Below are 112,172 nucleotides of genomic sequence, written 5' to 3'. Positions count from 1 at the left end.
TATGTCATCCCGATCGTCATCAGCGTGGCGCTGGTGTGCTTTCTGCTCGTGCACATCACGCCGGGCGATCCGCTGGTCGCGGTGCTGCCGGCCGACGCCTCGCAGGAGCTCGCGGCGCAGCTGCGCACGGCCTACGGTTTTGACCGGCCGTTGCCGGTGCAGTTCGGCCTCTGGCTGTTGCGCGCGCTGCACGGCGATCTCGGCAATTCCATCGCGACGGGACGCCCGGTGCTCGCGGAAGTCATGCGCGCTGTCGGCAACACCGTCACGCTGGCGATTGCGGCTGCCATCATCGGCTTCACCATGGGCATCCTGCTCGGCCTGATCGCCGGCTATTTCCGCGAGACCTGGATCGACAAGCTCGCGACCTCCTTTGCCATCGCCGGCGTCTCGGTGCCGCATTACTGGCTCGGCATGGTGCTCGTCATCATCTTCTCGGTCGAGTTGAACTGGCTGCCCGCGGTCGGCGCCGGTCCCGGCGGCTCCGCTGCTTGGGCCTGGGATTGGGACCACCTCAAGTATCTCGTGCTGCCGGCGATCACGACGTCGGTGATCCCGATGGGCATCGTCACCCGCACCGTGCGTGCGCTCACCGGCGACATTCTCTCGCAGGATTTCGTCGAGGCACTGCGTGCCAAAGGCCTGCACGAAACCGGCGTGTTCCGCCACGTCATCAAGAACGCCGCGCCGACCGCGCTCGCGGTGATGGGGCTTCAGCTCGGCTACATGCTCGGCGGCTCGATCCTGATCGAAACCGTGTTCTCCTGGCCGGGCTCGGGCTTCCTGCTCAACTCCGCGATCTTCCAGCGCGATCTGCCGCTGCTGCAGGGCACGATCCTGGTGCTGGCGCTGTTCTTCGTCCTCCTCAATCTGCTGGTCGACATCGCACAAGCCGCGATCGATCCGCGCATCAAGCGGGGCTAGCCGATGAGCCCAGTCGTTGCCACGCAAAAGGTGCGCTCCCTCCCCCGCTTGCGGGGGAGGGTTGGGGAGAGGGTGTCTCCTCAATCGAGAACTCCCAAGAGGAGAGAACCCTCACCCGGCGCTTCGCGCCGACCTCTCCCGCAAGCGGGAGAGGTGCACTGCGTCCTTGGCGCGCACCGTTTCGCCCAATATCCAAGCGGGGCTAGCCGATGAGCGAGCTTCCGCTGTCCGCGATCAGCGATGCCGCACTCCAGGCCGCACCTGCCACCAAGGCGCGCGGCTATTGGACGACTGTCGGCCGGCGCATCCTGCGCGACAAGGTCAGCATGGCCTGCGCGCTCGTGCTGCTGTTGATCTTCGTCTCCGCGATCCTCGCGCCCTGGCTCGGGCTTGAAGATCCCTACAAGGGATCGATGATCCGCCGCCTCCGCCACATCGGCACGGCAGGCTACCCGCTCGGCACCGACGAGCTCGGCCGCGATATGCTGGCGCGGCTGATCTATGGCGGGCGGCTGTCGCTGGTGATCGGCATTTTGCCTGTCATCCTCGCCTTCTGCATCGGCACCTCGCTCGGCCTCGTCGCCGGCTATGTCGGCGGCAAGCTCAACACCGCGATCATGCGCACGATCGACGTGTTCTATGCCTTTCCGTCGGTGCTGCTGGCGATCGCGATTTCCGGCGCGCTCGGCGCCGGCATCCTCAATTCCATTGTGTCGCTGACGGTCGTGTTCGTGCCGCAGATCACCCGCGTCGCCGAGAGCGTCACCACCGGCGTGCGCAACATGGATTTCGTCGAGGCCGCGCGCGCCTCCGGCGCGGGGCCGTTCACCATCATGCGCGTGCACATCCTCGGCAACGTACTGGGCTCGATCTTCGTCTATGCGACGAGCCTGATCTCGGTCTCGATGATCCTGGCCGCCGGTCTCTCCTTCCTCGGCCTCGGCACCAAGCCGCCGGAGCCGGAATGGGGCCTGATGCTCAATACGTTGCGCACCGCGATCTACGTCAATCCCTGGGTTGCGGCATTGCCGGGCGCGATGATCTTCGCGGTCTCGATCTGCTTCAACCTGCTCTCGGACGGCCTGCGCAGCGCCATGGACATCAGGAACTAGCAAGATGAGAAAGACGCAGTTCGCCGCGGCGTCGGTGCCATACCTCTCCCGAAGGGAGAGGTCGGATTGCATCGCGAGATGCAATCCGGGTGAGGGGTTATGCTGCACCGAGGTTGCCGCTGCCCCTCACCCGGCGCTGCGCGCCGACCTCTCCCCGATGGGGAGAGGTGGAGGGCGGAGGCCATGACAACGATTGAGCCAATCGCCATGCTGGAGCCGGTCGAGGACGTCGGCGGCATTGCGCAGCCGTTGCTCCAGGTCAATGGCCTGACAAAACACTTTCCCGTTCGCGGCGGGCTGTTCGCCGCAAAGCGCACCGTGCGCGCTGTCGACAATGTCTCCTTCTCCGTTGCGAAGGGCGAGACCGTCGGCATTGTCGGCGAGTCCGGCTGCGGCAAGTCCACCACCGCGCGCCTGTTGATGCATCTGATGCCGCGCGATACCGGCGACATCATCTATGACGGCATGACCGTCGGGCGGTCGCTGAGCTTGCGCGAGCTGCGCCGCGGCATGCAGATGGTGTTCCAGGATTCCTACGCCTCGCTCAACCCGCGGCTGACGATCGAGGAGTCCATCGCGTTCGGTCCAAAAGTCCACGGCATGGCTGATAGCGCGGCGCGCGCACTGGCGCGCGAGTTGCTCGGCAAGGTCGGCCTGGTCCCTGCGAACTTCGCCAACCGCTATCCGCACGAGATCTCCGGCGGCCAGCGCCAGCGTGTCAACATCGCACGCGCGCTGGCACTGTCGCCGCGGCTGGTGATCCTGGATGAGGCCGTCTCCGCGCTCGACAAATCCGTCGAGGCGCAGGTGCTCAATCTCCTCGCCGACCTCAAGCGCGAGTTCGGCCTGACCTACCTCTTCATCAGCCACGACCTCAACGTCGTGCGCTACATCTCGGACCGCGTGCTGGTGATGTATCTCGGCGAGGTCGTCGAGCTTGGCCCGGTCGATCAGGTCTGGGACCAGCCGGCACATCCCTATACGCGTGCGCTTCTTGCGGCGATGCCGTCCTCCGATCCGGACCGCCGCACCGAAACGCCGCCGATCTCAGGCGATCCGCCCAATCCGATCGATCCGCCCGCGGGCTGTCGCTTCCACACCCGTTGTCCGTTTGCGGAGCCGCTCTGCGCAAATGCGACACCAAAGCTCACGGCGCTCGATAATATGGGCCACGAGGTCGCGTGCTACATGGCTATTCCGGGTTCAGGCCATAGCCGCGCGCCGAGAGAGGAAATCGCATGACGAGACCAACGACAAAAGAGATCCTGGCGACGGCGCAAGTCGCCGGCATTCCCGTGAATGATGAGATCGCGACGCGCATCTCCAATTCCATCGGCCCCGCTTTCGAAGGCTTTGCGGCCATCGCCGGCACCCTGCCGTTCGACCTCGAGCCCGCTCTCTATCCGCTTGCGCAGACGCAGAAGGTGTCGAAATGAATTCTGAGCCTGCATTGATGAGCCTCACCGAGGTCGCGCGCGCGATCGCGATGAAGCAGGTGTCCTCGCATGAGGTGACGCTCGCGCTGCTGCATCGCATCGCGCAATGGCAGCCGCATCTCAACGCCTTCATGGCGATCGAGTCGGAAGCTGCGTTGAAGGCGGCGGATGCCGCCGACGCCGAGCTCGCCAAAGGCGAGGTGCGCGGTCCGCTGCACGGTGTGCCGCTCGCACACAAGGACATGTATTACGACGCCGGCCACGTCGCGACCTGCGGCTCGCTGATCCGCCGCGATTTCGTGCCGATGGTGACGTCGACCGCCCTTCAGCGCCTGAAGAATGCCGGCCAGGTTCGGCTCGGAACGCTGCATCTCGCCGAATTCGCCTATGGCCCGACCGGGCACAACGCCCATTACGGGCCAGTGCGTAATCCCTGGAACGTCGCGCATATCACCGGCGGCTCGTCCTCGGGCTCCGGTTCGTCGGTCGCCGCGCGGCTCACTTATGCGGCGTTGGGCTCGGACACCGGCGGCTCGATTCGTATGCCCTCGCATTTCTGCGGCGTCACGGGATTGAAGACCACGGTGGGGCGCGTCAGCCGCGCCGGTGCGATGCCGCTGTCGCAATCGCTCGACACGGTCGGCCCGCTCGCGCGCACCGCGGAAGATTGCGCGCTGCTGCTGGCGCTGATGGCCGGTCCGGACCCTGAAGATTCGACCACCAGCCACGAGCCGCTGTCGGACTATGTCGCTGCGACCAAGGGCTCGCTGAAGGGCCTCAAGATCGGCGTGCCCGCGTCCTTCTATGTCGACGATCTCGACGGCGAGGTTGCGCGCGTGCTGGACGAGACCATCGCGGTGCTCAAGCGCGAGGGCGCCGACATCCTCACAGTCGAACTGCCGGATCAGCGGCAATTGTCCTCGGCAAGCCAGCTCGTGCTTGCCGCTGAAGCCGCCGCCTTCCACAAGCGCTGGATGATCGAGCGCCCGCAGGATTATGGCCCGCAGGTCTTGATGCGGCTGCAGAACGGCCTCGCCGTTCCCGCCATCACCTATCTGGAGGCGATGCGCTGGCGTGGGCCGGCGCTCGCCTCGCACAATGCGGCGACCGCAGGCGTCGACGCGATCATCGCGCCGGCCTCGCCCGTGCCGGCACCGACGATCGAGGAGAGCGACGTCGGCGGCGGACCGAACGCGCCGGCGCTGTTGCAGCGGTTGACGCTGTTCACCCGTCCCGTGAACTTCCTCGGCCTGCCGTCGCTCACCGTGCCCTCGGGCTTCACCAGGAGTGGCCTGCCGATCGGCATGCAGCTGATCGGCCATTCCTTCGATGAAGCGACCCTGCTGACCATCGGCGCCGCCTTCCAGCGCGTCACCGACTACCACGACCGGGTACCCACACTGCCGTCATGACAAAACTCGTCGAGATCTCAGGCCTCAACATCCGCTTCACCGGCGAGCGCACGGTTTTTGCCGTGAACGATCTCAATCTCTCGCTGGGTGACGGCGAGGTTCTCGGCCTGCTTGGCGAGTCCGGTTCGGGCAAGAGCGTAACCCTGCGGGCGCTGATGCGGCTGTTGCCGAAGAAGCGCACGCAGATTGCGGGCACGGTCAACGTCATGGGCCGCGACGTGCTCGCCATGAACGACGAGGAACTGTCGTCGTTCCGTGGCCAGACCGTGTCGATGATCTTTCAGGAGCCGGCACTGGCGCTCGATCCGGTCTACACCATCGGCGCGCAGATCGCCGAAAGCGTCGTGCGCCACGAGGGCAAAAGCTACGCGGAGGGCCGCGCGCGGGCGCTGGAGATGCTCGAGATCGTGCGCATTCCCTCGGCCAAGCGGCGGCTCGATGCCTATCCGCACGAAATGTCCGGCGGCATGCGTCAGCGCGCGATGATTGCGCTTGCGCTCGCCTGCCGGCCAAAAATCCTGCTCGCGGACGAGCCGACCACGGCGCTCGATGCCACCGTGCAGATCCAGATCCTGCTGTTGCTGCGCGAATTGCAGCGCGAATTCGGCATGTCCGTCATCTTCGTCACCCACGACATCGGCGTCGCCATCGAGATCTGCGACCGCGTCGTGGTGATGTATGCCGGCCAGATCGTGGAGCAGGGGAGTCTTCGCGATATCGTCCGTTCGCCGGTGCACCCCTACGCCAAGGGCTTGCTCGCCTCGACCATCCACGGCGCCAAGCGTGGCCAACGGTTAGAGACCATCCCCGGCACGCCGCCGTCACTGGCCGAAAAGCCCCACAACTGCTCCTTCGCCGCCCGTTGCAAGCTCGCCGAACCGCGCTGCCTGGAGCAGCTGCCGCCCAACGTGGAGGTCAAGCCGGGCCGGGCGGCAAGCTGCGTGCTGGCTGAGCCGGTCGTCACGCCGTAGGCCGGTGCGCTCCCTCCAAAATCCTCTACGACAACACCGACTTGTCACGGTTCACCGAGCGGCGCCCCCGAGGCCACTTCTACTGTGCATGGGGTTGTTTTCGACTTTTTGTCTGCGCAGGCGCAACCTGACAGCGGAGAACAGCATTCAGACCCCATTCATCCCGGTTCCCGTTCCATGCCGGGCGTTCACGGAGAGGGATCTGACTTATGTACATTTCCAATGAAGGCTTGCTCGTCATTCTGTTTGTCGGCCTGGTGGCCGGCTGGCTTGCCGGCAAGGTGGTGCGGGGCGCCGGCTTCGGTATCATCGGCGACATCGCGATCGGCATCTGCGGCGCGCTGGTGGCGAGCCTCTTGTTTCCGAAACTGGGCATTCGTCTCGGAACCGGGCTGGTGTCCGAGATCATCTATTCGGCCATCGGCGCCGTCATCCTGCTGCTGGTCGTCCGGCTGGTGCGCGGCGGCGGCCGGTTCTAGCCGTACCTTGGTTCACCGATCGGAACCTTGCGCCACTCCCAGCCCTGGGAGAAGCGCTTGTCTGTGCTATAAAAAGCCGCAAAGACTGTGAAATACCGGACTTGCGCATCAGGCCATCCCGGGTAGATGTGGCGGGGTCCGGATTAATTCGATTGCGTTGCACGCGGGGGAGAACCCGATATTAATCCGGGGCGCGTACGCCTCCATTTGCCTTTGGAAATCAGGGGGTTTTCCCCTTACCCGAAAGAGATCAGACTGATGGCAGCCGTTCCCGGCCTCCGCCGTTCAGAGCTCGGTGACGCGCTGCGTGCATGCCGCACGGCGTTCGTCGGCGTCGGCTTCATGAGCTGCATGATCAACCTGCTCTATCTGACCGGGTCGATCTTCATGCTGGAGGTCTACGACCGGGTGCTGCCGAGCCGCAGCATCCCAACCCTCGTCGGCCTGATCGTCCTCGCCGGCGGCCTCTATATGGCGCAGGGCGTGCTCGACATGATCCGCAACCGCATCCTGGGACGGGTCGGCACCGCGCTCGACGAGGCGCTGAACAAGCGCGTGTTCGACACCATCGTGCGCTTGCCGCTCTTGGTCGGCAGCCGCAACGAGGGGCTTCAGCCGCTGCGCGATCTCGACAATGTCCGCTCCTTCCTTGGCGGCATGGGCCCGAGCGCGTTCTTCGACCTGCCCTGGCTGCCGCTCTATCTCGCCATCTGCTTCGCCTTCCACGTCATGATCGGCGTGACCGCACTGGTCGGTGCCATCATCCTGGTCGGGCTGACGCTGGTGACCGAGTTCCTGTCCCGCCAGCCGGCGAAAGAGGCGATGGGGCTTGCCGCCCAGCGCAACGATCTCGCCCAGTCCAGCCGCCGCAATGCCGAAGTGCTGGTGTCGATGGGCATGGCCGGCCGGCTGAACCAGCGCTGGAGCGAAGCCAACGAAAAATATCTCGCCGGCAATCAGCGTGCCAGCGACGTCGCCGGCGGCCTCGGCGCGATCGCAAAAGTGCTGCGCATGATGCTGCAATCGGCGGTGCTCGCGGTCGGCGCCTATCTCGTCATCCACCAGGAGGCGACCGCCGGCATCATCATCGCCGGCTCGATCCTTTCCGCCCGCGCGCTCGCGCCGGTCGATCTCGCGATCGCGCATTGGAAATCCTTCGTCGCGGCCCGCCAGAGCTGGCATCGCCTCAGCCGTCTGCTGGAGCAGATGCCGGCGCAGGCGACGCCGACCCAGTTGCAGGCCCCCGTCAGCCGTCTGTCGATCGAAGGCGTCGCCATGGTGGCGCCGGGCGACCAGCGCCTCATCGTCCAGGACGTCAACTTTGTGCTCGAAGCCGGCAACGGCCTCGGCGTGATCGGACCGAGCGGCTCAGGCAAATCGTCACTGATCCGCGCGCTGGTCGGTGTCTGGCATCCGGTCCGCGGCAAGGTCCGGCTCGACGGCGCGGCGCTCGACCAGTGGTCGTCCGATGTGCTCGGCCGCTACATCGGTTATCTGCCCCAGGACGTCGAACTGTTCGGCGGCTCCATCGCGCAGAACATCAGCCGTTTCGATCCGGAGGCGACTTCCGACGGCATCATCTCTGCGGCCAAGGAAGCCGGCGTGCACGAGATGATCATCAAGATGCGCGAGGGCTACAACACGCAAGTCGGCGAGCAGGGCACCTCGCTTTCCGCCGGCCAGGCGCAGCGCGTGGCGCTGGCGCGCGCGCTCTATGGCAATCCGTTCCTGATCGTGCTCGACGAGCCGAACTCCAATCTCGACACCGAAGGCGACGAGGCGCTGACCCGCGCCATCCGCAGCGCACGCGAGCGCGGCGCCATCGTGATCGTGGTGGCGCACCGGCCCATCGGCGTCGAGGCGGTCGACCAGATCCTGGTGCTTCGTGACGGCCGCATGCAGGCCTTCGGTCCGAAGGAGCAGGTGCTCGCGCAGGTGCTCCAGCCCCGCGTCGCACCGCCGGCGCCGATCAAGATCGTCAGCGAAGGCGGAGTGGCCAAATCATGAGCACGATGACGGTTGGCGGGACAAAGCCCGCCGCGACCAGGACGGTGCGGGAGTCGATCCGGTTTCACCTGATCCTCGGGATCGCGATCGTGATGGTCCTGGGCGTCGGCCTCGGCGGCTGGGCATCGATGGTTCAGATCTCGGGTGCGCTGATCGCGCCGGGCCAGATCGTGGTCGAATCCAACGTCAAGAAGGTGCAGCACCCGACCGGCGGCGTCGTCGGCGAGGTGCGCGCCCACGACGGCGACGTGGTCAAGGCCGGCGATATCGTGGTGCGGCTCGACGACACCGTCACCAAGGCCAATCTCGCCATCGTCACCAAGAATCTCGACGCCGCGCAGGCGCGCGCGGCGCGGCTTCAGGCCGAGCAGCGCGGCCTCGACAAGATCGAGTTTCCGCAATCGCTGCTCGATCGAGGCGACGATCCCGACGTCAAGGTGCTGCTCTCCGCCGAAACCAAGCTGTTCGACGTCCGCGTCAACGGCCGCGCCGGCCAGAAGGCCCAGCTTCGCGAGCGCATTCAGCAGCTCAACGAGGAGATCGAGGGTCTGTCCGCGCAGGAGAAAGCCAAGGACAAGGAAATTTCGCTGGTGCAGCAGGAGCTCACCGGCGTGCGCGATCTCTATGACAAGCATCTGGTGCAGATCTCGCGCCTGACCACGCTGGAACGCGACTCTGCCCGCCTCACCGGCGAGCGCGCACAGTACATCGCCTCGCGGGCGCAGGCCAAGGGCAAGATCACCGAGACCGAGCTGCAGATCATCCAGGTCGACAAGGACATGGTGAGCGAGGTCTCCAAGGATTTGCGCGAGACCAATGACAAGAGCGGCGAGCTGATCGAGCGCAAGGTCGCGGCCGAAGACCAGCTCCGCCGCGTCGACATCCGCGCGCCGCAGGATGGCATGGTGCTGCAATCGACGGTGCACACCGTCGGCGGCGTCGTCACGGCCGGCGATGCGCTGATGCTGATCGTGCCGCAAGCCGACGATCTTCAGGTCGAGGCCAAGGTCAATCCGGTCGATATCGACAAGCTGCAGATCGGCCAGAAGACGCTGCTGCGCCTCTCTGCCTTCAACCAGCGCACCACGCCCGAGCTCAACGGCGTCGTCAGCCGCGTCTCGCCCGACGTCACCACCGACCAGCGCACGGGCCAGAGCTACTACACCATCCGCGTGTCGATGTCGGCGGAAGAGGTCGCCAAGCTCGGCGACTCCAAGCTGATCCCCGGCATGCCGGCGGAGGCCTTCGTCCAGACCGGCGACCGCACCATGCTGTCGTACCTCTTGAAGCCGCTGCACGACCAGTTCATGCGGGCCTTCCGCGAGAAGTGACGCGCGAAAAGCGCTCGGGCCGCAATCTCCCTATGGTAGGGTGGGCAAAGGCGCAAAGCGCCGTGCCCACCATTCCTGCACGGTGACGAAGATGGTGGGCACGCTTCGCTTTGCCCACCCTACGGCACTTTGTTCTTTGCTATAGTTCGACCCAGGTCCCATAAACCCGGCGTTCGAACAATGCAGACCCCTCCCTCCATCGCCACAAAATCCTTCTCCGACGCTGGCCTCGCCGTCGCCCGTCTCGAAGAAATCTACGAGCGCAACACCAAATTCCTGCGCGACAGGTTCGAGGCCTATGTCAACGGCGAAGCCATCACCGCGCGCGTGAGGGCCTATTATCCGTTCGTCCGTGTCACGACCGCGACGCATGCGCGGCTGGATTCGCGTCTCTCCTACGGCTTTGTCGCCCGGCCCGGCGTACACGAAACCAGCGTGACGCGGCCGGATCTGTTCCGGACCTATCTCACCGAGCAGATCGGGCTGCTGATCCAGAACCACGGCGTGCCGGTCGAGATTGGCGAGTCAGCCGAGCCGATCCCCGTTCACTTCGCCTACCGTCGCGATATCAACATCGAGGCGGCGATCACCACGAGCGAGAATTCGCCGGTGACGCGGTCGCTGCGCGATGATTTCGACGTGCCTGATCTCGCCACCATGGACGATTCCATCGCCGATGGCACCTTCGAACTCCAGCCCGGCGCGCCCGAGCCGCTGTCGCTGTTTCGCGCAGCCCGCGTCGATTACTCGCTGCGCCGGCTCTATCACTACACCGGCACCGATCCCGAGCATTTCCAGAACTTTGTCATTTTCACCAACTACCAGTTCTATGTCGATGCCTTCGCGCAGCTCTGCCAGCAGCGGCTTCAGTCCGGCGAGGCCGGCCTCGAAGCCTTCGTCGCGCCCGGAAACGTCATCATGCGCAATGGCGGCGCGACGACCGGAGATGCGCCCGTGCGTACGCCGCAAATGCCGGCATTCCATCTGGTTACATCAGGCTATCGCGGCATCACGCTGATCAATATCGGCACCGGCCCGTCCAACGCGCGCAATGTCACCGATCACGTCGCGGTGCTGCGGCCGCATGCCTGGCTGATGCTCGGGCATTGCGCGGGCTTGCGCAATACGCAGCGGCTCGGCGACTACGTGCTCGCGCATGGCTATGTGCGCGAGGACCACGTGCTCGATCGCGAGCTGCCGCTGTGGGTGCCGATCCCGGCGCTGGCCGAGATGCAGGTCGCGCTGGAGCAGGCGGTCGAGGACGTCACGGGCCTGGAGGGTTTCGAGCTCAAGCGACTGATGCGCACGGGAACGGTCGCCAGCGTCGACAATCGCAATTGGGAAATCTCGGGGCCCGAGGTCATTCGCCGCATGTCGCAATCGCGCGCGGTCGCGCTCGACATGGAATCGGCCGCGATCGCCGCCAACGGTTACCGCTTCCGCGTCCCCTATGGCACGCTGCTCTGCGTCTCCGACAAGCCGTTGCATGGTGAGATCAAGCTCGCCGGCATGGCCAGTGAATTCTATCGTCGCCGCGTCGGCCAGCATCTCGAGATTGGCCTGAAGGCGCTGGAGCGGCTCAAGCAGCAGGAATCGGAGCGGCTGCATTCGCGCAAGCTCCGCAGCTTTGCCGAGGTCGCGTTCCAATAAACGACAACAGAACTGTCGTACGAACGTTGACGTCTCCGTGCGCACAGCGTCCCGGAATATCCCTGCCGGGGCAGGGTTATCAATTCGTCCGGGGCCGCTTGCAACAGCACAGGAGATGGAGATGTTCACGAGGATGATCAGGCTCATCACGCTGGGTACATTAGCGGCAGGCTTGTTGAGCTTGCCGGCGTTCGCCGCGGGCGGCGGAGGTGGGGGTGGGGGCGGTGGTGGAGGCGGTGGCATCGATCCCTTTGCCAGTCCCTATTCGGACCAGAAAGCGCAGCCGGCGCCGACTTATCCAAGGCGCCCTGGCACCAAGGCGACTCAGAAAGGCAAGAAGCCGAACAACCAGTCCAGTATCGATGATCCCACATTCGCGGCCGGCTACCGCGTCGCCTATGACACCATCTACGCGCGCAACGACTATGCGACCGCGATCGTGCAGTTGAAGTCGCTTGGCCATGATGACCATCCGAACGTCGCCAACCTCATTGGCTACTCCTACCGCAAGCTTGGCGACTACGAGCAGTCACAGGTCTGGTACGAGCGCGCGCTGAAGGCGGATCCGAACCACGTCCTGACATGGCAGTATTACGGGCTGTGGCAGCTCGAGCGAGGCAATCGCGAGCAGGCGCTCTATCATCTGAGCCGGATTGCAGCCATTTGCGGGACGGATTGCGAGGAGTACAAATCGTTGGCCGCGGCGCTGGAGAAGCCGACTGGGACTGCGCTCGTCTATTAGGACGCTGCGGCTCGTCTTGCGGCCAAGGTGACAAGCCGCTGGATTTTTTGCATTGTCCCGTTCAGGGGGGCGCGAACGGGACAATGGGATGCCGCTGACGCGCGACAGGATCATCGGTCACGACCTCGAACGGCTGGCCTTTCGATTTACCATGCTGACTGACGGCGAAATCGTGCAGTGCCAGATCAGCGACGCCGCGATGGACGAGCTCGCGGGCATGCAGGGTACCGAAAGCAGCGCACGGCAGGCGCAATTCACGTCATTGCGCGAGACCATCGAACGGATCGCGTCGGATCTCTACGACGAAGCGCCGCGGTTCAAGGGCTATGTGGTGCGGATTTTTATTCGGCATTTGGGGAGGTGACTGCCGCTCGTCGCCGCGGACACAAATCTCTCACCGTTACCCTGAGGTGGCCGCTTCTTCAGCGAAGGGCGACGGCCGGGCTGCATCGTGGCCGTTCATCCTTCGAGGCTCCCCACGTGGCGCGCTGCTGCGCCACGTGCATCGCACCTCAGGATGACGATCGGGAAAGCGAACGCTGCCCGCGTCGGCAATCTCACCCCTCCAGCTTCCTCAGCAGGAACTTCAGCGCCGTCGCCGCGAACACCTGCATGTTCGCGAATCGGTCGTTGCTGCCTGTCTCCAGCGTCATCACCTCTGCAGTCGGTCCCGCCACCGCCATGCAGCTATGGCCGGCGGCGTCACCGTAGCGGTTGCCGGTGGGGCCGGCTGCGCCAGTCTCGGACAGGCCCCAGTGGGAGTTGAAGCGGCCGCGCATCTGTTCGGCCAGAAGTATTGCGTAGGGCTCCGAGGACGAACGAAAGCCCCTCATTCCTTCGTCCGAAATATCCATCAGCACGCGCCGCGCGTCGCGGGTGTAGACCACCGCGCCGCCGAGGAAATAGGCGGAGGCGCCGGGCACCGCGAGCAGGCTCGCTGCGATCAGGCCGCCGGTCGAGGATTCCGCGACCGCAATTGTATGTTTGCGCGCGATCAATTTTGCCGCGACCTGTTCCGCAATGCCGACGAGCTCTTTCATCTCCATCACCCCTCATTCCTTCGCAACTGAGCTCAGCCTTCCTAGCATATGACAGAAGCCTTGGCCGAGTTGCGGGCGGAGGGCAGGCCTGCTTGAATGGCGGACAAGGCGAAGCGGCCAGGCGCCGCCCGCGACAAGACGCGACGAGGAAACGTGAGAAGGGAGACGTCATGGCGTCCCTGATCGCCGGCGGGGTGGACTGCGACGTGCATCCGGCCGTGCCGCATCTGACCAGCCTGCTGCCGTACCTGAATGACTATTGGCGCGATCAGGTGACGACGCGCGGCATGGTCGACCTCGTCTCGCAATCCTATCCGAAGAACTCGCCGATCGGGGCGCGGCCGGATTGGCGCCCTGAGAGCGGCAAGCCGGGCGAAAGCCTCGATGACATGCAGCGCCATGTGCTCGATCCCTTCCAGCTCAAACATGCCATCTGCAACCCGCTTTACGGCGTGCAGATGGTGTTTTCGGAAGATTTGCAGGCCGCCTTCTGCCGCGCGCTGAACGAGTGGCTCGTGAAGGAATGGCTCGACCGTGATCAGAGGCTGCGCGGCTCGATTGTGATCCCGACGCAAAGCGTCGAGAAAGCCGTCGCCGAGATCGAGCGCTGCGCCCGGGACAAGCGTTTCGTGCAGGTGCTGATGCTTGTCATGGGCGACACGCCGCTCGGCAAGCGCGCGCTGTGGCCGATCTATGAGACGGCGGAACGTCACGACCTGCCCATCGGCATCCACGCCGGTTCCGCCTATCACAATCCGCCGACCGCAGTGGGCTGGGGTTCCTACCACATCGAGGATTATGTCGGTCAGGCCCAGGCGTTCCAGACCCAGCTCACCAGCCTGATCGTCGAGGGCGTGTTCGCAAAATATCCGCGGCTGAAGATGGTTATGCTGGAGTCCGGGGTCTCCTGGATCTCCCCTTACCTCTGGCGCCTGCACAAGTTCTGGCGCGGGGTACGGATGGAGACGCCCTGGGTCGATCGCGCGCCATTGGAAATTGTGCGCAGCAACATCCGCTTCTCATTACAGCCATTTGATGCACCGCCGGATGAAGCGACATTAATTCGCCTGTTTGATCATATGCAGTCCGACGAATTGGTCCTATTCTCCACGGACTATCCGCACTGGCAGTTCGACGGCCTGGACGCGCTGCCTCAAGGTCTGTCCCCCGATCTCGTGCGCAAGATCATGATCGACAATCCGCATGCAACCTATCCCCGCCTGACTTAGCCCGCTGCCAAAGGAGGCAAGGCGATGAATATCCAGTTCCGCGAGAGCCCAGAGGCCGCTTCCCCCCCGACGACGAAGACCGCGATTGCGGACTGCGACATCCATCCGGCGCGCGCGACCCGCACCGAACTCTATCCTTATCTCGCCAGACGCTGGCAGCATCATCTCGAGATCTATGGCGTCCACGCCTACCAAGGCATGATGGAAGGCCCGCCCTATCCGAAGGCCCAGCCCAACGCCTCGCGCCGCGATGCTTATCCGCCGGAAGGCGGGCCGCAGGGTTCCTCGCTCTCCTTCATGCAGAAGCAACTGCTCGATCCCAATAATGTGCAGTTGGGGGTGCTCAATCCGCTCAACACTGGGCAGGGCATCCGCAATCACGAACTTTCGGCGGCGCTATGCTCGGCCATCAACGACTGGCAGATCGACAAATGGACCAGCAAGGACAAGCGGCTGAAGGCCTCGATCGTCGTCGGCAATGAGGATGGCCTGGCCGCCGCTGCCGAAATCCGCGAGCGCGCGGGCGACAAGAACTTTGTCCAGGTGCTGCTGCTCAGCCGCAATGTCGAGCCGCTCGGCCAGCGCCGTTACTGGCCGATCTACCAGGCCGCGGAAGAGGCGGGTCTTGCGGTCGGCGTGCATGCCTTCGGCTTCGGCGGCAATCCGATCACGCCGTCGGGCTGGCCGTCCTACTACATCGAGGAGATGGTGGGCCATTCGCAGTGCCAGCAATCGGCGCTGGCGAGCCTTGTTTTGGAAGGCGTGTTCGAGCGCTTCCCGAAACTGAAGATGGTGATGATCGAGGCCGGCTTCGGCTGGGCGCCGTCGCTGGCGTGGCGGCTCGACAAGGTCTGGCAGCGGCTCAGGAGCGAGGTGCCGCATGTAAAACGGCCGCCGTCGGAATATATCCGCGAGCAGGTATGGTGGACGACGCAGCCGATGGAAGACCCCGAGCGGCGCGAGGATCTGTTCGACGTCGTCAACTGGATCGGCTGGGACAGGCTACTGTTCGCGACCGACTATCCGCATTGGGACTATGACGAGCCGTCACGTGTGCTGCCGGCGGGCGTCAGCGACGCCAATCGCGAGGCGTTTTATCTCGGCAATGCCAAGAAGCTGTATGGGATGAGTTGATGGCGCGGCATGTGATTGCCGCGGTCGATGAATTGCCGCCGGGCACACGAAAATTTCTGGAGATCGACGGCCGGCCGATCGCGGTCTTCAACATCAAGGGCGAGTATTTCGGCCTGATGAACCGCTGCCCGCATCAGGGCGCGGCGCTGTGCGAGGGGCCGCTGATCGGGCTCGCGCAGTCAAAGGATCCCGGCGAGATCGAATATACCAAGCTCGGCGAGATCATCCGCTGCCCCTGGCACGGCTGGGAGTTCGACATCCGCACCGGCCAGTCCTATTGCGACCCCCGCCGCTTCCGCGTGAAGGCCTATCCGGCGCATGTCGAGCCTGGCGCGGATGTGGTGAAAGGCCCGTATGTTGCGGAGACGATTCCAGTGAAGGTCGAGAGCGACTACGTGGTGGTGGAGCTGTAAGCTCCACTGTCATTCCGGGGCGATGCATCGAGCCCCGGAATCCATCGTGCGTCAGGAATGCTGGGAGAAATGGATTCTCTGATGCGCAATTGCGCATCATAGTTCGCGCTACGCGCGCCCCGGAATGACACCCAGCTAGTGTCCCGCGATCGGCTCCGCTACCGCATCATACGTCGTCACCGCCTGGCGGCCACCGCGATAGACGATCGACGCGGCAATGATGCCAAGCACAGCGGCGAACATCAGCCAGAAGCCGGGCGAGGCCTTGTTGCCGGTGTAGTCGATCAGCAAGGTCGAGGCGAACGGCGTGAAGGTGCCGAACAGCGCGGCCGCGAGCGCGAAGGCGAGCGAGAAGCAGGTGGTGCGGACATGCGCCGGCACGATCTCGACCAGCGCGCCGAGCATGGTGCCGCTGTACATGCCGAAATAGAACGAGAACATCATCTCGACCGTGAGCAGCTTGCCGAAGGTCGGCGCTGCCACCAGCCAGCTCAGTGCCGGGTAGGCGGTGACCAGCGCCAACGTGGCGATCCCGACCAACACCGGCTTGCGGCCGATGCGGTCGGACAGTGCGCCGCCGACCGGATTCCAGATGAAGTTGGTCACGGCCACGAGCAGCGTGACCAGCAGCGCATCTTGTGTCGACAGCTTCAGCACGGTCTTGCCGAAGGTCGGCGTGTAGACGGTGACGAAGTAGAACGTCGTCGTGGTCAGGACCGCGATCATCATGCCAAGGATGACGATGCGCCAGTTGGCGAGCGCGGAAGCGAACACTTCGCTTGCAGTCGGGTGCTTTTTCATCGCGAGGAAGGCCGGCGTCTCCTCCAGCGTGCGCCGCAGGAAGAAGATCAAGGGAATGATCAGGCAGCCGACGAAGAAGGGAATGCGCCAGCCCCAGGACGCAACCGTGTCGGCTGGCATCACCTCGGACAGGATATAGCCGAGGATCGACGCCACGAAGATCGCGACCTGCTGGCTCGACGACTGGAACGAGGTGTAGAAGCCGCGATTGCCGGGCGTGGAGATCTCCGCGAGATACACCGAGACGCCACCGAGTTCGACGCCGGCGGAGAAGCCCTGCAGCAGGCGGCCGATCAGCACGATGATCGGTGCAGCGATGCCGATGGTCGCGTAGCTCGGGCAGAACGCGATGACGACGGTGCCGATGGCCATGATGCCGAGAGTGACGATCAGCCCCTGGCGGCGGCCGATGCGGTCGATGTAGGCGCCGAGCACGATGGCGCCGACCGGGCGCATCAACGCGCCGAGCCAGAACACGCCAAAGGTGTTGAGCAGCGATGCGGTCTCGTTGGTGGAGGGGAAGAACGCCTTGCCGATCGCGGCGGCATAGAAGCCGAACAGGAAGAAGTCGAACTGCTCGAGGAAATTGCCGCTCGTTGCGCGCAGGATTGCGCCGATGCGCGACTTGATTGCGGGCGGATTGGTTGATGCTGCTGGTCCAGCCATTGATGTTACTCCCCTGGAAGACGTGGCCGGTCCGGAACTCATTTTCACGGCAAGGCGACAGATCGTTGCTGCGACAATCTGTCTAACCCCTCTCGCGCGGGGCTTTCCGAGTCAACCCATTTTGCTGCAGAAGCTGATGATTTTTCAGGCTTTATTCTGCGTTGCCGCGATCATCCATTGACGGAAGGCGGCGAGCTTTGGCGCTTCGCGGCGGCCCTCCGGCGAGACCAGATAGAAGCCGGCGTCTGCCGGCAGCGCGATCTTGAAGGGAACCACGAGCCGGCCCTTGGCGATGTCGTCCCGCACGTAGGAGGTCCGGCCCATCGCCACGCCCATGCCGTCGATCGCCGCCTGGACTGTCACGAAAGTCATGTCGAAGGTGACGCCGGGCTGTCGGGAAATGTCGGTCGGCAGGCCTGCCGCCGTCAGCCAAAGCCGCCAGTCGTCGGTGCTGTTGGTGTGAAGCAGCACGTGGTCCTTCAGATCCGCAGGCGTCCGCAGAGGCTGGTCGCAGCGCAACAACGACGGGCTGCACACCGGAAATAGCTCGTCCGCCATCAGCCAGTCGGCACGCAGGCCCGCCCACTGGCCTCTGCCGTATCGGATCGCGGCGTCGACATTGTCGCGCTGGAAGTCGACCAGGCTGGTCGAGGTGGTGATGCGGACGTCGATGCCGGGATTCGCCTCCTGGAAGTCGGTCAGCCGCGGCAGCAGCCACTTTGCGGCGAGCGAGGCCAGGGTCGAGACCGTCAGCACCTTGTCGTCGTCCTTGCGCAGCAGCCGGTCGGTCGCAAGCCGGAGGTCGTTGAAGGCGGCGCGGACGCCGGGGAGGTAGTCGCGCGCCTCCGGCGTCAGCGCGAGCGCGCGGTTCTGCCGGATGAACAGGCGGATGCCGAGCTCCTCCTCGAGCCGGCGGATCTGATGGCTGATTGCGGTCTGCGTCACGTTCAGCTCGCTCGCCGCCAGCGTGAAGCTGAGATGGCGCGCGGCGGCCTCAAACGCCCGCAATCCGTTCAGGGAGGGCAATCTGGCAGTCATTTGGCAGCAGGATGCATGAGCTTATTTCATGCGAAGGAGTACAAATTGTCGTTTGTCGACGTCCGTGCGCAGGAGGATATTAGCCTCAAATTTAGCTCGAGGAGCTGAAGATGTCTACTTGCACTGATAATTCGATGACAAATCATCATGCACCCGGCCTGATCGACCAGATCGGTGAGACCCTCCATGTCTGGCACGAGCGCTACCGGACCCGTCGCGAGCTGACCAACTGGACCGCCCGCGATCTCCACGACGTCGGCCTGTCCTGGAGCGATGTCGCCTTTGAGGCTGAGAAACCCTTCTGGCGGGCCTGATTGGCCGCCAGGCCGGCGCCGCCTGATCGCAGGGGCGCCGGCGGTCCCTTTTCCCCCAAGGTCACCTGTCATGAGCAGCCTTCGCCTGGAAGACCTGAAGCAATATTCGGACGTACTGCGCACCCGACAGGGCGAGGCAATCACCGTCCGCTTCGTCGAGCCGCGCGACACCGAGGAGCTTCAGCACTATTTCCGCTCGCTCTCGACCCGCTCCCGCTACAACCGCTTCTTCGGCGCCATCAGTGAATTGCCGAAAGGCCTGCTGCACGAGTTTCTCCGGGTCGGCGAGCGCGAGCGCTTCACCGTGGTTGCGACCAAGATGGTGGATGGTTTCGAGACCATTGTCGCTGAAGCGCGGTACGCCTTTCATGCCGGGACCTCGACGCTGGAGTTTGGCCTCTCGGTCGACGACCGCTGGCAGGGCCACGGCATTGCCACCGCGCTTCTGAAGAATCTCGAATGCCGCGCCGCCGCGCTCGGTGCTGAGCACATCTTCGGCGACACGCTGCGCTCCAACCAGATCATGATCTCGCTCGCGCGCAAATCCGGCTTCGCCTTCGTCAACCATCCCGACGACTGGAAGCTGGTCCGGTTCGACAAGGAGATCCACCTCGCGCCAAAGGACATTCCCTGCGCGAGCTGGCGTCTTGCAGCCCTTTCCCGTCAGGCCGATAGCCCCTCAGCCTCGGCCTGACACAACTCCGAGCCCGGCTCAGGTCGCAAACCAGAGCCGGGCATTTTTTTGCCCGCAGTCGTTGCCGCGCAACCTCTCTCCACACCGTCATTCCGGGGCGCGCCTCGCGCGAACCCGGAATCCATTTCACCGCGCGTCTTGCGGCCCAATGGATTCCGGGCGCGATGCTGCGCGCATCGCCCCGGAATGACAGCCGGTTACGTCTGCCTATTCTTGACCAATGAGGGCGCCCTACTTCCCCGTGAACACCGCTTTCCGCTTCTCGATGAAGGCCTGCACCGCCTCCTTGTGATCGGCGGTGGTGGTCAGGCGGATCAGGCGTTCGGCCTCGTGGTCACGGGCGGTTTCGAAATCGAACAGCAGGGCCTCGTCGAGATTGTCCTTCATGTAGCGCAGCGCCAGGCGCGGACCTTCGGCGAGTGACTTGGCCAAGGTGAAGGCTTCGGCTTGTAGCTTGTCGTCGGGCACGATGCGGTTGACGAGGCCGATGGCTTCGGCGCGCGCGGCATCGACGCGATCGCCGGTGAACAGCAGCTCGCGCGCCCGCGCCGTCCCGACGAGGCGCGTCAACAGCCATGCGATGCCGTAATCGCCGGAGAGCGCGATGCGGGCGTAGCCGGTGGCAACGAAGGCCGATTGCGCGGCGATGCGGATGTCGCAGGCCATGGCGAGGGCAAGCCCGGCGCCGACCGCGGGGCCGGGCAGCGCCGCGATGGTCGGCTTGCGCACCGACACCAGCGCGCCGGTGAGCAGCCGCTGCCGTTCCTGGAGATCGGCGATGCGCTCATCAAGCGACATCTCCAGCTTCTTGGGATCGCGATGCGCGCCCATGCCCTTGACGTTGCCGCCGGCGCAGAACGCCTCGCCTGCGCCAGTGATCAAGAGCGCGCCGACATCGGGGTTCTCGCCGCAGGTCCGGATCATCGTGCGCAGCGCCGGCGTCAGCGTGTCCGACAGCGAATTGCGCGCCTCCGGCCGGTTCAGCGTGATCACAGCGACGCGGTCGCGGATGACGCAGAGCAGTTCAGTGGTGCCGGTGTCGATGGTGGTTTCCGTGGTCATTGTCTCTCCCTGGCTGTTGTAGGATGGGCAAAGCGAAGCGTGCCCACCATTTTGTTTCTCGGCCATTGATGGTGGGCACCGCGCTTTTGCGCCTTTGCCTACGGCAGTCGCGTCTCAAAACTTCTCCACCCAGGGCCGCAGTTCCAGCTCCCAGCTCCAGGTGCTGCGCGGCTGCTGCAACACGTTCCAATAGCTCTCCGCGATCGCATCGGGATCGAGCATCGAATCCGGTCTGTCGGCCGGCTCGGCGCGCGCTGCGCTGAGGATGCCGCCGTCGATGACGAAATGCGCGACATGGATACCTTGCGGCGACAATTCGCGCGCCATGCTCTGTGCCAGCCCGCGCAGCGCGAACTTGCCCATCGCGAACGGCGCGGATTGCGCGTAGCCCTTGACGCTGGCGGACGCGCCGGTGAACAGGATCGCGCCATGCTTGCTCGGCAGCATGCGCTTGGCCGCCTGCTGCGCCACCAGGAAACCGCCATAGGCGCTGACCGCGATCGCGTTTGCGACGTCAGCCGGCACGAGATCGACGAACGGCCCGCGCGCGCGGCCACTGGCGTTGTAGACGACGAGGTCGGGCGTTCCGATCTCGCGCTCGACCAGACCGAACAGGCGCTCGACCTCCTCGGGCTCGGTGGCGTTGCAGGCATAGGCCCTGGCGCCGGTCTGGCTGCAGAGCGCGCCCAATTTCTCGATCTTGCGCGCGGCCAGCGCAACGCGGATGCCTTCCGCGGCAAGCAGCCGCGCCAGCGAGGCGCTCAGGCCTTCGCCGGCGCCGACGATGAGGGCGATCTTGTATTTCGGATGTTCCATGGCGTGATCTCTCGGGGACGGGACGCCGCTGATCTATGCATTCGCCGTGCGGACAACCAGCCGGGTCGATCACAATTCCGCAGAGCGAATTGCTCCTTCACGGCGGTCATGCCTCCCTGACAATTTGCGGCTTTATCGCCCCTCGCGAGTGGAGCATGATCGACATCATCTCAAGCGGCAAGCGTTAAGAATGCCGCCGGGTGGAAACGAAGAGGACGATCATGCACAAGCCGGTCACAGCGCAGCCAAAACATGTCGCGGCCGCACCATCCGGCGCGCTGGCGCCCGATACCAGCGGCATGAATTTCTACCGCGCCGATCAAGCGCTGACGGATCTCCTGCGCATCCATCTGCCGGAGAAGCTGTTCCGCCACGTCGAACCGCATCTCGATCGCCTCGGCGAATTGGCCGGCGGCCACCTCGACGACTGCGCGCGGCTCGCCGACCGGCACACACCGGTGCTGCACCAGCGCGACAAGTTCGGCCGCGACGTGCAGTGGATCGAATATCACCCGGCCTATCGCGAGCTCGAGAACGCCGCGTTCGGTGAGTTCGGTATCCACGCGCTCTCGCTCCGCAAGGGCATCATGGGCTGGCCGGACAAATATCCGGTGGTAGCCAAACATGCCTTCACCTTCCTGTTCAACCAGACCGAATTCGGAATGGGCTGCCCGATCAACGTCACCGACGGCTGCGCAAAGCTCCTGGCAAATTTCGGCAGCGACGCGTTGAAGGCAAAGTATCTCGACGGCCTGACCCAGACCGACATGAGCAAGCTGACGCAAGGAGGCCAGTTCATGACCGAGAAGGAAGGCGGCTCCGATGTCGGCACGCTGACCACGCGCGCGGTGCAGGAGGGCGACCATTGGCGCCTCATCGGCGAAAAATGGTTCTGCTCGAATGCCGATGCGAAAGTCGTGATGCTGCTGGCGCGTCCCGAGGGCGCCGGCCCCGGCACGCGCGGCGTCGGTCTGTTCCTGATGCCGCGCTTCCTCGACGACGGCTCGCAGAACCACTACCGGATCGTGCGTCTCAAGGACAAGCTCGGCACCCGCTCGATGGCCTCGGGCGAGATCAAGCTCGAAGGCGCGATTGCCTATGCGGTCGGCAGGCTCGACCGCGGCTTTGTGCAGATGGCCGAGATGGTGAACTCCTCGCGTCTCTCCAACGGCGTGAAATCGACCGCGCTGATGCGCCGCGCCTATCACGATGCGATGATGGTGGCGAAGAACCGCGTGGTGTTCGGCAATCGCATCATCGACCTGCCGCTCGGGCGACGGCAGATGCTGAAAATCATGCTGCCGGTCGAGCAGGCGCTGTCGATGAGTTTTCTCACCGCCGATGCGCTCGACCGCGCCGAAGCCGGCAGCCAGGATGCGGCGGCACTGCTGCGCATTCTCACACCGACGCTGAAATTCCGCGCCACCCGTGACGCGCGAAAAGTCTGCGGCGATGCGCTCGAGATGCGCGGCGGCATCGGCTATATCGAGGAATTCGCCACCGCACGGCTGCTGCGCGATGCGCATCTCGGCTCGGTCTGGGAAGGCACCGGCAACATCGTCGCGATCGATGCGCTGAGGCGCGCGGTCGGCCGCCACGGCGCGGAATCCGCGCTATCAGCCGATCTTCATGCCCGGCTCGACGACAGCGCCTCCGTGCCGCAGGCCTGGCGCGACAATTTGCGCGGTTTTGTCGATCGCGCCGTTGGTTTTGCTCGCGAGGTCGCGGGCAAGTCCGAGAACGAGGCCGACGCGCGGCGCGCAACGAGCCTGCTCTATCATGTCGCCAGCGCCGTCGCGCTCGCCTGGGAAGCGCATCGCATCCACGAGATGCGCGGCGATGCACGCCGGCTGCTGCTGTCGCGGCTGGTGATCGACCATCGCATCTTGCCCAGCGATCCGTTCCTGCTGACGGAAAATGCCGCGCAGGCGAAGATCGCAGCACTTCTGCTCGGCGACCGCGCTGCCGGCATGAGCGAGGTTGGCGAACTGGTTCTGGCAGCGTAGGCTGCGCCTGCGTTCAAAAAAGAAAAGCGACAGGGAGTGCTCGATGAAGGCCGCCGTCCTCTATGAAGTCAACAAGCCGCTGGTCATCGAGGATGTCAGCCTGCCGAAGCCGGGCCCGCGCGAGGTCCTGATCCGCACGTCAGTCGCCGGGCTCTGCCACTCCGATCTGCACTTCATGGAAGGCCTCTATCCGCATCCGCTGCCCGCCGTGCTCGGACACGAATCCGCCGGCATCGTCGAGCAGGTCGGCTCGGACGTCACCTATGTGAAGCCCGGCGACAATGTCGTCACCTGCCTGTCCGTGTTCTGCGGCACCTGCGACAATTGCACCACCGGCCGCACCGTGCTCTGCACCGACACCACGGTGAAGATGCTGCCGGGCGCTTCGAACCGGATGCAGTGGAACAGGCCGGAGAAGTTGAACCAGTTCCTCAATCTCTCGTCCTTTGCCGAGCAGATGCTGGTGCACGAGAACGCCATCGTCAAAATCAGGAAGGAAATGCCGCTCGATCTCGCCGCGCTGATCGGCTGCGGCGTCATCACCGGCTATGGCGCGGTGGTGAACACGGCAAAGGTGACGGCGGGCGAGACCGTCGCAGTGATCGGGTGCGGCGGCGTCGGCATGGCCGCGATCAATGGCGCGCAGATCGCAGGTGCCGGCCGCATCATCGCCATCGACACCAATCCGGCAAAGCTCCAGCTCGCAACCAAGCTGGGCGCGACCGACATCATCAATCCTGCCGACGGCGACGTCGTGAAGCAGGTCCGCGATCTTACCAATGGCGGTGTGCATCACTCCTTCGAGGTGCTCGGCCGCAAGGAAACCGCGGAACAGGCCTTTGGGATGCTCGCCTCCGGCGGCACGGCCACTATCGTCGGCATGATCCCGTTCGGCCAGAAGATCGAGCTGCACGGTTTTGACTTCCTGCGCGAGCGCCGGATCCAGGGCTCGTCGATGGGCTCGAACCACTTTCGTGTCGACATGCCCAGGCTGGTCGATTTCTACCTGCGCGGGCGGCTGCATCTGGAGGACTGGATCTCGGCCAAGCTGAAGCTCTCCGAGATCAACGAGGGTTTTGCCAACATGAAAGCCGGCAAGACGCTGCGCAGCGTGATCGTGTTTGATAGTTGATCTAGCTGAGGTGTCATCGCCCGGTTTAGCCGGGCGATCCAGTACTTCGCGGCAGTTGTGCTAGAACCGACGGACCGCGGCGTACTGGATGCCCGTCTTCGCGCGGCATGACAGCGGAGGGTCGAGCGGCAACGGGTCCGCCTCACCGGCTTCATAGCTCCAACCGCGTCCGTCCGCCCATACACTTCGATCGATAGCGAATTATTCGCGCGCCGCCGGATGCTAGGCTGCCGGGCCATCGGCGAGAGCCGATCGCCGGTGGGGGGCTGCATGACGGTATCAATCGACGTCTACTACGACTTCAGGTCACCCTACGCCTATTTTGCGGCCAATCGGCTCCATGATCGGGAGATCGACGGTCACGCGTGGCGGTGGTGCCCGGTCTCCATCGACGTGCTGCTCAACCTTCAGGCCGGGCGCCGGCCCTGGGCGCCTTATTCCGATCCGCTGTCGGCGCCGAAGCGGGCTCATTTGATCGCGGATGTGCGGCGTCTTGCGGCCTATTACGATCTGCCTTTGCGCGCGCCGCGACCGGCGCGGCCGAATTCGGTCCCGGCGTTATGTCTGGCGGCGCTTATCGACGAGCCTGCGCGGGCGGCGTTCTCCATTGTTGTGTTAAACGCACTCTGGCGCGAACAGCAGGACATTGCCGATCCCGAGGTGCTCGCGGCCTGCCTGGCGTGCACGGGAGCGAAAGCCGACCTCGTGTCCGCCGCCTTCACGGAGCAGGCACGCGTGCATCTCGCGGAGCAGACGCAAGAAGCCTACGCGCGCGGGATTTTCGGCGTGCCGAGCTTTGCGGTCGGGGCGGACGTCTTTTTCGGCAACGACCGGCTGGATTTGTTGCGCTGGACGATCGAGCGGCGGCCCCGATCGGCCTCATAGCCTCACCGCGATACATGAGCCGACATAGTTGCGGTTGAGTGCAGTGAGCTGTTCGATGTCCTGGCTCATCAAGGTTCTCTCTCTTGCCGCAACCGGCGTTTGATCGCGGTTGATCTGCCCGGAACGCTACCCGGGCAACATTCGCTGCATCACGCGGTCGCGATAGATGAAGATATGCACGAACGCGGCTGCGATGTGAATGCCGATGGTGATGAGCAGCGCCCATTCCATCGCCTGGTGGAGGCCGTCGATGGCCCGGCCGGCGGCTGCGTTGCCGGACGCGAGCATCGGCATTGGCACAAAATAGAAGAACGAAACAGGCCATCCGCGGAAGGACGCAAACAGCCAGCCCGAGATCGTCGTCGCCAGCACCAACGCGTAAAGCAGCCAGTGTATGGCCTCCGAAGACAAGCGCTGCCAGGCGGGAAGAGAGCTCTCAGGCGCGACGGGATGGATGAGACGCCAGAGCAGGCGGAGAGCCGTCAGCGCCAGGATTATCATTCCAATCGACAGGTGAAACGTCATGCCGGCGCCAGGGTTCATGCCCGGATGGATATCCGGCATGAACCAGCCGATCGGGTATTGCAGGGCGAGCAACGCGACGATGAGCCAGTGAAAGATCTTGGCGGGAGTGCCGTATTGAAGGCGGATGGTCATGAGGATCCTGGCGTTGGACGCTGACGCAGTCAGGGTTGGAAGCCGCGTGCGGCAGCATGGATGAACGGATTGACGGGCCCGCTGCTCATCCGCATGTTGGCGTCCCGTTTCTGACCCGGCACGGGGAAAGCGTAGCCGATGATCGTCTTGACAACGAGCCGGTCAGAAGCCGGCGTCAACCCGTAGCCGACACCGAAGTTCACATCGAACACACCGGCCTTGAAATCGGTGACGGCAAACAGCGTATGCTGCTGGTCGGGAAGCTTGCTGAAATTCCCGATCTCGCCGAAGTCGGCGTAATATTCGAAGCCGGCGAACAAATCGTTGCCGAAGTTGCGTGCCAGCCGGGCGGCGGGCGCGAAATCGGCCTCGCCCTTGCTGCCGAAGCCGATATCGACGATCGGGTTGACGATGAACTCATATTGCGAATTGCGCACGCCGATGATCGGGCGGATCTCCAGTCCCCATCGCGTTTGCGCGAATTTGGGCATCTCATAGCTCAGCTCGAAATTCACGCCATAGAAGAGATTCTGCTGCTCCGCATGCGGCGAGACGAACAGCGTGCGCAGCTTGAAGGCGTCAGACAGGAATTGCCGGTCCTGCACGGCGAATGGCAGATAGAGCCCGAGCTCCCACCAGTCGGTCACGCCGTAGGCGAATTCCGGCGTGCCGTTGAGGCTGTGGTTGGACGGAAAGCCGCCGGGAAACGGCGGGTCCTTTTGTCCGAGCGCGACATAGTTGAGGTGCTGCTGGATCGTGAACTGCCCGACATCGGCAATCCCGGCGTTATAGACCTGGATCTCGTCGGTGGCGCGTGCTGTCTCGCCTGAGGCGATCAGGAGCGATGCGCAAGTCAGGCTTGCGGCCGCGACAGTGTATGAACGTTGCCTTGCCATCGTCTACGCCGCCCCGATCAATATTCCCACGGCCAGCACGATGGCGCCGCCGAGCACGATCTGGAACACCGCCTGCAGGAACGGCGTGTCCATGTAGCGCGCGCGGATGAAGGCGATCGCCCACAATTCGAAGAACACGACGATGCCGGCGATGGCGGTCGCGATCCAGAATGCGTTGGGCCATGCGTCTGGCACGAGATAGGGCATGGTATGGCCGAGCCCGCCGAGCGTTGTCATCGCGCCGCAGATGATGCCGCGCAGCCAGGGCGAGCCCCGGCCGGTGAGCGAGCCGTCGTCGGACAGCGCTTCGGCAAAGCCCATGCTGATGCCGGCGCCGATCGAGGCGGCGAGGCCGACCAGAAACGTCTGCCAATTGTGGTGGGTGGCAAAGGCGGCCGCGAACAGCGGCGCCAGTGTCGAGACCGAGCCGTCCATCAGGCCTGCGAGGCCGGGCTGCACGTATTGCAGGACGAACAGGCGGCGGTTGGTGCGGTCTTCCTCCGCGCGCACATCGGAGCTCAGAATCTGGTCCGTCAACTTTGCGGCGGTGTGCTCGTGGCCTTTCTCGGCTTCGGCGAGATCACCGAGCAGGCGGCGCACCCCGACATCCTGCGCCTGTTCGGCAGCCTTCACGTAGAAGCGCTCGGCCTGCATCTCCATGGTCTCGACCTCGCTGCGAATGGTGTCGAGCGGCAGGTTCTTGGTGAGCCAGACCGGGCGGCGGCGCAGGAAGCCTTTGACGTCCTCGCGACGGATGGGCGGCAGGTGCGGACCGAAGCGCTGCTCGTACATTTCCAGCAGCATGTGGCGATGTCCGCGCTCTTCCTCAGCCATCTGCTCGAACAGCTTTGCTGAATCCGGATAGCGCTCTTTGAGGTCCTCGGCGAAGCTCATATAGATGCGGCTATCCTCCTCCTCGGAGGAGATCGCGACCGCAAGCACCTCGCGTTCGGTCAAATCGGCAAAATTCTTCACGACGGCCCTGTTTCATCAGTTTAGAATAATTCTAAACTATATAGGGCGCTGCGGTTCTCAGGTCAATTCAAGCGGTGCGGGCCATTTCGAGGAAGTCGAGCAGCAGACGGCTGACCTCGGCAGGCTGCTCCTGCTGCACCCAATGGCCGGCGCCATCGACGAGATGACAGCCGAGCATCCTGGTGCAGCCGCGCCCCTGCATCGTCTCGAACACACCGGGGCGTTGATAAGTGCCCCAATCCTGCTTGCCCGAGATGAAGCACGAGGGCACGTCGATGCTGCGTCCCGCAAACAGCTGCATCTCGTTGTTGAGCACGGCTGACGTGCCGTAACGGTACCATTGCAGACCGCCCTGGAATCCGGTGCGGCCATATTCGGCGCTGTAATAGGCGAGGTCGCTGTCCGGCAGCCATCGATTGGCGGCAATCGCGGCCGGCGAGGGCATCTCCTTCGCGACCGTCTCGGCCATCGTCTCACCGGCGTCCATCACGTAGTACGTCGGCATTTTTGCGAGCTCTTCTGCGGACCACGACTTCAGCGGATAAGGCTTGTTGTCGATCCAGTCCGCGCTCTTGTGATGATAATAGGCGCGCAGGAAATCATGCACGCCCTGCGGCGCGTGCTGCATGTCGGCGTTTGCCGGACGCGTTGCGTAATACCATTGATAGTGTTTGCGGGGCCGCCGCAGCGCGGCGAGTTCGCGATGCACGGGATCTTCGACCGGCGGCTTCGCGGGACTATCGACCGTGTTGAAGGGTAGCGCCGGCGCTCCGCCGAACGGCGCGCTCATCAACGCTACCGAACGAAACACGTCGGGCCGGATCAGCGCGCACCACGCCGCGACCGGGCTGCCGAAATCGTGTCCGGCGAGATCGACCTGCTTGTAGCCGAACGCCGACACCAGGGCCAGTGCATCGCGGACCAGATTGAGCAGGGAAAACGGTGCGACATCGCCGTCGTAATCGGCGGTCCAGCCAGTGGTGCGGCCATAGCCGCGCTGATCGGGTGCGAGCACGTGATAGCCGGCAGAGCTGAGCGCCGGCATCACCTTGCGCCAGGAGAAGGCGAGCTCGGGAAACCCGTGCAGCAGCAGGATGCACGGGCGACCTTTGCTCTCGAAGCCGGCCTCGAGCACATGCATGCGCAAGCCGTTGATGCCGTCGACATAGCGCGAGCGGATACCGGCGGGGAGAGGGACGTCGGGGAGTGTTGTCATCGCTTTCTCCACGCAGGTGGAATCGTAGGGTGGGCAAAGGCGCGCGCTTCGCGCGCCGTGCCCACCATTCCTTGACGCGTTTGGCGTGGTGGGCACGCTTCGCTTTGCCTACCCTACGGCATCTCAGCTCAATCACACCGCCGCACACACGAACGCGTTGCCCTTGCGCTTGATCTTCCCCACCGATGGCGAGGGGAAATGCGCGGTGCAGCACAGCGTGTCGGTGTCGCAATAGCGTTCCAGAAAGCTGCGGCGCGTCGTTGCCGCCTTGGCCGGATCGACGTCGAACTTGATCGACAGCTCCGGATAGAGCGTCTGCAGCGGCGAGTGCATGAGGTCGCCGGAGAACACCGCGTCGTCCTTGCCGCGTCCCATCGCGAAGGCGACGTGGCCGGGCGTGTGGCCCGGCGTCGGCACGATGCGGACGTGGTCGCCGATCTGATGATCGTTGCCGACGAGCTCATGGCGCTTGGCCTCGACCACCGGCAGCACGCTGTCGGTGAAGGGCGGAATCTCCGCCTTGGCATTCTCCGCAAACCAGTGATCGTATTCCTGCTTGGCGAAGACGTAGCGCGCTTTTGGGAAGGTCGGCACCCAGCGGCCGTTCTCCAGCCGCGTGTTCCAGCCGACGTGATCGACATGCAGATGCGTGCACATCACGAAGTCGATGTCGTCGGGCGCGAACCCGGCGCCGTTGAGCGCACGCAGATAGGTGTCGTCGGTCTTCATGTTCCATTTCGGCCGCTGCGGCCGCGGCTTGTCGTTGCCGATGCAGCTGTCGATCAAGATGGTGTGGTGCGGTGTCTTCACCACATAGGACTGGAAGCACAGGATCAAGACGTCCTGATCATCCAGCGCCTTCGCCTGCTTCATCCAGGCGCGATTCTCTGCCAGCAATTCGGGCGTCAGGCCGGGGATCATCTCCAGCGCAGGCACGAAGCTGGTCTCCTGTTCGATGATGCGGTGGATAGTGAGATCGCCGACCGAGAATTTCAGGCTCATGCTCGCTTCCCTGTGGAATCAGTGCGCGTCGCGCACCGACGGAATGACGATGTTGGAGAGGATGTCGATCGCGGCCAGGCCTTCCTTCGGCTGGCCGTATTGCGCGGCGGTCGCCATCATGACCAGATCAAGCTCGGGCACGATGAAGATGCGCTGGCCGCCCCAGCCGAACGCACCGACCCATTTGATTTCCTTGCCGCCGGCCAGCGAGCGGCCCATCCACCATTGATAGCCGTAGAACAATGTGCCGCCGAAATAGCCGACCGCCTGGAAGCGCGGCGCGATCGATTGTGCGATCCAGTCGGCCGAGACAACTTGTTGGCCGTGCCACTGGCCGCGATTGAGCACGAGCTGGCCGATCTTCGCTGCATCGCGCGGCCGCAGGCGCAGGCCCGCGGCCGCCGCGATCTTGCCGTTCTTGTAGGCCTTCCACTCGAAATCGGCGATTCCAAGCGGCTGGAACAGCGCCTCGCGCGCGAATGCTTCAAGCGATTTTTTCGAGACTTGCTCGATGATATTGCCGAGCAACTCTGTGCCGCCGCCATTATAGGTCCATAGTTTATCGGGTGGTGCTGCCACCGGTCGCGACAATACATACTTCAGCGGATCCAGCTCGGTGACGAGATGCGGCCCGTCGTTTTTCGGATCGGTCCAGGCTAGCGCTTCGTCCCATTTGATGCCGGAGGACATCGTCAGCAGATGGCGCAGCGTGATGGCGTCCCATCCCGGCTGCCTGACCGCTATGGTGTCAGGGAAGAATTTCAGAACGGGCTCATCGACGCCCGCGATGAGCTTGCGGTCGATCGCGATTCCCACCAGCAGCGATGTCACGCTCTTGGTTGCCGACCGCATGTCATGCTTGGTCGTTGCGGTGAATTCGTACTGGCCGTCCGTCTGGCCCCAAGGCTGGTCATAGCCGGGAAAATATTGCTCGAAGACGAGCTTGCCATGCCTGATGACGACGACCGAATGGACCGCTGTTGCTTGCTGCTCAAGCCGCGCGGCGGTGGTGCACAGCTGCGCGCCGTCCATGCCGACGCTGTCGGGCGACGAGATTTCCCAGCCATCGTCGATCGGTGACGGCGCTCCGCAGGCCTGGCCTTGTTGTCCAGGCGGCGTGCTCTCGGCCCGTAAATTGCTGACTGAGATGGAAAGCGCGAGCACAAGGCCCGCGCCGAGAATTGTGAACCGGGAGAATTGATCGCGCATCGTCATTCTCCTGGCCTATCCTGCTACGCCGCTGGCGGCGCCGAGATCTTCACCGAGGGCCGCTCCAGCATCTTCTGATGGAAGGCGTCGAGTTTTGGATAGGCCTTGCGCCAGCCGCAATCGGCGAAGCGGAAGTCGGCGTAGCCGAGCACGCAAACAAGGCCGATCTGCGAGATGTCGAACGGGCCGTTCAGCACGTCAGCCATATTCTCGAAGCGCGCCATGCCGGTCCAGGCCCGGTTCCAGTGGTCGTCCGACCACGCCTGCCATTGCAGGCCCTGCGGCCGCACCATCTTTTCGTAGCGGCACAGCAGCATGGAATCGAGCATGCCGTTGATCAGAGAATGATTGGTCTTGGCCTTCCAGCGCCGCGGACCGTAATCCGGGATCAGGCTGCCGCCGGCCATCTCGTTGAGATATTCGACGATGACATAGGAATCCAGGATGACGTCGCCGTCATTGGTGATCAGCACCGGCAGCTTCTTCAGCGGCGTGATGCGCGAATAGTCCTCGTTGGCCGTGCCGGGCGCGACGGTTGCGGGCGTGAATTCGATCTTGTCGATCAACCCAAGCTCGATCGCAGCGATGCGCACCTTTCGGGCGAAGGGCGAGGCCGCGGAGAAGGAGAGTTTCATGGGGATGACCTCTATCCAGACATACAGACCTCATCCTGAGGAGCGCGCCCTTTGGCGCGCGTCTCGAAGGATGGACAACGAGAGATCTTCTCTCGTCACCCGGCGCGAACGTCGGGTGACTATGTTCTTGGCGCATCCTTCGAGACGCGCGTTGCGCGCTCCTCAGGATGAGGGGAGACCTCAAGCCGCAACGATCTCCTGGCGCTGCTCGCCGAGGCCTTCGATGCCGAGCGTCACGACGTCGCCGACATTGAGGAAGGTCGGCGGCTTCATGCCGAGACCGACGCCGGGCGGGGTGCCGGTGGTGATGATGTCGCCCGGCAGCAGGGTCATGAACTGCGAGACATAGGAGATGCACTTGGCCATCGAGAAGATCATGGTCTTGGTCGAGCCGGTCTGGCGGCGCTGACCGTTGACGTCGAGCCACATCGACAGGTTCTGCACGTCCTTGATCTCGTCCTTGGTGGCGAGCCAGGGTCCGACCGGACCGAACGTGTCGTGCGACTTGCCCTTGGTCCACTGACCCAGGCGCTCGGTCTGGAAGTTGCGCTCGGAGACGTCGTTGCAGACGCAATAGCCGGCGACGTAGTTCAGCGCATCGGCCTCCGAGATGTATTTTGCCTGGGTGCCGATGATCGCGGCGATCTCGACTTCCCAGTCGAGCTTGGTCGAGCCGCGCGGCTTCTCGACCTTGTCGTTCGGGCCGGACAGCGAGGTGTTGGCCTTCATGAAGATGATCGGCTCGGTCGGAATGGCGGCGCCGGTCTCCTTGGCGTGGTCGCTGTAGTTGAGGCCGATGGCGACGAATTTCGAGATGCCGGTGACGGGCGCACCGAAGCGCGGCTTGCCGGAGACGGCGGGCAGCGAGGCCGGGTCGATAGCGGCGAACTTCTTCAGCGAGTCCGGCGAATAGGCCTCGCCGGTCAGGTCCTTCACATGCGCCGACAGGTCGCGCAGCTGGCCGGATTTGTCGATCAGGCCGGGTTTTTCCGTACCCTTTTCGCCGTAACGAACAAGCTTCATTCTCGTTTCTCCCTTGGGATGGACTGATCGGTTAAATAGCTTCATGGAACAGGGCGGCGGGAAATTCAACCGCTCAAAGAGGGACGCATTGCAGCCCTCTCAATTCGGGTGATCGTAGGACCTCCTACCCTTGACGAAGGGTAGGAGGTCCTACGATTGCAACACTACAAACCTGAACGCATCGCCCTCCCGCCGGATATGCCCGGCCGAGAAATGCCCGCCGATCACCAGCGTCGGCGTATCGGCAAACTGGCCGAACAGTGCGGCCCTCGTCGCGGCCGATTGGGCCTGGTCGGAATCCGCGGTGGAGGACCAGCCGAGATGCGCCATCTGGCACGGGTGATGGGCGACGTCGCCGGTCAGCAGCCCCTGTTCGCCGTCCGACTGGATCAAAATGCTCATATGGCCGGGACTGTGGCCGGGCGTCGCGATCATGCTGATCTCGTCGCTGAGCCGGTGGTCACTCGGGATCAGATCGGCGCGGTCGGCATCGACGATCGGCTTCACGGAATCGTTAAAGACGGCCTGCTTGTCCGGTTCGGTCGAGTGGTCGCGCCAATGCTCGTATTCGGTGCGGCCGAACACGTAACGCGCCTTGGGGAAGGCCGGCACCCATTTGCCGTCGACAAGCTTCGTATTCCAGCCGACATGGTCGACGTGAAGATGCGTGCACAGCACGGTGTCGATGCTGTCGGGCTCGAAGCCCTCCGCCGCCATCATCTCCAGGAACGGCGTGTTGCGGTTATTCCAGATCGGGACGTTGCGTCCCTGCTTGTCGTTGCCGAGCCCGGTATCGACCACGATCCGTTGCGATGGCGTCTCCACCACAAGCGAATGGATCGACATTTTCAGCCGGCCTTCTTCGGTAGCGAAATGCGGGATCAGCCATGGCAGCTTCCGGATCTCGTCGTTGCTGGCCAGAGGCAGGATGAAGCGGGTCGAGCCGACCGTTTCCAATTCCACCACCTCAGTGATTTTGACTCGGCCGACCTTCCACTGCATCGGGCGTGCCCCTCATTTTCTTGCTTTCGCGAAAGATGCGGTCTTCCACCGTCGAAGGCAATGGATCATCTGTCGTGATGTTGCGTTATCGCAGGAACCCATCGAGATCCAAAAGGGGGAGCCCATGCCTGAGCTTGCCATTTCCGCCGAGAAGGTCGCCTTCATCATCGAGAAGGCCCGCGAATTCGACGTCAAGGACGTGGCCTCCGATTCCGATTCGGGGTCCAATCCCTCCGACGATGACGAGATTGACGTGCTGGAAGACACCAATTCCGATCCGGTCGCAGCCGAGCTCGCCGGCTTCATCCGAGCCATGAACGAGGACGAGCAGATCGACCTGGTCACGTTGATGTGGATCGGCCGCGGAGACGGTGAGGCGGATGAGTGGGATGATCTGCGTGCCCGCGCTGCTGAGGCCCGCGCCGAATACAAGGCGCCGCGGCGCGAAGCGGTGCAATATCTGCTGGGTGAGCCGATGCTGGGCGATTTCCTGGCCGACGGCATGGACGAGCTTGGCATCGACTGGAGCGACGACCGGACGACGCCGGTCTCGTAGTCGTTATCGGGCGCAGTCGACGATCACGGTGCCGAGCTTGTCGCCCTCCCTGCGTTAACTTCGGCCGGGCGCGCGACCGGCGTCGCCATCTCACCATAGGTGAGAACGTCGACGGCCGGCCCCGTTTGCTCGTACCAGACTGTTCTCACAGCGTTCCCGGGAAGGCACCACCGTCGAGCAAAATGTTCTGACCGGTGATGAAGCCGGCCTTGGCGCCGCACAGGAAGGCGCAGGCATAGCCAAACTCGTCGGGCTGGCCGAAGCGGCCGGCGGGGTTGAGTTTGGCGCGCTCGGCCAGGATCTGCTCGGGCGTCGTGCCGCGCTTGTCGGCCTCGGCCTTCGCCGTGCCGGTCAGGCGGTCGGTCTCGAACGGACCCGGCAACAGGCCGTTGATGGTGACGTTGTTGATCACGGTCTTGCGCGACAGGCCGGCGATGAAGCCGGTGAGGCCGGCGCGCGCGCCGTTGGAGAGGCCGAGGATGTCGATCGGCGCCTTCACCGCGGCCGAGGTGATGTTGACGATGCGGCCGAACTTGCGCGCCATCATGCCGTCGACGGTCGACTTGATCAGCTCGATCGGCGTGAGCATGTTGGCGTCGATCGCCTTGATCCAGTCGTCGCGGGTCCAGTTGCGGAAATCGCCGGGCGGCGGGCCGCCGGCATTGTTGATGAGAATGTCCGGCTCGGGGCAGGCCTTGAGCACGGCCTCGCGGCCGGCGGGGGTCGTGATGTCGCCGACGATCTCGGTGACCTTCACGCCGGGATAGGCCTTGCGGATGTCGTCGGCCGTCGTCTTCAGCGCCTCGGCGCCGCGCGCGGTCAGCGTGACGTCAACGCCGGCTTCGGCCAGCGAGATGGCGCATGCGCGCCCCAAGCCCTTGCTGGATGCGCAGACGATGGCGCGGCGACCTTTGATCCCAAGATCCACTGTTTCACTCCCGTAATGTCAGGCAGGTTTTTGGACGGGCGGCACTCTAGCCAACATCAGTGCCGCTGATAAGGGACATGCCCGCGTCAAAATGCATGCGCGCCCGGGCGGCGATGCAAATGTGCGGGCATGATCCGGAAGAGCGCGCAGCGGTTTTCCGAAAAGATCATGCCCAAACACTTCAGATGCGCCGCTCCTGCTTGAGGCGGTCGATCGCGGCGGCGGCCTCCGGCGGCAGCGACTTGAAGCCCATCTGCCCGACCGCCGAGAACAACGGCCGCAGATGCGCCCCCGCGAGGAAGGGCGGCTGGCGGTTGGTCGGTACGATCTGGTCGAACACCAGCACCAGCGTGGTGGCGACGAGGCCGACCCGGATGGCGCCGAGCGCGGCGCCGCCGAGGCGGTCGCCGATGCCGGCATCGCGGATCGTGTCGTCCAGCACGAAGCGGCCGATATATCCGAGCAACATGCCGACCACCAGGAAGATGCCGAAGAACCAGATCCAGTTCTGGAACTGCGGCGCATTCGGATTGCCGGCGATCTGCGGCGCGATCATCGGCATCAGCGAAACGGCGATGGGGGCCGCGAGGAGATAGGCGAGAATGGTCATGGCGCTGCGGAGCAGGCCGGTCTTGAATCCGAAGCCGATCGCGATGGCGAGCGCCGCATAGACTGCGAGATCGAAGCTATTCATGAGCGCAACCCTGCCGATGGAACGAGTGAACGCTGAACCGATCGTTCCGGTTTCAGATCGCTAAAATCGTCTGTTTTATTTCGCTCCAGGAGCTCAGGCATCGCGCGTAGATCAGGTCTATTCGGCCTCGGTAAAGAAACCATCTTTAGTCGTCGTCCCGGCGAAGGCCGGGACCCATACCGCGTGATCTAGCGATGAAGCGCAGGTTGCAGTACCACGCAACGACCAATCTTCGCCAAACTGCTCCCTGTGGTTATGGGTCCCGGCCTTCGCCGGGACGACCCGTGGAGACAGCGTTGCTTAACTCGCCCGCACCTCCGCCCGGATCATATCCACCGCCTTCTCCCCGATCATGATGGTCGGTGCATTGGTGTTGCCGCCGATCAGCGTCGGCATGATCGAGGCATCGACGACGCGCAAGCCTTCCACGCCGTGCACCTTGAGCTTCGGATCGACCACGGCCATCGCGTCCGTGCCCATCTTGCAGGTGCCGACAGGGTGATAGACCGTGTCAACGCGATTGCGCAGGATGGCGCGGATGTCGTCGTCGGTTCTCACGCCGGACGTGAACATGTCCTTCTTCTGCAATGCGCGCATCGCTGGCGTCTCCATCAGCCGTCGCGTGGTCTTGAAGCCTACGACCATCGTCTCGAGATCCTCCGCCTCGCCCAAGAAGTTCGGATCGATCATCGGCGCTGCGAGCGGATCGGCGCTTTTCAGCCACACGCTGCCGCGGCTTTTCGGCCTGAGCAGGCAGACGTGACATGAGAAGCCTGCCTCCTTGTGCTTCTTGCGGCCGTGGTCATCGAGCATCGCGATGATGAAGTGCAGCTGGATGTCGGGCACCTCGATGTCGGGTCGGGTCTTCAGGAAGCCGCCACACTCGGCGAAATTGGTGGTCATCAGGCCGCGTCGCTCCCGGCGGTAGCGCTGGATGGCGCGGAGCAGGGATGGCAGCCGGCCGAGTGATGAGTGAACGAAGTGCGGATAGTCGGAGGCGTAGACGAACACGAAATCCGGATGGTCCTGCAGATTGCGCCCGACGCCCGGCAGATGATGCACGCCCTTGATGCCGTGCGTACGAAGCGCCTCGCCATCGCCGATGCCCGACAGCATCAGCAATTGCGGTGACTGGAAGGCGCCGGAGGCGAGGATCACCTCGCGGCGCGCGCGCAATTGCTTCGTCTGCTTGCCCTGCACATATTCGATGCCGACCGCGCGCCCGCCTTCGAACAGGATTTTCGTGGCATGCGCCGCCGTCTCGACGCGCAGATTCGCGCGCTTGTCCATGTGGGGCTGCAGATAGGCGCGCGCCGCGCTCCAGCGCTCGCCCTTGTGCTGCGTCACCTGGTAGCTGCCGAGCCCTTCGTGGTCCTCGCCATTGAAGTCCTCGCGGATGCGGAACTGCGCCTCGCGCGCGGCCTGATGGAAAATGTCATGGATCGGATTGTCCGAGCGCAGCCTGTTGACATGCAGCGGGCCGCCCTTGCCGTGATACTCGCCGTCGAAATCGCTGTTGTTCTCCGAGCGCTTGAAGAAGGGCAGCACGTCCGCATACGACCAGCCGGCATTGCCGAGCGAGGCCCAATGGTCGTAGTCGCATTTGTGGCCGCGGATGTAGACCATGGCGTTGATCGCGGAGGAACCGCCGAGGCCCTTGCCGCGCGGTTGATAGCCGATACGGCCGTTCAATCCCTTCTGCGGCACGGTATCGAAGGCCCAGTTGGCCGCTTTGTATGGCAGGGCCAGCCCGAATGGCGTGGTGATCCGCCAACTGTCGTTCCGTCCGCCGGCATCGAGCAGCGCCACGGATGTCCCCGCATCCTCCGACAGCCGCCCCGCCACCGTGCAACCGCCCGAGCCTGCGCCGACGACGACGAAATCGAATGTGTCAGTCACTGATATGTCCCCCGCTTTTTGTCATTCCGGGGCGCGCGTAGCGCGAGCCCGGAATCCGTTGATCCGCACATCGTGAGGCGAAATGGATTCCGGGCTCGATGCTGCGCATCGCCCCGGAATGACGGTGTTGGTATCTCCTACGACATGAACCGCATCATCTTCTCCAGCCGCGCAATCTTGCCGCCATAGGGCGGATAGAGATCGGCGAGGCGGTTGAACTTGGAGCGATAAAACACCGGCTTCAACTTGCTGAACGTCCTAAAACCCCATTCGCCGTGATAGGCGCCGGTGCCGGAGGCGCCGACGCCGCCCATCGGCTGGTTCGATTGCGCGAAGTGAAACAGGCAGTCGTTGATAGTGACTCCGCCGGAGACGGTGCGCGCGAGCACCTCGTCGCGAGCGTCGCGGTCCTTGCCGAACCAGTACAGCGCGAGCGGCCGGTCGCGGCGGTTGATGAAGGCGATCGCCTCAGCCGGCTCGTGATAACCGAGCACCGGCAGCACCGGGCCAAAGATCTCCTCCCGCATCGCCGCCATCTCATCGGTGGCACCGACGATCAGCGTCGGCGGGAATTTGCGGTGCGCCTTCCAGTTGGGATCATCCGCCTTCGCCGGTTGCAGGATCTTTGCGCCACGCTGCACGGCGTCTGCAACGAGCCCCTCAAGCCGTGCATAGTGAGTGTCGGAAATGATCGAAGTGTAGTCCTTGTTGGCGGGATCAGTGCCGAACATGCGCCGCATCTGCGCGCGCACCTTTTCGGCGAAGGCCTGCAACGCGCGCTCGGGCACCAGCACGTAGTCCGGCGCGATGCAGGTCTGCCCGGCATTGAGCAGCTTGCCATAGGCGATGCGTTCGGCCGCTTCGTCGAGATCGGCTGAGGCATCGACGATCGCCGGCGACTTGCCGCCGAGCTCGAGCGTGACAGGCGTGAGATTGCGCCCCGTCGCCTCCGCGACCAGCCGTCCGACCCGGGTCGAGCCGGTGAACACGAGGTGATCGAACGGCAGGTGTGCGAAGGCTTTTGCGATCTCGTCCTCGACGCCGGTGACGAGCAACTCCGTGGCGTCGAATTTTTGCGCGACCGTCTCCTTCAACAGCGCGGAAAAGTGCGGCACGAGCTCGCTCGGCTTGATGATGACGCGGTTGCCGGCGGCGATGGCGCCGACCGCGGGCGCAAGCGTGAGCTGAAGCGGATAATTCCAGGGCGCGATGATGCCGACGATTCCGAGCGGCTGCGGGATCAAGCGGTTGCGCGCGGGCAGGAACTGCAGCGCAGTCGCCACACGCTGCGGTGCCATCCAGCTCTTCAGGTGCTTTGACGCATGCCGGATCTCGGAGAACACCAGCATCGCCTCGGCAATGGTGGTTTCGACCGCCGCGCGGTGGCCGAAATCCGCCGAGATCGCCTGCCGGAAACGCTCCTCATTATCGGCGACCACGGCGCGCAGTCGCGCCAGCCGGTCGAGCCGTTCTGCAAGATCAGGCGCCGGCTCGGCCCGCGAGCGCGCCAGCATGGCTTGAAAGCTGTCCGCGAGCGCCGCCAGCGGGGCGCTCGCAAAGGAACGGTCCAGAGCGTTGGTCATGGCGGTCCTCCCCAAATCGGCGTTTCGCCTCTGTTTTGTTGCCGCAAGCTGGCGGTTTGTGGAACTTCTGGCAAGTGCAGGGCAAATCGGCCGGATTTCGCGCCCGTAGCCTGTCATAAAGTCGAAAAAAACGTCCGCTCAGCCCTTTCCAAAGGCAGTCCGGGTTGGTACATACCCCTCGCACCCGACGGGCTTTGCCCCGGGATTGCCTTCCAGGGAAGCCTTCGGGACGGGAGAAGCAAGCCACGCGAACAGCGTCGGCCCTGATCCACCGTCCCCGGCATTTAAGCGAAGGCAAAGCAACGGTTTAACGCGGGGTGGAGCAGCCCGGTAGCTCGTCAGGCTCATAACCTGAAGGTCATAGGTTCAAATCCTATCCCCGCAACCAAATTGGTAGGAAGCCCCGGCGATCAATGGATCGCCGGGGTTTTCTTTTGGTGATTGATTCGACCCGACTGGCATCAATGACCCGGCTGGCAGGTTCAGGTTCAGATGACATCGCAATGCTCGCTTGCGCGCCGTCGGAAGCATCTTCGACGCGGCATCGCTCGGTGAGGCGTCGGCCGTTAAAGAGGGGCAACGGCGAGCCTCTTTTATCCTCGATTCGATAGCATCCGATGGAGGAGTTCCTCGATCGAGAGTGGCGAAATGCCAAGCTCGGCAAATCCAGGCATCCGCGGTGATGACACGGTGTCGATCCGCATAAGCTCCACCTGACTGCGCGTAAGGGGTAGGCCAGGAATGATTTCGGAGGCCCATGCCAGCGCGTCCCAAACGGCAAAGGGGATTGGAATCAGAAGAGGCGCGAGGCCAGCCTGATGCGCAATCGCTCTCAGCAGTTGCTCGTAAGAGTAGACGGTCGGGCCGCCGAGCTCAAAGGCCGTCGGCTGGCTCTCGGCTCGCTCCATGATCCGGGCAACCGCTTCCGCAACGTCTTCCACGTAGGCCGGTTGCAATCTGGTCCAGCCGCGGCCGAACATCGGATAGATTGGAAGCTGACGAAGTAGCTTGAGGATGGTGCTGAGAAACGCGTCGTCCGGTCCGAACATCACAGCCGGACGGGCGAAACATGCCTCGGCGAATTCAGCGCGGACCGCCCGTTCGCCTTCGCCGCGCATTCGGATGTAGCTGGATGGCGAGGCGGCATCGGCGCCGATCCCCGAAACCTGAACAAACCGTTCAACGCCCGCCCGGCGAGCCTGGGCTGCTAACCGCTGAGCCGATTCGACGTGAACCGAGTAGAAGGTCTCCGGTCCGCGCTCGCGATAAAGGCTGACCGCATTTATGACTCCGTAGGTGCCGACCAGCGCATTCGCGACTGATCGTTCGTCGTGAATGTTGGCCTCTACGGATTGAAGTTGTGGATTGTCCGGACCAGACCGGATGGGTCCCCCGTCCGGATGCCTTGACGCGATCCGGACGGAGAATTCGTGATGGAGCAGATGGCGCACGATCCGGCTGCCGAGAAAGCCGGTTCCGCCGAATACGGTGATGGTACGACCGTTCGTGGCTACTCCTTTAGCGCTCGCGACTCCACGGGAAGAGAGACGCCGGGAAATCTGCCGCGTAGCGGTGACCGATCGGCGGGCGAGGCTCTTCTTGCGGAGGATTCTGGTCAGGCTCCACCACCTTGCGGTAAAGATGCCAGCTGGCATGACCGAGCACCGGCAGAACGACGCAGAGGCCGACGAAGAAAGGCAGTGAGCCCACCGCCAGCAAGACCGCGACAATCAATCCCCACGCGGCCATCTCAATTGGATTCATCATGACGGCTCGTATCGAGGTGCGGATCGCATCGATCGCCGTCGCATGCTGGTCGAGCATCAGTGGAAACGAGACAATGCTGATGCACAGGCTCAGCACCGCGAACAGGAAGCCGACGCCGCATCCGACGATGATGAGGGTCCAGCCTTCGGGCGTGGTCAGCACGCGCTGTGTGAAATCAGGGATGCTCGCAGCGGGAGCGTGGCCGAAGGTTGCGACGTAGATCCCGTCTGCAGCGGCGATCCAGACCCCGAACAGAACGAGCAGGAGAATGCCAAGTTCGAGTATGGCGCCGAACGACGGCGCGCGCAGCACGTGCATTGCATCCCAGGCGCCTGGCTCCTCTCCGCGCTCGCGGCGGCGGCTCAGTTCGTAGAGGCCGAGCCCGGCGAACGGACCGATCAGGGCAAAGCCGGCGGCGAGCGGAAACAGCAGCGGCAGCACCGAATGGCCAAGGACAAGTCTGAACAGGACGAGTCCGAGGACGGGATATATCACGCACAGGACGATTGCGTGGGTCGGGATGGCCTTGAAGTCTTCCCAGCCCAGGCGCAACGCATTGCCCAAGTCGGAAAGACTGATCTTGCGAACGACAAAGACGGTCGAGACGCCAAACAATTGTAGTTTGGGTGGCGCGAAGACTGTAGTCATGGTTCCGGTCTCCTTGCTCGTGGCCGTAGAGCGGAGCGCCCTCAAGACGCACGCATCCGCCTCATGCGCGAAAATCGCGACTGAGTCCGGCAAATCAGGTTCAACGAGAAGGAGCTTGTCGGACGACATCTGTCGCAACCGGTACAGTCAAATTAGTCCGATCCGCGGGAGAAGCAAGAGAACGATGCGATCCGCGAAATCGCACCTCCGCATCGGCCATTTTGCGACGCACCATCGCATGGTCGTGCTGAATGGCGTTCGCCGAGGCGCAAACGCATTCGCCCCAACACACGCCTGACAAGGGGGGGCAATCTACTCCTCTATTGACGCCGGGCCCGGCGGGGACCATGTTAAAATCACTGAACGCCCCCAGCTCCGATGAGATTGCGGTCGTGACGCTGACTCTATGTCATGTCCCAGCGACGCGACCGGCAGAATGGGCGAGGCAAGAGGCGCGTTGATGGTGAACGTGACACCATCCCTTTGACGTGAGCTCCGCCCTTTCGTTCGTCTCCGTAGCCTTCAATGGCAAGGAGGGATGAGGGATGGCTGTAGCGCTCATACTGCTTCTGGTTGCAATCGCCTCGGTGCTGTTCCACGTCTACAGCCCATGGTGGTGGACGCCGATCGCATCGAACTGGCGTTACATCGACGACACGATCAACCTGACGTTCTGGATCACCGGGGCGGTGTTCTGCGCGGTCATCGTGTTCATGGCGTATTGTGTCTTCCGCTTTCACCACAAAGAGGGACGGCGGGCCGCCTATAATCCCGAGAACAAGAAGCTCGAGTGGTGGCTCAGCATCGGGACCGCAGTCGGCGTCGTCGCCATGCTGGCGCCCGGCCTGGTCGTCTGGCACCAGTTCGTCACGGTTCCTGCCGATGCGACTGAGGTCGAGGTCGTTGGACAGCAATGGATGTGGAGTTACCGGCTTCCCGGGAAAGACGGCCGGCTCGGCACGTCGGATGCGCGCAATATCAGTTCCGAGAATCCTCTGGGATTGAATCCCGACGATCCGAACGGACAGGACGACGTCGTCGTTCAAAACGAGGATCTGCATCTGCCGGTTGGCAAGCCGGTGAAGGTGCTGCTGCGATCGATCGACGTGCTGCATGATTTCTACGTGCCCGAGTTCCGGGCGAAGATGGACATGATACCTGGCTCGGTGACGTATTACTGGCTCACACCCACCCGCACCGGAACGTTCGACGTTCTCTGCGCTGAACTCTGCGGCGTGGCGCACGCGCAAATGCGCAGCAAGGTCATCGTCGAGGAAGAGAAGGAATATCACGCGTGGCTGGAGAAGCAGCAGACGTTCGCCGCGTTGTCGAGCCAGCGCGACGTCGCGAAGGCGGCGTACAAGACAGGTAGCGAATGAACAGGCCGACGAGGATATGCCGGAGATTGTGAAGCGAACTCGTCGCTGAAAAGGCCAAGGAGGGAATTCCGATGGTCGATATCCCGTTTGATCCGGTCGCAGGCATCCCGCCCGCCGAAGTCGGTGAAGTCGAGCTTTATCATCCAAGGAGCTGGTGGACGCGGTACGTCTTTTCGCAGGACGCCAAGGTGATTGCCGTCCAGTACTCGATCACGGCGATGTCGATCGGAATGGTGGCGCTGGTGCTGTCGTGGCTGATGCGCCTGCAACTGGGATTCCCTGGAACATTCTCCTTCATCGACGCCAACCAGTATCTGCAATTCATCACTATGCACGGCATGATCATGGTGATCTACCTGCTCACGGCGTTGTTCCTTGGCGGTTTCGGCAACTATCTCATCCCGCTGATGGTCGGCGCTCGGGACATGGTTTTCCCCTATGTGAACATGCTGAGCTATTGGGTCTACCTGCTCGCCGTGCTGGTGTTGGCCGCAACATTCTTCGTGCCTGGCGGGCCCACCGGCGCCGGCTGGACGCTTTATCCACCCCAGGCGATCCTCTCCGGTACTCCCGGGCAGGACTGGGGCATCGTTCTCATGCTGGCTTCGCTGATCCTGTTCATCATCGGCTTCACGATGGGCGGGCTCAATTACGTGGTGACGGTGCTGCAGGCCCGCACGCGCGGCATGACGCTGATGCGCCTGCCCTTGACGGTGTGGGGCATCTTTACCGCGACGGTGATGGCGTTATTGGCCTTCCCCGCGCTGTTCGTCGCCTCGGTGATGCTGCTGCTGGACCGCCTCTTGGGAACCAGCTTCTTCATGCCGACGCTCGTCGAGATGGGGCAGCTGACGAAGTATGGCGGCGGCAGCCCGATCCTGTTCCAGCATTTGTTCTGGTTCTTCGGCCACCCCGAAGTCTACATCGTTGCGTTGCCGGCCTTCGGCATCATCTCTGATCTGATCAGCACCCACGCGCGGAAGAACATCTTCGGCTATCGCATGATGGTCTGGGCCATCGTCGCGATCGGCGCTCTCAGCTTTGTGGTGTGGGCGCACCACATGTATGTGAGCGGCATGCACCCATATTTCGGGTTCTTCTTCGCCACCACGACATTGATCATCGCCATTCCGACCGCCATCAAGGTCTACAACTGGGTGCTGACCCTTTGGCGTGGCGACATTCATCTCACGGTGCCGATGCTGTTCGCCCTCGGATTCATCGTCACCTTTGTCAATGGCGGCCTCACCGGACTGTTTCTCGGCAACGTGGTCGTGGACGTTCCGCTGTCCGACACGATGTTCGTTGTCGCGCACTTCCACATGGTCATGGGCATCGCGCCGATCATGGCCGTGTTTGGCGGGATCTATCACTGGTATCCAAAAGTGACCGGACGGATGCTCAATGATGTGGTTGGAAAGTTCCACTTCTGGGTGACGTTCATCGGGGCTTATGCGGTCTTCTTCCCCATGCATTATCTCGGGCTGCTTGGGATGCCCCGCCGCTATCACGACATTGGCGAGACGTCGTTCGTCCCGGCATCCGCCCATGACCTCAATGCGTTCATGAGCGTGGCGGCCCTGATTGTCGGCTTCGCCCAACTCGTCTTCCTGTTCAATCTCGTCTGGAGCTTGTTCAAGGGAAAAGACGCCGGCGGCAATCCCTGGGGCGCCACCTCGCTGGAATGGCAGACGCCGGAGACCCCGCCAGGGCACGGCAACTGGGGCAAGGAACTCCCTATCGTCTATCGCTGGGCCTACGATTACAGCGTTCCCGGTGCCGTCAGGGATTTCGTGCCGCAAAATGAGCCGCCGTCCGGAGTGGCGGCGCAGGGAGCCCATCCGTGAGTGCCGTCATCCTGTTCATGGCGACCATTGCGGCCATCGCAGGATGGTGGCTCTCGCAGCAGAGGCTTGCGGCCAAGCCCTGGCTGGAGGAGGGGGTGGCCGTCGATTTTCGCGGCGAGAGGGGTTCGTCCGTGCCGGCGGCGAAAATCGGGCTGGGCGTTTTTCTCGCGGTTGTCGGCTCGCTGTTCGCACTCCTGATCAGCGCCTACTCGATGCGCATCAACATGGTGGACTGGCGTGAACTGCCGCTGCCCAGGCTTTTGTGGATCAATACCGGCGTCCTGATCATCAGCAGCGTGGCGCTGCAATGGTCGCTGATGGCCGCGCACCGCGACGATCATGAGGGCTTGACCGTCGGCCTATTGGTCGGCGGAGCATCCGCCGTGACGTTCCTGGCCGGACAGCTCGTGGTGTGGCAGCAGCTGAACGTCGCCGGCTATGTCGTGGCGTCCAATCCGGCCAATTCCTTCTTCTATCTGATCACCGCGGTACACGGGCTGCATCTGATCGGCGGTCTGGTAGCCCTCGGCAGAACGAGCGCCAAGGTGTGGCGCGGCGCGCCGATGATTCAGGTGCGCCTGAGCGTCGAGCTCTGCGCCATCTATTGGCACTTCCTTTTATTGGTGTGGCTGGTCTTGCTCGGTTTGCTGACCGGCTGGACCGACAATTTCGTGAACATCTGTCGCCAGTTGCTCACCTAGCGAGGGCAAGAACCGATGGCAGAGACGACACTGGTACATCCGAAGGCCGCGCCCGGAACGATCCCCGGATGGCGAGGCATCGCCGCCGACTGGGCCTCAGACCAGCGCGCTTTCAAGAACGTGTCCTGGGGGAAGGCCATGATGTGGATCTTCCTCCTGAGCGACACGTTCATCTTCAGCTGTTTCCTGTTGTCGTACATGACGGCGCGCATGTCGACGACCGTGCCGTGGCCCAACCCAAGTGAGGTCTTCGCCCTCAATATCGCGGGCAAGCACATCCCGCTCATCCTGATCGCCATCATGACCTTCATCCTGATCAGCAGCAGCGGGACGATGGCGATGGCCGTCAATTTCGGCTATCGCCGCGACCGCGTCCGAACGGCGGCCCTGATGCTGGCCACCGCGGCATTCGGCGCAACCTTCGTCGGAATGCAGGCCTTCGAATGGACCAAGCTGATCATGGAGGGCGTGCGGCCCTGGGGTAACCCCTGGGGTGCGCCGCAGTTTGGCGCATGCTTTTTCATGATCACCGGTTTCCACGGCACCCACGTGACGATCGGCGTGATCTTCCTGATCGCGATTGCGCGAAAGGTCTTGCGAGGAGATTTCGATCGCGAACGACGCGGCTTCTTCACAAGCCGGAAGGGGTATTACGAGATCGTCGAGATCACCGGCCTCTACTGGCACTTCGTTGATCTGGTGTGGGTGTTCATCTTTGCTTTCTTCTATCTCTGGTGAGGTGGCGCATGACAAACGCAGCGGTACATGTGGAAGGGCAGGCAGCACAACATGCGTTACAGACCTATGTGCATGACGCGGTCGCATCGGGAGCCGCGCACACCAAGGGGCAACAGCACCCGATCAGGCTTTACCTCGTGGTCTGGGGATGGTTGTTCGTGCTCAGCACTTGCTCCTATCTCGTCGACTACTTTGGCATCCATGGCCATCTCCGATGGTCGCTGATCCTGCTGTTCATGGTGTTGAAGGCCGGCCTGATCGTCGCTGTCTTCATGCATATGGCATGGGAGCGGCTCGCCCTGGCCTACGCGATCCTGCTTCCGCCGGTGCTGGTGTTGGTATTTGTGGCGATCATGATGTTCGAATCCGGCTACACCCATCTGCTACGGACCATATTCTTCGCCCCAACGGCGTAGCCAAATTCGGACTTCACCGGTTCCGATACGAACATGGCCCGCTTGATGCGGGCCATTTTTGTTTTGAGGGGCGATCGCCGTCCGCCTCTGCTGAGCCATGGTGTGCATCCGCTCTAGCTGAGATCGTGCAGATCCTTGCCGAGCGGCGGCTTCAGGGAAAATCTCGTGAACGTGACCGGCAATCCGCCCCGCTCGGGTGTGCAAGCCATTGGTCCAACCCAGTAGGATTGCGCAATGGTGAAAGGAGCCAATCGGACGAGCGGCCAGACTTTGCCATCAGCCGACGCCTGCAATCGAAGAACGCCGTCGGCGACGGTGACGCGCATCCAGAAATCGCCGGCATCGTGCTCATACGGGGCAGTTGCCCAATCCGACTGCCCGTCGGTTAATACGCTCGAAAGCATGGCGCGCTCGTCCGAAAACTCGATTCCGGCTTTAACCCAGCGCTCCGCGTCGACGCGCACCATGATGCCGGCTTGATCGTACAGGGCCTGAAAATCGCACTGGACGCGCAACTCGGCAGTAAACGCCTGCGCCGTCCGGAAACCCAGAAAATGGCCGCTGTCGCGGCAGAATCCATAGTGAGTCTTGCGCCAGAAATCGGTGGCCTTGTCGGTCACGATCTCGAGGCTGTCGCCCTGCGCGGTCCACCGTTCCGGTTCGTTCAGCCAGACACCATCCTGTCTGGCGAAGATGGCAGCGTTCATGTCAGACCTCGAGGAAAGGGGCCGGTCCCACCGGACGACGACCTGCTGCGGTAAGGCCGCCGCGAGACGAACGGAGAACCGGGTGCGGGGTTTGACGTACCCGGCTCTCCCGCTCGTCACTTCGGTGTGGCCAAATCAGAGCAGTCCGTTCTTTTTCAGGATCTCCGGTGCGTTCTCCTTGGTGATCAGCATCGTCGGCAAGGTGATGACCGGCTCGAGCTTCTCGCCCTTGAGCAGCTTTGCCGCCTGCCGCAATCCCTCCGCACCGGGCGTTGCGTAGAGGAACGTCGCGGTCAACTGGCCCTTGGAGACCCAGGTGACGCCTTCGTCGGGCAATCCGTCGATGCCAATGATGAACTTGATGTTCTTGTCGCGGCCGGCGTCCTTGGCGGCGAGATACGCGCCGTAGGCCATCGGATCGTTATGGCCGTAGACCATGTCGATCTTCTCGTTGTTGCGAAGCGCCGTTGTCATGATGTCGTAGGCCTTGTCCTGCTTCCAGTCACCCGACTGGTTGTTGAGCAGGTACTTGATGCCAGGCTCCTTGTCGGTGAAGGCATGGAAGCCGTCGTGCCGATCGTGCGCGGGTTGGGTGCCCATGCCGCCCCAGATTTCGACGACGTTGCCGGCCGCCTTGCCCGGACCACCGAGCAGCTTCACCGCGTGCTCGCCGGCCGCCTTGCCGATCGCGACGTTGTCGCCACCGATGAACTGGGCGATGCGCTTGGTGTCGACGTTACGGTCGAGCACGATGACGGGAATCTTGGCGTCGATCGCCTTTTCGACCACGCCGGTCAGGCCGGCCGATTCCTTGGGCGAGATCAGGAGCACGTTGACCTGCTGTACGATCAAATTGTCGCAATCGGCGACCTGCTTCTCGGTCTTGTCCTGGCCGTCTGTAATGATGAGGTCGATATCCGGATGGTTCTTCGCCTCGGCCTGGATGTCCTTGTTGAACTGCACGCGCCACGGCTCCAGCGTGGTGCACTGGCTGAAGCCGACTTTCGACTTGCCAGCGGCCCTTGCAGGCGTCCAACCGACCGGCAGATAGATGGTCATTGCGGCACCCGCCGCGGTGGTCGACAATTTCAAGAATTCACGACGCTTCATCGAGATCCTCCCTTGCGAGTTGGGCCTTTGCGGCACTTGGCGGCCGATGGGGTTCGACCGTTCTCGGATCGGCCTGCGCTTCGCCCGATCGGCGGAACCGCCATCGCGCGACGAGCTGGCCGAGATTCTGTTCCTGCACCAGCACGGTGCAGACGATGATCAACCCCTTCATCACGAGCTGGACATTGGAGTCGATGTTCTGAAGCTGAAGGATGTCGGAGAGCAGGCCGAAGATCAGGACGCCGACGAATGTGCCGGCGAGGCCGCCGCGGCCGCCCATCAGGCTGGTGCCGCCAATCACGACGGCGGCGATGGCGTCGAGCTCGAGGCCGGTGCCCGCGTCGGGCTTGCCCTGGCGGTACTGCGCGACGAACAGCACGCCGGCGATCCCCGCGAGAAGGCCCGACAACAGGTAGGCCGTGAGCTGCACCTGCGCGACCTTGACACCGGAAAGCTTTGCGGCCTCGACGTTGCCGCCGATCGCGTAGGCATAGCGCCCGAAGGTGGTGAAGCGCAGGATCGCGCCGAACAGGCAGATCGCGGCGAGGAAGAAGACGCTCGGGACAGGCAACACGCCCCACAGCATCGAACGCAGCAGCTCGAAGGCCTCGGTCGCATTGGTGCCGGTGTAGACCGGTACCACGGCATTGTCGGACCCCGCCGTCAATCGCGCGATGCCGAGTGCGCTGACCATCATCGCGAGCGTCGCGATGAAGGGCTGCAGCCGGCCGGCGACGACCAGGAGCCCGTTGATGCCGCCAAGCACCATCGCGAGGCAGGGCGCGATCACCAGCACACCGAGCACGCCGAATTTTGCCGGCACCTGGCTCATCGTCCACCACCCGATTGCGATGGCGGCGACGAGCCCGAGCAATCCCGGCATGCCCGTGCTCTGCCAGCGCGTCAGCGAGATCTCGCGTCGTCGTCCGGCACTGACATCGCGGCCACGCGCGAGGCCGGCGAACAGGAAGCGTGCAGCCAGCGCCACGGCAGCGCCGCCGACGAGGATCGCCGCCGGCACGCCGATGAGCGACGCCGAGGTCCAGCCGGGCTTGGTCAGCAGCATCGCGCAGATCACCGTCGAGAAGCCCATCACCGAGCCGACCGACAGGTCGATGCCGCCGAGCAGGATGACCATGGTCATTCCGGTCGCGACCAGTCCGGTGATCGACACCTGGCGCAGCACGTCGGTCAGGTTGCCGTAGGACAGGAAGATGTTGTGGCCGGATGACGTGTGCGGCGAGATAACAGCGCCGATCAGGCAGATCAGCAGAAGGCCCCAATAGAGCTTGGTGCGGGAGAGCAGGCGAAACAGGGCTTTCATGATGCGGCTTCCTGCGACCAACTCGCCATTCCTGGTGCCGCAAGGCGCATCACCGTCTCCTGCGTCGCGTTCTCGCGCGCGAGGATGCCGGTCTGCCGTCCCTCGCACATGACGAGGATGCGGTCGGACAACAGCAGGAGTTCGGGCATTTCCGAGGTGACCACGATGATGCCGAGCCCCTGCGCGGCGAGATCGAAGATCAACCGGTAGATTTCCAGTTTGGCGCCGATGTCGATGCCGCGGGTTGGTTCGTCGAGCAGCAGGATGCGCGGTTCGGTCGCCAGCCATTTGCCGATCACGACCTTTTGCTGGTTGCCGCCGGACAGCGCGGCGGCCTCCTGGCCGATGCCGGTGCAGCGAACCGAGAGCCGCTTGACCATGTCGGCGGCGAGTGCGCGTTCGCGGGTGAAAGCGCGCAGGCCAAATCGCGAGAGCGCGCCGATCGAGGGCAGCGCGACATTGTCGCAGATCGAGGCGGCCAGATGCAGGCCGCGCTCCTTGCGGTCCTCGCTGACGAGCGCGACGCCGAGATGGTAGGCGTCGGAGGGAGAGTTGATGTCGACCGCAGCACCGTCGATCGCGATGCTGCCAGTCCGCCAGCCACGCGCCACACCGAAGATCGACTCCAGGATCTCCGTCCGTCCGGACCCGAGCAGGCCGCCGACACCGAGAATCTCGCCGCGCTTCAGCTCGAAACTCACGCCGTGCAGCGTCCGCCGCCATCCGTGCGGACCGGGCGTATCCAGCGTCAGGTCCTGCACCGAGAGGACGACCGCGCCGTCCTGCGCCGTTGCGCCCCGCTCGTTCGCGGCCATCTCGCGGCCGACCATCGCCGAGATGATGGCTGCGCGCGAGAGTTCGTCGATTCGTGCCGTCACCACGCGCCGGCCGTCGCGCAGCACGGTGACGCGGTCGGCAAGCTCCAGCACCTCCTCGATGCGGTGCGATGTGTAGATGATCGCGACGCCTTCGCTCGCGAGCTGACGCACGATCTTGAACAGCGTGTCACATTCCGACGACGACAGCGCCGAGGTCGGCTCGTCCATGATGAGGATGCGCGCATTGAGCGATAGCGCCTTGGCGATCTCGACGAGCTGCTGCTCGCCGACGCGCAAGCCGGCAATCCTGGTGTCGGGCGCGAGTGTTACGCCGAGGCGGGCCAGCAGGCGCTCGGCGGCTCTGACCATCCGGCGCCGGTCGATCAATACGCCGCCGATCAGCGGCTCTCGGCCAAGGAAGATATTGTCGGCGACGCTCAGCTCGGGAACGAGGTTCAGCTCCTGGTGGATGATGGCGACGCCGGCCTCTTCGGCGTCGCGCACGCCGCCGAAGGATGCCGCGTGGCCCTCGACCAGAATTGTGCCGTCGTAGCTCGTATGCACGCCGGCAAGGATCTTCATCAGCGTGCTCTTGCCGGCACCGTTCTCGCCCATCAGCGCGTGCACTTCGCCGTGGCGAAGATCGAAGTCGACGTCGTGGAGCGCCTTCACCCCGGCAAAGGATTTGGAGACCCGCTCCGCGCAGAGGACGGCATGTCTGCCCGCCACGCCGGCACGGCCGGCAAGCTCGACCACGCGGGAGGAGCGCGGCGCGCCGCGTCCGTCGTCCGCTCCGAGCGCGCCGAAGCGTGTCTCCATTGGCTTTTCCTCCCGGCGTGCCGTCAGTCCCTGAAGACATCGAGCCGCATTTGATCGTCTATTTGTTGACTGATATGCTAGTTATATCAGATGACGCTCGTCAAGCCTTTTGGCCGCGCGATTGGCGTCGCGGCATCGAAATGTGTAGATCGGCCGGGGGAACACAGCATGCATTCAGTCGGCGGGTTCAGTGGCGGCGCGAGGCCAGTGCGCGGGCGCAGCGCAGGCGGGTCGAAAGTCGATCGGGCCTATCTTGCTCTGAAGCGCGCCATCGTCTCAGGCACGCTCGCGCCCGAAACGCCGATCGACAAGAACGAGTGGTGCGCGCGCTTCGATGTGTCGAAGCTGTCGATCACGACGGCGATCAACAGGCTCGCCTTCGAAGGACTCGTCGTGGTCGAGCCGCAGCGCGGCTCCTACGTCGCCAGGATTCATCTCGAGGACGTCCGGCAGTGGATGCTGATGCGCCGCGCGCTGGAGGTCGAGGTCGTCGGCGTCTGCGCGGCCAGCATGTCCGACGATGCGATCGACGCGCTCGGCCAGAATCTCGCCTATCAAAAGGCTGCGATCGCGAGCGGAGACCTCGAAGGATTCCACGAACTCGATACCAGGTTTCATCACCAGATGACCGAGAGCCTGGGCCTCGCGCGTGTAGGCGAAGTCCTTGACCCGATCCGAACTCATCTTGAACGCGTCCGCCGTACGCTGCTGCCCGAGCCGGGCCGGCCCAAAGGCACTTACCTGGAGCACGAGGCGATTTACCGCAGGATTGCCGACCGCGATCCGGACCGGGCCAAGGGCGAGATGGCCAACCATCTCGACCGCGTCGCGCGCGAGCTGCATGCCTTCGTGGAGAAGCATCCCGGCTTCTTCGAGAGTTAGCCTGAGGTGTGGCACATGCCGCGCGAGCTCCTGCGAGCTCGTACGATTCCGCCGGCCGGACTGATGCTCTCCGCACCCGACGGGCCTTTCACGAAGGTGCGCAACGGCTTAACGCGGGGTGGAGCAGCCAGGCAACTCGTCAGGCTCATAACCTGAAGATCATAGGTTCGAATCCTATCCCTAATCAAATCCACAGACTCGATGCACCCGACGTCCGCTTTTCGGCACGAAGCGGACGTTTTCATTTCCACACCCCAGTTCAGCTTGTGACCCAAAGCGGGCGTTGGGTCGCACTAATTATGCTCGATTGCGTTCAATTGTACCTTTGATAGAAATCGTAACGGTTCAGATCGTTTGAAAGCGTAGCTCCGTGATGAAGTCGATCGCCGTCCAGTTGGCCGTTGAGCTTCTTGAGCCAAGGCAACTTCTTTTCGATACCAACTGTGACTGGGTCGTCCGTCACTTCGATAACGGCGTCGCGAAGTACAACTCCGGGACCGAAGACTGCGGCAAGATTTATGGGCTCAACCTGTTCGACCGATTTGGGATCATTGAGATCGCGGAAGTACACCAACATCGGAATTTCGTTCACATGCAATACGCGACGCGGGCGCTGTTCCTTTAAGAGTTGCACCTTCGGAAGTGGATCGGTCTCGCGCTTGTGCACGTCGGCAAACGCATGAAGCAGCAGCGATGCGGGACCCCTGACACTATCAAAGCCAAGGCTCGGACCCCGTAAGAGCGCGAAGAGCGTACCGTGAGGGCCAAGATCGACTATTACAGCTTCGCCATTTACCTCGCTCCCGGCACCTCCCATGGAGCCAAAGAGGGCTCTCGTGTCTGACTGCTTGACCTGAATGACACCGGAGCCGCTCACGAGCGAGCCATCGACGTCCACGTTGAAGGTCAATCGGTATCTAATGGTCTCGCTGAACGAGCCGCCGCAAGCTGTTAGAATGCTGCCCAAAAGGCAGAGCACAGCCAGCCATCTCGCCCTCAAGAGGTCCATAATCGATGCCCTGAAATCCGCTTTCCAGGTGCGCCAACGACCTTTGGTTGTGCAAGACAAGCAGCTAAGGATCGGTAAATCATCTCCGACCGCTAAGAAGAGAGAAGCTTGGCAGGAATTCACTTCCGCTAGTGGCCTAAAACGGACATTAGAACGCAACGTTGCAATGTCCGGTCTCGGGGGGGCAAAGCGGAAACGATCAGAGATTAAATTCTGCAGGATATGACCAATGGCGGCAGTCTATGGGGGCGTCTGTTGCGGGTCCCCGCAACCAAGTTGGTAAAGAACCCCGGCAATCTCAATCGATTGCCGGGGTTCTTTTTTGGCGTGTCGTCACGCCCCGGCTGGAGACGCGATGTTCTGAAGCGGAGCGTCGTTGCGCCGTTGCCAGAAGGGCGCGCCGGGAAAGCGACGCTCGGATGCATAGATTGCTCTCTGCGTGATCAGATAGGATGCGATCCCCTCCAGAAACTGCCGTTCGTAGTGCCGGGATGCCGTGTTGTCCCGCACGAGGGCGCCGGCGACCGTCTCGGCAGCCCGAATGCCGCTCCACAGTGCCGTGGCAAGGCCGTTCGCTCCCAGCGGATCGAGCGCGCTCGCGGCGTCGCCGGCCCGGACGATGCGATGGTCGATCAGCTTGGACATCGTGGTGGTGCTCGCCGGCGCAAACTGCAGCTGCGGGCACGCGGCCGGATCGATGCCGAGGCTCGCTACGCGTGCGGAGATCGCGTGGGTGTGCGAAACCATATCGGCCCACAGAATGGCGTCGTTGCGCAGTCCCGCCGGGAGCAGGTCCGAATCCGTGAAGAAGCAGAGCAGGATGCGATTGCCCGGCATCATGGACATGTACCACCAGCCCGCCTCCACAGCCTCGACGAGGGTCGCGGGCATGGCTTCGACACCTTGCTCGAGCTCGAAAATGCCGTAGCAGGCCACGAGCTTGCCGAGGCGGCGCATCGGTGTTGCGCCGTCGGCCGTGACCGCGGCGCGGCCGGAGCAATCGACAACGAACGCCGCTTCTATCGAAGAGCCATCGGCTAGATCGACAACGACGTGGGCTGGTCTTTGCGAGAGCCGGCGGGCCTTGGCGTAGTGCCGCGCGACGTCGTCGGCATCGAGCGCCTTGGCCATGCGGCTCTCCAGCTGCTGCCGGTCGATATGCCAGCCCGACTCTCTCTCCTGGTGAAACGAATCCCGTCGCAGTGTGGCGCTGCCCCATATCGAATAGCGCCCCTGACACGCGATCGCAGTCTCCGCGTCGAGCAGGCCAAGCCAGCCGAGTCTCTCAAGATGGGGAGAGGCTCGAAATGAAAGGGTTTCGCCACGGTTGGGCGTGTCCTGGCTGGGCGCAACGAGGAGCGGACGACATCCCCGTCGCAACAGGGTGCGGGCACAGGCCATCCCTGCCATTCCCGCGCCCAGAATCACGACCTGATGCATACGCTCAGGTGCGGTTCTTGATCGCGGATATATCTAGCGTACCGCGCTGCACTTCGACAAAGACGTCCTTGGGAATGCCTGGGAGATCCTTCGGTCCGGTGCGGCGCACGACGACCCCCATTTGCGTCCACAGCTCGATCATTCGCCGCAACCCGTCGGTGTAGCCGGCCTCGACATGCAGGCCGACGCCGGCCGCACCGCGCGACCAGGCTACCCGCGAATGATAGAAGCGCAGCCGCTCCTCCGCCGAGAGATCGGCACGCATCATCTGCTTGTAGAAACCCTCCGGCAGGACGTCGACGGGAAGCAGCGCAGGCCACCACACCGGCGTCGGGAAACCCTCGGCCGTCAGCACGGACTGGCAGCTGAATGCATCGCCCTGCCAGGGAACGCCCATCCATCGCGTGAGATCGCCCGGCGCTTGTGGCCCCACCGGCGCGCCATCGTCCTTCCGGTCGGGATGACCGGAGAAGACATTTTGCGGATTGAGCTGCAATCCGACGTCCTGAACAAGGTTCTTCCTTGTCGAGATCGCGATGCGGAATGGCAGCGACGTTTGTTTCGCGGTCCGATACAGCGCGGCATGGCGGATCGGCCACGTGATCTCGACGCCCGGATGGAACGCACCCCCCGAGCACGCATCCAGCGCCGCACGCGTGAGCGCCTCCGGCCGGAGCGACAACGGCATGTCGTCGAGTTTCTCGACCGCGTTGGCGGCGGCGTCGTTGAGGTCGTCGGTGAATTCGCCCTTGGCCCAGTGGCTCAGGATCGCGTATTGGGCCGGCGTCAGCGCGAGCCAGCCGGTCGGGCTTCCCGGGAAGTTGACGCCATCTCCGAGCATCGGCGGCAGCGCGTCGGAGCGCCGGTCTTCGCCGCCGGGCTTGCGGAACCCGGCCAGAACCTTTTCGCGCGCGGGTCGCGCTTTCGCCGCGGGGTCCGCTAGCGACTGGACCACGGCGGGGTCGGACAGATCTTCGAGATCGGTCCAGGCCTTGCTGAGGTAGGAGGCCTGCACGATCCATTGCATCATGCCGGAGCGCCGCAGGATCGGAAGGACATCGCGACGAAACGACACCGGGGCGGACGGCGACGTCATGTGTCCGGACGCGATCATCGCTTCCCGCGCCACGTCGTAGAGACTGACGATCGGCTCGATCTGCGGTGCGAATTTCGGACCGCAGCAGACGACCCAAGCCGGCTCGCAGGCCATGTCCGTGCCGCCGACCCTGACGCTGGCCTTCACCCAGCCGTCACACCAGTCGTCGTGCCATCCGTCATTGTTGGTGAAGTCGCGCACCGGATTCTGTGGCAGGGCGGAATTCGAGATGCCGTCGGCAGGAAAAACCAGGAGCCGCCCGGCCTCGTCGGTACGCAGATGACCGAGGGTCACCGGCAAGGTCTTCCAGAACCGGCCGGCCATGCGATAGGCCGCGTCATGGCCATCGGCGTTCTTCGAAGCGCCGTCGATCCGGACCGGACCCGCGTCGATGACCAGCATGTCTTCGCGGCGGGCCGGCTCGATGGCGGCATTACGCAACGCGCCGGGAATGCCCGGAGCTTTGTCGCCGCCGTCCATCGCGTTCGAATAGCCGTACCAGGCCGCCTTGCTGTTTGCCACGTGCACGGTCCATCGCAGGCCGTCGGCCTCGCCGAGCTCGCGAACGACGCGCCCCTGATCGTCGTAACCGTACACGCGAAAGCGCTGGACCTGCTTCTTGATGCGGTTCGGTCCCTGTTTGAACCCGCCCGCAGGCTCGTTCACCAGGCCAGGCACCTCGGGCGCGAGGAACCATTCATCGCCATTGCCGACGCGCGAAAAGCCGATCGCCGGGAAAATCGCCGCGCGCACGATCGATGCCCCGGCGGGTGCTTGGGCCTGTGCCAGCGCCGGCAACACGGCCGCCCTGAAAAGGGCCGGCGCTGCAAAACCGACGGCGGATGCGCTGATCAGGAAGTCACGGCGTTTCATGAACGAATGTCTCCGATTGATGACCCGCGATGACTCATGACCAGGCCCCCGAACGGGGCGCAGAATCAATGAACCAATGCGCAGCGCAGTGACCGAGGGCGGGCATCGATGGAATCGAATGTCGGGGAACGCGATCGGCCGGTCGAGCGATCACTAGGTAGAATTCTTTAAGATGTGGTTCTCCGGCGCTCCCGGTCTGCAAAAAAGCGCCCTGCCGGCGCCTCCCGCTTCATTCACCGCGGGGGATACGAGCGACCATCGCGTCGCGATGATCAGGGGACGGGCCGGCTCTCGCTCGCCTGCATCATGTGGGCCGTTGTTGTTTCGTGGACCGTCCGCTCAAAACCCCGTAATCACCTTCCCATCCGCGCCCACCAGCGTCGACGGGGCTTCCCCGAACACCAGCCCATCCGGAGTTACGGATAGGATTATGCGTCAGCCTCACAACCTGAAGCTCATAGGTTCAAATCCTACCCCCGCAACCCTCTGAGTGTATGAGGTTTTAGAATGCCGCTCTCCGGGGTGGCCTTCCTTGCTTTGGGCTCTATATCCGTAAGCCGGAAACCAGCCTGCCCTGGCTTCGGCCCTGTCCTTGCCGATCAAGAACATCCAAACGAAGCTTTGATCGGATGATTTGCAACATGTATTCTAACCGCGCCGGCAGGAGATTGAGATGCACGTGGAGATCGAAAGGCATCGGGACGCCCTAAGGGCGCTGTGTGATCACTATGGCGTGGTGCGGCTCGAGCTGTTCGGTTCCGGAGCGCGTGCTGCCGATTTCGATGCGGCAAGAAGTGATGCGGATTTTCTCGTCGAGTTCGACAGGAATAACGACCTGGCGCCGCTCGACCAATTTGTCGGCTTCGCCGAAGCCCTCGAACGGGTCCTCGGACGTCCCGTCGATCTCATCGAATCTTCCGCCCTCAAAAACCCCTATGTGCGGGCAACGATCAACCAGTCGAAAGAGTTGATCTATGCAGCGTGATCCGCGCGCCTTTTTATGGGACGTGCAGCAGGCTGCCGAAGCGATCACAGCGTTTACTGCGGGCCTTGATGTTTTAGATTACCGGGCGAGCCCGCTGATCCGTTCTGCAGTGGAGCGGCAGTTCGAGATCATCGGCGAGGCGCTGAACCGACTGTCGAAAGAAGCTCCGGACCTTGCCGACCGAGTACCCAACCTGCGCAAGATCGTCAGCTTCCGCAACCTCCTGATCCACGGCTATGCTGTTGTTGATGACGGACGCGTATGGGAGATCGTCACTACCATGCTGCCCTCCTTGCGCGCCACTGTAACGGCTCTCCTGACGGATCTCGGGCCGCCGGACGTATGAGCCTCGTTGCTGAAGCTCATCGGTTTGGTCAGTTCAATTTTTGTTTGTCACCGATAAGCGCTTAGGGCAACGGATCGAAGTGCCAGCGGTCTTCCGTCCCGCTCAAAACCCCGTAATCACCTTCCCGTCCGCCCCCACCAGCGTCGACGGCGCTTCGCCGAACACCAGCCCATCCGGCTGAAACTTGATCGTCTTGCCGCCTTCGACGAACTCCGCAAAATTCCTCGGCGTCGCCGAGTGCACGCCGTTCGCCAGGAAATCGTTGATCTCGTAACAAGTGTCGGGCTTGCCGCTGGAGCCTTCGCCCAAAAACTTCTGGAAATTCTGGCTCGTGATCTTGGCCTTTTTTCGCGCCGACCAGTTGGTGTAGCGGCGGTAGAGTTTTGGCAGGATCACCGGGCCCTTGTCGGTGGCGAGCACGTCGGTCTCGTTCTTCTTGGGCTCGCGCAGGTCGAAGTTGAAGGCGGGAATGGTTTTGGCGAGGTTCTTCCAGACCGGCAGCTTCTTCGTGCGCGCGGTCTTGGTCAGTGCGAGGAAGGCCTCGATCTCGTCGTCGTTCATCGAGGAATAGAACGTCGGATAGGCAAAGCCCTGCTCGACCAGCCAGTGGTTGATGTCGACCTTCTTGCCCGCGACCGTCACCTCGATGTCGCCGACCAGCCGTCCATAGGTGTCAAACACTTCGTTCGGCGCGTCGACATGGGTGAACACCCGGCAGGCGAGCGTCGCTTCGCCAGTGCTGCTGAGGAAATCATGCAGCGCCTTGCTCGTCGTCGCGCCGAGGAACTGCCGGTAGGAATGCGTGACCTCGTGATAGGCCAGCTTCTTTGCGTCTGTGAGGCCCTTCTTCTCGGCGGGCGAGAGCGCCGACGGCATATAGTGCAGCTCGGGGGCGTCGATGCCCTGGAGACGGATGGTGAGCTTGCCGTTCTTGATCGGCGCCGTGTTGGTCCGCCCCTTGACCTTGGCATTGTCGAAGATTTGGGTCGGCTGGAACGGCGATGACTCGTTCTTGCGGAAGCGGATCGCGTCAGGGGCGACGTTCACCACGACCTTGGTGGTATCGGCGTCCGACCGTCCTTCCGGCCAGAACTGGCTGACCTCGATCGTGCCTTCGACTTCCAGCAATCCAACCGGCATCGGCCGCTCCTCCTCATGAGTTTCGCGGCCGCTTCGACAAGGCGACTCGCAAACGCAATCAGGGGCAGCGGACCATCTTCGTACGACAGGCCCATGACGGGAGGAGGTGCGGAGACACGCGGCCGCGGTGTGCTTCCAACACACGCAACAAAAAGCGCGAGCAGGCAAAGTGCCGGCCCGCGCCATTCAGATCAATGATGGTGCCGCGATCAAGCTCCGGCTCAACCCTTCTCCGGTCGGTGCGGGCAGACCATCGTCAGATGGAGCAGCGTCGGCTTGTCCGAGCCCTTCTTGTACTCCCATTCCAGCCGGATCTCGTGCCGGTTTGCATAGGCATCACCCGGCGCGTGGACGACGATGTTTGTCTTCATCGGGATCGGTGGCTCGGAGTTGAAGCACTTCCGGACGCAGGCATCGAGCAGGTCGCATCGCGTCAGCGGGATCACGCCGGGCTCATCCTTGGACAGGGGGATCGTGTTCAGCTGGGCGCTGAGGTCGACGCGGGCCCGGCCCTTCTCCTTGTGCCAGTGCTCGGCGCTTCCTTCCGGCCACCTTGAGGCAGGCGTAAGAATGAGATGGTACTGGCCGTATTCCAAGGTCTGCAGATCGATGTCCTTCGATGCCTTCAGCTTGGCCACGCTCTTCTTCATGTTGGCCAGAGGGTAGTAGTTGCTGTTCATCAAATCTCTGAATGGCTTGCCTCTATAAGGTCTCGAGCCCATCGCCTTTTCCCTCAATATGTCTTTGGCTTTGCGAAAATACATACAACTCCGCGACGCCGGTCGGTTTGACCAACCTTGCGCTGCCGAAATATATGCCCCCTTGCCGGGTTTTTGACGCTACCACTCAGGACTGTGTTTCGTCCAGATCGCCACCCGCGCTGTGCCCAGCTAACGACGCGGAGTGGGCCCGATTGCTAAGTGGTTCTCAATCGGTATTCTCATCAAAAGCCGTTCGCGGATTCTGATCGACAGGCCGGCCGCGACCTTTGAGGCGCAGGAATGCATTGCTTCGCGTGCCAGTCGGCGATCAATCCGGACGATAGCTGGTGCTCCAAATGCGGGGCCGCCGTGCGTCAACGGGTCGATCCCGACAGCGAACGTCGGTTTGTGACGATTCTTCGTGCTGACGTCATCGACTCCACGGTTCTTGTTGCTGAATTGGAGCCAGAGGAGGCTGTCTCGCGCCTCGAACCGGCGCTGGCGGCCATGAGGGCCTCCGTACGTCAGTTCGGCGGCATCGTCAGCAAAGAGCTGGGCGACGGGCTTTCCGCGGTGTTCGGCGCCCCGATTGCGGACGACAACCATGCGCCCCTGGCGTGTCATGCTGCGATCGAGCTGGTCCGGCGCGTCGCCAGCCTCGGTGATCCCGGGCTTCAGGTCCGGGTCGGCCTCCACTCCGGCCATGTCGTTGCCTACATGGTCGCCAGCGAATTCTCCAAGGTCTACGAGATCGGCGGCGCCGCCCAGCATCTGGCCGCGCGGCTGGAGCAGGTGGCCGAAGCGAATCAGATCTACGTCTCGGAAGCCTGTCAAAAACTCGCCGACGGGCATGTCCGGTTCGAGCACCTCGGCGGCAAATCCCTGCGCGGCTTCGGCCAGCCCGTGCCGGTCTACCGGATCGTGGGTGCCAGCGACCTGTCGAGCTGGCGGGTGCGGCGCGCCCGCAGCGTCTCCCGATTCGTCGACCGCACCACCGAGCGGGACTTGCTGGATCGCGCAGCCGGGCAGGCCAGGGCCAGCCGGCAAACCGTCATGCTGCTGGGCGATGCCGGCATCGGCAAATCGCGGCTGGCGCATGAGTTCGCCCAGAAGCTCAGGGCCGAGGGCTGGCGGCTGATCGACGCCGAGTGCAGTCCGAATCTGCAAGGAGCGCCGTTCAGCACGCTCAAGCAGATCCTGCTGTCGGCCATCGACGCAGCCGCAAGGGACCCCGGCAATCCCGGAGATCCGAGGAGAGACCTGTTCGCGATTCAGCAGAGCGCCCTCGACGCGGTGCTCGATGTGCCGATCGCGAACCCGCAATGGGACGAGCTCGAGCCTCATGCCCGCGGACGCGTGATCTCCGATGCAAGTTGCGCCATCATCCAGAACCTGGCCAGTCGCCAGCCGACGATCCTGCTTTTGGAGGACCTGCACTGGATCGACCGGGCCAGCGACGTCGTCGTGGCCGCCATTGCCTCGCTGGCGGTGCCAGATCTCCTCGTGCTGCTCACCTCCCGCCCGAACGGCATGCCGGTCTGGATCGCGCGCTGCCACGCCGAAGTCGTCGCGATGCGGCCGCTCGATGACGATTCCGGGCTGGAAATGCTGTCCGACATGCTCGGGTCCTCCGAGACCAATGCAGATCTCAAGAGCCGGATCATCTCCCACACGGCCAACGTGCCGCTGTTCATCGAGGAGGTCTGCCGCGGCCTGAAGGACAGCGGCACGTTGCGCGGCGAGTGGGGCGACCTTGCTCTGGTCCGGCCGATCGACGAGCTCGGTATTCCCACCAGCATTCAGGGCGTGATCGCGGCGCGCCTCGACCGCGTATCGCGACAGCAGCGCCTGGTGTTGCAAGTTGCGGCCGCATTGGGGCCGCGATCGAGCGAAGCCGTGGTACGGAGAGTCTCGCAGTTGCCTGAAGACATCCTTCAGGACTGTCTCGCGTCGCTCGACCGGGCCGAGCTGCTCGTCAGGATCGATAGCGATCTCGAGAACTCGCTCGAGTTCAGGCACGAGATGGTCCGCCAAGTGACCTATGAGTCGATGGTCGAAAAGGTGCGCGAGAGCGTACATGCGCGCGTGCTCGCGGCTTTCGAGAGCGACGAAACATGGCGAGATGATCCCGACAGCCTCTGTTACCATGCCGTGCGCGCCAAGGACTGGCCGAAGGCATTCAACTACGGGAGAAGCGCCGCACAGAAATGCCTTGTGCGCTCGGCCTATGCCGAGGCGATCGACTACTTCCGGACTGCGATGGATTCGCTCGACAAGACGCCGTTGACGCGCCCGCGGGAGACCAACGCCATCGATCTCCGGATGGAGGCGCGCATGGCATTCGCCTGGTCCGGTCGCGTCGCCGAGTGGATCGATCTCGGAAAGGAGGCCGACCAACGGGCCAGCCAGATCGATGATGTCGGCAGAAAGGTCGCCGCCATGGCGGTCATGGCGGGTGGGCAGAACTTCTATGGGACGCCGGCCGAGGCAGTCATTCTTGGCGAGGAAGTCGTCGGTCTTGCCGAGGAGTCGGGCAATCCGGGCTGGCGCAACCTTGCGCAATACAATCTCGGCCAGGCATATTTTCTTGCGGGGCGCTATCGCGAGGCTGAGCAGACATTCGCACGGGCCCGTGCCCATCTCATGGAACCAGAAGCGAGTGCGCCGTTCGGCACGCCGCCGAAATACACACTCCTCCTTTGCTGCATGATGAAAAGCTTCACCCACACCGTCATGGGAGAACTCGATACTGCCGAGGAGCTCCAGCGAGAGGCCGCTGCGATTGCGGACGAGACCAGCCGTCCCTATGACCGCGTTGCCGCCGCCTATAGCGGCGGCTGGCTGATGCTTGGCCGGGGCGATCCGGCAGCGGCCGCGTCCATTCTCGAAGGTGGTTTTGTGCTGGCGCAGAAACACGGCATCCGGCTGTTCGTGCCGGTGCTCGCCTGCCATGTCGGCATCGCCTATCTGGAGCAGGGGCTGTTCGACCGGGCCCGTCGCATGCTGGCCGAGGCGCGCGAAGAGGCGCGCGCGGTCGGCTATACCTCGGCGGTGCTGCGCTCTTCGATCTACCTGGCGCTGGCGATCAATCAGCTCGGCGATGTCCAGGCTGCCCAGAACATGCTGCGCGAGGCGCGCAACACCGCGCGCCAGCAAGGCTTCTCCGGCCTCGAGGCCGAGGCCCTGTTCGGTGAGGCCGTGGTGACGCCGCCATCGAGCGAGGAGAACCGGACCATCATCCTGGCCGCCCTGCGCGCAACGATCGCGATCGCCTCCGAAAGCGGCGCGAAGCCGCTGCAGCAGAAGGCCGAGGCGATGCTGAACGGCATACTCGCCGAGGACGATCAGCCGACCTGACCCGGGGTGCGCGACGTCCGGGGCTTTTGCCCGACGGGTCAACTAAGTTTCGCAGGCGATACAATGACTTAGCTACTGTGCATGGGGTTGTTTTTGTCTCTTTTGGACGGAGCCGCCATGCGTTGTGATGACAAGTCCCTTGCGCGGGCGCCAAGGTCGGCTACCGTCGCCGTTCTAGCCGCAGGGTTAGGTGACGATTTGTTTGATCTTTTTTAGCATCCGATTTCATCGGCGCCGCGATGGCGCGACGCCCACCGGACGAGGCGGGGCCCATGATCATACGGGACCAGGCAGCACTGTTGGCGCCGGTCGAGCGCGACCTGCGGCTCGACCTCTTCCGCGGCATCGGGCTTTGGATGATCTTCCTCGATCACATCCCGCACGACGTCGTGGCCTGGCTGACGCTGCGCAATTACGGCTTCAGCGACGCCGCCGAGTTCTTCGTCTTCATCTCCGGCTATCTGGTCGGCTGGATCTACGGCCCCGTCGTCGCCGGAGGCTGGTTCCTCGCCGCGCTGAAGCGGCTGTGGCGGCGGGCGGCGGAAATGTATGTCGCCCACATCATGCTGTTCCTGCTGTTCACGGCGCAGATCGCCCGCACCGCGCGCCGCTTCGACAATCCGATGTACGAGCACGAGTTCAACGTGTTCAATTTCCTGGCGCATCCGGACGAGCTGATCGGGCAGGCGATCGTGCTGAAATACAAGCCGGTCAATCTCGACGTGCTGCCGCTCTACATCACGCTGGTGTTCGCCTCGCCCTTCATCGTCTGGTGCCTGGTGCGCCGGCCGAACCTGACGCTCGCGGCCTCCGTGGTGCTCTATGTGCTGTCGCGCTGGTTCGACTGGAACGTCGCCTCCTATCCGCCCGGCACGACCTGGTACTTCAACCCGTTCTGCTGGCAGCTGATGTTCGTGTTCGCCGCCTGGTGCGGCATCGGCCAGATCGACAAGATCGGCACATGGGTGTGGTCGAGGGCGGCGATGGCGCTCGCCGCTGGCTGGCTGGTCTTCGCTCTCCTGATCGTGATGACCTGGCACGTCCAGGCGCTCGAGGCCCTGATCCCGAAATGGATGATCAAGGCGATCTACCCGATCGACAAGACCGACCTCGACATGCTGCGCTTCACGCATTTCCTGGCGCTGGCGATCTGGGTGACGCATTTCGTCTCGCGCAAATGGAAGGCGCTGCACACGGCCTGGCTGCGGCCCGTCATCCTCTGCGGCCAGCATTCGCTGCCGATCTTCTGCCTCGGCGTCTTCCTGTCGTTCTCCGCGCATTGGATCCTGACGCAATACACCAAGGGCGTCTGGGAGCAGCTCGTGGTCTCCGCCGTCGGCATCGCCATCATGATCGGCGCCGCCTGGCTACTCGATCGCGCCGAGCGGGTGCCGAACCTCTTCGTGAAAGTCTCGGAGGTCGAGGAGCTAGAGGCTGCCACCGAAAGCGCGCCGGCGCCTGCGAGCCGGTGATTGGAGAGGTCGATGTCCAGACGCATGTTGACGATTGCCGGCATTGTCCTGCTCCTCGTCTGCGGCGCATCCGCCGAGACGCCGTCGCCGGAGGCGATGACGACGGCGCGCAAGCTCGTCGTCACGCTGAAGATTGCCGATCAATATCGCGCACTGCTGCCGCAGCTCCTGCTGAAGCTGCGGCCCGTGGTGGCGCAGGACAGGCCGGAGATCGAGCGCGACTATGACGCGATGACAGCACCCGGCGCGGAGATCTACGCGCCATTCGTCACCGCCATGGTCGACCAGATCGCCGCCGTCTATGCCGCTAGCTTCACCCTGGACGAGCTTCGCCAGATCGAGGCGTTCTACGCCCAGCCGGCCGGGCAGAAGCTTCTGGCGCAGTCGGATGCGCTGGCGCAGGCAAGTACGCAGATCGGCCAGGACGCCAGCCAGAAGGCCGCCGACGAATTGAAGCAGCGCCTGATCGAGGCGCTGCGCCAGAAGGGACACAAATTGTAGGCGCGGTTAGTGGATCGCCGCGTACATGATCTTCTCCTCCGTCGCCTCCAGCGCGGAGAACTCTTCCACGACCTTGCCCTGGCGCGAGACCAGGATGCGGTCGGAGAGCGCCATGATCTCGGGCAAGTAGGATGAGATGACCACGACCGCCTTGCCCTCGTCGGCGAGCCGGTTGATCAGTTCGTGAATCTCGACGATGGCGCCGACGTCGACGCCGCGGGTCGGCTCGTCGAAGATGATCAGGTCCGGCTCCTGCACCAGCGACTTGGCGATCACGACCTTCTGCTGATTGCCGCCGGATAGCTCGACCACCTTGCCGTCGTCGCCGATGGCGTGAACCTTGAGCTTCTCGATCCAGGTCTTGCCGACCGTATCGGTTTCCCGTCGCGACAGTATCATGCGGCCCTTCGGAAACTTCGACAGCAGTCCGAGATAGATGTTGCGTGCGATCGAAGACGTCTCGAAGAAACCCTCGACCTTGCGGTCCTCCGTGACATAGGCGATGCCGGCCTTGACTGCCGGTGCCGGCACCCGGTAGCGCACCGGCTGGTCGTGCAACAGGATCTCGCCGCCATGGAAGAAGTCGCGCTTGAGCACGCCGGCGACGATCTTGAAGGTTTCGGTGCGCCCCGCACCGACGAGGCCGAACACGCCGGTGATCTGCCCTGCGAACACCGACAGCGAATTGTTCTTCACCATCGGCGCCATCTTCAAATTCTGCACCGTGAGCACGCGCGCGCCAGCCGGCCGCACGCTGCTCTTCCGCGCGCCATAGAGCGTGTTGGAGAGATCGCGCCCGACCATGGCCTGCACGATCGCGGCGCGGTCGAACTTGGCGACATCGTCGGTCACGACATGCTTGCCGTCGCGCAGCACCGTGATGCGGTCGGCGAGCAGCAGGGCCTCCTCCAGAGCGTGCGAGATGAAGACGATCGAGACGCCGCGCTTCTTGAGGTCGCGGACGAGGTCGAAGAAGTATTTCTTCTCCTCCGGCGTCAGCGAAGCCGTCGGCTCGTCGAAGATGATGACCTTGGCGCGGTGCAGGACCGCACGCGCGATCTCGACCATCTGCTTCTTGGCCGCGCCGAGGCCGCTGACGGTGGCGGTCGGCGTGACGTCGAAATTGAGCGATTGCAGAAACTGCTGCGCGGCGATGTAGATGCCGCGCAGGCGGTTGTAGAACTTCTCCTGCCCGAGAAACAGATTCTGCGCGACCGTCATGGTCGGCACCAGGCTGTTCTCCTGGAACACCATGGCGATCCCGAGATTGCGCGCCTCCAATGGCGTCTTCGGCGCGACATCGGCGCCGTCGACCGTCATGGTCCCCGAGGTCAGCGTCACCACGCCCGCCATCACCTTGGTGAGGGTTGACTTGCCGGCACCGTTCTCGCCGACCAGTGCGTGGATCTCGCCGCGGCGAAGGTCGAAGTCGACCCCGTCGATGGCGGGCACGCCGGCATAGAGCTTGGTAGCCTTGCGCAGCGAGAGTGCGATGTCGCTCATGGGCGAAACTCCTCGGCAAGGCCAGCAAGAGGCAGTCGCAGGACTCGGCCCGGTCCCTTGGCGATCAGAACGAGATCATCGCCCATCTCGATGGCTGCGACGACGCCGTGATTGAAGCCATCAACCCGGCTGTGCAGCGAATACAGTGGCTGGCCGTCCGCATCGAGGCGGATGACGAGGCCATAGGAGCGCGGTGGCGCCCACGGTTTGATGACGCCCATGGTCTTGATATGCGCGCCCTGCATCGGCTCCTTGAACGAGCGCCCGGAGCGCAGGCGCGGCGCGACCCAATAGGCCGGATCGATCTCCGCCATCATGCGGCGCCGGTAGCCGGGTTCGCGCAACACGAATTCGACCAGCTGGGTCCGCGCGGTGAAGGCGGTGAGCCAGTAACCGCCGCCAGAGGCCTTCGACAGTCGCGACGGATAGACCGGGAGGTGAGCGAGCACGACCTTCGGCGATGCGCCGGGCGCCACGAGAACGAGGCGGTGGCGCCAGCTCTCGCTGACCAGCATGGCGTTGCCATGGGCGCAGGCGCCGAAGGCATAGCCGAGCCCCTGGGCCAATCGTGTCACGGTCTTGTTGCCGGGATCCAGCTTGAACACGCGGCCGGTCCGATTGAGCTCCAGCAAGTCGCGCGCCCACTCGTCGACCCCGGACGTGGCCGAGCCGTCCGTCGCGATGAGCGTGTTGTCGTCCGCGAGCGCCAGCGCATTGACGGCGTTGAACGCGGCGTCGATGAACGTCACGCTCGGCTGCTCGGCCGAGGGGCTTGCGTACACACGCACCTCGCGTCCCCCGAGCGCGATGGCAAGGCCGCCGCCGGGAAGGACACAGAGCGCCGATATCGGCCGTTCGAAGCTGCGCACTTCCGATGCCGCGCCGGCGTTCAGACGCATCAGCCGCTGGCCGTCAGCGATGAAAAGGTTGCTTCCATCGACGGCGAGGTCTTCCGGCGCCTCGCCTGTCAACAAGGTCTTGGCTGATTCCAGCTTCTGGTTGGGCTTCAACGCGCCGTCGAAGGATGGCACGGTGATGGTGGCATCGCCGCGCCCGAGAAAGCGGTTGGCGAAGTCTCTGACCGCAGCGATCACGACTGCTTCCCCCACCGTTTGTCATACTGGACGAAGTTCGGATCGGCATTGTCGAGCTTGTAGCGGCCGATCCGGTTGTTGAGGATGCCGCCCAGATAGAGATAGCCGCGATGCTCGCGCATCGATGTGATCATCGGATGGTTCTCGCCGTGCAGGTCCCAGAATGACTCGACGATCTTGCCCTGCTCGTTGAACTTGACCACGCAGCCGGTGTTGATGTTGGGGAACAGCCATTCGTCGACCGGCACGCGCTTGGCCATGCGGCGGCGGAAGCCCGGCATCTTCCAGGCGAGGTCGAGCGAGGGGCTGCGCATGCCGACCAGCGCCAGCCAGTAATTGCCGTCGGAGGCGAGGTTGATGTTGTCAGGGTAGCCCGGCAGATTGTCCATCACCACCTCGACCGCGCCCTTCCTGGGGCCTGCGAACCAGTAGCGCTTGATCGAGCAGCCAAAGGTTTCGGCAAACAGGATCGACTGGCCGTCGCTGGCGACGCAGATGCCGTTGGGAAATTTGAGGCCGCGCAGCTCGGTGCGTGTCGTGCCTGTCTTGGTGTCGTACGAGATGATGCGGCCGTTGCCGCGGGCTTCCAGGCCATCGATCGGCCACTCGTCCATCTCGTAGCGCACAGTCGCTTCCGAGAAGAAGATCAGGCCGTCGTCGGTGATATCGAGGTCATCCGCGAGCCGGAGCCGGCTGTCGTCGTTGACCGAGCGCATGCTGCGGTTGGTCTCGTCGGTCGCCTTCTCCACCGTGCCGTCGGGCTTGATGCGATAGAGCCCCATGCCGCCGATGCAGACGTAGAGATTGTCCTCGCGGTCGAAGGCCATGCCGAGCGGCTGGCCGCCGATATGGGCGAACACCTCCATTTTCTGGTAGTCGGGCGCGAGGAAGCGCATGATGTCGCCGTGGCGTGAGCCGGCATAGAGGTTGTCGTGGCGATCGAGAATGACGTCTTCCGGCGCTTCGATGCGGCCAAGGCCGATCGCCTCGACGTTTCGCAGCTTGTCGTTCTGCTCGAATGGTCCGCCTTGCCCGATTTCGGTCGGTGGCGGCGGTGGCAGCTCATGATAGGTCGGCGCGACATAGACCTTGCTGATGATGCGGGTCCGGTTCTTCTGCCAGCGGATGTCGACCATGGCTGCGATGAGCAGGATGCCGGCGAGCGCCATGCGGTTAACGCCGCCGCGCGCATTCATGGTTGTGAGGCCGTTGGTGATCAGGAGCACGATCAGCACCCCGACCGCAGATTTTGCGACCGAGCCCTTGCCGCCGCCGAGCGTGATGCCGCCGAGCACAGTCGCCGTCAGCACGATCACCTCCAGGCCGACGCCGATGTCGCCGCCGACGGTGCCGAGTCTTGACGCGAAGAACAGCGCGCCGATGCTGGTCAGCACGCCACTCGCGACGTAGCAGAGCGCGATCGTGCGGCGAACGGGAATGCCCGAATTGTACGCCGAACGTCGCGAGCCGCCGATCGCGGTGATGTGCCAGCCCGGCCGCAGCCGGGTCAGGAAGATATGGCCGAAGATGGCGACGACGATGTAGACCAGCGCCACGGTGGGGATGCCGGAGACAGAACCTGCGCCGATGAAATCCCATGACGGGATATCTGGGAAGGCTGACGCGATGGCGTTGGAATAGCGCTGGATCAGGAGATCGTAGGCCGAGCGGTAGATGATCAGCGTGATCAGCGTGGTGATGAAGGCGCGCAGCCGCAGATATCCGACCAGGACGCCGTTGACGGCACCGAGCAGGGCGCCGCAGAGCAGCGTGGCGACCACGACGGCCGGAACCGGCCAGCCCGCGACGTCAAGCAGATAGAGCGCGCAGAAATCCGTCAGTGCGAAGATCGAACCGACGGACAGATCGATGCCGCCGACGATGACGACCAGCGCAAGCCCGAGCGCGATGAAGCCGATCTCTCCGGCCTGGCGCGCGGTGTCGGCGAGGCTTGCCGGCGACAGGAAGTTGTCGATGGATCGGCTGAAGGCGAAGCCGACGATCAGGAGAAGGATGACCGGGATGGCTGTCTCGGTCCATCGCTTGGACAGGATTTCACCGAGGAGATGATCAGGCCAGTAGCGGTAACGCAGGCTTGTCAGGGTGTCGCGCATCGGCATTCCAGCGGGGCAGGGGAAAGTGGGAGCGAGATTCCCGGGGACCTGAACAGCCCCCGGGGACCTCAAGCGTCGGCGCCGGCCTATTTCTTCAGGTCGCTGAGATTCCAGCAGGCCGTCTGGCTGTCGGCGTTCTCCTTGGTGATCGGAATCAGCGTGGTGTATTCCGAACCCTTGATCGAGCCGGGCTTCGCGCCCGACGACAGCAGCCATTTGATCGTGCCGGCCATCTGCGCCGCCTGGGTCGGCACGTCGTAGCTCATGTTGAGATCGAACGCGCCGGACTTGACCAGCTCGCAGGCGCCCTTGCGCTCGCCGCCGCCTGAGGTGGCGAGAAACACCTTGCCGGTCAGACCTGCTTCCTTGACCGCGGCTGCGGTGCCGATGTCCATGCCGTCCCAGAAGCCGACGATGCCGCAGAGATCGGGATTCTGCTTCAGCACCGTTTGCGTGATCGCCTTGGCCTTGGCGGCGTCCCAATCGGCGGCCTGGCTCGACACCACCTTGATCTCCGGATGCTTGGCGAGAACGTTCTCGACGCCCTTGAGCGTATAGGCGCTCGCCGCCGCCGACAGCGCGCCCTGGATGATCGCGATCTTGTTCGACTTGCCCTCGCAGGCCTTGACGACGCCTTCGGTCTGCCGCTCGCCGATCTCGACCCAGTTGGCGCCGACGAAGGCGGAGCTTCGATAGGCCGAGCCCATGTTGATCTGGATGACGTAGATGCCCTCGTTCTCGGCGCGCTGGAGCAGTTTGGCGTAGGTCTGCACGTCCGGATTGTGCACCACCATCACCGCCGGCTTCTCGGAGATCAGCGAGGTGACGGCCTGGGCGCCGGCATTGGTGTTCCAATTGGCATCGCGGATCACGAACTTGACGCCGAACGGCTCGAGCTCCTTCTTCAGCCCGGCGTACCAGCCCTCGGTGAGATCGAAGTTCATGGCCACCGGCACATAGGCCACGGTCTTGCCGGCGAGCGCCTCCTTGAACGGCTTCTGGAACGGCTCGTCCAGGCCCTGCTGGGCGAGAGCCGGTCCGGTCAGTGCCGCGAGAGCCAGTGCGGAAACGATTGCCTTTGTCGGATTGCCAAGATGTTTCATTGCTTCCTCCTTGGTTATGGTCGTCGTTCTTGTCGGTCGTTCAGATGTCGCCTTGCTGTGCCGTTTCTTCGTTGCGCGGATTCAGGAAGGAATCCGTGATGACGGCGAGCAGCAGCACCACGCCTTTGATGAGATTTTGCCCGGCGTAGGAGATGTCCATGATGGTCATGCCGTTGAGCATGGTGCCGATCAGCAGCGTGCCGATGATGACGTTGAGCACGCCGCCGCGACCGCCTGATAGCCCTATGCCGCCCAGCACGACGACCAGGATCACGTCGTAGATCAGCGTCGAGTTGAAGATGCGGGTCGGCATCGAATTGACGGAAGCCGCCAGCACGAGGCCAGCAAAGCAGCCGATCAGGGCGGTGATCACATATTGCAGGACAATGATCGGGCGGGAGGGAATGCCGGTAACGCGCGCGGCGTAAGGGTTGTCGCCGATTGCATAGATATAAGCGCCCCATCGGGTCTGGCGCAGCAGGAATGCGACCACGATGCAGGCGATCGCGAACATCCAGATCGAGGTCGGAATGCCGAGAACGGTGCCCTGTCCGAGACGTTCGAAGCCGTTCATGCCCGGGCTCCATTGCACGACGTCGAGTTGGAACAGCGCAGCTTGTCCTAGCCCGGCGAGCAGCAGGCCCGTTGCCAGCGTCGCAAACAACGAGGGCACCTCGGCATAGGCGATCAGCCAGCCATTGACGAGGCCGAAGGCGATCGTGAGCAGCACCGCGATCAGCAGCGAGAACGGCAGCGAATGGCCGTTCTGCACCATCTGAAGCACGAGCCCCGGGGGCACCGCGAGGGCCGCGATCAGCGAGATGTCGATGCCGCGCCCGATCACGACGATCGCCATGGCGAGGCCAAGGATGCCGAGCACTGCCACGTTCTGAAGCAGCGTCAGCATGTTCTCAGCCGTCAGAAAGCCGTTCAGGAAGATCGAGAACACGAGGAACAGCAGCGCGAAGACAACGAAAACGATCTCCTGCTGGCTCATTCGGAAACGCTTCATCGCCTGATCCTTGCTATGGATGTGCCATCGGCTTTGGCCTCGAGCGTAGCCCGCCGGACGTACATCCGCTGATAAGGCTGCCACTCGACAATGCGGCGCTGACGAAGTGGCCGACGCCATCGATGTATCCGTCGATCGACGTGCCGCATTTGCGATACTTGGCGCGCTTCACGTGCCAGTCCTCAGGCCGGAGATCTCCGCGAGCTGGCGCAGCGTGGTTGCGTGAAAACTATGTTTGTCGGAGAGCGCGAGAGTGGCGCCGGTGATGCGTGCTAGATTTGCGACGGCGAGCCGCGGCTTCTGCACGCGGATGGAGGCGCGATGCCGTTCCAGAATACGCGTGCACAGCGCTTCCGTCGAGAACGCATTCGTCCAAGGTCGCCGGCGAGCGAGATTCACGCTGCCTCCCCATATGTCATCCCGGACCATTTGGCGTTGTTGTTGATCCAGGCGTGGGCTTTGCGCCCTTGTCGTCATTCCTAGCGCAGAGACCGGTCATCAGAAAGGGGGCTGATCCAGAAATTTCTGAAGGAGTGCTCGCTGGTTTTTCCGCGTGATGCAATGTCGTGGAGCTGCCCGGAAGGAGGTAGGTCCACAAGCTCACTTCGCCAGCGGACAGCCGCCATCCTTCAGCGGACGGAAAGCCTGGTCGGCCGGTACCTCGGCGAGCAGCTTGTAATAGTCCCACGGCGCCTTGGATTCCTCGGGCTTCTTCACCTGGAACAGGAACATGCTGTGCACCATGCGGCCGTCCTCGCGCAAGCTACCGTTGTCGGTGAAGGCATCCTTCACCGGAAGCTCGCGCATCTTGGCCATCACAGTCTTGGTGTCCTTGGTGCCGGCGGCCTGCACGGCCTTGAGGTAATGCAGCGTCGCGCTGTAGGTCGCGGCCTGGTTCATTGTCGGCATGCGCTTGATGCGCTCCATGAAGCGCTTGCCGAAGGCGCGGGTCTTGTCGTTGAGGTCCCAATAATAGGCCTCGGTGATGATTAGGCCCTGCGCCAGCTTGAGCCCCAGGCTGTGCACATCCGAGATGAACATCACGATCGCAGCCAGGTTCTGGCCACCGGCGACGATGCCGAACTCGCCGGCCTGCTTGATCGCATTGATGGTGTCGCCGCCACCATTGGCAAGCCCGATGATCTTGGCCTTGGAGGCCTGCGCCTGGAGCAGGAAGGACGAGAAATCAGCTGTGTTGAGCGGATGCTTGACGCTGCCGAGCACCTTGCCGCCGGCCGCCCTCACGACATCGCCAGTGTCGCGCTCGATGGAATGGCCGAACACGTAGTCGGCGGTGAGGAAGAACCAGCTGTCGCCGCCATTCTTGACGATGGCGCTGCCGACGGTATGGGCGTTGGAATAGGTGTCGTAGGTCCAGTGCGCGGTGTAGGGCGAGCAGGATTTGCCGGTGATGTCGGAACTCGCCGCATCCGTCACGATCATGATCTTCTCGTACTGCTTCGACAGCTCCATTACAGCGAGCGCAGTAGCCGAGGTCGGCAGATCGATGATCATGTCGACGCCTTCGGTCTCCCACCATTTGCGGGCGATGGTGGAGGCGACGTCGGGCTTGTTGAGCACGTCGGCCGCAACCATGTCGATCGGCTTGCCGAACATCTGCCCGCCGAAATCCTCGATCGCCATCTTGGTGGCCTCGAGATTCCCCTGGCCGCCGATGTCGGAATAGACCGAGGAGAAGTCGGAGAGCAGGCCGATCTTGAGTGGCGTCTGCTGGGCGGATGCGGGGGCGACCAGGGCAACCGACAGCAAGCCGGCCGCAGACACGAGTGCCGCGATAGGTCTCATGGATACGTTTCCTTCCTGCGGGACTGTTTCGTCCCTTTGTCCGACAAAGTTAGGGCCGAGTTCCGCAGGAGTCAATTTGCTGCGTATGCGGCAGGAATGACGCAGTTTGACGCGCTATCAGGCCGATCCTATAGTTTGTCCGACAAACGCCATTGGAGCCGAATTTGCCCCTCGCACCTCTCTTCCGTCCGATCGATGTCGCACCGGCCTATCAGAAGGTTGCCGACGCCATCGAACGCGAGATCGTCAATGGCCGTATCAAGCCCGGCGATCCCATCGGGACCGAGCATGATCTTGTCCGGCAGTTCGGCGTCAACCGATCGACCATTCGCGAGGGCATCCGCGTGCTGGAGGAGGGCGGACTGATCAGCCGCGATTCCTCGCGCCGGCTGCATGCCTGCCTGCCGCGCTACAGCAAGCTCGCGAGCCGCCTCAGTCGCGCGCTGGTGCTGCATGAAGTGACGTTCCGCGAGCTCTACGAGGCCTCGATGACGCTGGAGATCGCCAGCATCGAAGGCGCGGTCGAGCGCGCGACCGAGGAGAACCTCGCCGATCTCACCGACAACCTTGCTCGCAGCGAGGCTGTGCTTGGCGATCCCGCGGCGCTTGCGGAATGCGACGCTGAATTCCACGTGCTGGTCGCAAAGGCCTCGCAGAACCGCGTGCTCCAGCTCGCGCGCGAGCCGGCGGCGCAATTGTTCTATCCGACCACCGAGATGATCGTAACTGGTGTGGCCGAAGGCGGCCCGCGCCTCGTCGCCGCCCACCGCCATCTCATTGACGCGATCCGCCGCCGTGATTGCGAGGTCGGCGTCCTCTGGACGCGCCGGCATTTGCAGGACTGGCGGCGGGGGTTCGAGAGGATCGCCTCGCTCGACCGGTCGGTCGAGCACATGTACATGGAGCACGCGCAGGCGGCCCGGCGCAGATAGCGCAAACAGGCAAGACGCAAGATTCGAAGCAATAAACTTAGCAAATAAAGACATCACACGGAGGGACGCATGACCGGCGACATCGGAGCCACCATCTCGAAAGCGCGCGAGCACTCCATCGGCGATCTCCTGCGCCGCTCCGCGGGGCGCGAGCCGACCAAGCTCGCGGTGAGCTGCGGCAGCGTGAGCTGGACCTTTGCCGAGATGGACGCGATCTGCAACCGACTTGGCCGCGGCCTGCTCGGCCTCGGCGTCAAGAAGGGCGACCGTCTTGCCGTACTCTCGCGCAATTCGCACGCCTTCGCCGCCCTGCGCTTTGCGGTGGCGCGGATCGGTGCGGTGCTGGTGCCGATCAACTTCATGCTCAATTCCGACGAGATCAATTTCATCCTGAAGAGCTCCGGCGCGAAGCTGCTCGCGACGGGACCGGATTTCGTCGAACCCGCGCGTGCGGCATCAGCCAAGGATTGCGCCGTCGAAAAGATGATCTGGCTGCCGGGCGAGGATTCCGCCACGGCGCCTGCGGGTCTCACCATCTTCAACGATCTCCTTGATGCCGACGGCTCGTACCTCGAGGCCTCCGTCGACAGCCGCGATCTCGCGCAGATCGTCTACACCAGCGGCACGGAATCCCTGCCCAAGGGCGCGATGCTGACCCATGAGGCCGTGATGTGGCAGTATGTCAGCTGCATCATCGATGGCGGCATGAGCGTGGACGACAAGTTCCTGCACGCGCTGCCGCTCTATCATTGCGCCCAGCTCGACGTGTTCCTGGGGCCTCAAGTCTATCTCGGCGCCTCCGGCGTCATTACCGGTAAGCCCACCGCCGACAACATTCTGGCGCTGATCCAGGCGCACAGGATCACCTCGTTCTTCGCGCCGCCGACGATCTGGATCGCGATGCTGCGCTCGCCGAATTTCGACAAGACCGACCTGTCAACGCTTCGGAAGGGCTATTACGGCGCCTCGATCATGCCGGTGGAGGTGCTGCTCGAGCTGCAGCGGCGTCTGCCCAACGTCAGGTTCTGGAATTTCTACGGCCAGACCGAGATCGCGCCGCTCGCGACCGTGCTGCGTCCCGAGGACCAGCTGCGCAAGGCCGGTTCGGCCGGCAAGCCTGTGCTCAATGTCGAGACGCGGGTAGTGAATACGGGGATGGAGGATGTGAAAGTCGGCGAAGTCGGCGAGATCGTGCACCGCTCGCCGCATCTGCTCTCCGGCTATTACAACGATCCCGTGAAGACCGCGGCGTCGTTTGCCGGCGGTTGGTTTCACTCCGGTGATCTCGCCACCGTTGACGCCGAAGGCCACATCACCGTGGTCGATCGCGTCAAGGACATGATCAAGACCGGCGGCGAGAACGTCGCAAGCCGCGAGGTCGAGGAGATGGTCTACCGTATTCCCGCAGTCTCCGAAGTCGCCGTCGTCGGCCTGCCCGATCCGCGCTGGATCGAGGCGGTTACCGCAATCGTCGTGGTTAAGACTGGCGAGAAGCTGGATGAAGATGCCGTCATCCAGCACTGCGCGGGCCAGATGGCGCATTTCAAGGTGCCGAAACGCGTGATCTTCGTCGACAGCCTGCCGAAAAACCCCAGCGGCAAGCTGCTCAAGCGCGAGTTGCGCCAGCGCTTCCTGGGCGGCGAGACGCTCGACAAGGCGATTTAGTAAGAATGGGGGAGAGGGGACGCGGCTCAATACTTCTTCACGTGCGCACCGAACGCCAGCCACAGCGCCATTGACGCGAGGCCGAAGCAGCCGAGTAGCAGGAAGGTCGGGCCGTAGCCGATCCATTGCGCGATCCAGCCGCCGAGCGCCGGGCTCAGGCTCGCGCCGACGCCTTGCACCGTAATCACGGCGCCCTGGCCGAGATTGATGCGGCCGGTGCCATCGAGCGAGCGTGCCACCATGCCGGGGACGGCGACTGTCTGCAGTCCGGTGCCGATGCCATCCAGCACCTGCATCGGCACCACGCCCCACCATCCCGTCACGAAAAAGGCGAGCACGCCGCGGATCGGCAGAAACATGAAGGACACCAGGATGACCGGCCAGTAGTTGCGCTTTCCTGCGACCTGCATGGCGACCAGCGACGTCACGACCATCACGCCCTGCGCAATGACGACGGTGGTCGCAACGAAGCTCGGGCCGTTGGCCTGTTGCTGGGCCACCGCCGCAAGGCCATAGAGCGGGATGATCGCCGCATTGCCCAGATGGAAGATGGCAAGCGCAAACGCCAGCACCAGGAGTGGCTTGTGCTTGAAGAGGACGGACATGGCGTCCGGCGGGTTCTTGCTCTCGTCCTCCTTGCTGCCGCGGGCCTGGCGATCATCGATGGATTTGGCGGGGATCATCAGCACGCAAGCGATTGCGATCGCACCGAAGGCGGCGGCGAGCACGAATACGGCGACATAGCCGAATTTGTAGCCGAGATAGCCCGACAGCGCCGCGCCCACCATGTTGCCTGCATGGTTGAAAGCCTGGTTGCGCCCGTTCAGCGCGTTGAAACCTTTTTGCTTGGCGATGCCGAGCGTGATGCCGGTGACCGCAGGCACGATCGCAGCGCTCGCCAGCGATTGCGCCACCTGCGAGAACGTTACCGCCCAGAAATTCTGCGAGATCAGGATGATGGCGGAGGCAAGCACCACGCAGATGCCGGGGATGACCACCCACAGCCGCTTGTTGCGGCTGGAATCGATGAAGCCGCCGATCGGCGTCGTGACCAGCATGCCCGCGACATTGCCGATCGTCAGCGCCGTGCCGATCAGCCCGGTCGCCCAGCCTCGCTCCTGGAGAAACACGCCGACAAACGGTCCGATGCCCGACTGCATGTCGGCCATAAAGAAGTTGACGGCGTAGAGAGGCCAGATACGGGGTGAGGAAGGGCGCGATGTCATCGAGACGCTGAACGTGATGCTACTAAAGGGGTCTCGTGCAAGCGGAGACGGCCGGCCAATTGTGCCGGGGCGGACCGAAAAGTAACATGTGCCAATCGCGTTGGTTCCTCCGGACTTGCGATTGGAGGGCGGCGATGTCACCTCACAGGTATCCTGTTCTCCTTTCTGGATCACGGCCATGCCTCTCTGGACCTGCGAAACCTGCGGCGCGCAATTCCCGGACAGCGGACAGCCACCGGCGTCCTGTCCGATCTGCGAGGACGAGCGGCAATATGTGAACTGGAACGGGCAGACCTTCCTGACCCGCGAGACGCTCGCCGAACGTCACCGCCTCGTCTGGCGCGACGATCTCGGCCTCACCGGCATTGCGCTTGAGCCGAACTTCGCGATCGGCCAGCGCGCGCTGCTCATCCCCGATGGCAAGGGACGCGTGATGTGGGACTGCATCCCGCTGGCAACCTCAGAGGCGATCGCGCATGTCAAATCACTCGGCGGATTGACGGCGATCGCGATCTCGCACCCGCATTACTATGGCGCCCTTGCCGACTGGAGCGAAGCGTTCGGTGGTGTGCCGGTGTATCTTCACGCTGACGACGAGCAATGGGTGACGCGTCCACACCCGTCGATCGTGCACTGGACCGGCGATCAACATCGTATCTCGGACGATGTTCTGCTGTTGCGCACCGGCGGCCATTTCGCAGGCGCCACCATGCTACACTATTCGCGCGGCGTGGAGGGCAAGGGCGCGCTGCTCACCGGCGATATCGCGCAAGTGACGATGGACCGCCGCTTCCTCAGCTTCATGTATTCCTATCCGAACTACATGCCGCTCAACGCCGCCGCAGTGCGGCGGATTGCAGCCGCTGTGGAGCCGCTCCCCTTCGATCGCATCTATGGCGCTTGGTGGAGCCGCAACATCGCTTCGGGCGCCAAGGCAGCCTTTGCGGCATCGGTGGACCGATACATCGCGGCCATTGCCTAAGCCAGGCGACAGTCAGAAATCTCCGTTGTCTCTGGTAAATAAATGTACTATTGGTACAGTTAGTACACGCAACGATGCGTTTGCTGGTCCGGCACGATCGATGCATCGTTGTCGCGGCGGGCGCGTTCTGCAGCCGCGTGGGCGGGAGTTGGACGCATGACCGGGCAGCGCGAGTACGAGATGTTTGAGGCCGGCGACGTCCCGCTTCAGTCGGGCGTCGTCTTCCCCGCGATGAAGCTCGCCTACAAGACCTACGGCACGCTCCGCCCGGCCAAAGACAACGTCATTCTCTATCCGACCTCGTTCAGTGCGCAGCACTTCGACACCGAGTGGCTGATCGGGCCCGACGGCGTGCTCGACCCCACCCGTTATTTCATCGTCATCCCGAACCTGTTCGGCAACGGCCTGTCCTCGTCTCCGTCGAACTCCGGCGATGCGCCATTCCCGGAGCTCACCTATCACGACGCGATTGCGGTCCAGCACCGGCTGCTCACCGAGCGCTTTGGCATCACAAAACTCGCGCTGGTCTATGGCTGGTCGATGGGCGGCATGCAGACCTACCATTGGGCTGCGTTACATCCAGATATGGTCGTGCGTGCGGCGGTCGTCTGCGGCAGCGCGCGCTGTGCGCCCTACAACTATGTTTTCCTCGAAAGCGTGAAGGCCGCGCTGACCGGCGATCCGGCCTTCCGCGACGGCCGCTTCGTCGAAAAACCTGTCGTCGGTTATCGCGCCATGGGGCGCGTCTACGCCGGCTGGGCGATGTCGCACGGTTTCTATCGCGACGAGATGTGGCGGGCAGCGGGTTTCAGCTCACTGGAAGACTATCTCGTCCGCGCCTGGGACGCGGCGTTTGCGCGGCGCGACGCCAACGATCTCTTGGCGCAGATCGGCATCTGGCAGCGCGGCGATATCAGCCGCGGCGCGGCCTTCGGCGGAGATCTCGCCCGAGCGCTGGCGGCGATCAAGGCGCATATGCTGCTGATGCCGGGCGCGACCGATCGCTATTTCGACGTTCGCGACAACGAGGACGAGCTCGGCAAGCTGACCAATGCGAAATCAGCCGTGCTGCATCCGATCCCGTCGCTGCACGGTCACCGCGCCGGCAATCCCGTCAACAATCCGCGCGACCAGGCTTTTCTCAAGGCCGAGATCGCAGAGCTCCTTCGCGAGTAAAGCAGGTCCCCGATCATGACTGACGCAATCGTTGCAGGGCCCGGCCATCGCCTGAAGCCGCTCAGCCCGGTGATGTTGCGCGAATTGTCGGTGCGCTCGAACCTCAGGGGTGCGGCGCAAAGCCTCGGTCACTACGGCATGATCGTGCTGGTTGGCGCGCTGATCTGGATGGTGTCGTCGCGCCATGGCGTGCTCTGGGCGCTGCCGCTGATGGTGCCGCAGGGCTATCTCGTCGCCTTCCTGTTCATGGCGGTGCACGAGACCGCGCACAAGACCGCGTTCAGGAGCCGCGGCCTCAATCTCGCGGTCGGCTATCTCTCGGCCTTCATCATCGGACTTCCTTACGAATATTATTGCCTGTTCCACTGGGACCATCATCGCTACACCCAGGATCCGGAGAAAGACCCGGAGCTGATCGTCGGTGCCAAGCCGGCATCCGACACGCAACTCGCGATCGCCTATAGCGGATTGCTTCAGGTTGCCGGCCGCCTCCGGCTGATGCTCGGCCATGCCGTGACCGGCAAGGTCGTCGTGCCCTGGATTCCCGAAAACAAGTGCGGCACTATCGTGGCCGAAGCACGGGTCTATGTCGCGTCCTACGCGTTGGTGCTCGCATTGTCGCTGTGGTTCTCGTCCGCGCTGCTTCTGTGGGTCTGGATCGTGCCGCTCATCATCGGGCAGTTCTTCCTGCGACCCTATCTCTACGCCGAGCACACCGGCTGCGAGCGCACTCGCAGCGCGTTCCAGAATACTCGCACGATCTACACCGCGGCGATCGTCAAATGGATTGCGTGGAACATGCCCTACCACGTCGAGCACCACGCCTATCCGTCGATCCCGTTTCACGCACTGCCGAAGCTGAACGGCATCGTTGACGGCGAGATCGTCTATCGCGGACGCGGCTATATCAGAACGACGCGCGAGACCTGGGCCTGGTTTCGCCGGCATCGGCAAATCAGCTAACCCTGAAGTCGCTCAGCTCAACGCAAAACTCCGGCCGCCGCGCGACCGGAGCTTTGTCGTGAAGGCACGATATCAGTAGATCCCGTAGGCGCAGACGTTCACGACGCGGACGCGCATGCCGTGATGGGTCTGGACGACGCGTTCCTGGTAGCAGTTGTTGACGCCAGTGTTGACGTAGATGCCGCCAAAGCCCCAGCCGGGACCCCAGTAATGATGGAAGCCGTGGGCCGACGCGGCGGTGGGCGCGAGTGCGGCAGCGCCGAGCGAACCGGCGGCAATCAGACCAAGTGCAAGCTTGCGAAACATTCTCATTCTCCAGTGTGGCGCGAGGCCGTTGTTGTGTCCCTGCTTCTCGGTCGGGCCGAAGCGTGATTGCGTTCACACGGAGAAGGGAGAATCGTGTTTCAGGATTGTTTCGTCGGCCGCGGCGAAAAGCGCCGCCGTTAGGCTTTCTGCGCCGCGCGATAGCGCGCGGCCATCGCCTGCGTCATCTCGGCCATCTTCTCGCGGAGATCGGCAGGCTCCAGCACTTCGGCTTCGGCTCCGAGCCGTAGCAATTCGGCCGCGGCATGCCACGAGGTTTTTCCGGTCGGCACTCTCGCAATGCGCCAGCCGTCGCCATCAGCGGCCTCTTCGAGCTGCGTGCGCGCCCTGACGTAAGGCTGGCTCAGTGCGTCGAGCAATTTGACGCCGAGTGGCGACAGCCGCACGATCGCGACATTCGGATGCATCTCGGCTTCGAGCCGCAGCGTCGCATCCTGCCAATAGGCGGCGAGATCAAAATCGGTGGGACGATCGAAGCGATCGTCGAGTGCTGTGCAGTCGAGCACCCGGGCGATGCGATAGGTGCGCACGCTGCCGTCGACTTGTCCCGCGAGATACCAGCTGCCGCTCTTCAGCACGAGGCCGAGCGGGGCGACACGGCGCTGCTTCTCGGCGCGCCAGCTCTGATAGCGGATTTTGATGAACGTCCCGCGCAGGGCCGCGCCGGCGATCGTGCGCAGATGCTTTGGTTCTTCTGCCTCACCGAACCAGCCCGGCGCGTCCAGATGAAAACGCTCCCGCATCCGGCCGGCATCTTCGCGCAGATTCGTGGGCAGCGCCGCCATCAGCTTGTTCTGTGCGGCGATCATCGCGGCATCCAGCCCCAGCGCCGCTGCCGGGCCTGGGAGCCCTGCGAGAAACAAAGTCCCTGCTTCGCTCTGCGACAGGCCATTCAGCCGCACGCGATAGCCATCGAGCAGGCGGTAGCCGCCCTCCGCGCCTCGGTCGGCGTAGACGGGGACGCCGGATGCCGCGAGCGCGTCGATGTCGCGATAGATCGTGCGGACCGAGACCTCGCAGGCCTCTGCGAGCTCGGGCGCAGTGACCTGCCCTTTGGCCTGAAGGGTGGTGAGGATCGACAGCATCCGGCTCGCGCGCATGATCCGTTAAACCATACCTGACACAGGATGTCAGGTATGGTCCGCTACAAGGTGGGCCATCGCAAGCCGGCCCGAGGGAGACCCGCCATGACCGATCCGAACCGCATCACGCTCTATTATTCGCCGCAAAGCCGGGCCACCGGCACTCGGGTGCTGCTGGAGGAGTTGGGCGCGCCCTACGATCTCCAAATCCTCAATATGAAGGCGGGCGAGCAGCGGCAGCCGGCCTATCTCGCCATCAATCCGCTCGGCAAGGTGCCGGCGATCCGGCATGGCGAGGCGCTCGTGACCGAGCAGGTCGCGATTTACATCTATCTTGCAGATCTCTTTCCGCAGGCTGGCCTTACGCCCGCGCTCAACGATCCGCTGCGCGGTCCCTATTTGCGCTGGACCACCTATTATGGCTCCTCCTTCGAGCCGGCGCTGATCGACAAGTTCATGCAGCGCGAGCCCGCGCCGATCACGCAGTCACCCTACGCCGATTACGACACCATGCTGGGTGCGCTCGGGGCGCAGTTGTCGAAAGGGCCGTATCTGCTCGGCGAGCGGATGACCGCCGCCGATATCCTGTGGGGCGTCGCGTTCAACTGGACCATGATGTTCGGCATCGTGCCGAAGAAGGATGTGTTCGTCCGCTATTGCGAGCGCATCACCTCGCGGCCGGCATTCCAGCGCATCAATGCGGCGGATGATGAGATGGCGGCACAGCATGCGGCGGCTGTGGGAGGGTGAGGGGAGCGGGCGTCTGCGCTTCGCTTGTCCGGGGCGACGACTGAGTGTGAGGCGCGTCCTCAGACTCCCTCACTCATCGCTCAAAACCGCGGCGCTCTTTTCTCCGCGAACGCCTTGATGCCTTCCTTGATCTCGTCGCCGCGCATGCTGTCGCGGTGGCGCTGGTCGGCAGCTTGCTCATCCAGCTCGCCGCGGGCGAATTCGTTGATTGCGCGTTTCATGCCGCGCATCGCGTTGGGCGCATTGCCAGCGAGAATGTTGGCGAGCTTGTCGACCTCCTCGTCCAGAAATTCCACCGCGACCATGGCGGTCAAATAGCCGATCCGCAGCATCTCCGGAGCGGTGATCTTCTGTGCGGTGAGAAACAGCTTCTTGGCGTTGTCGACGCCGAGCCTCGCCACATAACGTTTGATGCCGCTCCTGTAATAGTGCAGTCCGAGCCGTGCCGCCGGCATGAACATCTCGGCGGTGTCGACGCCGATGCGGAAATCGCAGGCGAGCGCGAGATCGGTCGAGCCGCCATAGACGCCGCCATTGAGACGGCAGATCGTGGGCACGCCGAGATCCTCCAGCCGGTTGACGACGACTTCGAAGGCTGAACCCGCGCTCTGCTGCTCGTTGGCGCTGACCGCCCGCTCGGCGACCGAATTGAGGTCATAGCCGGCTGAGAAGGCGCGTCCTGTGCCGGTCAGCACCAGCACGCGGATATCAGGGTCGGCCTCGACCCGGTCGAACAGTCTTAACAGTTCGCCGAGATCCTCCGCCTGGAGCCGGTTGAGATGCATCGGCCGGTTCAAGCGGATCGTAGCGCGGGCGCCACTGATTTCGAGCACGGGGCCACTGGCCGCGTCGGCGGTCTCAGACATTGTTGTCTCCACTTACTTGTTTTCGAGCGCGCGGCGCTTCGCTTCGGCATCAATGGTCTCGGCCAGATCAGGATGCCGCGCCATCAATACGCGGAAGTCGACGAGGTCGAGCACCAGCAGCCGCGACACTTTCGTGGTCGAGACATTGGCGCCGCGCATGTTGTTGCCGAGCAGCGCCATCTCGCCGAAGAACGCGCCCTCGCCGAGCTGTACCTTCTTGCCGGGGAGATCGACCTCGACCGCGCCGGCCGCGATGAAATACATGCAGTCGCCTTGCGCGCCCTTGCGGATGATCATGGTGCGCGCTGGCAGCTCCATGGTGCGCAGCATGTGGGTGACGTCGGCGATGGCCGCTGGGCCCAGCGCCGCGAAGAACGGCACCTTGCTGACGGATTCCCAGGTCTTGAGGAAGTTGTCACGCCGCGTTTCCGCCGCGAAACCGGTTGCCAGAATACCAGTCCAGAGGCCGAACACGCCGAGGCCGGAGATCATCACCAGCGCCGCCACCATGCGGCCGAGCGGCGTGACCGGCACGACATCGCCGTAGCCCGTCGTCGTCAGCGTGACGACCGCCCACCACAGCGCGGCAGGGACGCTGCCGAACGTCTGCGGCTGCACGTCCCGCTCCAGGAAATATTCGGCGACTGAGGCGAGGAAGACCACCATCAGGAAGATCACGAGCACGCTGACCAGCGGCCCCGATTCCAGCACCAGCACGCGGCGGAGCTGGCGCAGGCCGGGAATGCCCGGCACCACCTTCAAGACCCAGAGCACGCTCAGCAGCCAGGCGGTCTTGGGCTCGGCGCCGAGGATCAGCGCGACCGGCACGGCCAGCGCCCCCAAGGCGTCGACCAGCCCAGCGAAGGAAGATATGTAAAGGCCCAGCCGCCCCTGCCGCGCCATGTGGCGCAGCCGGACCAGCCATTCGAACACGAAATAGACGAGACTGGCGCACAGCAGGAAGTCGACCCAGCGGTGCGCCGCCTCATAGGCCGGATCGAGCGTCAGCAGCACCATGCTGACCACGCCGACGGTCACGGCCACATAGGCCGCCTTGGTCATGTTGCGGCCGGCGGTCGCGGCCACGAACTGGGCCAGAGCAGGAAACATTGGCTTGGACATGCGGGATGGTGGCTCGGTGCTGGTCCTTGCGGTCCCGGGCTGGGACTTGGGCGCCAAAGTGCCCGCCCGCATCGGGGCCGTCAACGACGGGCGGGCAGCCACACCATCCGCTCGGATCGCGGCGCGGATGCTTCGTCCACTATGGCTGGGGTGGTGCCGGGCGCTATTTGAAATTTGGAGGTTCGTCATAGCCGCGGCGGCTGCTCAGGAACAGCAACATCATCAGGCCGATGCCGACGACTAGGGAGAACCCCGCTCCCAGCGCCAGTGCCACATAACCCTCCGTCGGGATCGGGCCGCCTTCGACCGCCATGGCCGAATAGCCGAAGTAACCGACCGCAACCAGCATTCCCAGCAAGATGATGACAAGGAGCATACGCATGGTGCGTTCTCCCATTGCGCCGGAAACCAACAATTGTGGTGAGGAAACGGTTCCACGGGCGGCAGGCAGCGATTCGCCAAAAGGGCGAGTGTCCCGGCATCTCGGCGCGAATCGATAGGTCAGGCACTCTGAGCTGTCTTCACCACGACGACATTGCTGTCTTCGGACGGGGGGAGCGCGGCGGGGGCGGCGATCTTCTCGATCTCGCCGGCGTGGCGCTTCAGGTAGTCGCGGCGCATCCCAATGTCGTCGCGGACGAATTCGTAGCCGAGCTTGAACGTATCGAGGCCGTCGGTACTGATCGTGCCGTCGCGCAAGCCGATCACCGCGCCGCGCAAGATGCCTTCGAGCTCGTCCTGGAGGCACTCGAGCTGATCCAGCGAGTGGGCGTGCTCGATGCGCTCGCCGATATCGAGGATTGCGGTGGAGAGCTCGCTCGCCTTTTCCGGCGCGACGCGGGTGATCTTGGTGTAGATCGCGGCGAAAATCGAGCCGATGACGCTGAGCGCGGCGGCGCCCAGATACATCATGTCGCTGTACTTATCCATGAACGACTTGGTGTCGTCGTTGATGTAGTCGGCCGCGCCTTGATGTGCCATCACGAAGGCGTCCTTCTCGACGGAGGCCGGCTCGATATGGGTCGCAAAGCCGCTGTCGAGTCCGAGCGCGGATTTGTTCTCGTAGACGATGCGCGCGAGGTCGCCGGCGGTGGTCGCCGACATCTTGGATTGCGCGACCAGCAGCAATTCGAGACCGATCGTATCGAGATCGTCGTCCGGAATCTCGGGCGACGCGGACAGCGTGCCGGCTGTCAGCGTCTCGTCGGAAATGCCCGGGAATTTGCGCGCTAACGCCTTGGCTTCATCGATGGCATTCAGCGTGAAGCCGCCGCGCTTGGCGACCTGCTCATAAGCCTTGTCGCGCACGGCCTTGGAGGCGTGGACGACGGCAATCACCGCGCCAAAGCCGCTGGCCGGCGCGAACAGCTTGTCCAGCGTCGCGCCCTGCGGCGCCATCTGGATCTTCGCGGCGTCGGGGCTATCGGCGGGAATGTCGAGGATGCTGCGGACGAAGGCGAGGGACGAATCATTCTCGGCGAGAACCGCGACCTTCTTCTTCTTGAGCTCCGCGAGCGACTTGATCTTCTTGTTGCCGGGGCCGAGCAGCAGCACGAGATCGTGCTCGAGGATCGCAAGCGTGCGCGCGCGCAGCGGCACCTTGGCGTCGGTGCGCAACACGGCAAGATCGGCCTGCCTGCGATCGAACTGCGCGAGCGCCTTGGCGTTGTCGGCGTTGTTGACGATCTTGATCCGGAAACGTGAGGCGCTGTTCTTCAGCAGTGCGGCGAGCTTGGTCGCGAACAGCGCTTCGTCGCTGTTGGCAGCGCCGACGGCAAAGGTCAGCGTCTCCGAATTGTGCAACCAGGCGCGCCCGGCCCAGACTGTCGCCAGCGACAGCAGCAGGGTCAGCGCGACATACAGCAGGACCTGCTGCTGATTGGTCTTGATCACCTTGGGACGCCGGGGCGGCGGGAGCTCGGTCGACGAGGTCGGGCCTTCAGCACTCATGGCAGCACTCTGGCCTTATTCCTGGGATGGCGGGCGGCACGGCCATCGCCGGCGGCACGCTCGAAAAATTCGTAAGCGTCTGAAAAAAGAACGATAATCCTCTACCTAAGGATGATAGCGCTCAAGCGACGGAATGCAAATTCCGCGCCGAAGGTAACCCTACCCAACCGATCCGCGTCGTTTGGTTAAGCTATCACCGTTTAGCCACAGTTGGCGATTTTCCAGTTCCCCTGGCTGCATTCCGGCGCCGGAAATGTCATAAATCGGCGGTCCCGATGTTCTGGGGTCCAAGAAGAAGCTGCGCTGAACGCTCCATTTTTTCTTTCGAGTCAACGAGGGCGTCAGCTTTGTCGTTTCCACCTCTGTCATCGGCGGTTCCGGTCGAAGCGCTCATTGGCTGGATGTTGCTGCTCACCTTCAAGCACATCATCGCCGATTTCGTGCTGCAGACCGCCTGGATGGCGCACGGCAAGGACCAGAAGCACGGCTGGGCTTTGCCGCTTCTGGTGCATTGCCTGATTCACTTTGCGGTTGCACTGCCGCTGATCCTGATTGTCGCGCCGAAATTCTGGTTCGTGGCGCTGATCGATTTCCTCATTCACATCACGATCGACCGCGCGAAGGGACTGGTCTCGGCCAATTTCGGCGTCAACCAGGAGCACCCCTGGTTCTGGACCCTGATCGGCGTCGACCAGGCCCTGCACCATCTGACCGGCTTCGGTCTCTCCATCTTCATGGCGGCGAACTGAGGCCGGTTGTTTCCGATCCTCGGCCCGTCTGGGCCTTCTGATTCGCGGCCAGGGCGCAAGCACCCCGGGTGACTACCGCCCGGGGTGGTTAACCTTTCATTAGAGAATTGCGCTGCATCTTCCCCACACGAGGGAGAACTGCAATGTTTTCAAGCCGCGACGCTTATGAAAGCGATTTCTGCCCGGTTCGCGACGAACTCCTTGGCGAGATGTACCGCGCCAGCGAGGGTGGCCTGCCGAGGCTGGTTGAGAGTGTTTCCCCTGACGCGCGCGCCAGGCTGGCGCTGTTCTGCTATCGCCGCAGCCATCTTCATTCGCTGGCCGTCGCGATCGCAGGAAGCTGCAGCGAGCGCGACCTGATCGAGAACGGCGGCCGTGTCGGCTCGACGCTCTATGCGCTGTCGCGCGAGGGCTCGGCTAAATCGTCCCCGTCGCTGTCGGGCGGCCGCAAGCCGATCACGCTGTCGACCAAGCCGCTCTCGGTGTTCGCACCGCTGGACGACGAGATCGACGACGAGGTCGGCGAAGCGGTTCCGGCTTAAGCGGTCTCGATTACAGGCAGTCCGAACTTCCGCCGCGCCATCGCGCATTCGGCGTCGCCCGGCATGCAGGTGCGGCACACCTCCGGCCGCATCGCGTAGATGCCGCAGGCGGTCGCCTTGCCGATCTCGCCCTGCAACGCCGAACAGCGATCGCCCTCGCAGCGCATGCCGGATTGACGCTCGTTGACGAGCGCCTCTGGAATAGCTGCAAGCTCCTCGTCGCTCTCGATCGAGAAGCGGGGCCAGTTCTGCGAATAACCGCAGCAGGCGCCGCAGCTCTGGCAACAGCTCGACAGATCGATCTCTTCCATCGTCGTCACGTTTCCTTGTCAGGTATCCTTAGGCGGCCCCCAGACCAGGCTCTGCCGCCATTTCGCACGCAGCACGTCGCGCCGCTCCGGATATCTTTCGTCGAGATAGGTGGCATCTACGACGCGGTCGGTGCGGAAGCTGCGGAAATCGCTGCGCAGCTCGCACCAGGCCGCGAGCAGGCGCACGGCTTCGAGATAGCCGACCGAGATCGGCCAGATCATGCGCTCGCTGGGGCGGCCCTGCTCGTCGCGATAGCGCAGCATGATCTTCTTGCCTTCGTGGATCTGGGTGCGCGTGCGCGCCATGTCCAGGCGATCAGGCTCCCTGTTCCAGCTCGGCCGCGCGCGGCTTGCGGGCTCCAGCACGAAGGGGCGCAGGCGCTCAGGCACGGTGTCGGCGATCTTCGCCATCAGATCTTCGGCCGCGCGCGCCAGCGTGGAATCGGCATGGCCCGCGACCCATTGCGCGCCCAGCACCGCCGCCTCGATCTCGTCGGGTGTTAGCATCAAGGGCGGCAGGTCAAATCCCTTCTCGAGAATGTAGCCCATGCCGGCTTCACCGCGGATCGGCACACGCTGGCCCATCAGCGTTGCGATGTCGCGATAGATCGTTCGCTTCGAAGTCTCGAGCTCGGCGGCAATCGCGTCCGCTGTCAGCGGCTTACGGGTGCGCCTCAGCACCTGGATGATCTGAAACAGCCGGTCGGCGCGTCTCATGACAATTCTCTCATCGGGGCCAGATCAGAAAGCGGCGTGTCGCTGCTGACAGGATGTTGGCAGCAGGGGAGTTCTATACCGGGACAACACATCGACTGAAGAGGATTTGTCCATGATCATTCCAACCCATTTCGGTCCGGCCGGTCCGTTGTGGCGGAGCCAGGCCTCGTTGCATGCCTCGCTGTATGCCTGGGCCTTCAGCCGCCTCACGTTTTTCGATCTCACCGTCGTCGACCTCCGCGTTGCGCTCGCGACCATGCTGACACGCTCGCTGGTACGGGCTGCGGACGCGCTGGTCCGCCATGTCATGGGCCGCGCCTGGCGGGGGGCCCGTTTCGCAGAAGATATCACGGCTGCTGCCACCATGGTGGCAGCAGCCCGGCACTAGGTTCCATCAACTCTTTCGGTAGGTTCAGGAGAGCTCCAATGATCACGCTTTACGGCTTTGGCACCGGCTTCGGCCTGCCGGAAATCAGCCCTTTCGTCACCAAGACCGAGGTGCAGCTCAAGATGGCGGGACTGCCCTACCGGAAGGAGCGCGCGATGCCGCCGGCGTCGCCGAAGGGCCAGCTGCCTTTCATCGATGATGGCGGCGAGGCGGTAGCCGATTCCACCTTCATCCGCGCCCATATCGAGCGCCGCTACGGCTTTGACTTCGACGCCGGCCTTTCTTTGCACGAGCGCGCCCAAGCCTGGGCGTTCGAGCGCATGATCGAGCACCACGTCTATTGGTCGCTGGTCGGCGCGCGCTGGGTCGATGCTGCCAATTTCGCCAAGGGCCCTGCGCGTTTCTTCGACGGGGCGCCCGAGCACAGCCGCGAGAAGCTGCGCGAGGACGCGCAATTCCGCGTCGCCGAGAATTACCTGCTTTCCGGCCTCGGCCGTCACGCTCCCGACGACGATGTCGATCTCGCGGTCCGCTCGCTGTTTGCACTGTCGGTGCAGCTCGGCGACAAATCCTATCTGATGGGCAACAAGCCCAGCGGGGTCGACGCGACCGCGTTCGGCGCGCTCGCCGGAATTCTCACACCGTTCTTCGAATCCCGTCTGCGCGAGCGTGCGGAAGGATTTCCGAACCTCACCGCCTATGTCGACCGGATGATGGATAGCTACTATCCGGAGTTCGCCTGGGCGCCACTGCGGCAAGCGGCCTGACGCAATCGCACAAAAGAAAAGAGCCGGCCCAATGGGCCAGCTCTCGTCTCGGAAACTATCGCCGCTTATTTCGCGAGCGTGTATTTGCCGTTCTTGACCGTGAGCAGGATGCGTGAGCGGTCGTCGAGACCGTAGCGATCTTTTTCGGTGAAGTTGTAGACACCCTGGCTCGCCGGGATCTCCCTTTCGGTCAACCAGGCTTGGCGAATCGCCTCGCGGAATTCCGGCGTGCCGGGCTTCGCCGTCTTCAATGCGGTCGGGATGATGCGCTTCAGGACCTCGAAGGCATCGTAGGAATGGCCGGCGAACTGGCTGCGGCTGTTCGGGCCGTACTTGGCCTCATAGGCCGTGTTGAGCGCGAGGCCCGGCTTCTTGGTCGCGGCCTCGTCCGGCTGATCCTCGGGATCCATGACGGGACCGGAAGCCATCAGCACGCCTTCCGCTGCTTTGCCGGCGATGCGGATGAAGTCCATGCTGGCGGCGCCATGGGTCTGATAGATCAGGCCCTGATAGCCGCGCTCGCGCAACTCGGTCTGCGGTAATGCGGCCGCGGTACCGGAGGCGCCGATCAGGATCGCGTCGGGATTGGCGGCGACGAGCTTCAGAACCTGTCCGGTGACAGACGTGTCGGGCCGCGCGAAGCGCTCCTCGTCGACCATGGTCATGCCCATCGGCACGCCCTGCGCCTTGAAGTCGTTGAACCAGAGATCGCCGTAGGAGTCGGAATAGCCGATATAGCCGACCGTCTTCACCTTGTGGGCCTTCATGTGTTCATAGAGCACCTTGCCCATGATCGGAATCGGCTGCGGCATCGACACCGACCACTTGGCGCGCTCGGGCGTGATTGGGAACGGCGCAAGGCCGAAATGCGGAATGCCGGCTTCGTTCGCGACATTGGAGATCGCGATGGATGGCGGTGTCGTCGAGGAGCCCATGATGATGTCGGCCTTGGACTCCGTAACGAAGCGGCGCGCGTTCGTGGTTGCCGTCGTCGGGTCGCCGCCGTCGTCGAGCACGATCACCTTCAGCGGCACGCCGCCGATTTCCTTCGGCACGAATTCCAGCGCATTGCGCTCGGGAATGCCGAGGGCGGCGGCAGGACCCGTAGTGGTCACACTGATGCCGATGGTGATTTCGTTGGTCTGGGCCAGCCCGGGCAGGGTCGGCAGCGCCAGCGTGGCCGCCGCGATGGCAGCAGTCAGGTAAAAGCGTTTCATTGTTTCCTCCCTTGACGTTATTGTTTGAAAGCAGAAATCGGGGATGAATTCAGCCCCGTCTTTTGGTGATGCGGCGATTTAGCTCCAGAATCTAATTCTCGGTGAATTTCGCTACCATCTCCGGAGGAAACGGTGCCGATTTCAGCTTGTCGGGGTTAACGGGATCGCGGCCGACCAGGACGCGGGTCTCAAAACCTTCGATGGCAAGCGCCTCGCCCTTGTAGACGTTGTGCTTCACCTCGAAGCTCGAGCGCTTGATGCTCTCGATCTTCGTTTCGATGGTGATCCAGTCGCCATAGGTCGAGGGAATGTAGAATTTGGACCGCGTATCGACCATGGGAATGCCCACCAGGCCGTATTTGCGAACCAGATCCTGCTTGGAGAAGCCGGCGACCTCGAACAGGGTTGACGTCGAATCGTCGAACATCGCGAAATAACGCGGGTAGTAGACGATGTTGGCGGGGTCGCAATCACCCCACTGGATCTGGACGTCGCGCCGGTTCACGAACATGCGTTTTCGCGTCCTACTTCGGCGCCATGCGCAGCGAACCGTCGAGGCGCACCACTTCGCCGTTGAGGTAAGAGTTCTCGACCATGTGAAGTGCGAGCGCGGCGAATTCGTCGGCGTGGCCGAGCCGGCGCGGGAAGGGGATCGCGGCGGCCAGCGAATCCTGGGCTTCCTGCGGCAGATTGGCCAGCAGGGGCGTGAGGAACAGGCCGGGTGCGATCGTCAGCACGCGGACGCCGAATTGGGCGAGCTCGCGCGCGATCGGCAGCGTCATGCCGACGATGCCGCCCTTTGACGCCGAATAGGCCGACTGGCCGATCTGGCCGTCATAGGCGGCGACGGACGCCGTGTTGATGATGACGCCGCGCTCGCCGGTCGCCTGCGGCTCCAGTTTGGACATCTCGGCGGCGGCAAGGCGCAGCATGTTGAAAGTGCCGATCAAATTGACCTTGATTACCTTGTCGAAATCGGCGAGCGCCATCGGGCCGTCGCGGCCGACGACACGCTTGGCAACGCCGATACCGGCGCAGTTGACCAGCACGCGGGCCGGGCCATGGGCCTTAGTCGCCTGCGCGATCGCGGCTTCAGCGGAGGCCGCGTCAGAGACGTCGCAGGTCACGGCCACGCCCTTGATCTCGGCGGCAACGCTCTCCGCGAGCTTGGCATTGAGGTCGCACACCGCGACCTTGGCGCCCTGCGCCGCCAGTTTTCGCGCAGTTGCAGCGCCCAGCCCCGATGCGCCGCCGGTAACGATGGCCGCCTGATCCTTCAACAACATGGCGTTCTCCTTATGATTTCTTAGCCGACCGATATCACACGGTCCGATGGATTGGCAGCGTAGAGCTCCTCGATCAGCGCGCCGCGATGCTCGAGCACCGCGCGCTGGTTGATCGAGCCCTTGTCGGTGACCTCGCCCTTGTCGATCGACAGCGGCGCATCCAGCAGGATGGCGCGCGTGATCCGCGTCGAGGAGCCGGTGGCCGAAGAAAGGAACTGGATCAGGCGCTCGCGGAAAGCCTCACGGACCAGCCGGTCGCGGGCGGTGACGGTGAGATCGTCGGCCGGCAGGGTCGGGTTGATCAGGCGGCAGCCGTCGAGATCGAGCAGCACCAGCGCGGAGACCTCGTCGCGGTTGATGCCGGCGATGACGACGTCGCGCACCAGCGGTGCGCAGGCCGCGACGAAGCGCGCACGCAGCGGACCGACGCTGACCCAGGTGCCGCTCGCGAGCTTGAAATCCTCGCTGACGCGGCCGTCGAAATCGAAGCCGGCGTTGAGATCATCGGGGTCGGCGGGCTTGAGCGCGTCGCCCATCTTGTAAAATCCTTCCTCGTCGAAGGATTTCGCGGTGATGTCGGGCTGGCGCCAATAGCCGGGCATCACGTTCGGGCCCTTGGCGCGCACCTCCATCTTGCCGTTGTTTGGCACGAGCTTGGCATCGTTGCCTGACACCGGCAGTCCGACATGGCCGGAGCGGCTGGTACGCGGATTGACCGACATGAAGAACGGCGCGGTCTCGGTCGCGCCGAGGCCGGTCAGCATCGGCACGCGATAGCCTTTTTCCTTCACCGCGAGCTCGTCGAGACTGTTCCAGACGAAGGGCGACAGCGCCGCGCCCGAGAAGAACATCGCGTGCAGCCGGTCGAAGAACTTTGCACGCAGGCCCGGGTCGTCGCGCAAATAAGGCAGCAGCGACTCGTAGCCCTTGGGTACGTTGAAATAGACCGTCGGCGAGATCTCCTGGAGGTTGCGCACGGTCTCCTCGATGCCGCCCGGCATCGGCTTGCCGGCGTCGAGATACATCGAGCCGCCATTGTAGAGCGTCAGCCCGATATTGTGGTTGCCGCCAAAGGTGTGATTCCAGGGCAGCCAGTCGATGATGACGGGCGGTTCGTCCTTGAGGAAGGCGAGCGTCTCGCGCAGCATCACCTGGTTGGCGCAGATCATGCGCTGGGTGTTGATGACGGCCTTGGGATTGCCGGTCGAGCCTGACGTCAGCAGGAATTTTGCGATCGTGTCGGGGCCGATCTTGCCGTGCACTTCCTCGAGATCGCTGCGGATCGGCGTCGCGATGAGGTCGGCGAGCAGCGTGACGTCGCGGCCGGGCACATCGCCATAGGACGCGGCGATCTCGGTGCCGAGCGAGACGTTGGCGGCGAGCGCGTCCGCGAATTTGTCGGCGTCCTCGGCGAAGACGAGGCCGGGTGTCAGCAGCTTCATCAGGTAGGAGAGCTTGCCGTAATCCTTCGACACCAGCGAATAGGCCGGCGATACCGGACAGAACGGAATGCCGGCATAGAACGCGCCGAACGCCAGCAGCGCATGGTCGATCGAATTGCCAGAGAGGATGACGACCGGTCTCTCCGCCGAGAGGCCGCGCTGAAGCAGGCTTGATGCGATGTGCCGGCTCGCCGTGAGCAGCTCGGCATAGGTGATTTTGCGCCAGCCCCGGCCGCCTTCGCGCTCCGCCATGAACACGCGGTCCGGCGTCGTCGTCGCCCAGTGATGCAGGCGATCGGTGATGCGGGCCGGATAGCCGCCGAGCGGCTGCTTTGGCCGCAAATAGATCGTGCCATCGGCGTGCCGTTCGATGTCGACGAGGGGATCGCCAAACGAGATCGGCCGCAGCGGAGAATTGCTCGCGCCGCGCTCTGTGCTGGAAGAGGACGGCTGCATACTCATGATTTCGGCTTTACCTTGGCGGTCTTGTGCTCGAGGAATTCGCGGATCCTGCGTTTTGCCTCTTTGTCGCTCTGTGCGACCGTCGCCATCAGCGATTCCATCAGGAGGCCGGTCTGCGGATTGGCCTCCGCGATCATCGGCAACGCCTGGAGTACGGCAAAATTCGTCAGCGGCGCGTTGGAGGCGATCTTGGTCGCAAGCTCCAGCGCCTTGGTGAGGCCGTTACCGGCTTCGGTGACATATTGCGCAAAGCCGTAAGACGTGCCCTCGGTCGCGCTATAGACGCGGCCCGTCAGCATCATGTCCATCATGCGCGCGACGCCGATCAGCCGCGGCAGCCGTACCGAACCGCCGCCGCCGACGAAGATGCCGCGTTGTCCCTCAGGCAGCGCGAAATAGGCTGTGGGCTCGGCGACGCGAATGTGGGCGGAGCAAGCAAGCTCGAGCCCACCGCCGATCACGGCGCCCTTCAACGCGGCAATCACGGGCACGCGGCTGTACTGGATGCGGTCGAATACCCGGTGCCACATCTGCGAATGCAGCAGGCCGCCGGTGGCGTCGTGATCCTGAAGCTCGGACAGGTCGAGGCCGGAGGAGAAATGGTCGCCGACGCCGTGAATGACGACCGCGCCGATGTCCTCGGGCAGGGACGCAAAGCATTCGCCGATTTCCAGGATGATGCCGTCGTTGAGCGCATTGCGCTTGGCTGGCCGGTTCAGACCCACGGTCAGAACCCGGTCCACCCTCTCGATCTGAAGCAGCCCGGAGGCGCCCGCGTCAGCGGTCTCGGCGTTTCCCTGTGTCATTTGCGTCCTTATCAGAATAGTTATGTTGTATAACGAATTCTGGAGGAGTCAATATGGGTCACCTTCGCGATGATGTTTGCGAGGGGCTGTGCCGACACGCGAGATAGGACTGATGGCGTGCGAGAACGGCTCACGCCGTCTCCGTAATCATCCTCTTGGCGGCCTGGGCGAGCAGACCGGAACGGGTGTACCCGTGCGTCTCGGCGTATTTGTCGATCTGCTCAAGGACGTCATCGGGCAATGTGACATTGACGCGCACGATCTTGGGCTGGTCGTTCTTTACCGAAACCAGAATGGCGACGCCCGAGCGATTCTTCGGATCCGACATGATCTCCTCGAGCGACGAAGGCTCGGGAACCGCGTCTCCATCTTCCGCCATGCCTTCGAGATGAAGCGCCAGCGCCTCTTCGGCCATGTCGCGTGCATCATCGAGCGTGGTGCCCGCGGTCACGACGCCTGGCAGATCGGGAAACGATACCCCGAAATCGCTATCGGCATCCTTGTGGATCAGACCGATGTAATGACGCATGGCGTTCACCTCAGCTTCAGGCCTGATTGCTTTTCGATACTCTTCAGCGTCCCGAGCGGGATGTCCCGTTTCGGATGAGGGACAGTGACGCGGCCCGTTTTCGTCGGGTGCTTGAACTGGACGTGGCTGCCTTTTTGAGCCACCTGGACCCAGCCATCCCTTTGAAGGGCCGAGATAATCTCTCGGCTATTCATGGTGTGTATTTATGCACATCGAGATGCATTTGTCAATAAACGGCTCACACCACCTGATGCACAACGTATTTCGCCTCGAGCGTCGGCGTGGTCATCGCTTCGCCTCTCAATGAGCCATCATCCGCGTCGGCAGCCAGGTGGCCAGCAATGGGAACGCGATCAAAATCACCAGCCGCACCAGGTCGGTCGCCACGAACGGGATCACGCCTTTGAAAATCGTGGAAAAGGACACGTCCTTCACCACGCTCTTGATAACAAAGACGTTCATGCCGACCGGTGGATGGATCAGGCCGAGCTCGACGGTCATGACGATGATGACGCCGAACCAGATCGGATCGAAGCCGAGATGCGTGATGACGGGGAAGATGATCGGCACGGTCAGGATGATCATCGCCATGGCATCCATCAGGCAGCCGAGCACGAGGTACATCACCATGATCAGCGCAAGCACGCCGTAGGGACCGAGACCGAGGCCGGTAAGGAACTCGGTGACCTTCTGCGGCGTCTGTGTCACCGTCAGAAAATAGCCGAAGATCAGCGCGCCGATCAGCACGGTGAACACGGCCGCGGCCGTGCGCGTCGCCTGCAGCAGCGAGGCCAGCACCTTCTCACGGTCGAGCCGCCCCGTGACCACGCCGATGATGAAGGCGCCGGCAGCGCCGACGCCGCCGGCCTCGGTCGGTGTGAAGCGGGGCAGGTAGGGCAGGCCGTAGAGGCCGCCGATCACGAACACGAACAGCAGCACCGGCGCCCAGATCTCCTTCAGGCCGGCGAAGCGCTCGCGCCACGGCAGCACCTTGCCCTTGGGCAGGAAGTCAGGGCGGAAATAGCCAATCAGGAAGATCGTGACCATGTACATGGTCATCGCCAGCAGGCCCGGAATGATGCCGGCGATGAAGAGTTTTCCGATGTCCTGCTCGGTGATGATGCCGTAGACCGCAAGCACGGTCGAGGGCGGCAGCATCGCGCCGAGCGTGCCGCCGGCCGCGATCACGCCGGTCGCAAAGGACTGCGGATAGCCGAAGCGGCGCATCTCGGGATAGGCGACAGCGGAGAAGGTCGCGGCGGTCGCGACCGACGAGCCGCAGATCGCGGCAAAGCCGCCGCAGGCGCCGACGGTGGCGATACCAAGCCCGCCGCGCAAGTGCCCGACGAAACCGTTGGCGGCGCGGAACAACTCGCGGCTCATGCCGGAATTGCTGACGAAGGAACCCATCAGCAAAAACATCGGAATGACGCCGAAAGTGTAGTCGGTGACCGTGCGCATCGAGGTCTGGCCGACCAACTTCAGCGCGGGTGTTGCGCCGACCAGGTAGGAGAAGCCGGTGACGCCGACAAGGCCCATGGCCATGCCGACGGGCACGCGCAGCAGCATCAGTGCGAACAGGGAAACGAAGCCGAGAACGGCGACGGCATCGGTGCTCATGATTACTCCGTCGCCTTCAGCTTGGGGTCGTGCATGTCTTCGGGATGGAAGATCAGCCGGTAAGTGCGGATCGCGATCAGCAGCACGGCCGAGACGTCGCCGATCCAGGCGATCGCGAAGAACGGCCACGTCGGCATGTGCATGTCAAAAGTCTGGACATTGTCCTTGTAGGTGCCGCGAACCTTGTCGAATAATGTCCAGGTCTGAACGGTGACGACGAACAGCAGCACCAGCGTCGCGAAGACGTCGATCCAGCGCTGGTAGCGGGGGCTGACATTGCCCCAGACAAGATCGACCGTGATGTGCGTGCCGCGATACGAGGTCGCGGCAATGCCCCAGAAAATGAGGATGCCGAGCAGCATGCGGCCGATGTCGAAGCTGTCGGGAATCGAATAGTTCAGCGTGTTGCGCAGCAGCACCGACAGGAAGATGTCGAGCGCGACGATGCCGACGAAGGCAGCTGCAATCCATTCGATCGAATCGATCACGCGATCCATCCAGGCGCGCTTCATGGGTGTGTCCTAAGTGATGTCATTCTCGTTCTCGACTCCGGCCGCGGTCCTTCGCCTCTCCCCGCTTGCGGGAGAAGCCGACAGGCTCGGCAGCGCACTTGCGCGCCTGAGCGTGGCGGGTGAGGGGGGACTCTCCGCGAGTCCGACTGTCACCGCCCCCGCGGAGAGACTCCCCCTCACCCCACCCCTCTCCCCGCACGCGGGGAGGGGGAGCGTCGTGCGCTCCTAACAGCGCACTTGCATAACAACGGCGGCAAGATGCCCCTCGCCGCCGCGCTTCTCTCGAAGCGAGGCTACTCCGCCAGCGCGTTGTATTTCTTCAGCGACGTCTTCAGATCCGCGAGCGCAGCGTCGGGATCGACGCCGGCCTTCTTGGCGCCATCACCCCAGGTCTTGACCAGCGGCTCGGCCGCCTTTTTCCAGGACGCGGTCTGGTCCGGTGTCAGCTTGTAGACCTCATGACCTGCTTCCGCCTTCACCTTGTCGATGCCGGCATCCTCGAACTTGCCCCAGTGCTCGCCGACCACGCCGGCCATTTCGGTCGAGCAATTCTTGTCGATCGCGGCCTTCTGCTTGTCGGACATCGAATCGTACTTGTCTTTGTTCATCACGAACACGAAGGTCGTGGTGTAGAGCGGCGCTTCCATGTGGTACTTCGTCACCTTGTCGATGCCGAACAGCACCAGCGAGCCCCAGGGGAAGGTGACGCCGTCGGCGACGCCGCGCTCGATGATGTCACGCACTTCAGGTGCGGAGGACTGCACGTTGGTGCCGCCGAGCGAGGTGACGAAGTTCGCCATGGTGGCGTGGGCCGGGCGGATCTTCATGCCCTTCACGTCCTCCGGCATCACGATCTTCTTGGTGCGGGCGTGGAAGGAGGAGGGCGAGTGGACGAAGGCGAGACAATATTTGACGTCCTTCATTTCCTTCTCGACATATTTGCGATACCAGGCGTCCAGCCCCATCGAGCCGCCCTTGGCGTCCGAGATCAGGAACGGTAATTCGCCTGCGCCGATGATCGGGAAGCGGCCGGGCTGATAGCCCGGATTAACGTAGGTGACGTCGGCGATGCCATCGCGCGCCATGTCGTAATGGTCGAAGGCCTTGCCGAGCTGCTGGGCCGGAAACACCTTGCCCTTGATGGTGCCGCCGGAATCCTTCTCGACCGCGGCGGCCCAGTCTTCCAGCGATTTCTGCAGCGGATGCGAGGCCGGCACCCAGTGCGAGATCTTCAAATCGAAGGTCTTGTCCTGCGCGAACGCAGGCGTCACGCTTGCTGCCAGCAGCAAAGCCAGACAGGCTTTCCTCATCACGTGTCTCTCCCTCTTTTGACGGCGGGCTTCGATGGCCCGGTCTCGTTAGTTAACATGTTATCTAATTGGCCGGTGCGTTCAAGCCGGAACTGGTGCGTCATCTACGTCAGCGATGTTGCATGGATTTGTCGCTGCCCGGCGACCAGCCTCCCTTTTGCCCAACCGTTATATGATATAATTATCGCGCGCGGACGATCGCGACAAGCGAGCCGCGACGAAAGCCTACAGGATCGGGAGGAGCAAGTATTGCGGACAAAAGTCGCAATCATCGGGGCCGGGCCGGCAGGATTGTTGCTTGGGCAACTTCTGCACAAATACGGTATCGACAACTTCATTCTTGAGCGGCAAAGCCCGGACTACGTGCTGGGCCGCATCCGCGCGGGCCTCCTGGAGGAGGGGACTGTTGGGCTGCTTGATCAAGTCGGTGCCGGAGCAAGGGCTCATGCGGAAGGCCTGGTTCACGAAGGGATCGAACTCGCCTTCGCCGGCCGCCGTCATCGCATCGACATGACGGGCGCGACCGGCAAGACGGTCATGATCTATGGCCAGACCGAGGTCACGCTCGACCTGATGAATGCGCGGAAAGCCGCCGGCCTCACCACCGTCTACGAGGCCAAGGACGTGCAGCCGCATGATTTCGACGGCGGTCACCCGCGCGTAACCTGGGTGAAGGACGGCGTCACCCACACGCTCGATTGCGATTTCATCGCCGGCTGCGACGGCTTTCACGGGATCAGCCGCGCCAGCGTGCCGGCCTCGGCAATCGAGGAGTTCGAGCGGGTCTATCCGTTCGGCTGGCTCGGCATTTTGTCCGAGACGCCGCCGGTCAGCCACGAGCTGATCTATTCCAACCATGCACGGGGCTTTGCGCTCTGCGCCATGCGCTCGATGAAGCGCAGCCGGCATTATCTGCAGTGTTCGCTCGATGACCATGTCGACCAGTGGTCCGACGATCGCTTCTGGGACGAATTGAAGCGCCGGCTGGACCAGGAAGCGGCCGATAATCTCGTGACAGGCCCCTCGATCGAGAAGAGCATCGCGCCGTTGCGCAGCTTCGTCGCCGAGCCGATGCGCTTCGGCAAGATGTTCCTGTGCGGCGATGCCGCCCACATCGTGCCGCCGACCGGCGCCAAGGGGCTGAACCTGGCTGCGAGCGATGCCCATTATCTGTCGAGCGCGCTTCGAGAGTTCTACGACGAGAAATCGAACGCCGGCATCGATGCCTATTCCGCCAAGGCGCTTGCGCGCGTCTGGAAGGCCGTGCGGTTCTCCTGGTGGATGACCTCGATGCTGCACAAATTCCCTGATAATGGCAGCATCGGCGCGCGTATCCAGGTCGCCGAGCTCGACTACGTCACGCAGTCGCAGGCCGCGATGACATCGCTGTCGGAGAATTATGTGGGATTGCCTTTTTAGGGCGGCGGAGTCGGCGCCGTAGAGTGGGCAAAGGCGCGGCGCGCCGTGCCCACCATCTCTCCACCATTGAGAAAGTTGGTGGGCACGCTTCGCTTTGCCCACCCTACGGCTCTGTCATTGCGGCGTGGCGCGTTTCAAACATCCGCGCAAATCACGTTTAAAACTTTGTAGGCGGTGAAACTGTCATCCACATCGCGTTCATTGCCAGTAACCCAATAGCGACGCGAGACACGCATGACCGACACCGACATCCCCGACGGCTTCGAGCCGCTTTCCCGCAAGAGCCCGCTGACCGAACCGTGGGAGCCGCTCTATGCGAAGAAAACTGAGAGGGCCGTGATCATCGGCCTGCGGCTGGCACGGCCGCACACCAATGGCCGCGGCCTGATCCATGGCGGCCTGATCACCACGCTCGCCGACAACGCGATGGGCTATAGTTGCGCGCAAGCGACGGACTGGACCACCTCGTTCGTGACGGTCTCGCTGTCGATTGATTTCGTCGGCTCGGCCGAGATCGGCCAATGGTGTTCGATCGAGAGCGACGTGATCAAGACCGGCAAGACGATCTGCTTCGCGCAGAGCCTGATCAAGGCCGACGGCGCCGTGATCGCACGTGCCAGTGGGACGTTCCGTGTGGTGCCGAAGCCTACCCAAACTTCCACGCAGTCGTTTCCACCACGAGATCGATGAAGGCGCGCACCTTGGCCGAAAGCAGGCGCGAGGTCGGGTAGACGATGTGGATCGGCAGCGCCGGCTGCTCGTATTTCGCCAGCAGGATTTTCAGCCGACCGCGCTTTAGGCCCTCGGCGGCCTGATAGGCGAGCACGCGCGTGATGCCGCCGCCGGCCTCGGCATATTGCAGAGCGGCGTCGGCGCTGTTGCTGGTGAAGCGCGGGGACGGCGTCACCTCGATGTCGCGGCCATCCTGCGCGAAGCGCCACGCCGTCGCGGGACCGAACAGGATGGTCTGATGCTCGCGCAGCGCCTCCGGCGTCTTCGGCTCGCCGTGTCGCTTCAAATAGCCTGATGTCGCCACCGTGATCCGCCGCATCTCGCCGACCTGGCGCGCAACCAGCGAGGAGTCGGCGAGATGGCCGATACGGACGGCAGCGTCGACGGCGTCTTCCACGAGGTTGACGAGGTTGTCCGAGAGCCTGAGTTCGCAGGCGACCTCGGGATAGCGCTTGAGATAGTCGGTCATGACCGGGCCGACATGCAGCCGGCCGAAGCCGACCGGGGCCGACACCACCAGCCGTCCGCTCGGCCGGTTGCGCTCCTCCCGCGCCGAGCCGTCGGCGTCCTCGACGTCGGCGAGGATCCGCCGGGCGCGTTCCAGATAGCGCGTGCCGACGTCGGTCAATCTCACCTGCCGCGTGGTCCGCTGCAGCAGCCGTGCGCCGAGATGGTCTTCAAGCGCCGCGATCAGCCTTGTCACCGCCGATGGCGACAGCCGCAGCTTGCGCGCCGCCGGCGCAAAGCCGCGCAAATCGGCGACAGTGACGAAGACGTGCATGGCTTCGAGGCGGTCCATAGGGATTATTGCATATATCGGAACGATGAAGTGTCAAGCGGGCTGATTGTTTTGATCGCCGGAAGGTCCATCTGGTCCTCGAAAGACGCAGAGATGCGCCGGAATTTTCAGGAGATTTTCCGATGACCGCGATTCATACCTATGCCAGCGATGTCGCCTTTACCCCCGCGGTGAAGGTGATCCAGGCGCGCAAGGGCTCCCGCGAGGCCTATGGCCGCGCCGAGCAGCGCGGTTGGCGCACCGAGGTCGACGAGAACCTCGAAGCCTTCCTCGCCGATGCCAACAGCTTCTATTTCTCTACCGCCTCAGCGGACGGCCAGCCCTATATCCAGCACCGCGGCGGTCCGAAGGGCTTTCTGAAGGTGCTGGACAAGCAGACGCTCGCTTTTGCCGACTATGCCGGCAACCAGCAATATCTGACGCAAGGCAATCTCTCCGAGAATCCCAAGGCCTACATCTTCGTGATGGACTATGCCCACCGCCGTCGGGTGAAGATCTGGGGCGAGGCGCGCGTGGTCGAGGACGACGATGCTCTGACGGATGCGATGATGCCGAAGGGCTATCGCGCCCGGCCCGAGCAGGTGATCGTGTTCAGGATCGCGGCCTGGGACACCAACTGCCCCCAGCACATTCCGCAGAAATTCGACGCCCCGGATGTGGCGGTGGCGTTAGCGGCAAGAGACCAGCGGATTGCGGAGCTCGAGGCGCAGCTTGCTGCGCTGAAGGGGCAAACGACCGGAGAAAACGCCTAATCGTCCACGTCGTCCTGTGTGCGGCCGAACAGGTGCACGATGCCAGGCGTCGCGATCGTCACGAACACGAAGCGCGAGAGGTGATGGGCGCCGACGAAGATCGGATCGATGTGCAGCGTGAGCGCCAGCGCAAGCATGGCGTCCATCGCGCCGGGCGCAAACGCAACAACGACGTCGGAAAACTTCACCTGCGTCGTGACTGCGACGATGCCGACGAAGATCGAGGAGACGGCGATTGCCACGGCGAACGAGCCCAGCGCGGCATTGATGTGGCCGGCCAGCGTCTTGATTCGCATCCGGGCAAAGCGGCTGCCGATCAGCGCGCCGATGCCCACCAGCGCGACGCCGCGCACCCAGTTGGGCAGGCCGCCCTCGACCCAGCCTGCGCCGTGCAGCACGCTGGAGGCGATCATCGCGCCGAACATCCAGCTCGCCGGAAACTTGATCAGCCGAAGCACCAGCGATGCCGCCAGCGCGGCGGCGACCAGCTCAACAAGATCGAGTGGCGAGGCAATCGCTGTCGTCAGCAACGGCGTGACGGAGGGCGCGGCGGCGCCCGCGATCGCCAGCACCATCGGCAGCGCCGCGGTGAGGATGATGACGCGCATGGTCTGCACCACCGCGATGCCCGGCAGGTCGGCGCCGCGCTCCACCGCCAAAATCGTGATCTGCGACAGCGCGCCGGGGCTGCCGGCGAGGAAGGCCGAGGTGCGGTCCCAGCCATGGATGCGCTGGAGGTAATAGCTCGAGCCGAAGGTCGAGCAGAAGGTGGCGAGCGCCAAGAGGCCGATGGTCAGCGGATAGGCGCTGACTTGCTGGATCAGATGGCGCGAAACGACGGAGCCCAGCGAAATACCGAGCAGCACCAGTACGGTCTGGGTGAGGAGCGGTGGGACCGCAAGCTGGCGTCCGGCAATCGCGGCGATCCCGACCGCGATCATCGAGCCCGAGATCAACCCGCCCGGAAGGCCCACGGCCAGGAAGGCCAGACCGCCGGCGGCGCCGATGACGAGCGTCTCCACGGTGCTCAAAACCTTGGCACGGCTGGGCCATTCGAACGGGAGGGAGGCGGTGATTTGCTTCACGCCACCTTATTGCAAATCGGCGAGAGACGCACAATTGCAGGCTCGTCATGCCGCAATGCGTACGCCTCTCGCCAAAGGCGAGGGGAGGATTGTGACGGATTTACTTCTTATCGGCGGCAGGCGCAGGCGTGGCGCCGCCCTTCGCGGTCTTGATGCACTCGGAGCGGAATTTCTTGCGCTCCTTCCCGTGCAGGCCCTTGGCGTCCGCCTGCTTGGAGCATTCGAGCGATTCGGCCGAGTGCTCCTTCGGCGCCTTCTTGTCGGTGGTCGTGGTGGCGTCAGTCTTGGCGGCCGGCGCCGCGGTCTGCGCGAAAGCGGTGCCGGTGGCGAACAGGGAGGCGATCGCGACGACGGCGAGACGGGAGGCGAGGGTCATGATGTGGCTCTTCTTGCGAAAGTTGCGGAGGGGCGCGAACGTCGGCCCGCATTGCTGAACGCGACATGAATAATCCCGAACAGCGCGATCACTATATTTTAGCGCCAAGCGGCATCACTTCCTTGTCGGATGTCCCCAGCACGCTAGGATAGCAGTCCTCGTTTTGCTTCCCTGAGGGAGACCAAGGATGACCATTCAAGCCAAACTGTTGTGTGCGATTGCCATGTCGGGCGTTGCTGCCGCACTGGTGGCAAGCGCGCCGGCGCAGGCGTTGACCTCGCAAGAGTGCAGCGCGAAATATCAGGCCGCCAAGAAGGACGGCTCGCTCGGCACCATGAAGTGGAATGACTTCCGCAAAGTCCAGTGCGGCGCCGATGCGACGCCGGCGGCTGCGCCGACCGCGGCTGCCCCGGCTGCGCCTCCGCCTGCTGCCGAGCCGAAGCAGGCCAAGAAGGAGGCAGCCCCCGCTGCTGCCCCGGCACCGACGATGCCGGCGGGCCCTGCGATCTTCCCGAACGCGGTCGATCCGAAATACGCCAAGGAGACCGCCGGCAAGGCGCGCCTCCATACCTGCGTCGACCAGTACAACGCCAACAAGACCACCAACGGCAATGGCGGCATGAAGTGGATCGAGAAGGGCGGCGGCTATTACAGCGAATGCAACAAGAAGCTGAAGGGCGCCGCTTGACGCTTCGAATTGATGCGATGGCCGGAGCAAAGCTCCGGCCATCTTGCTTAGTCCAAGAGCTTCTCGGCCGATTTCGCCACGAGCTGTGATCGCTTGCGCGGGCCGCGCTCGACGAACAACAGGCTCTGGCCAAAGATGAAGCAGTAGAACAGGAAGGCCTGCGCCTCCGCCTCCTCGGCCTCGAGGCCGGTCGCGCGATAGAGTTCGGCGACGTGCTTCAGCCGCGCCGCATCCACGCTCGCCACCGCCGCAGCGGCGCTCTGATCGGAGCGCGCCCACTGCCGGATCGCGAGCTCGATCGCCATGCCCTCCGGATTGAGCCGCTCGGAATAGAGCTGGATCACCGCCCTCAGCCGCTCGCGGGGCTCTTGCCCGTCCAGGCTGGTCTGCTCTGCAATTGATGCTGAGCGTCCCTCGCGCCAGTGCACCAGCATCGCTTCGAGCAGCGCGGCGCGGTCGGCGAAGCGGCGGTAGAAGCCGCCCTTGGTGACGCCCAAATTCTTGGCGAGCACCTCGACCCGCACCCCCTCGACACCTGCGCGGGCGAGCTCGTTAAACCCTGCCTCGACCCAGACATCGCCCTTGCCGTCGTTCATGAAGGAAGCCTCACCGGTTCTTGATACGGTACCGTATTGCTAACGCGTTCCATGCCTGATACGCTACCGTATCAAGATCGCAGGGCAGGGATCACAGGACAGGGATAGTGCGATGGCTGCGTTCGAGCCGAAAAACCCGGGCTATCGTGCGGCGGCCATTGCAATGTTCGAGGGACAGCCGGCGATGCGCACGCTCGGCATCGTGATCGTCCGCCTTGCGCCGGGCGAGGTCGAGCTGGCGATGCTGCATTCACCGGCCTTCACGCAGCAGAACGGTTTTGTCCATGCCGGCATCATCACCGCGGGGCTCGATAATGCCTGTGGCGTTGCCGCCTTCACGCTGATGCCGTCCGAGGCCGATATCCTCACGGTCGAGTTCAAGGCCACGCTGCTCGCCCCCGCCCGCGGCCAGCGCTTCGTCTTCAAGAGCGGGGTGGTCAAGCCCGGCCGCACGCTCACCTTCTGCGAAGCCAGGGCCTTCGCCGAGTGCGAGGGGAAGACCACGCTCATTGCCACCATGACCGGAACGCTGATGGCGATGCTGCCCCGCCTTGCGACTTCGCACGAACAGCGCGCGTCCCGCGCCTAGCGGCAACGCCTCGGTGACCTCGTTCCTGGTTGCCTTGGTGGGCGCCCTGCTGATGCAATGACATCGCCCCCGTGACACTCTATATGAGGTGTAACAATTCCCGGTTCCGAAACGAATTTGCGAAGATGGGACCGAAACGGGACGAGATATGGCTGGATTCAGGACTAAGGGCGTTGGGCCGACGCGCCGCGCGGCGCTGACGGTGATCGGGGCGGGCGCCCTCGCGGCTGGCAGTATGACCTTAGCACGCGCAGCCACCGGTGATGACGAAGTGCTCAGCGAAGCCAAGGTGCTGCGTGACCCCGACGTCCCCGTTGCCGGCAATCCCGATGGCAATATCAGCATCATCGAGTGGTCCGACTACAATTGTCCCTATTGCCGTAAGCTCGAGCCGGAGTTGCGCCAAGTCATCCAGGACGATGGCAAGGCCAGGCTGGTTTTGAAAGACTGGCCCATCCTCGGGCCGGTCTCGGTGACCGCCGCCCGGATCGCGCTCGCCGCGAAGTACCAGGACAAGTACCACAAGGCCCATGACGCCATGATGGGCGTCAGTTCGCGCCTGACCGAGTCGCGCATCAACGAGTTGCTGGCGGCCGCCGGCGTCGATATGGACCGCCTCAAGAGCGACCTCACCGCACACGGCAAGGACATCGACGCGATCCTCAAGCGCAACAACGATCAGGCCGAGGCTTTCGGCTTCCGGGGCACTCCGTCCTTCATCGTCGGCAAGTACCGCGTGCCTGGTGTGCTCAGCATGGCCGAGTTCGAGCAGGTCATCGCCGACGCCCGCAAGGCCAAGATGAACTGACGCATCGTTGCGCTGATCGAACCAAGACAAAGACGCCGCCGCGGACCCGCGACGGCGCCTTGTCCATGTCTGGTCGACCGAGATTACTTCGAAGAGATCCGGACCCAGCCCTTGTGCGCGCGATCTTGCAGCGCATTCCAGTCGGCCTTCGCGACATCCCAATTCACGATGGTGCGATTGGCGGTCGCGACTTCGCCGTTGGCGACCGACGACGTCTGCATGGAGTCATAGACATAGACACCGCAGCCGAGCAGAAGCGCTCCTAAAATCATTCCGAAAAACGTTTGCATGGCGAACCTCCGGTGACGGGCGGATAACGTCGGCCCGGAGTGATGGTTCCGCGACAGTGCGGCGCAGGTAAGGACGGCTGGTTCATCCCCCGTTCAGCCACTCCAGCAGTTCGGCATTGATCTCGCGCGGATAGGCGTGGCTGAGATCGTCGATCTCGCGGTAGGTGACATCGGCGCTGGCGGCAGCAAGTGCTCCCTGCGTCTGCCGTGCGGTCTGCACGGGAAACATCCAGTCGAGCTTGCCATGGGTGATGAAGATCGGCAGGCCCTGCAGTCGCGTGGCGTCGGCCATCTCCGCCATCAGGGGATGGAACGTCGCCGACACCGGCGCAAGATGAGTGAAGGGCGAGGCGCCGTCGAGGCCGCTGACGTAGCAGAAGGTGCCGCCGTCGCTCATGCCGGTCAGCAGCAAGCGTGAGGCATCGACATTCCAGCGCTTGCGCACGGTTTCGAGGATGCGCATGAGGTTGGGCGTATCGGTGTCGTCGCCCATCAGCGCCCAGGTCTGCCCGATCGCAGTTGGCGCCACTAGGATGGCGCCAAGGCTGCGGGCATCGCGCAGCCAGCTCCACAAAAAACCGCGGCCGTTGCCGCTGCCGCCATGCAACGCCATCACCAGAGGCATGGCGCGATCGCGTGTGTAATATTCGGGCACATAGACCGAGAAGCCGCCGCGGCTGCCGGGCTCGTTGTGGTCGTGGAAGATGCCGGTGTGCTCGCTCGCCCCGACCTCGAGCCGTGACAGCAGCTCCTCATTCTCGCGATTAGCGGTGTTGAGGAAGAAATTGCTGACCGGAGGAAATTGCACCGACAGCGGATACAGCGCCTCTTGTGCGCGCGGCAGATGGCGCAGCGCGCGGAACACAGCGACGAGATCGCCGTCGCCGCGCTCGACGTCGCGGATGCCGGCAAAGGTGGCGAGCGTCTCATTGCAAGCGCCATTCAGCCGTTCGCGCAGTCCGGCGAACTGCTCCGGCCATGCGTCGATCGCTGCATGGGCCGACTGAAGCGCATCGTCCGGCGCGCCGATGGCGTTCATCACCGTGGCGAAGGCCGGCGGATGCAGATGCCGCTGGAAGAAGCCGAGCGCTTCCAGCGCATTGAGGAGCGGCGGCAGCACGGCCACGATGTCGTCAATGACGGCCTCGGTCATCGCCGCTTCCTCTGCTTGGAGTCAGTTCAATCTTGTCAGTGCAGCTGCGGCGCCTTCAGAAGCTTGAAGCGGTCGGTCGACGTCACCGTGACATCGAAGGTGACGCCTTCATGATGCACGGTGAGCGGCACGTCGACGCCGGCCGCACCCAGCCCCCACATCTTCTTGTAGAAGGCCGTCTGGCTCGTGACCGTTTCGCCAGCGACAGCAAGAATGACGTCGCCGGTCTTGAGCTCGGCGCGGGCGGCGGGACCGTTAGCGGAGATTCCGATCACCAAAACGCGGTTGTCGATCTCGGTCGAAAAGAGCCCGAGCCACGGCCGTGCCGGCTGGTTGACGCGGCCGAACTTGCGGAGATCGTCGAGGATCGGCTTCAACAGGTCGATCGGCACGATCATGTTGACGTGCTCGGCCTTGCCGTCGCGTTCACGCTCGAGCTGGAGCGAGCCGATGCCGATCAATTCGCCGCGCGCGTTGATCAGGCCCGTGCCGCCCCAATTCGGATGGGCAGGATAGGTGAACAAGGCCTCGTCGAGCAGATACTCCCAGTAACCGGCGAATTCCTGCTTGGCGACGATCTGGCTCGCGACCGATCGCGTCCGTCCTCCGGCGCCACCGACCACGACGCGGTCGCCGAGCCGGGTCTCGGCCGACGAGCCAAGCGGCAGCGGCTCGACGTCGAGCCGGCCGAGCGCCTGCACCAGGCCGAAGCCGGTGACGGCATCGAAGCCGAGCACATGTCCCTCCACCACGCGTCCGTCGCCGAGGTGCAGCCAGACGGATTCTGCCTCCGTGATGAGATAGCCGATGGTGAGCACCAGCCCGTCATCGATGACCACACCGTTGCCGGCGCGTTCGGTGCCGAGCGTTTCGGCGCTGAAGGCGTCCGGCGGGATGATGGCGTGCAGGCCGACGACGGAGGCGAGCGCACGGTCGAGATCAAAGCCGTAATCGCTCGCACGCGGCTGATTGGCCGGCGGCACTCTCCATTCGGTCAAGGCGGGCATGGAGTTCTCCTGGCTGAGCATCGCTCCGCCATGGCTGCGGAATAACGCGCGAAGCAAGCATAATTTAGGCCGGAGGAGGCCGTCTTGAAAGACTTGACCGCAACTATTCCAGATGTCGCGCCGCCGATTTCCGAAGATGACAGGAATTGTTTGCCTAAAGTCGGCCGACGGCGGCCCAATCCGGCATCGGTCGCATGGCTGGTGTCCCGCGAGATGCTAGGCGGGGTTCAATGAAGCTGCTAACCATTGCCGCTTCGTTTGACCAAGAGATCACGGACCAAACCATGGACAATCGCAGCGACATCTGGCGTGGCATCGACACGATCAAGGGACGTTTCATCGACCTTAGCGACAAGGTCTGGGGCATGCCCGAAGTCTGCTACACCGAGGCGCGTTCCGCCGCCGAGCATCTCACTGAGCTGCACCACCAGGGTTTCCGCATCACCGAGAATGTGGCGGGCATTCCGACGGCGGTGATGGGCGAATGGGGCGAGGGCGGTCCGGTCATCGCCTTCATGGGTGAATATGACGCGCTGCCGGGCCTGAGCCAGGAGGCCGGAATTGCCGAGCACCGTCCGGTCGAGACCGGCGGTCACGGCCATGGCTGTGGTCACAATCTGCTCGGATCCGCGGCACTTCTTGCCGCGACCGCAGTGAAGGACTGGCTCGCCGAGAACAAGGTGCCCGGCCGCGTGCGCTATTATGGCTGCCCGGCGGAAGAAGGCGGCGCGGCCAAGGCCTTCATGGTGCGCTCCGGCGCGTTCGAGGACGCCGATATCGCCATCACCTGGCATCCGCACAGTTTCTGGGAAGTCGCGGTGACGCCGTCGCTCGCCAACACCCGCGCCGACTTCATCTTCACCGGCCGCACCTCGCATGCGGCGGCTTCGCCCCATCTCGGCCGCTCCGCGCTCGACGCGGTGGAGCTGATGAATGTCGGCGTGAACTATATGCGCGAGCACATGCCGAGCGATGCGCGCGTGCATTACGCGCTGCTCGATACCGGCGGCATCGCGCCCAACGTGGTGCAGGCCCATGCCCGCGTGCGCTATTCCATCCGCGCCCGTGATCTTCCCGGCATGAACGAACTGGTCGGGCGCGTCAGCAAGATCGCAGAGGGTGCAGCCTTGATGACCGAGACCAAGGTCGAGATGAAGATCATCTCCGCGGTTTCGAACATCCTGCCGAACACGCCGCTGGAGCAGGCACTGCATCGCATCATGGAAGAGCTCGGACCGCCGCATTTCGACGACGCGGACAAGGGCTTTGCCGGTCAGATCCGCGCGACGCTGACCGACAAGGACATCGCGTCGGTCTATTACGCGATCGGCATGGAGCCGACCGATCGGCCGCTGGCCGACTTCCTGGTGCCGCTCGACGCCAAGCGTAACCCGCTGGTCGGCTCGACCGACGTGGGCGATGTGAGCTGGGTGGTGCCGACCGTGCAGGTTCACGCACCGACGGTTGCAATCGGCACGCCGTTCCACACCTGGCAGGTGGTCGCGCAGGGCAAGAGCCCGCATGCCCACAAGGCGATGGTGCAGGCGGCCAAGGCGATGGCTGGCCTCGGCATCAAGGCATTGACAGAACCGGAACTGATCAAGGCCGCGAAGGCTGACCTGACGAAGCGTACGACCAAGACGCCTTACGTCTGCCCGCTGCCGGATCACGTCGAGCCGCCGCTCGATATGTCCGTGGCGTAGAATTCCGTCTCGATACTTCGTCTGATCCTGCGAACAAATTTTTCGCAGTGCAACTTGGTTTCCAGCGGATTTTGACGCTGGAATGCCGAACCGTTGGGCTGCGGAGCGAAGTTTTGCTCAACAGACAGCCAGAAGACCGTTTGCACACACACGGTCGCAGTTGACGCGCGGCCTATTCAGTGTGCCATCTACCGCCAGCCAA

At 63.5% G+C, this 112,172-nt stretch carries 111 protein-coding genes and 2 tRNA genes (1 of these 113 running past the window's edge); 51 read left to right on the top strand and 62 right to left on the bottom strand.

The genetic code is table 11. From position 1 onward, the window contains the following. From YUA_RS0111020 to YUA_RS0110965, 12 genes are all read left to right on the top strand, one after another. On the top strand, window positions 1-924 hold the 3' portion of the coding sequence (locus YUA_RS0111020) for an ABC transporter permease (RefSeq protein WP_027530741.1). 30 nt of this gene lie to the left of the window's left edge; 924 of the gene's 954 nt are visible here — the last part of the coding sequence; the start codon falls outside the window, past its left edge; it ends in the stop codon at window positions 922-924. 209 nt (window positions 925-1,133) lie between these two features. Next, the gene (locus YUA_RS0111015; protein ID WP_027530740.1) at window positions 1,134-2,036 is read left to right on the top strand and encodes an ABC transporter permease; all 903 of its coding nucleotides are present in this window, start codon (window positions 1,134-1,136) and stop codon (window positions 2,034-2,036) included. Between the two features lie 183 nt (window positions 2,037-2,219). Next, window positions 2,220-3,278, top strand: coding sequence for an ABC transporter ATP-binding protein (locus YUA_RS0111010; protein ID WP_027530739.1), 1,059 nt, complete (start codon window positions 2,220-2,222; stop codon window positions 3,276-3,278). Next, window positions 3,275-3,472: a hypothetical protein gene (locus tag YUA_RS0111005; RefSeq protein WP_027530738.1), complete on the top strand. Its 198-nt coding sequence runs from the start codon at window positions 3,275-3,277 to the stop codon at window positions 3,470-3,472. Before YUA_RS0111010 ends, YUA_RS0111005 begins: the two co-directional genes overlap by 4 nt. Next, window positions 3,469-4,884 carry an Asp-tRNA(Asn)/Glu-tRNA(Gln) amidotransferase GatCAB subunit A gene (locus YUA_RS0111000; protein ID WP_027530737.1) on the top strand — a complete coding sequence of 472 codons (1,416 nt, stop codon included), beginning with the start codon at window positions 3,469-3,471 and terminating at the stop codon, window positions 4,882-4,884. Before YUA_RS0111005 ends, YUA_RS0111000 begins: the two co-directional genes overlap by 4 nt. Next, a complete protein-coding gene (locus YUA_RS0110995; protein WP_027530736.1) occupies window positions 4,881-5,855 on the top strand; it encodes an ABC transporter ATP-binding protein in 975 nt (324 codons plus the stop codon). The genes YUA_RS0111000 and YUA_RS0110995 overlap by 4 nt, the downstream gene beginning before the upstream one ends. Window positions 5,856-6,064: 209 nt before the next feature. Next, window positions 6,065-6,334, top strand: coding sequence for a GlsB/YeaQ/YmgE family stress response membrane protein (locus tag YUA_RS0110990; RefSeq protein WP_027530735.1), 270 nt, complete (start codon window positions 6,065-6,067; stop codon window positions 6,332-6,334). Between the two features lie 258 nt (window positions 6,335-6,592). After that, complete coding sequence (locus YUA_RS0110985; RefSeq protein ID WP_027530734.1) at window positions 6,593-8,341, top strand: type I secretion system permease/ATPase; 1,749 nt, start codon at window positions 6,593-6,595, stop codon at window positions 8,339-8,341. Next, window positions 8,338-9,672, top strand: coding sequence for an HlyD family type I secretion periplasmic adaptor subunit (locus YUA_RS0110980; protein ID WP_027530733.1), 1,335 nt, complete (start codon window positions 8,338-8,340; stop codon window positions 9,670-9,672). Before YUA_RS0110985 ends, YUA_RS0110980 begins: the two co-directional genes overlap by 4 nt. Before the next feature lie 180 nt (window positions 9,673-9,852). After that, the gene (locus tag YUA_RS0110975; protein WP_027530732.1) at window positions 9,853-11,322 is read left to right on the top strand and encodes an AMP nucleosidase; all 1,470 of its coding nucleotides are present in this window, start codon (window positions 9,853-9,855) and stop codon (window positions 11,320-11,322) included. A 121-nt stretch (window positions 11,323-11,443) separates the two neighbouring features. Beyond that, on the top strand, window positions 11,444-12,064 hold the full coding sequence (locus YUA_RS0110970) for a M48 family metallopeptidase (protein ID WP_027530731.1): 621 nt from the start codon (window positions 11,444-11,446) through the stop codon (window positions 12,062-12,064). 88 nt (window positions 12,065-12,152) lie between these two features. Then, entirely contained in the window at window positions 12,153-12,428 is a 276-nt protein-coding gene (locus YUA_RS0110965; RefSeq protein ID WP_027530730.1) for a DUF1488 family protein, read from the top strand. 193 nt (window positions 12,429-12,621) lie between these two features. On the opposite strand, the gene YUA_RS0110960 is transcribed toward YUA_RS0110965, so the two are convergent. Further along, complete coding sequence (locus YUA_RS0110960) at window positions 12,622-13,104, bottom strand: CinA family protein (protein WP_027530729.1); 483 nt, start codon at window positions 13,102-13,104, stop codon at window positions 12,622-12,624. A 170-nt stretch (window positions 13,105-13,274) separates the two neighbouring features. On the opposite strand from YUA_RS0110960, the gene YUA_RS0110955 reads away from it, so the two are divergent. Genes YUA_RS0110955 through YUA_RS0110945 form a run of 3 tightly spaced genes read left to right on the top strand, consistent with a single transcriptional unit; the run spans window position 13,275 to window position 15,880 of the window. Then, a complete protein-coding gene (locus tag YUA_RS0110955; RefSeq protein WP_027530728.1) occupies window positions 13,275-14,333 on the top strand; it encodes an amidohydrolase family protein in 1,059 nt (352 codons plus the stop codon). Between the two features lie 24 nt (window positions 14,334-14,357). Then, window positions 14,358-15,467 (top strand): amidohydrolase family protein, encoded by a 1,110-nt coding sequence (locus tag YUA_RS0110950; protein WP_027530727.1) that lies wholly within the window; start codon window positions 14,358-14,360, stop codon window positions 15,465-15,467. Further along, window positions 15,467-15,880, top strand: a complete 414-nt coding sequence (locus tag YUA_RS0110945) for a Rieske (2Fe-2S) protein (protein WP_027530726.1) — start codon at window positions 15,467-15,469, stop codon at window positions 15,878-15,880. The genes YUA_RS0110950 and YUA_RS0110945 overlap by 1 nt, the downstream gene beginning before the upstream one ends. A 135-nt stretch (window positions 15,881-16,015) precedes the next feature. Here the strand turns inward: YUA_RS0110945 and YUA_RS0110940 are convergent, their stop codons facing one another. Further along, on the bottom strand, window positions 16,016-17,347 hold the full coding sequence (locus YUA_RS0110940; RefSeq protein ID WP_027530725.1) for an MFS transporter: 1,332 nt from the start codon (window positions 17,345-17,347) through the stop codon (window positions 16,016-16,018). Between the two features lie 144 nt (window positions 17,348-17,491). Next, window positions 17,492-18,385, bottom strand: coding sequence for a transcriptional regulator GcvA (locus tag YUA_RS0110935; RefSeq protein WP_027530724.1), 894 nt, complete (start codon window positions 18,383-18,385; stop codon window positions 17,492-17,494). Window positions 18,386-18,495: 110 nt separating this feature from the next. Here YUA_RS0110935 and YUA_RS0110925 point away from each other — a divergent pair, with 110 nt between their 5' ends. Then, window positions 18,496-18,699, top strand: coding sequence for a DUF1127 domain-containing protein (locus YUA_RS0110925; protein ID WP_027530723.1), 204 nt, complete (start codon window positions 18,496-18,498; stop codon window positions 18,697-18,699). A 70-nt stretch (window positions 18,700-18,769) separates the two neighbouring features. Next, window positions 18,770-19,393 (top strand): GNAT family N-acetyltransferase, encoded by a 624-nt coding sequence (locus YUA_RS0110920; RefSeq protein WP_027530722.1) that lies wholly within the window; start codon window positions 18,770-18,772, stop codon window positions 19,391-19,393. Window positions 19,394-19,624: 231 nt separating this feature from the next. On the opposite strand, the gene YUA_RS0110915 is transcribed toward YUA_RS0110920, so the two are convergent. Beyond that, window positions 19,625-20,455 carry an enoyl-CoA hydratase gene (locus YUA_RS0110915; RefSeq protein ID WP_027530721.1) on the bottom strand — a complete coding sequence of 277 codons (831 nt, stop codon included), beginning with the start codon at window positions 20,453-20,455 and terminating at the stop codon, window positions 19,625-19,627. Window positions 20,456-20,569: 114 nt separating this feature from the next. Beyond that, window positions 20,570-21,271: an SDR family NAD(P)-dependent oxidoreductase gene (locus YUA_RS0110910; RefSeq protein ID WP_027530720.1), complete on the bottom strand. Its 702-nt coding sequence runs from the start codon at window positions 21,269-21,271 to the stop codon at window positions 20,570-20,572. Between the two features lie 221 nt (window positions 21,272-21,492). Between YUA_RS0110910 and YUA_RS0110905 the strand changes: the two genes are divergently transcribed. From YUA_RS0110905 to YUA_RS43790, 3 genes are all read left to right on the top strand, one after another. After that, window positions 21,493-23,277, top strand: coding sequence for an acyl-CoA dehydrogenase family protein (locus YUA_RS0110905; RefSeq protein WP_027530719.1), 1,785 nt, complete (start codon window positions 21,493-21,495; stop codon window positions 23,275-23,277). A gap of 43 nt (window positions 23,278-23,320) precedes the next feature. Next, a complete protein-coding gene (locus YUA_RS0110900; RefSeq protein ID WP_027530718.1) occupies window positions 23,321-24,409 on the top strand; it encodes a Zn-dependent alcohol dehydrogenase in 1,089 nt (362 codons plus the stop codon). Between the two features lie 270 nt (window positions 24,410-24,679). Beyond that, window positions 24,680-25,294 carry a 2-hydroxychromene-2-carboxylate isomerase gene (locus tag YUA_RS43790; RefSeq protein WP_051383140.1) on the top strand — a complete coding sequence of 205 codons (615 nt, stop codon included), beginning with the start codon at window positions 24,680-24,682 and terminating at the stop codon, window positions 25,292-25,294. Between the two features lie 126 nt (window positions 25,295-25,420). Here the strand turns inward: YUA_RS43790 and YUA_RS0110890 are convergent, their stop codons facing one another. The 9 genes from YUA_RS0110890 to YUA_RS0110850 form a co-directional block, all read right to left on the bottom strand. Then, a complete protein-coding gene (locus YUA_RS0110890; protein ID WP_027530717.1) occupies window positions 25,421-25,951 on the bottom strand; it encodes a cytochrome b in 531 nt (176 codons plus the stop codon). A gap of 29 nt (window positions 25,952-25,980) precedes the next feature. After that, complete coding sequence (locus tag YUA_RS0110885; protein ID WP_027530716.1) at window positions 25,981-26,847, bottom strand: hypothetical protein; 867 nt, start codon at window positions 26,845-26,847, stop codon at window positions 25,981-25,983. A 3-nt stretch (window positions 26,848-26,850) separates the two neighbouring features. Beyond that, on the bottom strand, window positions 26,851-27,822 hold the full coding sequence (mbfA, locus tag YUA_RS0110880; protein WP_027530715.1) for an iron exporter MbfA: 972 nt from the start codon (window positions 27,820-27,822) through the stop codon (window positions 26,851-26,853). A gap of 67 nt (window positions 27,823-27,889) precedes the next feature. Continuing rightward, entirely contained in the window at window positions 27,890-29,038 is a 1,149-nt protein-coding gene (locus YUA_RS0110875) for an alpha/beta hydrolase (RefSeq protein ID WP_027530714.1), read from the bottom strand. A gap of 132 nt (window positions 29,039-29,170) precedes the next feature. Further along, window positions 29,171-30,040, bottom strand: a complete 870-nt coding sequence (locus YUA_RS0110870) for an MBL fold metallo-hydrolase (RefSeq protein ID WP_027530713.1) — start codon at window positions 30,038-30,040, stop codon at window positions 29,171-29,173. 18 nt (window positions 30,041-30,058) lie between these two features. After that, window positions 30,059-31,249, bottom strand: a complete 1,191-nt coding sequence (locus tag YUA_RS0110865) for a serine hydrolase (protein ID WP_027530712.1) — start codon at window positions 31,247-31,249, stop codon at window positions 30,059-30,061. A 23-nt stretch (window positions 31,250-31,272) separates the two neighbouring features. Continuing rightward, complete coding sequence (locus YUA_RS0110860) at window positions 31,273-31,884, bottom strand: glutathione S-transferase family protein (protein WP_027530711.1); 612 nt, start codon at window positions 31,882-31,884, stop codon at window positions 31,273-31,275. Window positions 31,885-32,064: 180 nt separating this feature from the next. Further along, entirely contained in the window at window positions 32,065-32,907 is an 843-nt protein-coding gene (locus tag YUA_RS0110855; RefSeq protein WP_027530710.1) for a fumarylacetoacetate hydrolase family protein, read from the bottom strand. 150 nt (window positions 32,908-33,057) lie between these two features. Continuing rightward, the gene (locus YUA_RS0110850) at window positions 33,058-33,909 is read right to left on the bottom strand and encodes an MBL fold metallo-hydrolase (RefSeq protein WP_027530709.1); all 852 of its coding nucleotides are present in this window, start codon (window positions 33,907-33,909) and stop codon (window positions 33,058-33,060) included. Between the two features lie 124 nt (window positions 33,910-34,033). Here YUA_RS0110850 and YUA_RS0110845 point away from each other — a divergent pair, with 124 nt between their 5' ends. Further along, window positions 34,034-34,465, top strand: a complete 432-nt coding sequence (locus YUA_RS0110845) for a DUF3775 domain-containing protein (protein ID WP_027530708.1) — start codon at window positions 34,034-34,036, stop codon at window positions 34,463-34,465. 145 nt (window positions 34,466-34,610) lie between these two features. Here YUA_RS0110845 and YUA_RS0110840 read toward each other — a convergent pair whose 3' ends face one another. From YUA_RS0110840 to YUA_RS0110825, 4 genes are all read right to left on the bottom strand, one after another. Beyond that, window positions 34,611-35,393, bottom strand: coding sequence for an SDR family oxidoreductase (locus tag YUA_RS0110840; protein WP_027530707.1), 783 nt, complete (start codon window positions 35,391-35,393; stop codon window positions 34,611-34,613). Between the two features lie 181 nt (window positions 35,394-35,574). Further along, the gene (locus tag YUA_RS0110835) at window positions 35,575-36,087 is read right to left on the bottom strand and encodes a CvpA family protein (RefSeq protein WP_027530706.1); all 513 of its coding nucleotides are present in this window, start codon (window positions 36,085-36,087) and stop codon (window positions 35,575-35,577) included. Between the two features lie 300 nt (window positions 36,088-36,387). Then, the gene (locus YUA_RS0110830; RefSeq protein WP_027530705.1) at window positions 36,388-37,986 is read right to left on the bottom strand and encodes a GMC family oxidoreductase; all 1,599 of its coding nucleotides are present in this window, start codon (window positions 37,984-37,986) and stop codon (window positions 36,388-36,390) included. A 137-nt stretch (window positions 37,987-38,123) separates the two neighbouring features. After that, entirely contained in the window at window positions 38,124-39,569 is a 1,446-nt protein-coding gene (locus tag YUA_RS0110825) for a coniferyl aldehyde dehydrogenase (RefSeq protein WP_027530704.1), read from the bottom strand. A 311-nt stretch (window positions 39,570-39,880) separates the two neighbouring features. On the opposite strand from YUA_RS0110825, the gene YUA_RS0110820 reads away from it, so the two are divergent. Then, a tRNA-Met gene (locus YUA_RS0110820) sits at window positions 39,881-39,957 on the top strand. A gap of 205 nt (window positions 39,958-40,162) precedes the next feature. On the opposite strand, the gene YUA_RS0110815 is transcribed toward YUA_RS0110820, so the two are convergent. Further along, window positions 40,163-41,062, bottom strand: coding sequence for a complex I NDUFA9 subunit family protein (locus tag YUA_RS0110815; protein WP_027530759.1), 900 nt, complete (start codon window positions 41,060-41,062; stop codon window positions 40,163-40,165). 25 nt (window positions 41,063-41,087) lie between these two features. Then, complete coding sequence (locus tag YUA_RS0110810; RefSeq protein WP_027530703.1) at window positions 41,088-41,984, bottom strand: DUF2189 domain-containing protein; 897 nt, start codon at window positions 41,982-41,984, stop codon at window positions 41,088-41,090. Window positions 41,985-42,529: 545 nt separating this feature from the next. On the opposite strand from YUA_RS0110810, the gene coxB reads away from it, so the two are divergent. The 5 genes from coxB to YUA_RS0110785 all read left to right on the top strand — a co-directional run bounded on the left by coxB (window position 42,530) and on the right by YUA_RS0110785 (window position 47,065). Then, on the top strand, window positions 42,530-43,363 hold the full coding sequence (gene coxB, locus YUA_RS0110805) for a cytochrome c oxidase subunit II (RefSeq protein ID WP_027530702.1): 834 nt from the start codon (window positions 42,530-42,532) through the stop codon (window positions 43,361-43,363). A gap of 71 nt (window positions 43,364-43,434) precedes the next feature. Then, on the top strand, window positions 43,435-45,210 hold the full coding sequence (ctaD, locus tag YUA_RS0110800; protein WP_027530701.1) for a cytochrome c oxidase subunit I: 1,776 nt from the start codon (window positions 43,435-43,437) through the stop codon (window positions 45,208-45,210). Beyond that, window positions 45,207-45,911, top strand: coding sequence for a cytochrome c oxidase subunit 3 (locus tag YUA_RS0110795; protein ID WP_027530700.1), 705 nt, complete (start codon window positions 45,207-45,209; stop codon window positions 45,909-45,911). Before ctaD ends, YUA_RS0110795 begins: the two co-directional genes overlap by 4 nt. A gap of 15 nt (window positions 45,912-45,926) precedes the next feature. Next, window positions 45,927-46,649 carry a heme-copper oxidase subunit III family protein gene (locus YUA_RS0110790; protein WP_027530699.1) on the top strand — a complete coding sequence of 241 codons (723 nt, stop codon included), beginning with the start codon at window positions 45,927-45,929 and terminating at the stop codon, window positions 46,647-46,649. Window positions 46,650-46,657: 8 nt separating this feature from the next. Further along, window positions 46,658-47,065, top strand: coding sequence for a cytochrome C oxidase subunit IV family protein (locus tag YUA_RS0110785; RefSeq protein WP_027530698.1), 408 nt, complete (start codon window positions 46,658-46,660; stop codon window positions 47,063-47,065). A 113-nt stretch (window positions 47,066-47,178) separates the two neighbouring features. Here the strand turns inward: YUA_RS0110785 and YUA_RS0110780 are convergent, their stop codons facing one another. The 4 genes from YUA_RS0110780 to YUA_RS0110765 all read right to left on the bottom strand — a co-directional run bounded on the left by YUA_RS0110780 (window position 47,179) and on the right by YUA_RS0110765 (window position 51,843). Continuing rightward, entirely contained in the window at window positions 47,179-47,772 is a 594-nt protein-coding gene (locus YUA_RS0110780) for a DUF1349 domain-containing protein (protein ID WP_027530697.1), read from the bottom strand. Between the two features lie 135 nt (window positions 47,773-47,907). After that, entirely contained in the window at window positions 47,908-48,831 is a 924-nt protein-coding gene (locus YUA_RS0110775; protein WP_371259876.1) for a substrate-binding domain-containing protein, read from the bottom strand. 37 nt (window positions 48,832-48,868) lie between these two features. Beyond that, on the bottom strand, window positions 48,869-50,206 hold the full coding sequence (locus YUA_RS0110770; protein ID WP_027530695.1) for an ABC transporter permease: 1,338 nt from the start codon (window positions 50,204-50,206) through the stop codon (window positions 48,869-48,871). Then, entirely contained in the window at window positions 50,203-51,843 is a 1,641-nt protein-coding gene (locus tag YUA_RS0110765) for a sugar ABC transporter ATP-binding protein (protein WP_027530694.1), read from the bottom strand. The genes YUA_RS0110770 and YUA_RS0110765 overlap by 4 nt, the downstream gene beginning before the upstream one ends. A gap of 168 nt (window positions 51,844-52,011) precedes the next feature. Between YUA_RS0110765 and YUA_RS43785 the strand changes: the two genes are divergently transcribed. Together YUA_RS43785 and YUA_RS0110755 are read left to right on the top strand one after the other, a co-directional pair. Beyond that, complete coding sequence (locus YUA_RS43785; RefSeq protein WP_198029397.1) at window positions 52,012-52,725, top strand: GntR family transcriptional regulator; 714 nt, start codon at window positions 52,012-52,014, stop codon at window positions 52,723-52,725. A 115-nt stretch (window positions 52,726-52,840) separates the two neighbouring features. Further along, window positions 52,841-52,912, top strand: a tRNA-Met gene (locus YUA_RS0110755). A 126-nt stretch (window positions 52,913-53,038) separates the two neighbouring features. Here YUA_RS0110755 and YUA_RS0110750 read toward each other — a convergent pair. The 3 genes from YUA_RS0110750 to goxA form a co-directional block, all read right to left on the bottom strand. Beyond that, complete coding sequence (locus YUA_RS0110750; RefSeq protein WP_156947089.1) at window positions 53,039-53,635, bottom strand: hypothetical protein; 597 nt, start codon at window positions 53,633-53,635, stop codon at window positions 53,039-53,041. Between the two features lie 432 nt (window positions 53,636-54,067). Next, window positions 54,068-55,174, bottom strand: a complete 1,107-nt coding sequence (locus tag YUA_RS43780) for an NAD(P)/FAD-dependent oxidoreductase (protein WP_035970788.1) — start codon at window positions 55,172-55,174, stop codon at window positions 54,068-54,070. Window positions 55,175-55,178: 4 nt separating this feature from the next. Further along, on the bottom strand, window positions 55,179-57,143 hold the full coding sequence (goxA, locus tag YUA_RS0110740; RefSeq protein WP_027530692.1) for a CTQ-dependent glycine oxidase GoxA: 1,965 nt from the start codon (window positions 57,141-57,143) through the stop codon (window positions 55,179-55,181). A gap of 673 nt (window positions 57,144-57,816) precedes the next feature. Here goxA and YUA_RS0110735 point away from each other — a divergent pair. After that, on the top strand, window positions 57,817-58,128 hold the full coding sequence (locus tag YUA_RS0110735; protein ID WP_027530691.1) for a nucleotidyltransferase family protein: 312 nt from the start codon (window positions 57,817-57,819) through the stop codon (window positions 58,126-58,128). Further along, complete coding sequence (locus YUA_RS0110730) at window positions 58,118-58,474, top strand: DUF86 domain-containing protein (protein WP_027530690.1); 357 nt, start codon at window positions 58,118-58,120, stop codon at window positions 58,472-58,474. Before YUA_RS0110735 ends, YUA_RS0110730 begins: the two co-directional genes overlap by 11 nt. Window positions 58,475-58,576: 102 nt before the next feature. Here YUA_RS0110730 and YUA_RS0110725 read toward each other — a convergent pair whose 3' ends face one another. Further along, a complete protein-coding gene (locus YUA_RS0110725; protein WP_027530689.1) occupies window positions 58,577-59,614 on the bottom strand; it encodes a thermonuclease family protein in 1,038 nt (345 codons plus the stop codon). Between the two features lie 221 nt (window positions 59,615-59,835). Next, window positions 59,836-60,378, bottom strand: coding sequence for a hypothetical protein (locus tag YUA_RS0110720; RefSeq protein ID WP_084292358.1), 543 nt, complete (start codon window positions 60,376-60,378; stop codon window positions 59,836-59,838). Between the two features lie 237 nt (window positions 60,379-60,615). On the opposite strand from YUA_RS0110720, the gene YUA_RS0110715 reads away from it, so the two are divergent. The 3 genes from YUA_RS0110715 (at window position 60,616) to YUA_RS0110705 (ending at window position 65,645) form a co-directional block, all read left to right on the top strand. After that, window positions 60,616-63,672 carry an AAA family ATPase gene (locus YUA_RS0110715; protein ID WP_027530687.1) on the top strand — a complete coding sequence of 1,019 codons (3,057 nt, stop codon included), beginning with the start codon at window positions 60,616-60,618 and terminating at the stop codon, window positions 63,670-63,672. A 272-nt stretch (window positions 63,673-63,944) separates the two neighbouring features. Continuing rightward, window positions 63,945-65,144, top strand: coding sequence for an OpgC domain-containing protein (locus YUA_RS0110710; protein WP_027530686.1), 1,200 nt, complete (start codon window positions 63,945-63,947; stop codon window positions 65,142-65,144). A 12-nt stretch (window positions 65,145-65,156) separates the two neighbouring features. After that, window positions 65,157-65,645, top strand: a complete 489-nt coding sequence (locus YUA_RS0110705) for a DUF2059 domain-containing protein (RefSeq protein WP_027530685.1) — start codon at window positions 65,157-65,159, stop codon at window positions 65,643-65,645. Window positions 65,646-65,651: 6 nt separating this feature from the next. Here the strand turns inward: YUA_RS0110705 and YUA_RS0110700 are convergent, their stop codons facing one another. From YUA_RS0110700 to YUA_RS0110670, 7 genes are all read right to left on the bottom strand, one after another. Further along, on the bottom strand, window positions 65,652-67,148 hold the full coding sequence (locus YUA_RS0110700) for a sugar ABC transporter ATP-binding protein (protein WP_027530684.1): 1,497 nt from the start codon (window positions 67,146-67,148) through the stop codon (window positions 65,652-65,654). Next, window positions 67,145-68,242, bottom strand: coding sequence for a hypothetical protein (locus tag YUA_RS0110695; protein WP_027530683.1), 1,098 nt, complete (start codon window positions 68,240-68,242; stop codon window positions 67,145-67,147). The genes YUA_RS0110700 and YUA_RS0110695 overlap by 4 nt, the downstream gene beginning before the upstream one ends. Continuing rightward, window positions 68,239-70,362: an SMP-30/gluconolactonase/LRE family protein gene (locus YUA_RS0110690; RefSeq protein WP_027530682.1), complete on the bottom strand. Its 2,124-nt coding sequence runs from the start codon at window positions 70,360-70,362 to the stop codon at window positions 68,239-68,241. The genes YUA_RS0110695 and YUA_RS0110690 overlap by 4 nt, the downstream gene beginning before the upstream one ends. An 80-nt stretch (window positions 70,363-70,442) precedes the next feature. After that, window positions 70,443-71,459 (bottom strand): sugar ABC transporter substrate-binding protein, encoded by a 1,017-nt coding sequence (locus YUA_RS0110685; RefSeq protein ID WP_027530681.1) that lies wholly within the window; start codon window positions 71,457-71,459, stop codon window positions 70,443-70,445. Window positions 71,460-71,499: 40 nt separating this feature from the next. Beyond that, window positions 71,500-72,471: an ABC transporter permease gene (locus YUA_RS0110680; RefSeq protein WP_027530680.1), complete on the bottom strand. Its 972-nt coding sequence runs from the start codon at window positions 72,469-72,471 to the stop codon at window positions 71,500-71,502. 168 nt (window positions 72,472-72,639) lie between these two features. Then, window positions 72,640-72,870: a hypothetical protein gene (locus YUA_RS50940; RefSeq protein ID WP_035970785.1), complete on the bottom strand. Its 231-nt coding sequence runs from the start codon at window positions 72,868-72,870 to the stop codon at window positions 72,640-72,642. 201 nt (window positions 72,871-73,071) lie between these two features. Continuing rightward, on the bottom strand, window positions 73,072-74,277 hold the full coding sequence (locus YUA_RS0110670) for an ABC transporter substrate-binding protein (protein ID WP_027530678.1): 1,206 nt from the start codon (window positions 74,275-74,277) through the stop codon (window positions 73,072-73,074). Window positions 74,278-74,441: 164 nt separating this feature from the next. Between YUA_RS0110670 and YUA_RS0110665 the strand changes: the two genes are divergently transcribed. Both YUA_RS0110665 and YUA_RS0110660 read left to right on the top strand, forming a co-directional pair. After that, the gene (locus YUA_RS0110665; protein ID WP_035970826.1) at window positions 74,442-75,209 is read left to right on the top strand and encodes a FadR/GntR family transcriptional regulator; all 768 of its coding nucleotides are present in this window, start codon (window positions 74,442-74,444) and stop codon (window positions 75,207-75,209) included. 69 nt (window positions 75,210-75,278) lie between these two features. Then, window positions 75,279-76,874, top strand: a complete 1,596-nt coding sequence (locus tag YUA_RS0110660; RefSeq protein WP_027530676.1) for an acyl-CoA synthetase — start codon at window positions 75,279-75,281, stop codon at window positions 76,872-76,874. 26 nt (window positions 76,875-76,900) lie between these two features. Here the strand turns inward: YUA_RS0110660 and YUA_RS0110655 are convergent, their stop codons facing one another. Beyond that, window positions 76,901-78,100: an MFS transporter gene (locus YUA_RS0110655; RefSeq protein ID WP_027530675.1), complete on the bottom strand. Its 1,200-nt coding sequence runs from the start codon at window positions 78,098-78,100 to the stop codon at window positions 76,901-76,903. A gap of 178 nt (window positions 78,101-78,278) precedes the next feature. Here YUA_RS0110655 and YUA_RS0110650 point away from each other — a divergent pair, with 178 nt between their 5' ends. The 3 genes from YUA_RS0110650 to YUA_RS0110640 all read left to right on the top strand — a co-directional run bounded on the left by YUA_RS0110650 (window position 78,279) and on the right by YUA_RS0110640 (window position 81,221). After that, window positions 78,279-79,082 carry an MBL fold metallo-hydrolase gene (locus YUA_RS0110650; protein ID WP_027530674.1) on the top strand — a complete coding sequence of 268 codons (804 nt, stop codon included), beginning with the start codon at window positions 78,279-78,281 and terminating at the stop codon, window positions 79,080-79,082. Between the two features lie 156 nt (window positions 79,083-79,238). After that, complete coding sequence (locus YUA_RS0110645; protein WP_027530673.1) at window positions 79,239-80,258, top strand: alpha/beta fold hydrolase; 1,020 nt, start codon at window positions 79,239-79,241, stop codon at window positions 80,256-80,258. Between the two features lie 15 nt (window positions 80,259-80,273). Further along, a complete protein-coding gene (locus YUA_RS0110640; protein ID WP_027530672.1) occupies window positions 80,274-81,221 on the top strand; it encodes a fatty acid desaturase in 948 nt (315 codons plus the stop codon). Window positions 81,222-81,293: 72 nt separating this feature from the next. Here the strand turns inward: YUA_RS0110640 and YUA_RS0110635 are convergent, their stop codons facing one another. Further along, window positions 81,294-81,527 (bottom strand): hypothetical protein, encoded by a 234-nt coding sequence (locus YUA_RS0110635; protein ID WP_027530671.1) that lies wholly within the window; start codon window positions 81,525-81,527, stop codon window positions 81,294-81,296. A 137-nt stretch (window positions 81,528-81,664) separates the two neighbouring features. After that, a complete protein-coding gene (locus YUA_RS0110630; RefSeq protein WP_027530670.1) occupies window positions 81,665-82,645 on the bottom strand; it encodes a YafY family protein in 981 nt (326 codons plus the stop codon). An 87-nt stretch (window positions 82,646-82,732) separates the two neighbouring features. Between YUA_RS0110630 and YUA_RS0110625 the strand changes: the two genes are divergently transcribed. Then, window positions 82,733-83,377, top strand: coding sequence for a glutathione S-transferase family protein (locus YUA_RS0110625; protein ID WP_027530669.1), 645 nt, complete (start codon window positions 82,733-82,735; stop codon window positions 83,375-83,377). A gap of 80 nt (window positions 83,378-83,457) precedes the next feature. Here YUA_RS0110625 and YUA_RS0110620 read toward each other — a convergent pair whose 3' ends face one another. From YUA_RS0110620 to YUA_RS0110605, 4 genes are all read right to left on the bottom strand, one after another. Continuing rightward, window positions 83,458-84,243 carry an enoyl-CoA hydratase/isomerase family protein gene (locus YUA_RS0110620; protein WP_027530668.1) on the bottom strand — a complete coding sequence of 262 codons (786 nt, stop codon included), beginning with the start codon at window positions 84,241-84,243 and terminating at the stop codon, window positions 83,458-83,460. A gap of 12 nt (window positions 84,244-84,255) precedes the next feature. Continuing rightward, window positions 84,256-85,365: a cyclic nucleotide-gated ion channel gene (locus tag YUA_RS0110615; protein ID WP_027530667.1), complete on the bottom strand. Its 1,110-nt coding sequence runs from the start codon at window positions 85,363-85,365 to the stop codon at window positions 84,256-84,258. A gap of 163 nt (window positions 85,366-85,528) precedes the next feature. Then, complete coding sequence (locus YUA_RS0110610; RefSeq protein WP_027530666.1) at window positions 85,529-85,747, bottom strand: hypothetical protein; 219 nt, start codon at window positions 85,745-85,747, stop codon at window positions 85,529-85,531. Window positions 85,748-85,866: 119 nt separating this feature from the next. Then, entirely contained in the window at window positions 85,867-87,315 is a 1,449-nt protein-coding gene (locus tag YUA_RS0110605) for a TAXI family TRAP transporter solute-binding subunit (RefSeq protein ID WP_027530665.1), read from the bottom strand. A 401-nt stretch (window positions 87,316-87,716) separates the two neighbouring features. Here YUA_RS0110605 and YUA_RS0110600 point away from each other — a divergent pair, with 401 nt between their 5' ends. Continuing rightward, the gene (locus YUA_RS0110600) at window positions 87,717-88,064 is read left to right on the top strand and encodes a DUF3307 domain-containing protein (RefSeq protein WP_051383144.1); all 348 of its coding nucleotides are present in this window, start codon (window positions 87,717-87,719) and stop codon (window positions 88,062-88,064) included. A gap of 143 nt (window positions 88,065-88,207) precedes the next feature. Beyond that, on the top strand, window positions 88,208-88,606 hold the full coding sequence (locus tag YUA_RS0110595) for a hypothetical protein (protein ID WP_027530663.1): 399 nt from the start codon (window positions 88,208-88,210) through the stop codon (window positions 88,604-88,606). Here YUA_RS0110595 and YUA_RS0110590 read toward each other — a convergent pair. Beyond that, window positions 88,603-88,917, bottom strand: coding sequence for a YkgJ family cysteine cluster protein (locus YUA_RS0110590; RefSeq protein ID WP_027530662.1), 315 nt, complete (start codon window positions 88,915-88,917; stop codon window positions 88,603-88,605). The genes YUA_RS0110595 and YUA_RS0110590 overlap by 4 nt on opposite strands. Window positions 88,918-88,935: 18 nt before the next feature. Further along, entirely contained in the window at window positions 88,936-89,634 is a 699-nt protein-coding gene (locus YUA_RS0110585; protein WP_027530661.1) for a YafY family protein, read from the bottom strand. A 112-nt stretch (window positions 89,635-89,746) separates the two neighbouring features. Here YUA_RS0110585 and YUA_RS0110580 point away from each other — a divergent pair, with 112 nt between their 5' ends. Beyond that, window positions 89,747-90,022 (top strand): hypothetical protein, encoded by a 276-nt coding sequence (locus tag YUA_RS0110580; RefSeq protein ID WP_027530660.1) that lies wholly within the window; start codon window positions 89,747-89,749, stop codon window positions 90,020-90,022. A 38-nt stretch (window positions 90,023-90,060) separates the two neighbouring features. Continuing rightward, entirely contained in the window at window positions 90,061-90,789 is a 729-nt protein-coding gene (locus YUA_RS0110575) for a glutathione S-transferase family protein (RefSeq protein ID WP_027530659.1), read from the top strand. Between the two features lie 65 nt (window positions 90,790-90,854). Here YUA_RS0110575 and YUA_RS0110570 read toward each other — a convergent pair whose 3' ends face one another. From YUA_RS0110570 to YUA_RS0110525, 10 genes are all read right to left on the bottom strand, one after another. Further along, window positions 90,855-92,006 carry an ABC transporter substrate-binding protein gene (locus YUA_RS0110570; RefSeq protein WP_027530658.1) on the bottom strand — a complete coding sequence of 384 codons (1,152 nt, stop codon included), beginning with the start codon at window positions 92,004-92,006 and terminating at the stop codon, window positions 90,855-90,857. A gap of 91 nt (window positions 92,007-92,097) precedes the next feature. Continuing rightward, window positions 92,098-92,517, bottom strand: coding sequence for a thioesterase family protein (locus YUA_RS0110565; protein WP_027530657.1), 420 nt, complete (start codon window positions 92,515-92,517; stop codon window positions 92,098-92,100). Between the two features lie 13 nt (window positions 92,518-92,530). Next, window positions 92,531-93,292, bottom strand: coding sequence for an SDR family NAD(P)-dependent oxidoreductase (locus tag YUA_RS0110560; protein WP_027530656.1), 762 nt, complete (start codon window positions 93,290-93,292; stop codon window positions 92,531-92,533). 20 nt (window positions 93,293-93,312) lie between these two features. Further along, complete coding sequence (locus tag YUA_RS0110555; protein WP_027530655.1) at window positions 93,313-95,196, bottom strand: feruloyl-CoA synthase; 1,884 nt, start codon at window positions 95,194-95,196, stop codon at window positions 93,313-93,315. Next, a complete protein-coding gene (locus YUA_RS0110550) occupies window positions 95,193-96,002 on the bottom strand; it encodes a crotonase/enoyl-CoA hydratase family protein (protein ID WP_027530654.1) in 810 nt (269 codons plus the stop codon). Before YUA_RS0110550 ends, YUA_RS0110555 begins: the two co-directional genes overlap by 4 nt. Before the next feature lie 130 nt (window positions 96,003-96,132). Next, window positions 96,133-96,531 (bottom strand): type II toxin-antitoxin system HicB family antitoxin, encoded by a 399-nt coding sequence (locus YUA_RS0110545; RefSeq protein WP_027530653.1) that lies wholly within the window; start codon window positions 96,529-96,531, stop codon window positions 96,133-96,135. 5 nt (window positions 96,532-96,536) lie between these two features. Further along, window positions 96,537-96,725, bottom strand: a complete 189-nt coding sequence (locus YUA_RS0110540) for a type II toxin-antitoxin system HicA family toxin (protein WP_027530652.1) — start codon at window positions 96,723-96,725, stop codon at window positions 96,537-96,539. A gap of 106 nt (window positions 96,726-96,831) precedes the next feature. After that, window positions 96,832-98,151: a TRAP transporter large permease gene (locus YUA_RS0110535; RefSeq protein ID WP_027530651.1), complete on the bottom strand. Its 1,320-nt coding sequence runs from the start codon at window positions 98,149-98,151 to the stop codon at window positions 96,832-96,834. Between the two features lie 2 nt (window positions 98,152-98,153). Next, a complete protein-coding gene (locus YUA_RS0110530) occupies window positions 98,154-98,663 on the bottom strand; it encodes a TRAP transporter small permease (RefSeq protein ID WP_027530650.1) in 510 nt (169 codons plus the stop codon). Between the two features lie 293 nt (window positions 98,664-98,956). Further along, entirely contained in the window at window positions 98,957-99,973 is a 1,017-nt protein-coding gene (locus YUA_RS0110525) for a TRAP transporter substrate-binding protein (protein ID WP_027530649.1), read from the bottom strand. Between the two features lie 249 nt (window positions 99,974-100,222). On the opposite strand from YUA_RS0110525, the gene pobA reads away from it, so the two are divergent. Together pobA and YUA_RS43775 are read left to right on the top strand one after the other, a co-directional pair. Beyond that, window positions 100,223-101,392, top strand: a complete 1,170-nt coding sequence (gene pobA / locus YUA_RS0110520) for a 4-hydroxybenzoate 3-monooxygenase (protein WP_027530648.1) — start codon at window positions 100,223-100,225, stop codon at window positions 101,390-101,392. Window positions 101,393-101,626: 234 nt separating this feature from the next. Beyond that, window positions 101,627-102,082 (top strand): PaaI family thioesterase, encoded by a 456-nt coding sequence (locus YUA_RS43775; protein WP_051383137.1) that lies wholly within the window; start codon window positions 101,627-101,629, stop codon window positions 102,080-102,082. Here the strand turns inward: YUA_RS43775 and YUA_RS0110510 are convergent. Then, the gene (locus YUA_RS0110510) at window positions 102,039-102,923 is read right to left on the bottom strand and encodes a LysR family transcriptional regulator (RefSeq protein WP_027530647.1); all 885 of its coding nucleotides are present in this window, start codon (window positions 102,921-102,923) and stop codon (window positions 102,039-102,041) included. The two genes, YUA_RS43775 and YUA_RS0110510, sit on opposite strands and share 44 nt — an antisense overlap. Window positions 102,924-103,045: 122 nt before the next feature. Between YUA_RS0110510 and YUA_RS0110505 the strand changes: the two genes are divergently transcribed. Then, the gene (locus tag YUA_RS0110505; RefSeq protein WP_027530646.1) at window positions 103,046-103,675 is read left to right on the top strand and encodes a pyridoxamine 5'-phosphate oxidase family protein; all 630 of its coding nucleotides are present in this window, start codon (window positions 103,046-103,048) and stop codon (window positions 103,673-103,675) included. Here YUA_RS0110505 and YUA_RS0110500 read toward each other — a convergent pair. Further along, window positions 103,672-104,760 carry an AbrB family transcriptional regulator gene (locus tag YUA_RS0110500; RefSeq protein ID WP_027530645.1) on the bottom strand — a complete coding sequence of 363 codons (1,089 nt, stop codon included), beginning with the start codon at window positions 104,758-104,760 and terminating at the stop codon, window positions 103,672-103,674. The two genes, YUA_RS0110505 and YUA_RS0110500, sit on opposite strands and share 4 nt — an antisense overlap. Before the next feature lie 100 nt (window positions 104,761-104,860). Then, window positions 104,861-105,136 (bottom strand): PsiF family protein, encoded by a 276-nt coding sequence (locus YUA_RS0110495; RefSeq protein WP_027530644.1) that lies wholly within the window; start codon window positions 105,134-105,136, stop codon window positions 104,861-104,863. Between the two features lie 187 nt (window positions 105,137-105,323). On the opposite strand from YUA_RS0110495, the gene YUA_RS0110490 reads away from it, so the two are divergent. Beyond that, a complete protein-coding gene (locus tag YUA_RS0110490; protein WP_027530643.1) occupies window positions 105,324-105,824 on the top strand; it encodes a hypothetical protein in 501 nt (166 codons plus the stop codon). A 47-nt stretch (window positions 105,825-105,871) separates the two neighbouring features. On the opposite strand, the gene YUA_RS0110485 is transcribed toward YUA_RS0110490, so the two are convergent. Continuing rightward, a complete protein-coding gene (locus tag YUA_RS0110485; RefSeq protein ID WP_027530642.1) occupies window positions 105,872-106,420 on the bottom strand; it encodes a TetR/AcrR family transcriptional regulator in 549 nt (182 codons plus the stop codon). Between the two features lie 112 nt (window positions 106,421-106,532). Here YUA_RS0110485 and YUA_RS0110480 point away from each other — a divergent pair, with 112 nt between their 5' ends. Next, entirely contained in the window at window positions 106,533-107,009 is a 477-nt protein-coding gene (locus tag YUA_RS0110480) for a PaaI family thioesterase (protein WP_027530641.1), read from the top strand. A gap of 148 nt (window positions 107,010-107,157) precedes the next feature. Then, the gene (locus tag YUA_RS0110475) at window positions 107,158-107,817 is read left to right on the top strand and encodes a DsbA family protein (RefSeq protein ID WP_027530640.1); all 660 of its coding nucleotides are present in this window, start codon (window positions 107,158-107,160) and stop codon (window positions 107,815-107,817) included. A gap of 83 nt (window positions 107,818-107,900) precedes the next feature. On the opposite strand, the gene YUA_RS0110470 is transcribed toward YUA_RS0110475, so the two are convergent. From YUA_RS0110470 to YUA_RS0110460, 3 genes are all read right to left on the bottom strand, one after another. After that, the gene (locus YUA_RS0110470; RefSeq protein ID WP_027530639.1) at window positions 107,901-108,107 is read right to left on the bottom strand and encodes a hypothetical protein; all 207 of its coding nucleotides are present in this window, start codon (window positions 108,105-108,107) and stop codon (window positions 107,901-107,903) included. An 82-nt stretch (window positions 108,108-108,189) separates the two neighbouring features. After that, window positions 108,190-109,260 carry a dienelactone hydrolase family protein gene (locus tag YUA_RS0110465; RefSeq protein ID WP_027530638.1) on the bottom strand — a complete coding sequence of 357 codons (1,071 nt, stop codon included), beginning with the start codon at window positions 109,258-109,260 and terminating at the stop codon, window positions 108,190-108,192. Between the two features lie 35 nt (window positions 109,261-109,295). After that, window positions 109,296-110,267 (bottom strand): S1C family serine protease, encoded by a 972-nt coding sequence (locus YUA_RS0110460; protein ID WP_027530637.1) that lies wholly within the window; start codon window positions 110,265-110,267, stop codon window positions 109,296-109,298. 284 nt (window positions 110,268-110,551) lie between these two features. Between YUA_RS0110460 and YUA_RS0110455 the strand changes: the two genes are divergently transcribed. Then, window positions 110,552-111,970 (top strand): M20 family metallopeptidase, encoded by a 1,419-nt coding sequence (locus YUA_RS0110455; protein WP_027530636.1) that lies wholly within the window; start codon window positions 110,552-110,554, stop codon window positions 111,968-111,970. The last annotated feature ends 202 nt before the right edge of the window (window positions 111,971-112,172 follow it).

This window comes from Bradyrhizobium sp. WSM3983, from assembly GCF_000473045.1.
In the GTDB taxonomy this organism is placed as follows: Bacteria; Pseudomonadota; Alphaproteobacteria; order Rhizobiales; family Xanthobacteraceae; genus Bradyrhizobium.
The sequence above is the reverse complement of the archived record's forward strand: the minus strand, read 5'-3'. Positions and strand labels throughout refer to the sequence as shown.

Excerpts from the sequence above, each read along its gene's own strand:
- YUA_RS0111015 (WP_027530740.1), top strand. The coding sequence starts at position 1,134 with ATGAGCGAGCTTCCGCTGTCCGCGATCAGCGATGCCGCACTCCAGGCC.
- YUA_RS0111010 (WP_027530739.1), top strand. The coding sequence starts at position 2,220 with ATGACAACGATTGAGCCAATCGCCATGCTGGAGCCGGTCGAGGACGTC.
- YUA_RS0111005 (WP_027530738.1), top strand. The coding sequence starts at position 3,275 with ATGACGAGACCAACGACAAAAGAGATCCTGGCGACGGCGCAAGTCGCC.
- YUA_RS0111000 (WP_027530737.1), top strand. The coding sequence starts at position 3,469 with ATGAATTCTGAGCCTGCATTGATGAGCCTCACCGAGGTCGCGCGCGCG.
- YUA_RS0110995 (WP_027530736.1), top strand. The coding sequence starts at position 4,881 with ATGACAAAACTCGTCGAGATCTCAGGCCTCAACATCCGCTTCACCGGC.
- YUA_RS0110990 (WP_027530735.1), top strand. The coding sequence starts at position 6,065 with ATGTACATTTCCAATGAAGGCTTGCTCGTCATTCTGTTTGTCGGCCTG.
- YUA_RS0110985 (WP_027530734.1), top strand. The coding sequence starts at position 6,593 with ATGGCAGCCGTTCCCGGCCTCCGCCGTTCAGAGCTCGGTGACGCGCTG.
- YUA_RS0110980 (WP_027530733.1), top strand. The coding sequence starts at position 8,338 with ATGAGCACGATGACGGTTGGCGGGACAAAGCCCGCCGCGACCAGGACG.
- YUA_RS0110975 (WP_027530732.1), top strand. The coding sequence starts at position 9,853 with ATGCAGACCCCTCCCTCCATCGCCACAAAATCCTTCTCCGACGCTGGC.
- YUA_RS0110970 (WP_027530731.1), top strand. The coding sequence starts at position 11,444 with ATGTTCACGAGGATGATCAGGCTCATCACGCTGGGTACATTAGCGGCA.
- YUA_RS0110965 (WP_027530730.1), top strand. The coding sequence starts at position 12,153 with ATGCCGCTGACGCGCGACAGGATCATCGGTCACGACCTCGAACGGCTG.
- YUA_RS0110960 (WP_027530729.1), bottom strand. The coding sequence starts at position 13,104 with ATGAAAGAGCTCGTCGGCATTGCGGAACAGGTCGCGGCAAAATTGATC.
- YUA_RS0110955 (WP_027530728.1), top strand. The coding sequence starts at position 13,275 with ATGGCGTCCCTGATCGCCGGCGGGGTGGACTGCGACGTGCATCCGGCC.
- YUA_RS0110950 (WP_027530727.1), top strand. The coding sequence starts at position 14,358 with ATGAATATCCAGTTCCGCGAGAGCCCAGAGGCCGCTTCCCCCCCGACG.
- YUA_RS0110945 (WP_027530726.1), top strand. The coding sequence starts at position 15,467 with ATGGCGCGGCATGTGATTGCCGCGGTCGATGAATTGCCGCCGGGCACA.
- YUA_RS0110940 (WP_027530725.1), bottom strand. The coding sequence starts at position 17,347 with ATGGCTGGACCAGCAGCATCAACCAATCCGCCCGCAATCAAGTCGCGC.
- YUA_RS0110935 (WP_027530724.1), bottom strand. The coding sequence starts at position 18,385 with ATGACTGCCAGATTGCCCTCCCTGAACGGATTGCGGGCGTTTGAGGCC.
- YUA_RS0110925 (WP_027530723.1), top strand. The coding sequence starts at position 18,496 with ATGTCTACTTGCACTGATAATTCGATGACAAATCATCATGCACCCGGC.
- YUA_RS0110920 (WP_027530722.1), top strand. The coding sequence starts at position 18,770 with ATGAGCAGCCTTCGCCTGGAAGACCTGAAGCAATATTCGGACGTACTG.
- YUA_RS0110915 (WP_027530721.1), bottom strand. The coding sequence starts at position 20,455 with ATGACCACGGAAACCACCATCGACACCGGCACCACTGAACTGCTCTGC.
- YUA_RS0110910 (WP_027530720.1), bottom strand. The coding sequence starts at position 21,271 with ATGGAACATCCGAAATACAAGATCGCCCTCATCGTCGGCGCCGGCGAA.
- YUA_RS0110905 (WP_027530719.1), top strand. The coding sequence starts at position 21,493 with ATGCACAAGCCGGTCACAGCGCAGCCAAAACATGTCGCGGCCGCACCA.
- YUA_RS0110900 (WP_027530718.1), top strand. The coding sequence starts at position 23,321 with ATGAAGGCCGCCGTCCTCTATGAAGTCAACAAGCCGCTGGTCATCGAG.
- YUA_RS43790 (WP_051383140.1), top strand. The coding sequence starts at position 24,680 with ATGACGGTATCAATCGACGTCTACTACGACTTCAGGTCACCCTACGCC.
- YUA_RS0110890 (WP_027530717.1), bottom strand. The coding sequence starts at position 25,951 with ATGACCATCCGCCTTCAATACGGCACTCCCGCCAAGATCTTTCACTGG.
- YUA_RS0110885 (WP_027530716.1), bottom strand. The coding sequence starts at position 26,847 with ATGGCAAGGCAACGTTCATACACTGTCGCGGCCGCAAGCCTGACTTGC.
- YUA_RS0110875 (WP_027530714.1), bottom strand. The coding sequence starts at position 29,038 with ATGACAACACTCCCCGACGTCCCTCTCCCCGCCGGTATCCGCTCGCGC.
- YUA_RS0110870 (WP_027530713.1), bottom strand. The coding sequence starts at position 30,040 with ATGAGCCTGAAATTCTCGGTCGGCGATCTCACTATCCACCGCATCATC.
- YUA_RS0110865 (WP_027530712.1), bottom strand. The coding sequence starts at position 31,249 with ATGCGCGATCAATTCTCCCGGTTCACAATTCTCGGCGCGGGCCTTGTG.
- YUA_RS0110860 (WP_027530711.1), bottom strand. The coding sequence starts at position 31,884 with ATGAAACTCTCCTTCTCCGCGGCCTCGCCCTTCGCCCGAAAGGTGCGC.
- YUA_RS0110855 (WP_027530710.1), bottom strand. The coding sequence starts at position 32,907 with ATGAAGCTTGTTCGTTACGGCGAAAAGGGTACGGAAAAACCCGGCCTG.
- YUA_RS0110850 (WP_027530709.1), bottom strand. The coding sequence starts at position 33,909 with ATGCAGTGGAAGGTCGGCCGAGTCAAAATCACTGAGGTGGTGGAATTG.
- YUA_RS0110845 (WP_027530708.1), top strand. The coding sequence starts at position 34,034 with ATGCCTGAGCTTGCCATTTCCGCCGAGAAGGTCGCCTTCATCATCGAG.
- YUA_RS0110835 (WP_027530706.1), bottom strand. The coding sequence starts at position 36,087 with ATGAATAGCTTCGATCTCGCAGTCTATGCGGCGCTCGCCATCGCGATC.
- YUA_RS0110825 (WP_027530704.1), bottom strand. The coding sequence starts at position 39,569 with ATGACCAACGCTCTGGACCGTTCCTTTGCGAGCGCCCCGCTGGCGGCG.
- YUA_RS0110810 (WP_027530703.1), bottom strand. The coding sequence starts at position 41,984 with ATGACTACAGTCTTCGCGCCACCCAAACTACAATTGTTTGGCGTCTCG.
- coxB (WP_027530702.1), top strand. The coding sequence starts at position 42,530 with ATGGCTGTAGCGCTCATACTGCTTCTGGTTGCAATCGCCTCGGTGCTG.
- ctaD (WP_027530701.1), top strand. The coding sequence starts at position 43,435 with ATGGTCGATATCCCGTTTGATCCGGTCGCAGGCATCCCGCCCGCCGAA.
- YUA_RS0110790 (WP_027530699.1), top strand. The coding sequence starts at position 45,927 with ATGGCAGAGACGACACTGGTACATCCGAAGGCCGCGCCCGGAACGATC.
- YUA_RS0110785 (WP_027530698.1), top strand. The coding sequence starts at position 46,658 with ATGACAAACGCAGCGGTACATGTGGAAGGGCAGGCAGCACAACATGCG.
- YUA_RS0110780 (WP_027530697.1), bottom strand. The coding sequence starts at position 47,772 with ATGAACGCTGCCATCTTCGCCAGACAGGATGGTGTCTGGCTGAACGAA.
- YUA_RS0110775 (WP_371259876.1), bottom strand. The coding sequence starts at position 48,831 with ATGACCATCTATCTGCCGGTCGGTTGGACGCCTGCAAGGGCCGCTGGC.
- YUA_RS0110770 (WP_027530695.1), bottom strand. The coding sequence starts at position 50,206 with ATGAAAGCCCTGTTTCGCCTGCTCTCCCGCACCAAGCTCTATTGGGGC.
- YUA_RS0110765 (WP_027530694.1), bottom strand. The coding sequence starts at position 51,843 with ATGGAGACACGCTTCGGCGCGCTCGGAGCGGACGACGGACGCGGCGCG.
- YUA_RS43785 (WP_198029397.1), top strand. The coding sequence starts at position 52,012 with ATGCATTCAGTCGGCGGGTTCAGTGGCGGCGCGAGGCCAGTGCGCGGG.
- YUA_RS43780 (WP_035970788.1), bottom strand. The coding sequence starts at position 55,174 with ATGCATCAGGTCGTGATTCTGGGCGCGGGAATGGCAGGGATGGCCTGT.
- goxA (WP_027530692.1), bottom strand. The coding sequence starts at position 57,143 with ATGAAACGCCGTGACTTCCTGATCAGCGCATCCGCCGTCGGTTTTGCA.
- YUA_RS0110735 (WP_027530691.1), top strand. The coding sequence starts at position 57,817 with ATGCACGTGGAGATCGAAAGGCATCGGGACGCCCTAAGGGCGCTGTGT.
- YUA_RS0110730 (WP_027530690.1), top strand. The coding sequence starts at position 58,118 with ATGCAGCGTGATCCGCGCGCCTTTTTATGGGACGTGCAGCAGGCTGCC.
- YUA_RS0110725 (WP_027530689.1), bottom strand. The coding sequence starts at position 59,614 with ATGCCGGTTGGATTGCTGGAAGTCGAAGGCACGATCGAGGTCAGCCAG.
- YUA_RS0110720 (WP_084292358.1), bottom strand. The coding sequence starts at position 60,378 with ATGTATTTTCGCAAAGCCAAAGACATATTGAGGGAAAAGGCGATGGGC.
- YUA_RS0110715 (WP_027530687.1), top strand. The coding sequence starts at position 60,616 with ATGCATTGCTTCGCGTGCCAGTCGGCGATCAATCCGGACGATAGCTGG.
- YUA_RS0110710 (WP_027530686.1), top strand. The coding sequence starts at position 63,945 with ATGATCATACGGGACCAGGCAGCACTGTTGGCGCCGGTCGAGCGCGAC.
- YUA_RS0110705 (WP_027530685.1), top strand. The coding sequence starts at position 65,157 with ATGTCCAGACGCATGTTGACGATTGCCGGCATTGTCCTGCTCCTCGTC.
- YUA_RS0110700 (WP_027530684.1), bottom strand. The coding sequence starts at position 67,148 with ATGAGCGACATCGCACTCTCGCTGCGCAAGGCTACCAAGCTCTATGCC.
- YUA_RS0110690 (WP_027530682.1), bottom strand. The coding sequence starts at position 70,362 with ATGCCGATGCGCGACACCCTGACAAGCCTGCGTTACCGCTACTGGCCT.
- YUA_RS0110685 (WP_027530681.1), bottom strand. The coding sequence starts at position 71,459 with ATGAAACATCTTGGCAATCCGACAAAGGCAATCGTTTCCGCACTGGCT.
- YUA_RS0110680 (WP_027530680.1), bottom strand. The coding sequence starts at position 72,471 with ATGAAGCGTTTCCGAATGAGCCAGCAGGAGATCGTTTTCGTTGTCTTC.
- YUA_RS0110670 (WP_027530678.1), bottom strand. The coding sequence starts at position 74,277 with ATGAGACCTATCGCGGCACTCGTGTCTGCGGCCGGCTTGCTGTCGGTT.
- YUA_RS0110660 (WP_027530676.1), top strand. The coding sequence starts at position 75,279 with ATGACCGGCGACATCGGAGCCACCATCTCGAAAGCGCGCGAGCACTCC.
- YUA_RS0110655 (WP_027530675.1), bottom strand. The coding sequence starts at position 78,100 with ATGACATCGCGCCCTTCCTCACCCCGTATCTGGCCTCTCTACGCCGTC.
- YUA_RS0110650 (WP_027530674.1), top strand. The coding sequence starts at position 78,279 with ATGCCTCTCTGGACCTGCGAAACCTGCGGCGCGCAATTCCCGGACAGC.
- YUA_RS0110645 (WP_027530673.1), top strand. The coding sequence starts at position 79,239 with ATGACCGGGCAGCGCGAGTACGAGATGTTTGAGGCCGGCGACGTCCCG.
- YUA_RS0110640 (WP_027530672.1), top strand. The coding sequence starts at position 80,274 with ATGACTGACGCAATCGTTGCAGGGCCCGGCCATCGCCTGAAGCCGCTC.
- YUA_RS0110635 (WP_027530671.1), bottom strand. The coding sequence starts at position 81,527 with ATGTTTCGCAAGCTTGCACTTGGTCTGATTGCCGCCGGTTCGCTCGGC.
- YUA_RS0110630 (WP_027530670.1), bottom strand. The coding sequence starts at position 82,645 with ATGCGCGCGAGCCGGATGCTGTCGATCCTCACCACCCTTCAGGCCAAA.
- YUA_RS0110625 (WP_027530669.1), top strand. The coding sequence starts at position 82,733 with ATGACCGATCCGAACCGCATCACGCTCTATTATTCGCCGCAAAGCCGG.
- YUA_RS0110620 (WP_027530668.1), bottom strand. The coding sequence starts at position 84,243 with ATGTCTGAGACCGCCGACGCGGCCAGTGGCCCCGTGCTCGAAATCAGT.
- YUA_RS0110615 (WP_027530667.1), bottom strand. The coding sequence starts at position 85,365 with ATGTCCAAGCCAATGTTTCCTGCTCTGGCCCAGTTCGTGGCCGCGACC.
- YUA_RS0110610 (WP_027530666.1), bottom strand. The coding sequence starts at position 85,747 with ATGCGTATGCTCCTTGTCATCATCTTGCTGGGAATGCTGGTTGCGGTC.
- YUA_RS0110605 (WP_027530665.1), bottom strand. The coding sequence starts at position 87,315 with ATGAGTGCTGAAGGCCCGACCTCGTCGACCGAGCTCCCGCCGCCCCGG.
- YUA_RS0110600 (WP_051383144.1), top strand. The coding sequence starts at position 87,717 with ATGTTGCTGCTCACCTTCAAGCACATCATCGCCGATTTCGTGCTGCAG.
- YUA_RS0110595 (WP_027530663.1), top strand. The coding sequence starts at position 88,208 with ATGTTTTCAAGCCGCGACGCTTATGAAAGCGATTTCTGCCCGGTTCGC.
- YUA_RS0110590 (WP_027530662.1), bottom strand. The coding sequence starts at position 88,917 with ATGGAAGAGATCGATCTGTCGAGCTGTTGCCAGAGCTGCGGCGCCTGC.
- YUA_RS0110585 (WP_027530661.1), bottom strand. The coding sequence starts at position 89,634 with ATGAGACGCGCCGACCGGCTGTTTCAGATCATCCAGGTGCTGAGGCGC.
- YUA_RS0110580 (WP_027530660.1), top strand. The coding sequence starts at position 89,747 with ATGATCATTCCAACCCATTTCGGTCCGGCCGGTCCGTTGTGGCGGAGC.
- YUA_RS0110575 (WP_027530659.1), top strand. The coding sequence starts at position 90,061 with ATGATCACGCTTTACGGCTTTGGCACCGGCTTCGGCCTGCCGGAAATC.
- YUA_RS0110570 (WP_027530658.1), bottom strand. The coding sequence starts at position 92,006 with ATGAAACGCTTTTACCTGACTGCTGCCATCGCGGCGGCCACGCTGGCG.
- YUA_RS0110565 (WP_027530657.1), bottom strand. The coding sequence starts at position 92,517 with ATGTTCGTGAACCGGCGCGACGTCCAGATCCAGTGGGGTGATTGCGAC.
- YUA_RS0110560 (WP_027530656.1), bottom strand. The coding sequence starts at position 93,292 with ATGTTGTTGAAGGATCAGGCGGCCATCGTTACCGGCGGCGCATCGGGG.
- YUA_RS0110555 (WP_027530655.1), bottom strand. The coding sequence starts at position 95,196 with ATGAGTATGCAGCCGTCCTCTTCCAGCACAGAGCGCGGCGCGAGCAAT.
- YUA_RS0110550 (WP_027530654.1), bottom strand. The coding sequence starts at position 96,002 with ATGACACAGGGAAACGCCGAGACCGCTGACGCGGGCGCCTCCGGGCTG.
- YUA_RS0110545 (WP_027530653.1), bottom strand. The coding sequence starts at position 96,531 with ATGCGTCATTACATCGGTCTGATCCACAAGGATGCCGATAGCGATTTC.
- YUA_RS0110540 (WP_027530652.1), bottom strand. The coding sequence starts at position 96,725 with ATGAATAGCCGAGAGATTATCTCGGCCCTTCAAAGGGATGGCTGGGTC.
- YUA_RS0110535 (WP_027530651.1), bottom strand. The coding sequence starts at position 98,151 with ATGAGCACCGATGCCGTCGCCGTTCTCGGCTTCGTTTCCCTGTTCGCA.
- YUA_RS0110530 (WP_027530650.1), bottom strand. The coding sequence starts at position 98,663 with ATGAAGCGCGCCTGGATGGATCGCGTGATCGATTCGATCGAATGGATT.
- YUA_RS0110525 (WP_027530649.1), bottom strand. The coding sequence starts at position 99,973 with ATGAGGAAAGCCTGTCTGGCTTTGCTGCTGGCAGCAAGCGTGACGCCT.
- YUA_RS43775 (WP_051383137.1), top strand. The coding sequence starts at position 101,627 with ATGACCGACACCGACATCCCCGACGGCTTCGAGCCGCTTTCCCGCAAG.
- YUA_RS0110510 (WP_027530647.1), bottom strand. The coding sequence starts at position 102,923 with ATGGACCGCCTCGAAGCCATGCACGTCTTCGTCACTGTCGCCGATTTG.
- YUA_RS0110505 (WP_027530646.1), top strand. The coding sequence starts at position 103,046 with ATGACCGCGATTCATACCTATGCCAGCGATGTCGCCTTTACCCCCGCG.
- YUA_RS0110495 (WP_027530644.1), bottom strand. The coding sequence starts at position 105,136 with ATGACCCTCGCCTCCCGTCTCGCCGTCGTCGCGATCGCCTCCCTGTTC.
- YUA_RS0110490 (WP_027530643.1), top strand. The coding sequence starts at position 105,324 with ATGACCATTCAAGCCAAACTGTTGTGTGCGATTGCCATGTCGGGCGTT.
- YUA_RS0110485 (WP_027530642.1), bottom strand. The coding sequence starts at position 106,420 with ATGAACGACGGCAAGGGCGATGTCTGGGTCGAGGCAGGGTTTAACGAG.
- YUA_RS0110480 (WP_027530641.1), top strand. The coding sequence starts at position 106,533 with ATGGCTGCGTTCGAGCCGAAAAACCCGGGCTATCGTGCGGCGGCCATT.
- YUA_RS0110475 (WP_027530640.1), top strand. The coding sequence starts at position 107,158 with ATGGCTGGATTCAGGACTAAGGGCGTTGGGCCGACGCGCCGCGCGGCG.
- YUA_RS0110470 (WP_027530639.1), bottom strand. The coding sequence starts at position 108,107 with ATGCAAACGTTTTTCGGAATGATTTTAGGAGCGCTTCTGCTCGGCTGC.
- YUA_RS0110465 (WP_027530638.1), bottom strand. The coding sequence starts at position 109,260 with ATGACCGAGGCCGTCATTGACGACATCGTGGCCGTGCTGCCGCCGCTC.
- YUA_RS0110460 (WP_027530637.1), bottom strand. The coding sequence starts at position 110,267 with ATGCCCGCCTTGACCGAATGGAGAGTGCCGCCGGCCAATCAGCCGCGT.
- YUA_RS0110455 (WP_027530636.1), top strand. The coding sequence starts at position 110,552 with ATGGACAATCGCAGCGACATCTGGCGTGGCATCGACACGATCAAGGGA.